Source organism: Cellulosimicrobium sp. CpK407, from assembly GCF_051844275.1.
GTDB lineage: Bacteria > Actinomycetota > Actinomycetes > Actinomycetales > Cellulomonadaceae > Cellulosimicrobium > Cellulosimicrobium cellulans_G.
Map to the genome: position 1 here is coordinate 1 of NZ_JBGNYC010000011.1, position 108,557 is coordinate 108,557.

The 108,557-nt window shown below is 73.4% G+C and carries 101 protein-coding genes, 3 tRNA genes and 1 riboswitch; of the genes, 44 read left to right on the plus strand and 60 right to left on the minus strand.

Annotation, left to right across the window (positions count from 1 at the left end; translation table 11 throughout):
* Positions 1-105: 105 nt before the first annotated feature.
* From ABWU78_RS06950 to ABWU78_RS06980, 7 genes are all read right to left on the minus strand, one after another.
* Positions 106-792, minus strand: a complete 687-nt coding sequence (locus tag ABWU78_RS06950; protein ID WP_439157945.1) for a hypothetical protein — start codon at positions 790-792, stop codon at positions 106-108.
* Positions 789-941, minus strand: a complete 153-nt coding sequence (locus tag ABWU78_RS06955) for a hypothetical protein (RefSeq protein ID WP_439157946.1) — start codon at positions 939-941, stop codon at positions 789-791. Before ABWU78_RS06955 ends, ABWU78_RS06950 begins: the two co-directional genes overlap by 4 nt.
* Before the next feature lie 116 nt (positions 942-1,057).
* The gene (locus ABWU78_RS06960; RefSeq protein WP_439157947.1) at positions 1,058-2,488 is read right to left on the minus strand and encodes an MFS transporter; all 1,431 of its coding nucleotides are present in this window, start codon (positions 2,486-2,488) and stop codon (positions 1,058-1,060) included.
* Positions 2,489-2,642: 154 nt separating this feature from the next.
* Positions 2,643-3,065, minus strand: coding sequence for a VOC family protein (locus tag ABWU78_RS06965; protein WP_439157948.1), 423 nt, complete (start codon positions 3,063-3,065; stop codon positions 2,643-2,645).
* A gap of 58 nt (positions 3,066-3,123) precedes the next feature.
* A complete protein-coding gene (locus ABWU78_RS06970) occupies positions 3,124-5,013 on the minus strand; it encodes a hypothetical protein (protein WP_439157949.1) in 1,890 nt (629 codons plus the stop codon).
* Positions 5,010-5,705: an ABC transporter ATP-binding protein gene (locus tag ABWU78_RS06975; protein WP_253051667.1), complete on the minus strand. Its 696-nt coding sequence runs from the start codon at positions 5,703-5,705 to the stop codon at positions 5,010-5,012. Before ABWU78_RS06975 ends, ABWU78_RS06970 begins: the two co-directional genes overlap by 4 nt.
* Positions 5,702-6,289, minus strand: a complete 588-nt coding sequence (locus ABWU78_RS06980) for a PadR family transcriptional regulator (RefSeq protein ID WP_353707001.1) — start codon at positions 6,287-6,289, stop codon at positions 5,702-5,704. The genes ABWU78_RS06975 and ABWU78_RS06980 overlap by 4 nt, the downstream gene beginning before the upstream one ends.
* A 137-nt stretch (positions 6,290-6,426) precedes the next feature.
* Between ABWU78_RS06980 and ABWU78_RS06985 the strand changes: the two genes are divergently transcribed.
* From ABWU78_RS06985 to ABWU78_RS06995, 3 genes are read left to right on the plus strand one after another with little or no spacing between them, the layout of a single operon-like run.
* Positions 6,427-6,816, plus strand: a complete 390-nt coding sequence (locus ABWU78_RS06985) for a hypothetical protein (protein WP_253051665.1) — start codon at positions 6,427-6,429, stop codon at positions 6,814-6,816.
* Between the two features lie 20 nt (positions 6,817-6,836).
* Positions 6,837-7,763 carry an NAD-dependent epimerase/dehydratase family protein gene (locus ABWU78_RS06990; RefSeq protein ID WP_253051664.1) on the plus strand — a complete coding sequence of 309 codons (927 nt, stop codon included), beginning with the start codon at positions 6,837-6,839 and terminating at the stop codon, positions 7,761-7,763.
* On the plus strand, positions 7,760-9,049 hold the full coding sequence (locus ABWU78_RS06995; RefSeq protein ID WP_253051663.1) for an enolase C-terminal domain-like protein: 1,290 nt from the start codon (positions 7,760-7,762) through the stop codon (positions 9,047-9,049). Before ABWU78_RS06990 ends, ABWU78_RS06995 begins: the two co-directional genes overlap by 4 nt.
* A gap of 7 nt (positions 9,050-9,056) precedes the next feature.
* Here the strand turns inward: ABWU78_RS06995 and ABWU78_RS07000 are convergent, their stop codons facing one another.
* The 3 genes from ABWU78_RS07000 to ABWU78_RS07010 form a co-directional block, all read right to left on the minus strand.
* Positions 9,057-10,925, minus strand: a complete 1,869-nt coding sequence (locus ABWU78_RS07000; protein ID WP_253051662.1) for a lipase family protein — start codon at positions 10,923-10,925, stop codon at positions 9,057-9,059.
* A 70-nt stretch (positions 10,926-10,995) separates the two neighbouring features.
* Positions 10,996-11,406, minus strand: a complete 411-nt coding sequence (locus ABWU78_RS07005; protein ID WP_253051661.1) for a type II toxin-antitoxin system VapC family toxin — start codon at positions 11,404-11,406, stop codon at positions 10,996-10,998.
* Positions 11,403-11,672 carry a type II toxin-antitoxin system VapB family antitoxin gene (locus ABWU78_RS07010; protein WP_253051660.1) on the minus strand — a complete coding sequence of 90 codons (270 nt, stop codon included), beginning with the start codon at positions 11,670-11,672 and terminating at the stop codon, positions 11,403-11,405. Before ABWU78_RS07010 ends, ABWU78_RS07005 begins: the two co-directional genes overlap by 4 nt.
* Before the next feature lie 284 nt (positions 11,673-11,956).
* Here ABWU78_RS07010 and ABWU78_RS07015 point away from each other — a divergent pair, with 284 nt between their 5' ends.
* The gene (locus ABWU78_RS07015; RefSeq protein WP_439157950.1) at positions 11,957-14,047 is read left to right on the plus strand and encodes a glycosyl hydrolase family 28-related protein; all 2,091 of its coding nucleotides are present in this window, start codon (positions 11,957-11,959) and stop codon (positions 14,045-14,047) included.
* 133 nt (positions 14,048-14,180) lie between these two features.
* On the opposite strand, the gene ABWU78_RS07020 is transcribed toward ABWU78_RS07015, so the two are convergent.
* From ABWU78_RS07020 to gcvPB, 5 genes are all read right to left on the minus strand, one after another.
* Positions 14,181-14,609, minus strand: a complete 429-nt coding sequence (locus tag ABWU78_RS07020) for a (deoxy)nucleoside triphosphate pyrophosphohydrolase (RefSeq protein ID WP_253051658.1) — start codon at positions 14,607-14,609, stop codon at positions 14,181-14,183.
* A gap of 79 nt (positions 14,610-14,688) precedes the next feature.
* Complete coding sequence (locus ABWU78_RS07025) at positions 14,689-14,898, minus strand: helix-turn-helix domain-containing protein (RefSeq protein WP_253052488.1); 210 nt, start codon at positions 14,896-14,898, stop codon at positions 14,689-14,691.
* A gap of 331 nt (positions 14,899-15,229) precedes the next feature.
* Positions 15,230-15,607 (minus strand): glycine cleavage system protein GcvH, encoded by a 378-nt coding sequence (gcvH, locus tag ABWU78_RS07030; protein WP_253051657.1) that lies wholly within the window; start codon positions 15,605-15,607, stop codon positions 15,230-15,232.
* Positions 15,608-15,644: 37 nt separating this feature from the next.
* Complete coding sequence (gene gcvT / locus ABWU78_RS07035) at positions 15,645-16,904, minus strand: glycine cleavage system aminomethyltransferase GcvT (protein WP_253051656.1); 1,260 nt, start codon at positions 16,902-16,904, stop codon at positions 15,645-15,647.
* Positions 16,901-20,014 (minus strand): aminomethyl-transferring glycine dehydrogenase subunit GcvPB, encoded by a 3,114-nt coding sequence (gene gcvPB / locus ABWU78_RS07040; RefSeq protein WP_253051655.1) that lies wholly within the window; start codon positions 20,012-20,014, stop codon positions 16,901-16,903. The genes gcvT and gcvPB overlap by 4 nt, the downstream gene beginning before the upstream one ends.
* A gap of 131 nt (positions 20,015-20,145) precedes the next feature.
* Positions 20,146-20,253: riboswitch (glycine riboswitch) on the minus strand.
* A 168-nt stretch (positions 20,254-20,421) separates the two neighbouring features.
* Here gcvPB and ABWU78_RS07045 point away from each other — a divergent pair.
* Genes ABWU78_RS07045 through ABWU78_RS07055 form a run of 3 tightly spaced genes read left to right on the plus strand, consistent with a single transcriptional unit; the run spans position 20,422 to position 24,586 of the window.
* The gene (locus tag ABWU78_RS07045; protein WP_253051654.1) at positions 20,422-22,383 is read left to right on the plus strand and encodes an ATP-binding cassette domain-containing protein; all 1,962 of its coding nucleotides are present in this window, start codon (positions 20,422-20,424) and stop codon (positions 22,381-22,383) included.
* Positions 22,380-24,197 carry an ABC transporter ATP-binding protein gene (locus ABWU78_RS07050; protein ID WP_353706994.1) on the plus strand — a complete coding sequence of 606 codons (1,818 nt, stop codon included), beginning with the start codon at positions 22,380-22,382 and terminating at the stop codon, positions 24,195-24,197. Before ABWU78_RS07045 ends, ABWU78_RS07050 begins: the two co-directional genes overlap by 4 nt.
* A gap of 23 nt (positions 24,198-24,220) precedes the next feature.
* Positions 24,221-24,586 (plus strand): SdpI family protein, encoded by a 366-nt coding sequence (locus tag ABWU78_RS07055; protein WP_439157951.1) that lies wholly within the window; start codon positions 24,221-24,223, stop codon positions 24,584-24,586.
* 39 nt (positions 24,587-24,625) lie between these two features.
* On the opposite strand, the gene ABWU78_RS07060 is transcribed toward ABWU78_RS07055, so the two are convergent.
* Positions 24,626-25,489 carry a formate/nitrite transporter family protein gene (locus ABWU78_RS07060; RefSeq protein ID WP_439157952.1) on the minus strand — a complete coding sequence of 288 codons (864 nt, stop codon included), beginning with the start codon at positions 25,487-25,489 and terminating at the stop codon, positions 24,626-24,628.
* A 122-nt stretch (positions 25,490-25,611) separates the two neighbouring features.
* Positions 25,612-27,105 (minus strand): lactate/malate family dehydrogenase, encoded by a 1,494-nt coding sequence (locus ABWU78_RS07065; protein WP_439157953.1) that lies wholly within the window; start codon positions 27,103-27,105, stop codon positions 25,612-25,614.
* A 105-nt stretch (positions 27,106-27,210) separates the two neighbouring features.
* On the opposite strand from ABWU78_RS07065, the gene ABWU78_RS07070 reads away from it, so the two are divergent.
* A complete protein-coding gene (locus ABWU78_RS07070; RefSeq protein WP_313662765.1) occupies positions 27,211-27,756 on the plus strand; it encodes a pyridoxamine 5'-phosphate oxidase family protein in 546 nt (181 codons plus the stop codon).
* Between the two features lie 8 nt (positions 27,757-27,764).
* Here ABWU78_RS07070 and ABWU78_RS07075 read toward each other — a convergent pair whose 3' ends face one another.
* Positions 27,765-28,682 (minus strand): LysR family transcriptional regulator, encoded by a 918-nt coding sequence (locus ABWU78_RS07075; RefSeq protein ID WP_439157954.1) that lies wholly within the window; start codon positions 28,680-28,682, stop codon positions 27,765-27,767.
* A gap of 215 nt (positions 28,683-28,897) precedes the next feature.
* On the opposite strand from ABWU78_RS07075, the gene ABWU78_RS07080 reads away from it, so the two are divergent.
* On the plus strand, positions 28,898-29,290 hold the full coding sequence (locus tag ABWU78_RS07080) for a CBU_0592 family membrane protein (protein WP_439157955.1): 393 nt from the start codon (positions 28,898-28,900) through the stop codon (positions 29,288-29,290).
* Here ABWU78_RS07080 and ABWU78_RS07085 read toward each other — a convergent pair whose 3' ends face one another.
* From ABWU78_RS07085 to ABWU78_RS07095, 3 genes are all read right to left on the minus strand, one after another.
* On the minus strand, positions 29,291-29,719 hold the full coding sequence (locus ABWU78_RS07085; protein ID WP_439157956.1) for a DUF1761 domain-containing protein: 429 nt from the start codon (positions 29,717-29,719) through the stop codon (positions 29,291-29,293).
* A gap of 44 nt (positions 29,720-29,763) precedes the next feature.
* Complete coding sequence (locus tag ABWU78_RS07090; protein ID WP_439157957.1) at positions 29,764-30,651, minus strand: endonuclease/exonuclease/phosphatase family protein; 888 nt, start codon at positions 30,649-30,651, stop codon at positions 29,764-29,766.
* A gap of 151 nt (positions 30,652-30,802) precedes the next feature.
* Positions 30,803-31,984, minus strand: coding sequence for a pyridoxal phosphate-dependent aminotransferase (locus tag ABWU78_RS07095; RefSeq protein ID WP_439157990.1), 1,182 nt, complete (start codon positions 31,982-31,984; stop codon positions 30,803-30,805).
* Positions 31,985-32,220: 236 nt separating this feature from the next.
* On the opposite strand from ABWU78_RS07095, the gene ABWU78_RS07100 reads away from it, so the two are divergent.
* Both ABWU78_RS07100 and ABWU78_RS07105 read left to right on the plus strand, forming a co-directional pair.
* Positions 32,221-32,838: a hypothetical protein gene (locus ABWU78_RS07100; protein ID WP_439157958.1), complete on the plus strand. Its 618-nt coding sequence runs from the start codon at positions 32,221-32,223 to the stop codon at positions 32,836-32,838.
* A gap of 65 nt (positions 32,839-32,903) precedes the next feature.
* On the plus strand, positions 32,904-33,521 hold the full coding sequence (locus ABWU78_RS07105) for a DUF1992 domain-containing protein (protein WP_439157959.1): 618 nt from the start codon (positions 32,904-32,906) through the stop codon (positions 33,519-33,521).
* Positions 33,522-33,613: 92 nt separating this feature from the next.
* Here the strand turns inward: ABWU78_RS07105 and ABWU78_RS07110 are convergent, their stop codons facing one another.
* Positions 33,614-34,954, minus strand: a complete 1,341-nt coding sequence (locus tag ABWU78_RS07110) for a carbohydrate-binding protein (RefSeq protein ID WP_439157960.1) — start codon at positions 34,952-34,954, stop codon at positions 33,614-33,616.
* A 250-nt stretch (positions 34,955-35,204) separates the two neighbouring features.
* On the opposite strand from ABWU78_RS07110, the gene ABWU78_RS07115 reads away from it, so the two are divergent.
* The 3 genes from ABWU78_RS07115 to ABWU78_RS07125 all read left to right on the plus strand — a co-directional run bounded on the left by ABWU78_RS07115 (position 35,205) and on the right by ABWU78_RS07125 (position 37,635).
* On the plus strand, positions 35,205-36,392 hold the full coding sequence (locus tag ABWU78_RS07115) for an alpha/beta hydrolase (protein ID WP_439157961.1): 1,188 nt from the start codon (positions 35,205-35,207) through the stop codon (positions 36,390-36,392).
* A gap of 85 nt (positions 36,393-36,477) precedes the next feature.
* The gene (gene arr / locus ABWU78_RS07120) at positions 36,478-36,888 is read left to right on the plus strand and encodes an NAD(+)--rifampin ADP-ribosyltransferase (RefSeq protein ID WP_253051639.1); all 411 of its coding nucleotides are present in this window, start codon (positions 36,478-36,480) and stop codon (positions 36,886-36,888) included.
* Between the two features lie 156 nt (positions 36,889-37,044).
* Positions 37,045-37,635: a VanZ family protein gene (locus ABWU78_RS07125; protein ID WP_439157962.1), complete on the plus strand. Its 591-nt coding sequence runs from the start codon at positions 37,045-37,047 to the stop codon at positions 37,633-37,635.
* 57 nt (positions 37,636-37,692) lie between these two features.
* On the opposite strand, the gene ABWU78_RS07130 is transcribed toward ABWU78_RS07125, so the two are convergent.
* Positions 37,693-38,214, minus strand: coding sequence for a low molecular weight protein-tyrosine-phosphatase (locus ABWU78_RS07130; protein ID WP_439157963.1), 522 nt, complete (start codon positions 38,212-38,214; stop codon positions 37,693-37,695).
* Between the two features lie 85 nt (positions 38,215-38,299).
* Between ABWU78_RS07130 and ABWU78_RS07135 the strand changes: the two genes are divergently transcribed.
* Entirely contained in the window at positions 38,300-39,208 is a 909-nt protein-coding gene (locus ABWU78_RS07135) for an SDR family oxidoreductase (protein WP_439157964.1), read from the plus strand.
* Positions 39,209-39,684: 476 nt separating this feature from the next.
* Here the strand turns inward: ABWU78_RS07135 and ABWU78_RS07140 are convergent, their stop codons facing one another.
* Positions 39,685-41,193 (minus strand): MFS transporter, encoded by a 1,509-nt coding sequence (locus ABWU78_RS07140; RefSeq protein WP_439157965.1) that lies wholly within the window; start codon positions 41,191-41,193, stop codon positions 39,685-39,687.
* 118 nt (positions 41,194-41,311) lie between these two features.
* Here ABWU78_RS07140 and ABWU78_RS07145 point away from each other — a divergent pair, with 118 nt between their 5' ends.
* Complete coding sequence (locus ABWU78_RS07145; protein ID WP_439157966.1) at positions 41,312-41,818, plus strand: winged helix-turn-helix transcriptional regulator; 507 nt, start codon at positions 41,312-41,314, stop codon at positions 41,816-41,818.
* A gap of 10 nt (positions 41,819-41,828) precedes the next feature.
* On the opposite strand, the gene ABWU78_RS07150 is transcribed toward ABWU78_RS07145, so the two are convergent.
* The 11 genes from ABWU78_RS07150 to ABWU78_RS07200 form a co-directional block, all read right to left on the minus strand.
* A complete protein-coding gene (locus tag ABWU78_RS07150; RefSeq protein ID WP_253051633.1) occupies positions 41,829-42,470 on the minus strand; it encodes a hypothetical protein in 642 nt (213 codons plus the stop codon).
* A 55-nt stretch (positions 42,471-42,525) separates the two neighbouring features.
* On the minus strand, positions 42,526-43,482 hold the full coding sequence (locus ABWU78_RS07155) for a WXG100 family type VII secretion target (RefSeq protein ID WP_439157967.1): 957 nt from the start codon (positions 43,480-43,482) through the stop codon (positions 42,526-42,528).
* 127 nt (positions 43,483-43,609) lie between these two features.
* Positions 43,610-43,921: a hypothetical protein gene (locus ABWU78_RS07160; protein ID WP_157759525.1), complete on the minus strand. Its 312-nt coding sequence runs from the start codon at positions 43,919-43,921 to the stop codon at positions 43,610-43,612.
* A 93-nt stretch (positions 43,922-44,014) separates the two neighbouring features.
* Positions 44,015-45,052 (minus strand): sugar phosphate isomerase/epimerase family protein, encoded by a 1,038-nt coding sequence (locus tag ABWU78_RS07165; RefSeq protein WP_439157968.1) that lies wholly within the window; start codon positions 45,050-45,052, stop codon positions 44,015-44,017.
* Positions 45,049-46,266, minus strand: a complete 1,218-nt coding sequence (locus ABWU78_RS07170) for a dihydrodipicolinate synthase family protein (protein WP_439157969.1) — start codon at positions 46,264-46,266, stop codon at positions 45,049-45,051. Before ABWU78_RS07170 ends, ABWU78_RS07165 begins: the two co-directional genes overlap by 4 nt.
* Entirely contained in the window at positions 46,263-47,495 is a 1,233-nt protein-coding gene (locus ABWU78_RS07175; RefSeq protein ID WP_353706976.1) for a Gfo/Idh/MocA family protein, read from the minus strand. Before ABWU78_RS07175 ends, ABWU78_RS07170 begins: the two co-directional genes overlap by 4 nt.
* Before the next feature lie 8 nt (positions 47,496-47,503).
* Complete coding sequence (locus ABWU78_RS07180; RefSeq protein WP_253051627.1) at positions 47,504-48,286, minus strand: ABC transporter ATP-binding protein; 783 nt, start codon at positions 48,284-48,286, stop codon at positions 47,504-47,506.
* Entirely contained in the window at positions 48,279-49,037 is a 759-nt protein-coding gene (locus ABWU78_RS07185) for an ABC transporter ATP-binding protein (RefSeq protein WP_253051626.1), read from the minus strand. Before ABWU78_RS07185 ends, ABWU78_RS07180 begins: the two co-directional genes overlap by 8 nt.
* The gene (locus ABWU78_RS07190) at positions 49,034-50,260 is read right to left on the minus strand and encodes a branched-chain amino acid ABC transporter permease (protein WP_353706975.1); all 1,227 of its coding nucleotides are present in this window, start codon (positions 50,258-50,260) and stop codon (positions 49,034-49,036) included. The genes ABWU78_RS07185 and ABWU78_RS07190 overlap by 4 nt, the downstream gene beginning before the upstream one ends.
* Positions 50,244-51,128, minus strand: a complete 885-nt coding sequence (locus ABWU78_RS07195) for a branched-chain amino acid ABC transporter permease (RefSeq protein WP_047230871.1) — start codon at positions 51,126-51,128, stop codon at positions 50,244-50,246. Before ABWU78_RS07195 ends, ABWU78_RS07190 begins: the two co-directional genes overlap by 17 nt.
* A gap of 7 nt (positions 51,129-51,135) precedes the next feature.
* On the minus strand, positions 51,136-52,374 hold the full coding sequence (locus tag ABWU78_RS07200) for an amino acid ABC transporter substrate-binding protein (RefSeq protein ID WP_253051624.1): 1,239 nt from the start codon (positions 52,372-52,374) through the stop codon (positions 51,136-51,138).
* A 217-nt stretch (positions 52,375-52,591) separates the two neighbouring features.
* Here ABWU78_RS07200 and ABWU78_RS07205 point away from each other — a divergent pair, with 217 nt between their 5' ends.
* Complete coding sequence (locus ABWU78_RS07205) at positions 52,592-53,656, plus strand: LacI family DNA-binding transcriptional regulator (protein WP_253051623.1); 1,065 nt, start codon at positions 52,592-52,594, stop codon at positions 53,654-53,656.
* 15 nt (positions 53,657-53,671) lie between these two features.
* On the opposite strand, the gene ABWU78_RS07210 is transcribed toward ABWU78_RS07205, so the two are convergent.
* Positions 53,672-54,520 carry a class I SAM-dependent methyltransferase gene (locus tag ABWU78_RS07210; protein ID WP_439157970.1) on the minus strand — a complete coding sequence of 283 codons (849 nt, stop codon included), beginning with the start codon at positions 54,518-54,520 and terminating at the stop codon, positions 53,672-53,674.
* Between the two features lie 190 nt (positions 54,521-54,710).
* Here ABWU78_RS07210 and ABWU78_RS07215 point away from each other — a divergent pair, with 190 nt between their 5' ends.
* Genes ABWU78_RS07215 through ABWU78_RS07225 form a run of 3 tightly spaced genes read left to right on the plus strand, consistent with a single transcriptional unit; the run spans position 54,711 to position 57,294 of the window.
* Positions 54,711-55,715 (plus strand): WXG100 family type VII secretion target, encoded by a 1,005-nt coding sequence (locus tag ABWU78_RS07215; protein ID WP_253051621.1) that lies wholly within the window; start codon positions 54,711-54,713, stop codon positions 55,713-55,715.
* On the plus strand, positions 55,712-56,527 hold the full coding sequence (locus tag ABWU78_RS07220) for a hypothetical protein (RefSeq protein WP_439157971.1): 816 nt from the start codon (positions 55,712-55,714) through the stop codon (positions 56,525-56,527). The genes ABWU78_RS07215 and ABWU78_RS07220 overlap by 4 nt, the downstream gene beginning before the upstream one ends.
* Positions 56,524-57,294, plus strand: a complete 771-nt coding sequence (locus ABWU78_RS07225; protein ID WP_439157972.1) for a hypothetical protein — start codon at positions 56,524-56,526, stop codon at positions 57,292-57,294. The genes ABWU78_RS07220 and ABWU78_RS07225 overlap by 4 nt, the downstream gene beginning before the upstream one ends.
* A 26-nt stretch (positions 57,295-57,320) precedes the next feature.
* Here ABWU78_RS07225 and idi read toward each other — a convergent pair whose 3' ends face one another.
* Entirely contained in the window at positions 57,321-57,917 is a 597-nt protein-coding gene (idi, locus tag ABWU78_RS07230; protein ID WP_253051618.1) for an isopentenyl-diphosphate Delta-isomerase, read from the minus strand.
* Positions 57,918-58,148: 231 nt separating this feature from the next.
* Here idi and ABWU78_RS07235 point away from each other — a divergent pair, with 231 nt between their 5' ends.
* From ABWU78_RS07235 to ABWU78_RS07250, 4 genes are all read left to right on the plus strand, one after another.
* Positions 58,149-59,243 (plus strand): iron chelate uptake ABC transporter family permease subunit, encoded by a 1,095-nt coding sequence (locus tag ABWU78_RS07235; RefSeq protein WP_439157973.1) that lies wholly within the window; start codon positions 58,149-58,151, stop codon positions 59,241-59,243.
* A 38-nt stretch (positions 59,244-59,281) separates the two neighbouring features.
* Complete coding sequence (gene fepG, locus ABWU78_RS07240; RefSeq protein WP_253052484.1) at positions 59,282-60,355, plus strand: iron-enterobactin ABC transporter permease; 1,074 nt, start codon at positions 59,282-59,284, stop codon at positions 60,353-60,355.
* Positions 60,356-60,477: 122 nt separating this feature from the next.
* A complete protein-coding gene (locus ABWU78_RS07245) occupies positions 60,478-61,260 on the plus strand; it encodes an ABC transporter ATP-binding protein (protein WP_253052482.1) in 783 nt (260 codons plus the stop codon).
* Positions 61,261-61,356: 96 nt separating this feature from the next.
* Complete coding sequence (locus ABWU78_RS07250) at positions 61,357-62,409, plus strand: ABC transporter substrate-binding protein (protein ID WP_439157974.1); 1,053 nt, start codon at positions 61,357-61,359, stop codon at positions 62,407-62,409.
* Here ABWU78_RS07250 and ABWU78_RS07255 read toward each other — a convergent pair.
* Both ABWU78_RS07255 and ABWU78_RS07260 read right to left on the minus strand, forming a co-directional pair.
* On the minus strand, positions 62,360-63,409 hold the full coding sequence (locus ABWU78_RS07255; RefSeq protein ID WP_439157975.1) for a squalene cyclase: 1,050 nt from the start codon (positions 63,407-63,409) through the stop codon (positions 62,360-62,362). The genes ABWU78_RS07250 and ABWU78_RS07255 overlap by 50 nt on opposite strands.
* A gap of 31 nt (positions 63,410-63,440) precedes the next feature.
* Entirely contained in the window at positions 63,441-63,665 is a 225-nt protein-coding gene (locus tag ABWU78_RS07260; protein ID WP_353706969.1) for a hypothetical protein, read from the minus strand.
* A 306-nt stretch (positions 63,666-63,971) separates the two neighbouring features.
* Here ABWU78_RS07260 and ABWU78_RS07265 point away from each other — a divergent pair, with 306 nt between their 5' ends.
* Positions 63,972-64,130: a hypothetical protein gene (locus ABWU78_RS07265; RefSeq protein ID WP_353706968.1), complete on the plus strand. Its 159-nt coding sequence runs from the start codon at positions 63,972-63,974 to the stop codon at positions 64,128-64,130.
* Positions 64,131-64,187: 57 nt separating this feature from the next.
* Here the strand turns inward: ABWU78_RS07265 and ABWU78_RS07270 are convergent, their stop codons facing one another.
* Positions 64,188-65,567 carry a permease prefix domain 1-containing protein gene (locus ABWU78_RS07270; protein ID WP_439157976.1) on the minus strand — a complete coding sequence of 460 codons (1,380 nt, stop codon included), beginning with the start codon at positions 65,565-65,567 and terminating at the stop codon, positions 64,188-64,190.
* Positions 65,567-65,941 carry a PadR family transcriptional regulator gene (locus ABWU78_RS07275; protein ID WP_253051611.1) on the minus strand — a complete coding sequence of 125 codons (375 nt, stop codon included), beginning with the start codon at positions 65,939-65,941 and terminating at the stop codon, positions 65,567-65,569. Before ABWU78_RS07275 ends, ABWU78_RS07270 begins: the two co-directional genes overlap by 1 nt.
* Positions 65,942-66,090: 149 nt before the next feature.
* Here ABWU78_RS07275 and ABWU78_RS07280 point away from each other — a divergent pair, with 149 nt between their 5' ends.
* Positions 66,091-67,374 (plus strand): glycosyltransferase, encoded by a 1,284-nt coding sequence (locus ABWU78_RS07280; protein ID WP_439157977.1) that lies wholly within the window; start codon positions 66,091-66,093, stop codon positions 67,372-67,374.
* Positions 67,375-67,524: 150 nt separating this feature from the next.
* Here ABWU78_RS07280 and ABWU78_RS07285 read toward each other — a convergent pair.
* Positions 67,525-67,607, minus strand: a tRNA-Leu gene (locus ABWU78_RS07285).
* A 326-nt stretch (positions 67,608-67,933) separates the two neighbouring features.
* Between ABWU78_RS07285 and ABWU78_RS07290 the strand changes: the two genes are divergently transcribed.
* From ABWU78_RS07290 to pknB, 7 genes are all read left to right on the plus strand, one after another.
* Positions 67,934-68,641 (plus strand): FhaA domain-containing protein, encoded by a 708-nt coding sequence (locus ABWU78_RS07290; RefSeq protein ID WP_024841610.1) that lies wholly within the window; start codon positions 67,934-67,936, stop codon positions 68,639-68,641.
* Positions 68,642-68,651: 10 nt separating this feature from the next.
* Positions 68,652-69,155, plus strand: coding sequence for an FHA domain-containing protein FhaB/FipA (locus ABWU78_RS07295; protein ID WP_439157978.1), 504 nt, complete (start codon positions 68,652-68,654; stop codon positions 69,153-69,155).
* Between the two features lie 6 nt (positions 69,156-69,161).
* Complete coding sequence (locus ABWU78_RS07300) at positions 69,162-70,577, plus strand: Stp1/IreP family PP2C-type Ser/Thr phosphatase (RefSeq protein ID WP_439157979.1); 1,416 nt, start codon at positions 69,162-69,164, stop codon at positions 70,575-70,577.
* Positions 70,577-72,232: an FtsW/RodA/SpoVE family cell cycle protein gene (locus tag ABWU78_RS07305; protein ID WP_439157980.1), complete on the plus strand. Its 1,656-nt coding sequence runs from the start codon at positions 70,577-70,579 to the stop codon at positions 72,230-72,232. Before ABWU78_RS07300 ends, ABWU78_RS07305 begins: the two co-directional genes overlap by 1 nt.
* Positions 72,229-73,695, plus strand: coding sequence for a peptidoglycan D,D-transpeptidase FtsI family protein (locus ABWU78_RS07310; protein WP_439157981.1), 1,467 nt, complete (start codon positions 72,229-72,231; stop codon positions 73,693-73,695). The genes ABWU78_RS07305 and ABWU78_RS07310 overlap by 4 nt, the downstream gene beginning before the upstream one ends.
* Positions 73,692-75,293, plus strand: coding sequence for a protein kinase domain-containing protein (locus ABWU78_RS07315; protein ID WP_439157982.1), 1,602 nt, complete (start codon positions 73,692-73,694; stop codon positions 75,291-75,293). The genes ABWU78_RS07310 and ABWU78_RS07315 overlap by 4 nt, the downstream gene beginning before the upstream one ends.
* 110 nt (positions 75,294-75,403) lie before the next feature.
* Positions 75,404-77,476 carry a Stk1 family PASTA domain-containing Ser/Thr kinase gene (gene pknB / locus ABWU78_RS07320; RefSeq protein WP_439157983.1) on the plus strand — a complete coding sequence of 691 codons (2,073 nt, stop codon included), beginning with the start codon at positions 75,404-75,406 and terminating at the stop codon, positions 77,474-77,476.
* A gap of 150 nt (positions 77,477-77,626) precedes the next feature.
* Here the strand turns inward: pknB and ABWU78_RS07325 are convergent, their stop codons facing one another.
* From ABWU78_RS07325 to ABWU78_RS07340, 4 genes are read right to left on the minus strand one after another with little or no spacing between them, the layout of a single operon-like run.
* Positions 77,627-78,286, minus strand: a complete 660-nt coding sequence (locus tag ABWU78_RS07325) for an aminodeoxychorismate/anthranilate synthase component II (protein WP_253051603.1) — start codon at positions 78,284-78,286, stop codon at positions 77,627-77,629.
* A complete protein-coding gene (locus ABWU78_RS07330; protein WP_353706957.1) occupies positions 78,283-78,477 on the minus strand; it encodes a hypothetical protein in 195 nt (64 codons plus the stop codon). Before ABWU78_RS07330 ends, ABWU78_RS07325 begins: the two co-directional genes overlap by 4 nt.
* Positions 78,477-79,256 carry a class E sortase gene (locus ABWU78_RS07335; RefSeq protein ID WP_439157984.1) on the minus strand — a complete coding sequence of 260 codons (780 nt, stop codon included), beginning with the start codon at positions 79,254-79,256 and terminating at the stop codon, positions 78,477-78,479. The genes ABWU78_RS07330 and ABWU78_RS07335 overlap by 1 nt, the downstream gene beginning before the upstream one ends.
* On the minus strand, positions 79,253-80,029 hold the full coding sequence (locus tag ABWU78_RS07340) for a DUF881 domain-containing protein (RefSeq protein WP_439157985.1): 777 nt from the start codon (positions 80,027-80,029) through the stop codon (positions 79,253-79,255). Before ABWU78_RS07340 ends, ABWU78_RS07335 begins: the two co-directional genes overlap by 4 nt.
* A 319-nt stretch (positions 80,030-80,348) precedes the next feature.
* Here ABWU78_RS07340 and ABWU78_RS07345 point away from each other — a divergent pair, with 319 nt between their 5' ends.
* Positions 80,349-80,600, plus strand: coding sequence for a cell division protein CrgA (locus ABWU78_RS07345; RefSeq protein ID WP_087470436.1), 252 nt, complete (start codon positions 80,349-80,351; stop codon positions 80,598-80,600).
* A 163-nt stretch (positions 80,601-80,763) separates the two neighbouring features.
* Here the strand turns inward: ABWU78_RS07345 and ABWU78_RS07350 are convergent, their stop codons facing one another.
* Together ABWU78_RS07350 and ABWU78_RS07355 are read right to left on the minus strand one after the other, a co-directional pair.
* Positions 80,764-81,486: a rhomboid family intramembrane serine protease gene (locus tag ABWU78_RS07350; protein ID WP_439157986.1), complete on the minus strand. Its 723-nt coding sequence runs from the start codon at positions 81,484-81,486 to the stop codon at positions 80,764-80,766.
* Positions 81,487-81,683: 197 nt separating this feature from the next.
* Positions 81,684-82,223, minus strand: a complete 540-nt coding sequence (locus ABWU78_RS07355) for a peptidylprolyl isomerase (RefSeq protein WP_439157987.1) — start codon at positions 82,221-82,223, stop codon at positions 81,684-81,686.
* Positions 82,224-82,365: 142 nt separating this feature from the next.
* Between ABWU78_RS07355 and ABWU78_RS07360 the strand changes: the two genes are divergently transcribed.
* Positions 82,366-83,499: a hypothetical protein gene (locus tag ABWU78_RS07360; protein ID WP_253051597.1), complete on the plus strand. Its 1,134-nt coding sequence runs from the start codon at positions 82,366-82,368 to the stop codon at positions 83,497-83,499.
* A 109-nt stretch (positions 83,500-83,608) separates the two neighbouring features.
* Here ABWU78_RS07360 and ABWU78_RS07365 read toward each other — a convergent pair whose 3' ends face one another.
* The 7 genes from ABWU78_RS07365 to gyrB all read right to left on the minus strand — a co-directional run bounded on the left by ABWU78_RS07365 (position 83,609) and on the right by gyrB (position 91,045).
* Entirely contained in the window at positions 83,609-84,601 is a 993-nt protein-coding gene (locus ABWU78_RS07365) for an HNH endonuclease signature motif containing protein (RefSeq protein WP_253051596.1), read from the minus strand.
* A 121-nt stretch (positions 84,602-84,722) separates the two neighbouring features.
* Positions 84,723-84,795: transfer RNA gene (locus tag ABWU78_RS07370), tRNA-Ala, on the minus strand.
* Between the two features lie 39 nt (positions 84,796-84,834).
* Entirely contained in the window at positions 84,835-84,954 is a 120-nt protein-coding gene (locus tag ABWU78_RS07375) for a DLW-39 family protein (RefSeq protein WP_208863433.1), read from the minus strand.
* A gap of 28 nt (positions 84,955-84,982) precedes the next feature.
* Positions 84,983-85,056 (minus strand) — tRNA-Ile (locus ABWU78_RS07380).
* A gap of 125 nt (positions 85,057-85,181) precedes the next feature.
* Positions 85,182-86,153, minus strand: a complete 972-nt coding sequence (locus tag ABWU78_RS07385; RefSeq protein ID WP_439157988.1) for a DUF3566 domain-containing protein — start codon at positions 86,151-86,153, stop codon at positions 85,182-85,184.
* Entirely contained in the window at positions 86,150-88,786 is a 2,637-nt protein-coding gene (gyrA, locus tag ABWU78_RS07390) for a DNA gyrase subunit A (protein WP_253052480.1), read from the minus strand. The genes ABWU78_RS07385 and gyrA overlap by 4 nt, the downstream gene beginning before the upstream one ends.
* Before the next feature lie 186 nt (positions 88,787-88,972).
* On the minus strand, positions 88,973-91,045 hold the full coding sequence (gene gyrB, locus ABWU78_RS07395) for a DNA topoisomerase (ATP-hydrolyzing) subunit B (protein ID WP_253052478.1): 2,073 nt from the start codon (positions 91,043-91,045) through the stop codon (positions 88,973-88,975).
* A gap of 562 nt (positions 91,046-91,607) precedes the next feature.
* Here gyrB and ABWU78_RS07400 point away from each other — a divergent pair.
* Positions 91,608-93,155: a hypothetical protein gene (locus tag ABWU78_RS07400; protein WP_253051594.1), complete on the plus strand. Its 1,548-nt coding sequence runs from the start codon at positions 91,608-91,610 to the stop codon at positions 93,153-93,155.
* A 134-nt stretch (positions 93,156-93,289) separates the two neighbouring features.
* Here the strand turns inward: ABWU78_RS07400 and ABWU78_RS07405 are convergent, their stop codons facing one another.
* From ABWU78_RS07405 to dnaA, 5 genes are all read right to left on the minus strand, one after another.
* On the minus strand, positions 93,290-93,790 hold the full coding sequence (locus ABWU78_RS07405) for a DUF721 domain-containing protein (RefSeq protein ID WP_375823488.1): 501 nt from the start codon (positions 93,788-93,790) through the stop codon (positions 93,290-93,292).
* A gap of 88 nt (positions 93,791-93,878) precedes the next feature.
* The gene (gene recF / locus ABWU78_RS07410) at positions 93,879-95,189 is read right to left on the minus strand and encodes a DNA replication/repair protein RecF (RefSeq protein ID WP_353706950.1); all 1,311 of its coding nucleotides are present in this window, start codon (positions 95,187-95,189) and stop codon (positions 93,879-93,881) included.
* A gap of 30 nt (positions 95,190-95,219) precedes the next feature.
* Positions 95,220-96,125 carry a phosphogluconate dehydrogenase (NAD(+)-dependent, decarboxylating) gene (gnd, locus tag ABWU78_RS07415; RefSeq protein ID WP_253051591.1) on the minus strand — a complete coding sequence of 302 codons (906 nt, stop codon included), beginning with the start codon at positions 96,123-96,125 and terminating at the stop codon, positions 95,220-95,222.
* A gap of 61 nt (positions 96,126-96,186) precedes the next feature.
* Complete coding sequence (gene dnaN / locus ABWU78_RS07420; RefSeq protein WP_141389782.1) at positions 96,187-97,317, minus strand: DNA polymerase III subunit beta; 1,131 nt, start codon at positions 97,315-97,317, stop codon at positions 96,187-96,189.
* A gap of 1,014 nt (positions 97,318-98,331) precedes the next feature.
* Positions 98,332-99,750 carry a chromosomal replication initiator protein DnaA gene (dnaA, locus tag ABWU78_RS07425; RefSeq protein WP_253051590.1) on the minus strand — a complete coding sequence of 473 codons (1,419 nt, stop codon included), beginning with the start codon at positions 99,748-99,750 and terminating at the stop codon, positions 98,332-98,334.
* A gap of 546 nt (positions 99,751-100,296) precedes the next feature.
* Here dnaA and rpmH point away from each other — a divergent pair.
* The 8 genes from rpmH to ABWU78_RS07465 all read left to right on the plus strand — a co-directional run bounded on the left by rpmH (position 100,297) and on the right by ABWU78_RS07465 (position 106,528).
* Complete coding sequence (rpmH, locus tag ABWU78_RS07430) at positions 100,297-100,434, plus strand: 50S ribosomal protein L34 (protein ID WP_034225701.1); 138 nt, start codon at positions 100,297-100,299, stop codon at positions 100,432-100,434.
* A gap of 6 nt (positions 100,435-100,440) precedes the next feature.
* Positions 100,441-100,809 carry a ribonuclease P protein component gene (rnpA, locus tag ABWU78_RS07435; RefSeq protein WP_253051589.1) on the plus strand — a complete coding sequence of 123 codons (369 nt, stop codon included), beginning with the start codon at positions 100,441-100,443 and terminating at the stop codon, positions 100,807-100,809.
* Positions 100,806-101,138 (plus strand): membrane protein insertion efficiency factor YidD, encoded by a 333-nt coding sequence (gene yidD / locus ABWU78_RS07440; RefSeq protein ID WP_253051588.1) that lies wholly within the window; start codon positions 100,806-100,808, stop codon positions 101,136-101,138. The genes rnpA and yidD overlap by 4 nt, the downstream gene beginning before the upstream one ends.
* 60 nt (positions 101,139-101,198) lie before the next feature.
* Positions 101,199-102,293: a membrane protein insertase YidC gene (yidC, locus tag ABWU78_RS07445; RefSeq protein WP_353706949.1), complete on the plus strand. Its 1,095-nt coding sequence runs from the start codon at positions 101,199-101,201 to the stop codon at positions 102,291-102,293.
* A 38-nt stretch (positions 102,294-102,331) separates the two neighbouring features.
* Positions 102,332-102,859, plus strand: coding sequence for a Jag family protein (locus ABWU78_RS07450; RefSeq protein ID WP_253052476.1), 528 nt, complete (start codon positions 102,332-102,334; stop codon positions 102,857-102,859).
* Between the two features lie 294 nt (positions 102,860-103,153).
* Positions 103,154-103,846 (plus strand): 16S rRNA (guanine(527)-N(7))-methyltransferase RsmG, encoded by a 693-nt coding sequence (rsmG, locus tag ABWU78_RS07455; RefSeq protein WP_308202288.1) that lies wholly within the window; start codon positions 103,154-103,156, stop codon positions 103,844-103,846.
* A 238-nt stretch (positions 103,847-104,084) separates the two neighbouring features.
* On the plus strand, positions 104,085-105,146 hold the full coding sequence (locus ABWU78_RS07460) for a ParA family protein (protein WP_353706948.1): 1,062 nt from the start codon (positions 104,085-104,087) through the stop codon (positions 105,144-105,146).
* The gene (locus ABWU78_RS07465; protein WP_439157989.1) at positions 105,143-106,528 is read left to right on the plus strand and encodes a ParB/RepB/Spo0J family partition protein; all 1,386 of its coding nucleotides are present in this window, start codon (positions 105,143-105,145) and stop codon (positions 106,526-106,528) included. Before ABWU78_RS07460 ends, ABWU78_RS07465 begins: the two co-directional genes overlap by 4 nt.
* Positions 106,529-108,557: the final 2,029 nt, after the last annotated feature.

Here is a 108,557-nt window from a genome sequence, read left to right on the forward strand (position 1 = left end):
GTCGACCGCGCGGTCGCGCGCCCCGCGGGAGAAGTCCGCCTGACGCCCGGGGACCCCCGGCCCCGCCGAGGTGGAGCCACGGTTCTGTCTCGCGCGACCACGGGTCTACGCCGACCGACGACGGGTCTCCCTCGGCAGCACCAGGGGGCGGTACGCCTCGCCGGCGAAGTGGCGCAGGGCGGTGTCGAGGTCGCGGGCGACGGGGACGTCGAGGTCGGCCGTGAACGGGACGGACGACAGCAGGCGTTCGTGCGTGAAGGGCTCGGGGAGCACCAGGCGGGCGAGCGGTGCGGCGTCGCTGTCGGCGCCGTCGGCGTCGTCGGTCTCGGCACGCGGGCACCACCGGAGCGAGACGGTGACGGAGCTGGCCGGACCCCTGGGCAGGAGATGGGTGCTCGGAGGCCGGACGGACTCGACGTGGACCGCGACGGCGTCCAGGTCGACCCAGTCGAGCCACAGGGCGCCGGCATCGAGGCGCAGGCCGTCGGGGCCGACGGTCACGGTGTGCCGGGGCGCCCGCACGAAGGCCAGCACGGTCGCGGTACCCAGCCCGCCGAGGAACGCGACGACGAGCGTCAGGAGCACCACCGCGACCGGGACGGGCACCCGCACCGACTCCGGGTGGAGCACGACCTGGCGCACGACGAGCACGGCCGCAGCGATCAGCGCGAGCCCGAGGACGAGGAAGAACGGCCGCCGCTCGGCGAGACGCAGGACGAGCGGGCGGTCGCCGTCGGGCTGCCAGGTCCCCGGCTCGGGGGCGCCGTCGGGCCGGGTGGCCTCCGCGCTCACGGCCGGACGTCGCGCACGTCGCGGGCGTCGCGGGAGAGCCGCTCGTGCGCCTCGACGACGTGCACGACGGCGGCCGCGTCGCCCGCCGGATCGAGGTTCCCGACCGGGTCGGTGCAGACCTCGGCGGTGGCGAGCGGAGTCACGGTCATGCACGCATGATCGCGTGCCGGGCGGCGGGAGGCGAAACCGAGCGCCGTCGGTGCCGGGCACGCCACGGGCGGTCGCGCGCGTGGCCCGCGACCGCCCGTGGCGGGTCGTGCGCGACTCACGCGCCGACGGCCTCGCTCTCGCGCGCCGGTTCGCCGGCCCCGGTGCGGGGCGGCGTGCGGAGCAGCACCGCGCTGAGGAGCGCTGCGACGAGCGCGACGACCCCGGCCCCGAGGAACACCGCCGAGTACCCGTCGGTGAGCGCGACGAGGTCGTCGCTCGCGGTCGCCCCGAACGCCGCGCCGACGGCCGTCATCGCGGCGAGGCCCAGGGCGGACCCCACCTGGTAGCTCGTGTTGACGATCCCGGACGCGAGGCCGCCGTCCTGCGGCGGGGCGCTGGAGATCGCGGTCCCGAGCGACGGGATGAAGGCGAGCGACATCCCGAGCGCCGCGACGAGCGTCGCGGGCAGCACGTCGACGGCGTACGCGCCGTCGGGCCGGACGAGCGAGAGCCACCCGAGACCGACCGCGAGGACGAGCAGACCGGCGACGACCAGGGCCTTGCTCCCCCAGCGGGCGATGAGGCGCGGCGCGAGCGCGACCATCCCGACCATGACGAGCGCCGTCATCGGCACGAGCGCCGCGCCCGACGCGAAGGCGCCGAGCCCCAGGACCTGCTGCAGGTACAGGTTGAGGTAGAACCACATCGCGACCCACGCGGCACCGAGCAGCGCCTGGGCGAGGTTCGCCGCCCCGAGGTTCGGGGTCCGGAAGATCCGCAGCGGGACGAGCGGCTGGCTGCGCCGGGCCTGGCTGACGACGAAGCCGACGAGCAGCAGGAGCGCCGCGCCGAGCACGACCCACGTCTGCGCCGCGCCCCACCCGACCTCGGGCGCCCGCACGACCGCGAAGACGAGGGCACCGAGGCCCACGGTGACCGTGAGCGCGCCGACGACGTCGACGGACCCCCGCGTGGTCGAGCCGGCGGGGAGCAGGACCCGGGTGACGGCGAGCACGAGCACGGCGATCGGCACGTTGATCCAGAACACCCACGGCCAGCTCGCGTACTCGGTGATCAGACCGCCGAGGAAGACGCCGGCGGTACCGCCCGCGGGTGCCGCGGCACCGTAGACCGCGAGCGCCCGCGTGAGCTCCCGAGGGCTGGACCCGAAGATCGACATGAGCAGGGTGAGCGCGGCGGGGGCGACGAGCGCGGCGCCGGCGCCCTGGACCACGCGCCCGGTGAGCTCGACCGCGACTGTCTCGGCCGCCCCGGCGACGACGGAGCCGACGAGCAGCACCGCCCAGCCGATCGTGAAGATGCGCCGGGCGCCGAAGAGGTCGGCGAGCCGGCCCCCGAGCAGCAGGAGCCCGGCGAACGCGACGACGTACGCGTTGAAGACCCACGACAGGTTCCCCGGCGTGAAGCCCAGGTCCTCCTGGATGCGTGGGAGGGCCACCCCGATGATCGAGGTGTCCATGATGACCATGAACTGCGCGGTGGCGATGAGCCCGAGGGCCCAGCCCCGCCTCGATGCGTCCGACATCGAGCGTCCTCCTCCGGGCCTCGAAGGCCCTGTCCGGCCGCCGGGGACGGCGGCACGCGAGGCGACGGCAACCCGTCGCCAGATACCCCATGGGGGTATCTGGCGGTGAAGGTACTATACCGGTGGGGGGTATGCAAGGGTCGATCTCCGGCGGTCAGCCGACGAAGACGCAGAAGGGGTGGCCCGCCGGGTCGGCGTAGACGCGCAGCGGTTCCTCCGGGTCGTCCGAGCGGTCGTGGAGCAGGCGCGCCCCGAGCGCGAGGGCGCGCTCGTGCTGCCGGTCGAGCTCCGCGACGTCCGGCACGGTGCAGTCGAGGTGGAGCTGCTGCGGCACGCCCTCGTCCGGCCAGGTCGACGGCGGGAGCGCGCCGACCTGCTGGAACGCGAGCTGAACCCCGCCCGGCGCGGCGCGCAGCACGAGCCAGTCCGCACCCGCCGGGTCCGGGTCGCCCGCCGGCGGCGGCTCGTCGCCCGCGCGGTACGCGAGCCCGAACAGTGCACGGTAGAACTCGGCGAGCGCGCGCGCGTCGGTCGTGTCGAGCACGACCTGGGCGATCCGGGGGAACACGTCGGCCACGGCGACCACCTCCGCTCGCCACCGTCGCGCGCCGCGCGGGCACTCGCAACGCGCCGCGTCACTCCTGCCGGAGGGCCTCCGCCGTGACCGTGCTCCGTGTGAGAGGCAGGGTCGCGAGCGAGACGGCCAGCGCTCCCACGAGGACGGTGGCGATCATGAGCGCGAGGACGGTCGGCTCGATCGCGAACACGGCTCCGGCGACGTGGGAGTACGCCGCCGTCGCCACGACGCCGAGACCGGTACCGACCACGACCGCGACGACGAGCGGCAGGGCGCCGGCGAGTGCCTGCGCGCGGCGCAGCACCCGGGCGGGGACGCCGACGGCCATGAGCCGCGCGCGTCCGCGGCGCCGCTCCCGCGCGCGGTCGATCGTCGTCAGTCCGTACGTCAGGAGCGACACCGCGACGGCGATCCCGACGACGCTCCACACCGTGGTGCGCACGGTGACGACCTGGCGGTAGTCGTGCAGCTCGGGCACGTCTCCCCAGGCACCGTGCGCCTCGACGACGGCCAGCAGCCGCTCCCGCACGTCCGGCCCGCCGAGGGCCGTGAGCTCGGCACCCGAGACCCGGACGCCCCAGCCGTCCGCGAGCCCTTGCGGCACGAACACGTCGTACGACGCTCCACCCAGGGGACGTTGCGACGTCACGGCGTCGTCGTCCTGCGTCATCTCGCCGGGCAGCGGGACGGTGTGCGTGGCGCCGGAGTCCCGGTCGGCGAGGAGCAGCGTGTCGACCCGCTCGGGCGCCCACGCCGGGGACGCGTCGCCGGCGCCGTGCACGATCCACGCCGCCTGGTCGTCGCGGCAGCCGGCCACGACGATCGCGCGCCCGAGCCGCTCGCACGTGCCCACGTAGACGGACGGGCAGTCCGACCCGTCGCCCTCGGCGCACGTCACGGGGTCGACGGCGTAGGAGAGCTCGGCGTCGAGCACGCCGTCGACCCGCTCCACGGCGGGGAGCACCTTGTCGCGCAGGTCCTCCTGCGAGTCGCCCGCCGTGACGAACATCCGCTGCGGGCCCTCCTCGATGCTGTGGATCGCGTACGCCAGGTGCGGCGTGGACTCGTAGACGCCGAGGTACCCCGCGGCGGCGAAAGCGACGAAGACCGTCAGGCCGAGAGCGACGACGCGGCGGCCGGTCGCCGCGGGCTGGGTCTGGACCGCCCTGCCGGCGAGCAGCGCGGGCACGCTCCCCGTGCGGGTGAGCGTCCCGGAGACCCGCGAGGAGACCAGGGGCGTGACCAGGACGACGGCGACCCCGGAGGCGGCGAGACCGACGAGCAGCGCCACGACCGTCGCGTCGTCCACCTCGTCGGGCGGGGTCGTCAGCAGGATCCCGAAGCAGGCGAGGGCGACGGGCACAGGGGCGAGCCGCCAGAGCGAGAGCCGGGGCCGGGCGGACTCGCTCGTCGCGGCGCGCGGGTCGTCGAGCCGCCGGAACGACGCGAGGGCGAGGACGACGGACAGCACGACGACGCCGAGCACGACCGTGGCGAGGCGCCATCCGCCCGTGATCGGCGCCCGCAGCACCGGGTCGAGCAGGTGCTCCAGCACACCCCGGACCACGACGAACCCCACGGCACCGAGTCCCGCACCCAGCAGCGCGGGGATCCCGTTCTCGACCGCGGCGACGAGAGCGAGCCGCGCCCGGCTCACGCCGAGGAGGTGCAGGGCCGCGAGCCGCCGGTCGCGGACCGTCGAGGACAGCCGCCCCACGGCGAGCAGGAGCGCCGCGACCGGGACGACGACGAGCGCGAGCAGCGAGACGAGCACACCGCGCTGCGGGTTCACGTCTCCGGGCCGCACGACCGGGTACAGCGCGTCCGGAAGGGCCCACGCGGCTGCGAGGAGCGCGACGGCGACGGCGCACCCGGTCACGAGCGAGACGGCGCGCAGCGGTCCGCCGGCCCGGACGAGACGCGCGCCGAGGAGGACGAGAGGGCTCACGCGAGGACCGCCGTCGGGCGCACGCGGCCGTCGCGGATCTGCACGTCGCGGTCGGCCCAGGCCGCGACGCCGACCTCGTGCGTGACGAGCAGGACCGCGGTCCGCGTGTCGCGCGCGGCGCCGACGAGCGCCTCGAGCACCAGCTCGCCCGCCACGGTGTCGAGCGCGCCGGTGGGCTCGTCGGCCAGCACGACGGCGGGCCGGTGGACGAGCGCACGGGCGACCGCGGCGCGCTGCGCCTGCCCGCCCGAGACCTCGACGAGGCGTCGGTCGGCGAGGTCGGCGATGCCGAGGAGGTCGAGCTGCCCGAGCGCGACCGACCGCGCCTCGCGCCGCCGGGTGCCGAGCAGCCGCAGGGGCAGCTCGACGTTCTCCACGACCGTCAGCTCGGGCACGAGGTCGCCGAACTGGAACACGAAGCCCAGGTCACGCAGGCGCACCTGCGCGCGGGCGCGCTCCCCCAGGGTGTCGAGCCTCCGGCCGAGCAGCCGCACCTGGCCGGCGTCCGGCACGAGCAGGCCGGCGAGGAGGTGGAGCAGCGTCGACTTTCCGGAGCCGGAAGGCCCCATGAGCGCGACGACCTCGCCCGCGACGACGTCGAGGTCGACCCCGCGCAGCACGGGGTCGGCGCCGTACGCGTGCTCGATCCGGCGCGCCGACAGCACCACGTCCCGCGCCGCCCCGTCGCTCACCGGGCACCGCCGTCGTCGCCGGCCGGGGCCTCCGGGTGCGCGCCCGCCGCTGGCGCGCCCAGCGCCTCCGCGACGTCACGGCGCAGGTCCCCCAGCCGCGCCCCAGCGACCTCGATCCAGCGCAGGTCCGCCTCGAGGTGCGCCGTCTCGTAGTCGCCCGCGAGCCGGTCGACGGCGTCGCCCGCCCGGCGCGCGGCCGTGAGCTCGCGCATCCGGACGAGGTACACGTCGCGCTGGGCGTCGAGGATCCCCGTGACCTCCCGCCCGCTCGCGAGCGCCAGCACGACCCGTGTGAACAGCTCGCTCGGGCGTCCGCCCGGGAGGTTCGGGGTCGTGAGCCAGCGGTCGAGCTCGGCGACGCCGCCGGGCGTGATGGCGTACACCTTGCGGTCAGCCCCCGCTCCGGGCTCGACCCCGACGCCCGCCGCGAGCCCGTCGCGTTCGAGCCGGGAGAGGGTCGCGTAGACCTGCCCGTACCGCAGCTCGCGCTCGTGGCCGAGCAGTCCGTCGTACCTCCGCTTGAGCACGAACCCGTGCGCAGGACCGGTGTCGAGCAGCGCGAGCATCGCCATGGGGACCGTCATGGGGCGAGTGAACCACAGGTGCACACTCGGTGTATACCCTCGGTGTGCACCCGCCTCCCGGAGGGCTGTCGTCCGGTGGCGACGATCGGCCGGGACTAGGCTCGCGCGCAGCAGGAACGAGCGCCCGAGGAGACCGCATGACCGAGCAGGACGCGCGGCTCGCGCGGCACGTCGCCGAGGCGGCGGACGCGTGGCTCCGCGACCCGCTCGACGCGGGCGTGTACCGCCGCCTCGTCGACGCGACGCTCGCGTGGCGAGCCGGGGGCGGCCGCGTGGTGCCGGGAGCGACGACGGCGACCGCCGTCCCGGCCGACGCCCCGCCGCCCTGGACCGGTGCCGACGCGCTGCGGGGCGACATCGACGACGGGGACGACGACGCCCGCTACCTCCGCCCCGAGCGCGCGCCGCGCGCGGTGGGCAGCACGCTCGCGGACGTCGCGAGCATGCTGCGCGCGCGGGCGATCGCCGCCACCCCGGAGAGCAAGACGACGACAGACAGCCCGCAAGAACGCGACGACAAGGCCTGACCGGGACGTAGGGTGAGGGCATGACGCGCGTCCTCGTCACCGGCGCCGACGGCGGTATCGGCCGCGCGACCGTGCAGCATCTCCTCGACCGCGGGTACGTCGTCACGGCCCTGTCCACCGCGTTCGAGCACCCCTGCCCCGCCGACCGGCTCGTCGTCGGCGACGCCCGCTCCCCCGAGGACGTGGGCCGCGGGCTCGAGGGCGCGGACGCCGTCGTCCACCTCGCGGCGATCCCGCACCCGAACCTGGGCACCCCGCTCGAGGTGTACGCGACCAACACGACGGCGACCTGGGCCGTGCTCTCGCTCGCGGGCGAGCAGGGCGTGCGGCGCGCGGTGCTCGCGAGCAGCATCAACGCGTTCGGGGTCCCCATGAACCCCCACGACGTGCACCCCGCCTACTACCCGCTCGACGAGGACGTGCCGGCCGACGTCGCCGACGCCTACTCGCTCTCGAAGCAGGCGGACGAGGCTGCTGCCCGGGCCGCGTGGCGCCGGTGGGGTCTCGACGTCGTCGCGCTGCGCTTCCCGCACGTGCGCGACGCCGCCGGGCTCCGGGAGACCGCGGCCGCCGTCGCCCGCGACCCGCGCGTCATGGCACGCGAGGGCTGGGCCTACCTGGACCTGCGCGACGCGGTCGCGGCGATCGAGGCCGGGCTGACGGCCGACCTCACGGGCGCGCACGTCGTCGGGCTCGCCGCCGACGACACGCTCCTGGACGCCCCGACCCCGGAGCTCCTCGCCCGCTACGCGCCCGAGGTACCCCTCACCCGCGCGATCGGGCCGCGCGACGGCCTCGTCGACACGCGCCGCGCGCGCGAGCTGCTCGGCTTCCGGCCGCGGCACTCGCTCCACCGCCCGGACGACGCGCCCGCCCCACCCGACGGCGGGACTGCCGCCCGGCCCCGCACCCAGCCCGACGCCCGACCCACCCCGGAGACCCCGTGACCGACGCCCCGCTCAGCACCGTCCACCCCGTCGACCCGGCGTTCGCGAACCCGTGGCCCGCGCGCGACGGCACGCGCATCACGGGCGTGCGCGCGATCGTCACGGCGCCGGACGGCATCCCGCTCGTCGTGGTGCGCGTCGACACGAACGTGCCCGGCCTCTACGGGCTCGGGTGCGCGACGTACACGCAGCGCTGGCACGCGGTGGCCGCGTACGTGGAGCAGCACCTCGAGCGGATCGTCGTCGGTCGCTACCCCGGCGACGTCGGCGACCTGGTGCGCCTCGTGCGCCTCGCGCCGTACTGGCGCGAGGGGCCAGTGGGGAACAACGCGATCAGCGGGCTCGACATGGCGCTGTGGGACATCGCCGGCAAGCGCGCGGGCATGCCGGTGCACGAGCTGCTGGGCGGCAAGGTGCGCGACGCCGCCGACACGTACCTCCACGCGAGCGGGCGCACCGTCGAGGAGACGATCGACGACGCGCACCGGATCGTCGACGCCGGGTGGCGGCACGTGCGCATCCAGACCGGCCAGCCGGGCATCGGCCACTACGGCACGGCCGCCGACCCCGAGCCGGGCTACCCCGCCGCGCCCAACCCGCGCGGGTGGAGCGTCGAGGAGTACCTGCGCCGCACGCCCCGGCTCTTCGCCGCCGCCCGCGAGGCGCTCGGCGAGCAGGTCGAGCTGCTGCACGACGTCCACTCGCGCCTCACCCCCAAGCAGGCCGTGATGCTCGCGCGAGCCCTCGAGCCGTACCGCCCGTTCTTCCTCGAGGACGTCCTCGCGCCGGAGCACTGGGACCGCCTGCCCGAGGTGCGCGCGGCGTCACCGGTGCCGATCGCGGTCGGCGAGCTCGCGACGTCGTTCCCCGACGCCGCCCGGCTCGTCCTCGGTGGCGGCGTCGACCTGATCCGGTGCCACATCAGCGCGATCGGGGGGCTCAGCGCGGGCCGGGCGCTCGCGACCGCCGCCGAGCTGGTCGGGGTGCGCACGGCCTGGCACGCGCCGGGCGACACCTCCCCGGTGGGCGCGGCGGCGAACGTCGCGCTCGACGTCACGTCGACCGCGTTCGGCATCCAGGAGGGCCACGTGTACTCCGACGCCGTGCACGAGGTCTTCCCCGGCACGCTGCGGATCGTGGACGGCTGGCTGCGCCCGCACGACGCGCCCGGGTTCGGCGTCGACCTCGACGAGCGCGCCGCGGCCCGCTACCCCGCGGACCTCGCGGGCCACGACGCGTGGGCCGCGGGCGTACGCGCGCCCGACGGCGGTCTGGTCGCTCCCTGAGGACCGGTCACCCGGCGGCGCACGTCGGGGTCGGCGGCTCGCCCGCGAGCCGCGCCTCGGTCCACCGCACGAGGTCCGTCGCCGCGGGCGAGTCCGCCTGCACGAGCCCGACGTGGTCCCGGCCCTGGTAGGTGCGGTAGTCGACCGGCTGCCCGGCCGCGCACCGCGCGCCGACGTACGCCTCCTGCGCCGTCGGGAGGATCAGCGTGTCGGAAGCCCCCTGGGCGACGAGCAGCGGCGCGGCGACCGGACCCGTCGGCACGTTCTCGGCCAGGCGCTCGCCGAGCGGGCCGGTCGTCGGGTCGGTCGTCCACAGCGGCTGGTCCATCGACAGGGCCTCCGCGACCGAGACGAGCGCGCTCGGCTCCGACAGGCAGCGCGACGCCATCTCCCGCACGACGAACCGCGCACCGGGCCGGACGTACCCCGCCGCGTCGCTGTCCGGGTAGATCGCGTCGTACGCCTCCACGACGAACGACGCGAAGACGCTGCCGCCCGCGACGTTCTCCAGGTGGGGCACGAGGCCGGTGAGGTCGCTCGCGGGCGCGAGCGCGGCGACGCCCGCGAGGGGGACGTCGGGCGCGTACTCCGGGGCGACGGCCCCGGTCCACAGCGCGGCGTGGCCGCCCTGCGAGTGTCCCCAGACGACGGTCTGCTCGCCGAGCGTCGCGCCGTCCAGCTCCCGCGCGGCGCGGACGGCGTCGAGCACGGACCGCGCCTCGCCCTGCCCGACGAGGTACGGGTGCGGGCCGTCGGTACCCAGGCCCACGTAGTCCGTGGCGACGAGCGCCCAGCCGTGCGCGAGGACGTCGTCGAGCAGGAAGAACGCGCCGGACTCGAACGGCTCGGCGAGGACCGACGGCGCACAGCCGCGGGCGAAGCCCGTCGTGCCGTGGGCCCACGCGATCACGGGCGGCGCGGCGTCGTCCCGGAGGGCGTCCGGCACGACGACGATCCCGCTCGCCACCGCGGGCTCGCCCTCGTCGCGGGTGGTCGTGTAGAGGATGCGCCACGCCGTCGCACCGTCGGGGATCTCGCGCGTGAACGGCTCCGCGCGCAGGAGCCGACCGGGCTCGCCCGGGACGGACGCGGGCGGGTCGTAGAACGCGTCGACCTGCGGCGCCGCACGGTGCAGCCCGACGCTGACGGCCGCGAGCGCGCCGGCCGCGACCACCGCGAGGACCGCGCCGACGAGCGCCACCCGGCCGTGGCGGCGAGGCTCGGACGTGCCGGGCGCCGCGGGCGCGCCTCCCCCGCCGCCGGGCACGGCACCGTCGGTGGCGCCGGACGGTCCCGCCGGCCCGCGAGCGCGGCGGACCCCGGCGACGACGAGGCGGACGCCGAGGACCACGACGCGCGCGCCGAAGACCACCGCGACGACGAGCACCGTGACGTCCGGCCACGCGAGGGCCAGGACGCCCAGCACCACCGAGGCCATGCCGAGCGCGACGCGCGTCCAGCGGTCGACGCCGGCCGACCGGGCCCCCTCGAACCCGTCCAGGACGCCCGCGACGACGAGCCCGACGCCGACGAGGACCGCCACGACGACGATCGACGGCGCCGGCCACACGACGACCGCCACCGCGAGCGCGAGGAACAGCAGGCCGCGCGCGACGTGCGGCCACCGCGGAGACTGCGGCGCACCGGGGTCGTCGGGCCGCTCGGGTGACCGGCCCCCGACGAGCTCCGTGACGCCGAGGACGACGGCTCCGACGACGACCGCGACCACCAGCAACGCGAGCGACGCGAACGGCCGCAGGACGAGGACCGCGCCGACGACCGCGCACACGACGCCGAGCGTGACGGAGACCCACGGCGGGACCCTCTCCCCCGCGGCGGCGGCGGAGGCACGCGTCCTGGCTCCGAGGCGGCTCACGCGGCGACCGTACCGGGCGCGGTGCAGGTCCGCGCGTCGTCCGGGGTCGAGCGCGGCGCGCGGACCCGGCTCAGGCCGGCGGTGCGGCCTCGTGCGCGGGGCGCAGGTCGGTGCGCGAGAAACCGTCGCCGACGAAGAGGAGCCGGTCGCGCGTCGCCGCGGCCAGCGCGTACGCGAAGCAGTCGCCGAGGTTCAGGCGCGCCGGATGGCCGCTGCCCCGGCCGAACTCGCGGTACGCCTCGCGGGCGATCTCGGCGTGCTCGGCCGTGAAGGGCTCGACCTCGATCCCGTACAGCTCGAGGAGGGCGTCGAGCCGGCGGCGCTGCGCCGGGGACGATCGGCTGTCCAGGACGGCGTAGAGCTCGACGAGGGTCGGGGCGGCCATGCGCGGACGGCTGGCCGCGAGCAGGATCTCGGAGAGCGTGTCGGCGCCCGGCTCGTCCAGGACGATGGCGACGAGCGCGGACGTGTCGACGATCACCGAGGGAGACCGCTCTCGTCGTAGAGCGTCGCCTCGGCTGCGCGCACGTCATCGACGTCGAGGTCGACGCGGATCTCGTCGAGAAGCCGGGCGATCTCGGCGCGTCGGGCGGCGACGGCCTCGTCGCCCCTCGACCGGGACTCGAGCACCTCGTCGAGACGGTGCTGGACGGCCTCCTCGATCGCGCTCGTCTGCGACTGGCCCGTGGTCTCCGCGAGCCGGCGCACCAGCGCGTGCGTGCGCTCGTTCTTGATGTTGAGGCTCATGGGCACCTTTCTACCGTGGCAGAACCGCTCGTCTACCCAGGGTAGACACGTGGCCCGCCGATGTCCACGGCTCGCGCTCCGCCGACCGACGGGCAGGACTCCGACGCAAGAAGTAGACGAATGACCGCAATATCGCTACATAGTCTTGTGCTCGCATCGACGTCGCTCTAGTGTTCGGCACGAACGACCCTGCGCGGAGGTGCGGCTGCGCAGCGGCCCGGAGGTCAGCACACCCTCCGGTGAGCACGGAGGCCGACCGCCTCCCGAGAGAAGACGGGTCAACGATGATTCGCAGCACATATCACCCCGTGGCGCGGCGACGCGCCCGGGTCGCAGCCGCCACGGCCGTCGCCCTCACGCTCGTGGCGGGCACCGCGTCGTCGGCCCTCGCCCACGGCAAGCCCCGCCCGCCGGCGCCCGCCGTGGTGACCCGGGCCGCCGTCGACCCGGCGCTCGTCGAGGGACGCGGCGCGGCCGTCCCGTTCCTCGAGCAGGAGGCGGAGAACGCCGTGACGACCGGGACGGTCATCGGCCCGGGACGCGACGCGTACACGATCGAGGCCGAGGCGTCGGGTCGCTCGGCCGTCCGGCTCACGGCGGGGCAGAACGTGGAGTTCACGCTCCCCGCGGACGCGAACGCGATCACGGTCCGGTACTCGATCCCCGACTCCCCCACGGGCGGGGGGATCACGTCGCCGCTCGACGTGTCGGTCCTGCGCCAGGGCAAGAAGGTCGGGCTCGACCGGCGCATGACGCTCACCTCGGCGTACTCCTACCAGTACAACCAGTACCCGTTCACCAACGACCCCACGGCGGACCTCCTCCAGCCCGGCTGGTGGGTCACCGAGTGCGCGTGCGTCCCCGCCCAGACGTCGCCGTCGCCGACGTTCGAGAAGCCGTTCCGGCCCATGAAGTTCTACGACGAGCAGCGCCTCCTGCTCGGCCAGACCTACAAGAAGGGCGACGTCGTCCGACTCACGGTGCCCGCGAGCGGAGCCGCGGAGTGGACCGTGATCGACCTGCTGGACTCCGAGAAGGTCGCTTCCCCGAAGGTGCGCCTGCTCGCGGCGAACGTGCTGCTCTTCGGCGCCGACCCCACGGGCCGCCGCGACTCCGCCGACGCGCTCGACAAGGCGATCGCGTTCGCCAGGAAGCACCGGCTCGAGGTGTACGTGCCGCCGGGCGTCTACCAGGTGAACCGGCACGTGCTCGTCGACGACGTGACCATCCAGGGCGCGGGGAGCTGGTACACCGTGTTCCGGGGCAAGGAGGTCGCGCTCGACACGCCCGCACCCGACGGGTCCGTGCACACCGGCGTCGGGTTCTACGGGAGGTACGCCGACGAGGGCGGCAGCACGAACGTGCACCTGCGCGACTTCGCGATCGTCGGGGACGTGCGCGAGCGCGTCGACACCGACCAGGTCAACGGCGTCGGCGGCGCGCTGAGCAGCTCGTCAATCTCCGGCCTGTACATCCAGCACACCAAGGTGGGGCTGTGGTTCGACGGCCCGATGGACGACCTGCGCGTGGAGAACACCGTCGTCGTGGACCAGATCGCCGACGCGCTGAACTTCCACGGGGGCGTGACGAACTCGGTCGTGCGGAACGTCTTCGTCCGGAACTCCGGCGACGACGGCCTCGCGATGTGGTCGGAGAAGCTGGCGAACGCGGGCAACGTGTTCGAGAACAACACGATCCAGTCCAACACCCTGGCCAACGGCATCGCGGTCTACGGCGGCACGGACAACACGGTCCGCGCGAACCTCGTCGCCGATCCGGTGCGCGAGGGCAGCGGGCTGCACGTCGGGTCGCGGTTCGGCGCCGAGCCGTTCGCGGGGCGCCTCGACCTCACCGACAACACCGCCGTTCGGGCGGGCACGCTCGAGCTCAACTGGAACATCGGGCTCGGCGCGATCTGGTTCTACGCGCTCGACCGCGACATCGACGCCGACGTCCGCGTCACCGGCGACCACTACCTCGACAGCACGTACAACGCGATCATGCTCGTCTCCGACTGGGGCGTGAAGGACCAGGTCGCGATCGAGGGCGTCGCCTTCAAGGACGTGCGGGTCGACGGCACCGGGACGTCCGTCGTGAGCGCGCGCGTGCGCGGCGGAGCGACGTTCGAGAACGTCGACGCGCGCAACGTCGGCTGGGCAGGCGTCAACAACTGCGGGGCGTTCACCTTCCCCGACGGCGGCACCGAGTTCACGCTCACGGACCTCGGCGGCAACGACGGCACGTCGCTCAGCCCGTGGGAGCCGGGCACCGTGAACTGGCTCGGCCGGTTCGTGCCCAACGCGCCGAGCTGCAACGACCGCCCGCCGGTCGTCGCTCCCCCGGCGCCGTCCCCCTGGGTCCAGCCGGTCGGCTGACCCCACCCCCGCTGAGTGCTGGGTATCTGTCGTGTCACCGCGCTCCTGACGACACCTACCCAGCACTCACGGCGGGCGGGCCGGTAGGGTCGGCGCGGGTTCCTCTCGGGCACGGGGTGCCGCGTCAGACGGCTCAGACCGCCTCGGCCGCCACCTGGCGTGCGAGCGCCTCGACGATCCGGACGTCGGCGTCGAGCCACGGGACGGTCAGCCAGGACCCGGCGTCGAGCCAGGTCAGCGCGTCGTGCTCCACGAGCGGCTGGGGCTCCCCGGCGGTGATCCGGGCGAACCACAGGCGCATGACGTGCCGGTCCGTGATGATCCACGTCCCGTGGTCGGGCCCCACGAGCTCGTCACCGAGCTCGACGGCGACGCCCAGCTCCTCGCGCAGCTCGCGGTGCAGCGCCTGCGTCGGGGTCTCACCGGGGTCGACCTTGCCCCCGGGGAACTCCCAGCGACCTGCGAGGTGCGACGGCCGTGACCGGCGCGCGCTGAGCAGGAGCCGCGGAGCGACGAGATCGTCGACGATCGCCGCAGCCACCACCAGTCTGCGCAGAGTCATACGCGGAGTGTCGCACGGCGTCGTGTCGTGCGGGTGACGCGGTCACGCCGACGGCCCGCCGGCGTGGACGGGCCGTCGGTCAGCGCAGGCCGGCCGCCCGCGCCCAGGCGACGGCCTCGGCGCGGGTCGAGACCCCGAGCTTGCGGTAGAGGCTGCGGACCTGCGACTTGACCGTGTTGCGCGTGACGAAGAGCTTGGTGGCGATCTGCTCGAGCGTGACGTCCTCAGACAGGTTGGACAGGACGACCCGCTCGCGGCGGGTCAGCGGAGCGATCGGCGTGGCGATCATCTCCGACGGGGCCGCCACGGGGCGGACCAGCTCGATCGTGCTCATGTTCTCCTCCAGGTGCTCTCCGGTCACGTCATCCCCACGTGGCGAGTTCCGGTGTGTTGCTACAAGAAGAGATGGACGAAGGTCCCGTTCATGACGCGACTTTTCACCCCGAGATCTGACCGAACGTCAGAAGCCGGTCGGCCGAGTCGCGCGTGGCCGGGTCTTCGCAGGTCAGAGGGCTTTTCCGGACAGACGGAACCGGCGCCGGACGGCGCGGTGGAAGGTCTCCACAGGCCGTCTGACGCCGGTTCAGCGGTGTGATCTACGTCACACTTCGTCCAGGAGATCAGCTCCCGACGTGCGCCGCGTACTGGTCCGGGGTGAGCAGGTCCCCCGTCTCCACCACGTCGACCTTGAAGAGCCAGCCGTCGGTGTACGGGTCGGAGTTGACGACCGCCGGGTCGTCGATCGCGGCCTGGTTCACCTCGACGACGGTGCCCGTGACGGGCGAGAAGAGCTCCGACACGGACTTGGTGGACTCCACCTCGCCGATGACGCTCCCCGCGGTCACCTCGGCACCCACCTCCGGCAGCTCCAGGTAGACGATGTCGCCGAGCGCCTCGGCCGCCGTCGCGGTGATGCCGACGACGGCCGGGTTCGAGCCGTCGATCCACTCGTGCTCCGCCGTGTACTGCAGGTGGGCCGGGAACTGGGCCTCGGTCATGGGGTTCTCCTTCGAGCTCTTCGGGACGACTGCGGGGTCAGGACTGCTGGGGACGACGGTAGAACGGGAGCGGCACGACCACCACGGGCTCGGCCCGGCCGCGCACGTCGACGGCGAGCTCGGTGCCCTCCGCCGAGAGCTCGGGCGTCACGTACGCCAGCGCGATCGGGTACCCCAGCGTCGGCGACGGCGCCCCCGAGGTCACGGTGCCCACGCGACGCGCCGACTCCCCCACCGCTCCCCCGGGCAGCACGACGGCGTAGCCCGCCCGGGCAGGACGGCGCCCCAGCCCCTTCAGGCCGACGAGCACCCGCGCGGGCGCGGACTCCCGGCGCGCGGCGAGCGCGGTCCGACCGACGAACTCGAGCGGCGTGCCGTCGGCGGCGACCTTGTCGAGCTTGACCACGCGACCGAGACCCGCCTCGTACGGCGTGGTCGTCGTGTCGAGCTCGTGCCCGTACAGCGGCATGCCCGCCTCCAGGCGCAGGGAGTCGCGCGCGGACAGGCCGGCCGGCACGAGGCCCAGCGGCGCACCGGCCGCGAGCACCGCGTGCCACAGGTCGGCCGCACGGTCCGCGGGCACGAACAGCTCGAAGCCGTCCTCCCCCGTGTACCCGGTGCGCGCGACGAGCGCGTCGACCGGACCGGCGTCCGTCCGCAGTGCGAGCGGGGCGGCCGCGTAGTACTTCAGCCCGCGCACGGTCTCGGCAGCGTCCGAGCCGGCGTCCGCGCCAGCGACGTCCGTCAGCCCGACGACGATCTCCTCCGCGCGGGGGCCCTGGACCGCGACGAGCGCCGTGCCCGCACCCTGGTCCGTGACCGTGGCGTCGAAGCCGGCGGCGCGCTCGACCAGCTCGCGCGCGACCAGGTCCGCGTTCCCCGCGTTCGCGACGACGAGGAAGCGCTCGTCGTCGAGCCGGTACACGACGAGGTCGTCGAGGACCGCCCCGTCCTCCTGGCAGATCATCGTGTACCGAGCCCGACCCGGCGTGACCGCCGTGAGGTTGCCGACGAGCGCGTGGTCCAGCGCGGCCGCGGCCTGCGGTCCCGCGACCTCGATCTCCCCCATGTGCGAGAGGTCGAACAGGCCCGCGGCCTCACGGACCGCGCGGTGCTCCGCGAGGTCGGACGTGTAGCGCAGCGGCATCTGCCAGCCGCCGAAGCTCGTGAGGTTCGCGCCCAGCGCGACGTGCTCGTCGTGCAGCGGGCTGTGCTTGTCCGTCGGCTTGTCCGTCGGCTCGTCGGCCGGCCGGCCCGTCGGGTCTCCGGTCGGCTGGTCGGTCTGCTGGTCGGTCATGCGAGGTCTCCCGTCACGTAGGACTCCACCGGCGGGCACGAGCACACCAGGTTGCGGTCGCCCCGCGCGCCGTCGATGCGGCGCACCGGCGGCCAGTACTTCCCGGCGCGCAGGCTCGCGACCGGGTACGCCGCGAGCTCGCGCGAGTACGGCTTGTCCCACGCCTCGGCGACGAGCGCCGCCGCGGTGTGCGGGGCGCCGCGCAGGGGCGACTCCTCCACGCTCCAGCGGCCCGAGGAGACGGCGTCGATCTCGCCGCAGATCGCGATCAGCGCGTCGACGAACCGGTCGAGCTCGGCCAGGTCCTCGCTCTCGGTCGGCTCGACCATGAGCGTGCCCGCGACCGGGAACGACAGCGTCGGCGCGTGGAACCCGTAGTCCATGAGGCGCTTCGCGACGTCCTCCGCCGTCACGCCCGTCTCCGCCGTGATCCCGCGCAGGTCGAGGATGCACTCGTGCGCGACGAGCCCGGCCGGCCCCGTGTAGAGCACCGGGTAGTGGTCCGCAAGGCGGCTCGCGACGTAGTTCGCCGTGAGCACCGCCGTCTTCGTCGCCTCGGTCAGCCCGTCGGGGCCCATGAGCGCGACGTACGCGTACGAGATCGGCAGGATCCCCGCCGAGCCGTACCGCGTCGCGGAGACCGGCGTGGCCTGGGGTACCGCTCCTGCTCCTCCCGCGTCCGCCGTCGGCGCGAGCGGGTCGCCCGGGAGGAACGGCACGAGGTGCTCGGCGACCGCGACCGGGCCGACGCCGGGGCCGCCCCCGCCGTGCGGGATGCAGAACGTCTTGTGCAGGTTCAGGTGCGAGACGTCGCCGCCGAACTCGCCCGGGCGCGCGAGGCCCACGAGCGCGTTGAGGTTCGCGCCGTCGATGTACACCTGGCCGCCAGCCTCGTGTACGAGGTCGCACACCTCGCGCACGTGCTCCTCGTAGACGCCGTGCGTCGAGGGGTACGTGATCATGATCGCCGCGACCCGGGGGCCGTGGTCGGCGAGCTTCGCCCGCAGGTCGTCGAGGTCCACTTCGCCGCTCTCCGCGGTCCTCACCACGTCGACCTTCAGGCCCGCCAGGGCCGCCGACGCCGCGTTCGTCCCGTGCGCCGACGCCGGGATGAGGCACACGTCGCGCTCCGTGTCGCCGCGCGACACGTGGTAGTCACGGATCGCCAGCAGGCCCGCGAACTCGCCCTGCGAGCCCGCGTTGGGCTGCACCGAGACGCCCGCGTAGCCCGTGATCTCGGCGAGCGCCGACTCCAGGCCGTCGATGAGCTCCGCGTAGCCGAGCGCCTGGTCGGCGGGCACGTACGGGTGCAGGTCCGCGAACCCCGGCCAGGAGATCGCCTCCATCTCGGCCGTCGCGTTGAGCTTCATGGTGCACGAGCCCAGCGGGATCATCGTGCGGTCCAGCGCGAGGTCCTTGTCCGAGAGCCGCCGCAGGTAGCGGAGCATCGAGGTCTCCGAGCGGTGCAGGTGGAAGATCGGGTGCTGGAGGTAGCTCGTCTCGCGCCGGAGCGCCGCGGGCAGGGCGTCCGAGACGCCGCCGGTGGGGACGGCGGCCTCGCCGTCCGCCTCACCACCGCTCGTGACCACGCCTCCACCTCGCGAGGTAGAGGCCTGGTCCGGCGAGGTAGAGGCCTGGTCTGGCGAGGTAGAGGCCTGGTCTGTGAGGCCGAAGGCCGCCAGTACCGTGGCGAGGGTAGCGGCGGTGGTGGTCTCGTCGCAGGCGATCTGTACATGATGAGCGTCGGGGTTGTACAGGTTCACGCCAGCAGCTGCGGCTGCAGCGACGACGGCCTCCGCGCGGCCAGGGACGACGGTGCGGACGGTGTCGAAGAACGTGTCGTGCTCGACGGTGACCCCGCCCGCGCGCAGGGCGTCGGCGAGGGTCGTGGCGTGGGCGTGGGTGCGCTCGGCGATCGCGCGGAGGCCGTCGGGGCCGTGGTAGACGGCGTACATCGACGCCACGATGGCGAGGAGCGCCTGCGCGGTGCAGATGTTGCTCGTCGCCTTCTCGCGGCGGATGTGCTGTTCACGGGTCTGGAGCGCGAGCCGGTAGGCGGTGTCGCCGTCGGCGTCGATCGAGACGCCCACGAGCCGGCCGGGGAGGGACCGTTCCAGACCCTTGCGGACCGCCATGAACGCGGCGTGCGGACCGCCGTAGAACAGCGGGACGCCGAACCGCTGCGCCGAGCCCACCGACACGTCGGCGCCGAGCTCGCCGGGAGAGACCAGCAGCGTCAGGGCGAGCAGGTCGCTCGCCACGGTGACGAGCGCGCCCGCGTCCTTGGCCTCCGCCACCACGGGACGCCAGTCCACGACACGGCCCGACGCCCCGGACTGCTGGACGACGACGCCCACGAGCTGCGCGGCGTCGTCCACCTCGGCGGGGAAGCCCCCCGCCGCGCGGGCGGCGGCGAGGCCGACGTCCAGGCCGCCCGAGAGGTCCGCGACCACCACGGGAAGGCCGACGGCGTGCGCGCGACCGAGCGTCACGGCGAGCGTCTGCGGGAAGAGGTCGGCGTCCAGGGCCACGTAGCCGCTCTTCGCGCGCGAGGCACGCCACATGAGCGCGACGGCCTCCGCGACCGCGGTGGCCTCGTCGAGGAGCGACGCGTTCGCGACGTCCAGGCCCGTGAGGTCCTCGACGACCTGCTGGAAGTTGAGCAGCGCCTCGAGGCGGCCCTGCGAGATCTCCGGCTGGTACGGCGTGTACGCGGTGTACCAGGCGGGGGACTCGAGGACGTTGCGGCGGATCACCGGGGGAGTGACGGTGCCGTAGTAGCCGAGCCCGATCATCTGCGTCTTGACGACGTTCTTGCCGGCCAGCGCGCGCAGGTGGTCCAGCACCTCGGTCTCGGTGCGCGCGGCGGGCAGGTCGAGCGCGCGCTCGGTGCGGATCGACGCCGGGACGGCCGCGTCGACGAGCGCGTCGAGCGAGGCGTAGCCGAGCTGGTCGAGCATCACGCCGACCTCTCGCCCGCGCGGGCCGAGGTGGCGCGGCGCGAACGCACCGGTCGCGGCGTTGTGCCGTGAGCTGGGGTCGAAGGACGGCTGGGTCACGAGGGACTCCCGGTGGAGGGGACGACGGCGGGTCCCTCCCCGCTCTGTCATCGGACGCACGCGTCGACCTGAGAGTTTTGCCGGTCCGCCGTGCCGCGAGGGCCGGGGCGCGCCGACTTGCACCGTCGGTGGGCCGCGACCGCCGGGGGTCCGACGAGCGCACGGCCGCTTTCCAGAGTTGCCTCGCCACGACGGTACGGGGGCCTGAGAGATTCCCGGGGAGGGTTTGCTCCTTCGGCGCCGGCGGCGGCCCGCTGGACCGTGGCGCCGAGCTCTCCCGTCGTGGTTCGGGCGGCTGTACTGCAGTTGTGGGCTCGATCATACCGGTCGGGCCCCGGCGCGTGCCGCGCCGCGGGCACCACGGCCGTCTCATCGAACGGGTAATAACTACGGACCCCGAACGATCCGCGCTAGCGTCGCGGCGGACGAGGCGACGGAGCGACGCGGGTGGGGGAGCCATGACGACCGAAGGTGCGGCCTCGCAGCCGCCGCTGGGGGAGCGGGTCCGACGCTGGACGACCATGTGGGGGCTGCTGCGGCACGCAGGCGTCCCCATCGTCGCGGCGGGCCTCGCGCTGACCGTCCTCCTCGCCCTCCTGCCGCTCGTGTCCATCGTCGCCCTGGGCCGCGTGCTCTTCCTCCTGCCGAGCATGACCGACGGCGCGGCGAGCGCCGGGTGGAGCGACCTCCTCGCGGTGTTCGGCGTCGCGGTCGGGGCGCTCGTCGTGCAGCAGCTCCTCGCGCCGTTCCAGGCGGGGATCGTCGAGACGATCGGTCGGCGGGTCGACCAGCGCTGCATCGACCGGCTCCTCGGCGCGGCGCTGTCCGACGCCCCGCTCGCGCTGCTGGACGACTCCGAGGTGCTCGACGTCGTCGCCGACGCGCGCGCGGCGTTCGCGCGCCAGAGCATGAGCCCCGGCGACGCGGCCGGGGCGCTCGTCCCGCTCGTCGGCCGCTACGTGCAGGTCGTCGGCGCGGCGGTGCTCGTCGCGGCCGTCGTCTCGCCCGTCGCGGGTGCCGTGATCCTCGCGACGGCGCTCGCCATGCGCGCGGGGGTACGGGGCACGTTCAGCAAGCTCACCCCGATCTGGAAGACTCTCCACCCCCAGCGGCGCCGGATGTACTACCTGCGGGAGCTCGCGACCACGCCCGGGGTCACCAAGGAGGTCCGCCTCCTCGGCGTCCTCGGGTGGCTGCGCGACCGTCTGCGTCGGGAGACGATGGCCTACCTCGAGCCGCAGTGGGCGGTCAACCGTCGGCTCCAGCTCTGGCCGTTCGTCGGGTTCTCGGCGATCGGCCTGGTCGGCGGCACGATCGTCCTGGTCCTGGTCGCCGTCGACGACACGCTCGACCTCTTCGCGCTCGGCGTCGCGATCCAGGCGGTGCTCATCCCCCTGCGGTTCGGCGTGTACTTCCCCGAGTGCGACGTGCGCACGCAGTTCGGCCTGCTGTCGTTCGACGCGCTCGAGCGGTTCGAGCAGCGCCTGCGGTCGGCCACGCCCGAGCGCACCGGGGAGGACGACGACGTCCCCGTCCCGCACGGCGTGATCCGCTTCGAGGACGTGTGGTTCCGGTACTCGGACGACGGCGCGTGGGTCCTGCGGGGCCTCGACCTCACGCTCGTCCCGGGCACGTCGACGGCGATCGTCGGGCTCAACGGCGCCGGCAAGACCACGACCACCAAGCTCCTCGCGCGCCTCTACGAGCCGACGCGGGGGCGCATCACCGTCGACGGCGTGGACGTGCGCGACCTCCCGCTCCAGGCGTGGCGGCGCCGTCTCGCCCTGATCTTCCAGGACTACGTCCGCCTCGAGCTCTCCGTCACCGACAACGTCGGGCTCGGCGCGCCCGAGCTGCGCGACGACTCCGACCTGCTGCGCGAGGCGATCGTCGCGGCCGGCGCGGACGGCGTCGTGGACGGCCTCGCCGACGGTGCCGACACGGTGCTCTCCGGCGGGTACGCGGGGGGCCGCGACCTCTCGGGCGGGCAGTGGCAGCGGGTCGCCCTGGCACGCGCCCTCCTCGCGGTCGCGGGCGGCGCCGACGTCCTCGTCCTGGACGAGCCGACGGCGCAGCTCGACGTGCGCGCCGAGGCCGAGTTCTTCGAGCGCTTCCTCGCCCACGGCGCGGTCGCCTCGGTGGCGGGCGAGCGCGCCGTGACGTCCGTCGTCATCTCGCACCGCTTCTCGACGGTCCGCCCGGCCGACCAGATCGTCGTCGTCGCGGAGGGCCGCGTCGTCGAGCAGGGCACGCACGACGAGCTGCTCGACGCCGACGGCCGCTACGCCGAGCTCTTCACCCTCCAGGCCCGCCGGTTCCGCGACGGCTCACCCGACGGCCCCGACCCCGACCTCGGTCCCGACCGTGATGCCCGAGCCACCGGCGCCCCGACCGCCGTGACCTCCGGAGGTGCCCGATGAAGCGCGTCGCGCTCGCCGCCCGGTTCATGCTCGCCCACGCCTGGCGGACCGACCGGCGCCGCCTGCTGGTCGCGTGCGTGCTGCTGACGATCGGGTTCCTCGCCGGCCCCCTCGTCGGCGTCGGGCTGGGCCTCTTCACCGACGCGCTGGTCGACACCGAGGTCGCGCGCGCCGTCGGGCTCGCGTGCGCGGTGGCGGCCCTCGTCGTCGCGGAGCTCATGCTGGGCCACTTCGCCCACCTGTCGTACTTCGAGGTCGCGGACCTCCAGCAGCTTCACCTGCTGGACGAGGTCGCCCAGCTCACGCACGGCTCGTCCGACCTCGCGGAGCTCGACGACCCGGACCGTGTCCGCCTCCTCACGTCGGTGACCGAGGGCCTGCAGCGGGTCCGGCTCGCGCTCGAGGGCACGCTCCAGCTCGGCGGCATGGTGCTCCAGGTCCTGGTCACCACCGTCATCCTCGGTCTCGTCGAGCCGTGGCTGCTCCTGCTGCCCCTCGCAGCGCTGCCGCCCGTCTGGCTCGCCGACCGCGCGCAGCGCGTGCTCGACCGGGCGCGCGACGCCGCGGCCGACGACGTACGCCTCTCCCGGCACCTCGTCACCGCCGGGACGACGGGCACCTCGGCCAAGGAGATCCGGCTCTTCGGCGCGCGTCACCTCGTCGCGGACCGGCAGCGCGCGGCGTGGGACCGCACGACCGCGGTCCTGTGGAGCGCGCACCGGCGCTCCGCGCTGCTGCGCGCGGCGGGCCAGGTGTGGTTCGCGCTCGCCTACGGGGCCGCGGTCCTCCTCGTGCTGCGCAGCGCCGCGTCGGGCACGGCGGCGATCGGCCAGGTCGTGCTCGTCGTCACGCTCGCCATCCAGGTCAGCACGCAGGTCGCGGGCGCGCTGTCGCTGTTCGGCAACCTGCAGGACGCCGGACGGACGGTCGAGAAGCTCCTCGAGCTGCGCGCGACGGCGACGCCGCCGGGCGCGGCCGGCGTCGCGGGTGGCGCGCCCGCCGAGGGTGCGACCGCCGTCGGGCAGCTACCCGATCACCTCACCGGCGGCCTGCGCGTCGAGAACCTCACCTTCGGCTACCCGGGCGCGGACCGGCCCGTCCTCGACGGCGTCAGCCTCGACCTGCCCGCGGGCGCGACCGTCGCGCTCGTGGGGGAGAACGGCGCGGGGAAGTCCACCCTGGTCAAGCTCCTGTGCGGGCTGTACCGGCCGACGTCGGGCCGCATCCTCGCGGACGGCGTGGACCTCGCCGAGGTGGCGCCCAGCGCGTGGCAGTCGCGCGTCGCGACGCTGTTCCAGGACTTCGCACGCCTCGAGCTCTCGCTGCGCGAGGACGTCGGGATCGGGCGCGTGGACGCGCTCCACGACGACGACGTCCTGTGGGCCGCGCTCGACGAGGCCCGCGCCCGCCCCATCGTCGAGCGCTCGCCCGACGGCCTGGACCAGGTCCTCGGCACGAGCTACGCGGACGGCGCCCAGCTCTCGGGCGGGCAGTGGCAGACGCTCGGTCTGGCCCGCACGCTGCTGCGCGCCGACCCCCTCCTGCTCGCGCTCGACGAGCCCGCCTCCGCGCTCGACGCGACCGCGGAGCACGCGCTGTTCGAGCGGTTCACGGAGACCGCGCACCGGACGGGCAGCACGTCCGGCGGCGTCACGCTGTTCGTCTCGCACCGCTTCTCGACCGTGCGCGACGCCGACCTCATCGTCGTGCTCGACGGCGGCCGCGTCGCCGAGCTCGGCACCCACGACGAGCTCGCCGCCGCGGGCGGGTCGTACGCCGAGATGTACGCGCTCCAGGCCCGCGCCTACCGGTGACGGCCGTCTGACAGGGTGGGGACATGACCGCCGACACGATCGCCGACGTCGTCCTCCTGCTCGTGCTCGCCGGTGCCGGGGTCCTGCTCGTCTGGTGCGCCCGGGCGACGGCGTCCGGGCGCCTCGGGCGCAACCAGCTCGCCGGGATCCGCACCGCGACGACGCTCGCGAGCGACGAGGCGTGGCGCACCGCCCACCGGGCGGCCCGGCCGCTGAGCGAGGCCGCGGGCTGGGTGCTCGTCGCCGCCGCCCCGGTCCTGTTCCTCGTCGGCGACGAGGCAGGTCTCGTCGTCGTGCTGGTCGCGACGGGCCTGACGCTCGCGCTCACGATCGGGGGGCTCGTCGTCGGGACGCGCGCCGTGCGGCGCGAGGCCGACCGGAGCCGGTGACGCGCGCTCGGGTCGGGATCGCGTCGGGCGGGCCCCGCGTCAGGCGGGCTCGGAGACCAGCTCACGCTCCGCCGTCGGGCCGGGCCGGGACTCCTGGGCCGGGCGGCGCGACGCCGGGCGGCCGTGGGTGAGGTAGAGCGGGAGGCCGGTGAGGAGCAGCCCGCCGACGAGGTTGCCGAGCACGGTGGGGATCTCGTTCCAGACGAGGTAGTCCATGATCGTGAACTCGCCGCCGAGCAGCAGCCCGGACGGGAACAGGAACATGTTGACGATCGAGTGCTCGAACGACATGAAGAAGAACAGCATCACGGGCATCCACATCGCGACGGCCTTGCCGGGCACGTCCTTCGCGACCATAGCGCCGATGACGCCCATGGACACCATCCAGTTGCACAGCATGCCGCGCACGAACAGCGTGAGCATGCCCGACGCCCCGTGCTCCGCGTACCCGACCGTGCGGCCCTCGCCGATGTGCCCGATCGCCTGACCGACCTCGTTGGGCGGGGTGTCGAACCCGTACGTGACGACGATCGCCATCATCACCGCGACGGCGAACGCGCCGAGGAAGTTCCCGACGAACACGAGGCCCCAGTTGCGCAGGACGCCGCGCACGGTGACACCCGGACGCTTGTCGAGCCAGGCCAGGGGGCCGAGGACGAACATGCCGGTGAGCAGGTCGTACCCGAGCAGGTACAGCAGGATGAAACCGACCGGGAAGAGGACGGCGCCCAGGATCGCGTGGCCCGTGGTGACCGTGACCGTCACCGCGAACGCGGCGGCGATCGCGAGGATCGCGCCGCCCATCGCGGACCGCACGAGCGTGTCGCGCGTGGACAGCAGGACCTTGTTGGCGCCGGCGTCGATGATCGTCGGGACGAGCTCGGCGGGCTTGACGTAGGACATGGGCGGGCTCCGGTCTCTGAGGCGACGTCGCGGCAGGGGAGCGCCCGACGGCGCGTCCCACGCTAGGAACCCGCGGTTTCGCCCGCGTTCCCGCCGGGGAGCGACCTCGTTACCGGGGTCGCTCAGCGCGCGGGGCCACCCTGTGAGAACTCCGCACCCGACGCGGGCTCGACGACGACGGACCGGACCGTCGCGAGGCGCCGCACCGCGCGCTCGAGGGCCCGCGTGCGGCGCGGCGTCGCGCGGAAGGTCACGACGATCCGCCCCGCCCGGCCGTCGTCGTCGACCGGCTCCGTCGCGAGCGAGTCGAAGCTGACCCCGCGCGTCGAGAACACCCCGGTCAGCGCCGTGAGCGTGCCCGGCTGGTCGAGGCCGTGCACGGTCGCGACCCACGCGGCCTCCGCCCCGGCCCGGCCCGACGGCGCCCGGTCGCCGGTCGCGGACGACGCACCCGGGACGGGCGCACCGGTCCGGGCCCGCTCCCGGCCGGCGGGCCGGTCGTCGTCCCGCGACACCGTGCTCGTGGCGACCATCCGCTCGATGCCGTCCGCCGCGTCCGCGAGGCGCCGGGCCTCGTCGTCGGGCAGGTCGTCGAGGAGCACCCGCGTCCACCCGCCCGGCCCGAGGACCACCGGGACGCCGAGCACGCCGCGGTGCGGGACGCCGTCGTGCCCCGCGAGGGTCCGGTCGAGCGGTCCGTCGAGCCGTCCGTCGAGCTCGCCGTCGAGCGCGACCTGCCCGGCGACCACGATCTCGCGGCCGTCGAGGATCACCTCGAGCAGGTCGACCGTCGCGCTGGCCGTCCCGGCGGGCGTCTTCGCTCCCGACTGGTGCGTCATCCACGGTCGCGTCACGAGTCGCAGGTCGGCGGGCCACGTGTCGATGAGGTCGAAGGCCGCGCCCATGTCCGCCGTCGCGACGTGCGCCAGCTCGGTCTTCGCCGCGGCGATCTCGGCGGGCAGCGCGTCGAGCGTCCGGCCCCGACGCAGCGCCGCGACCGCGCGGGCCCGCTCGTCGGCGTCGAGACCGCTCACGCGGACCGTCGACCACAGCGGGACCGCGTCCTCGCCGTGCTGGCCACCGACGAACCCGCCGACGCGGTGCCGACGCACGCCCAGCTCGACCGCGAGCTCGCGCCGGAACCGCAGCGTGTCGAGCCACGCGCCCATCCCGAGCACGCGGTGGCGCCCGAGCCGCTCCGCCATGACGGCGACGCCGAGCTCCACGGGGTTCGTCACCACGACGACGACCTCGTGCCCTGATCCGTGGCGCGCGATCGCGTCCGCGTACTCGGCGAGGACGGCGCCGTTCGTCGCGGCGAGGACTCGGCGGTCGGGGTCGGCGCCCGTGCGCGCCGGGGGAGTGAGCCCGGCGGCGACCACGATCACGTCGGCCGTGACGTCCTCGGGGGAGTGCGCGACGTCGAGGAGCGGCGCGTGCTCGTCGTACGCGTCGACCAGGTCCGCGCGCAGCCCGTGCACGGCCCGACCCGACGCCCCACCGGCCCGGCCGACGAGCTGGAGCCGCGCCGTCGGCGGGAGCACCCGTCGCTCGACGATCTGCGTGCACACCTGCCGGCCGACGTCGCCCGTCGCCCCCACCACCGCTACGTCCACCCCGGCAGGCTACGTCCCGACCGATGAGTCCGGGCGCCCGGGCGCGTCGTGACAGGTGAGGACGGGTGACCATCTCGACGCAGCGGGAACGAGAGGAGCAGGACGATGACGACCGCCGACCCGACGGTGAAGAACCTCGACGGCTACGGGACGCCGCCCATCGAGTGGGCGCGCGTGCACGACACGCTGTTCGGCCGGCTCCCGCAGGAGCCCGGGGCCGGCGGGCCGAACCGGCACACGACGTGGCTCGCGACGACCGACCCCGACGGGAAGCCGCACGTCGTGCCGTTCGGCGCGCTCGTGCTGGACGAGGAGATCTTCCTGTGCTCCGGCGAGGGCACGCGCAAGAACCGCAACCTGCACCGCGACCCGCGCTGCACGCTCACCGTCGCGACGGAGCCGTTCGACCTCACCGTCGAGGGGCGGGCCGAGCGCGTCACGGACCCCGAGACCCTGGAACGCGCGGCGGCGGGCTTCCGCGCCGACGGGTGGCCCGCGACCGTCGACGGCGACGCGCTCACCGCCGAGTTCAGCGCACCGTCCGCCGGCCCGCCGCCATGGGCGGTCTACCGCCTGGTCCCCGAGCGCGTGTTCGCGTTCGGCACGGCCGAGCCCTACGGCGCCACGCGCTTCGACCTCCCGCCGAGGTAGAGGCCAGGTCACGCGAACGCGATGTCGGCCGCGGCGGCGACCATCTCGTCGAGGACCGCGGAGACGACCGGCCGGGGCTCGTGCCGGGTCGCGCGGTGGCGCGCGACGAGGCGGCGCGAGCCGAGGCCGGGCAGGCCGACGACCGTGACGCCGTCGGGCACCTCGTCCGACGCGCCGCCCTCCACGGCGAGCGCGGGGAGCATCGCGACGCCGAGCCCGGCCGCGACGAGGGACAGCGCGACGTCGAAGTCGTAGTAGTTGTGCCGCGTGCGCAGCGTCCCGCCGAGCCCACGGGCCAGACGGCGCAGGGCGCGCGCCGCGGCGGTGCCCGGCTCGGGTCCGAGCCAGACGGCGTCGCGCACGTCGTCGAGGCGGGTCGGGGTGGGCATGCTCGCCGGGACCACGAGCCGCCACGGCTCGTCGAGCAGCACGATCTCGCGCGTGCCGCGCGGCGCGGGGGAGTCGGCCTCGTAGTCGCGCTCCAGGAGCACGACGTCGAGCTCGCCCGCGCGCAGGAGGCGCAGCGCCTCGGTGGGCTCGCGCTCCTGCACGTCGAGCTCGATGCCGGGCGCCGTCTCGGCCAGGCGCCCGGCGACGGGCGCGACGACGGCGCGGATCGCCGTCTGGAACGACCCGACCGCGACGCGGCCCATGACCTCGTCGCCGAGCGCGGCGAGCGCCTTGCGCGCCTCGACGAGCTCCGTCTCGATGCGTTCGGCCGTCTCCGCGAGCACGCGCCCGGCCGGCGTGAGGGTCACGCCGCGCGGTCCGCGGTCGAGGACCGCGACGCCCTCCTCGGCCTCGAGCCGCTGGATCTGCTGGGAGACCGCGGACGGGGTGACGTGCAGAAGGTCTGCTGCCGCGAGAATGCCCCCGCCACGGTGCACGGCAAGGAGAAAACCAAGTCTGCGTGGGTCCGTCGCCATGTAGAGATGCTAAACGGCCGGTGCAGAGTCCTTCGATTGTGCTGAAGCGCGGGAGGCCTCACACTTGTCGTGGCGCCGGTCGGTTACCTCCTCCTCCTTACGGGTCGGCGCCCGAGCTTCCGCACCACCCGCGCCACCAGCCATCGGCCCGGAGCGCACAGCCACCGCAGCGTCGCGGTACCCCCTCCACCCCTCTTCGTCACCGGAGTACCGCTGTGCCCGTCACCCTCGACGCGTTCGTCATGTTCCTCGGCTGGATCGGCGCCGCCGCCGGAGTCGTCGCCTACGCGATGGTCAGCCGCGGCCGCTGGGCCGCGTCGTCCGCCCCGTTCCAGCTCACCAACCTCACCGCCGCGGGCCTCATGGGCATGGTCGCCGCCGCGAACGGGGTGTGGCCGTCGGTGGCCGCCAACATCGTGTGGATCCTCATCGGCGTGCAGGCGATCGTCGTGATCGTCCGCGCGCGGGCGCGCCGCCGCGCGGCCGTCGACGACATGGCGGCGGCCCCGGCCCCCGCGGTCGTCCCGGGCGCGGTCGCGGCCACCGCCTCCGAGTCGGCCCTGCCCGACGGCGACCCCTCGCCGCGCGAGGTCGGGCTCGCCGCCTGACTACACCCCGGCGGGCGTGACGAGCCCGATCAGCAGGCCCATCACGAGCACGGTGACCAGCTCGTGCGCGGCGTTGAGGACCGTGAGCCCGGCCGGTCGGCCCTCGAACGCGTCGTGCGTGACGAACCGCGCGGCGGTGAACCCCGCCCACAGCACGACGGCGGTCAGCAGCGCGTTGCCGAGGTAGCCGCCGCCGTAGAAGGACCACGCGAGGTACGTCGCGCCCGCCAGGACCCAAGCCGTGACGAAGCTGACCACGAGGGTCACGACGATCGGCACGACGGCGTCCCGGCCCTCGCCGGACGGGTCGACCTTCGCGACGCGCATCCAGTACGTGCCGAACACCTTCGGCGTGTACCAGACCGAGCCCACGACCATGCTCGACACCGTCGCCGCCAGCACCGCCCAGTAGTTGATCTCCGGAACCATCGCACCGCTCCCTCGCGTCGACGCCGTCGCTCGGAGCGTAGCGCTCAGGCGGCGGCGCCCGCCTGCGGTCCGACGACCACGTCGACCACGACCGCGCGGTGGTCGGACAGTCCGGTGTCGACGGCCGTCGCGGGGCCGAGGGCCCGGATCGTCGCCTGCCCGGGCATGGCGTCGACGAGGACGTGGTCGATCTGGCGGACGGGCCGGTCCGTGGGGTGGGTCGGCACGTCGGCGAGCGACGTGAAGCCGCTGAGCTCCGCGGGCTCCGGCGCGCGCAGGTTGAGGTCGCCGAGCAGCGCGAGCGGCCGGGGGAGCGGCGCGCACGCCCGGACGAGGGACCGGAACTGGTCCGCGGTGAACTCCGGACGGGACGTGGTGTGGGTCGTCACCACCGTGAGCGGTCCCCACCGCGTCACGACGGCGGCCGCGAGCGCCGCGCGAGGCTCGTCCGGGACCACGCGGAACGGGACGAGGCGCGCGGCCCCGCTCGCCGAACCGGGTGTCCGGCGCCGGACGCGCGAGCGCCACGGCATCCGGTCGAGCTCGAGCCGCGACCACCGCGCGACCGGGAACCTGCTGACCAGCCCGATCCCGTAGGACGCGACGCCGGGCACGCGCCGCACACCCGCACCCGGTCGTGCCGCGCGCACCCAGGCGCCCGAGACGCCGCGCAGGGTGGGGGAGAAGTGCCGGTGGTCGGCGCGCAGCGCCTCGGCGGCGACGGCGACGAGGTCCGCGCGCTGCGAGCGCGGCGCGTCGCGCTCCACCTCCTGCAGCGCGAGCACGTCCGCGTCGAGGTACGCGACCGCGCGCGCGAACCGCTCGACGTCGACCGTCCCGTCGAGCGCGGCGCCGTGCAGCGCGTTGAACGTCGCGAGGCGCAGCGCGCCGTCGGGTCGCGGGGGCAGTCCGGGCGAGGCGGCGGTCGGCACCGCACGATCCTCGCGCGGACGGACGATCCCCGCGACCACACCGGCGAGACAGCGACCTCCGGGCCGCGGGAGCACCCGGTCCCTGGGCGCCGGTCGCGCTCTCGGCCCGCGGGTCGCGGTGTCGGGGCGGTCGTCCGCCGTCGCGACCTCGTCAGCGGGTACGGCGCCAGGCGACGATGCGCTCCACCGCCTCCGCGACGGTCTCCGGGGCCGCCGCGAAGGAGAGGCGCACCCAGTCGCCGCCGCGGACGGCGTCGAAGTCGGTGCCCGGGGTCAGTGCGACGCCCGCCTCGGCGAGCAGCCGCTCGCACCACGTCACGGAGTCCAGGCCGTCGCCGGAGACGTCCGCGTAGACGTAGAACGCGCCGTCGGCCGGGGCGACGCGCGACCAGCCGAGGTCGTCGAGCCGCGACAGCACGAGCTCGCGCGACGCCGCGTAGCGCGCCACGTTCTCCGCGGCGGCCGTGTACCCCTCGGGCGAGAACGCCGCGACGCCCGCGTGCTGCGCGAGCGCGGGCGGCGACAGCGCGACGTTGCCCGCGAGCGCGTCGACCGGACCGACGAGCTCGTCGGGCAGCACGAGCCACCCCAGCCGCCAGCCCGTCATGGCCCAGTACTTGGAGAACGAGTTGACGACGACGGCGCCCTCGCCGACGTACCGCGCCGCGGTCGGCAGCGCGGCGGGCGAGGCGCCCGGGTCGCCGTACGTGATGCCGTGGTAGATCTCGTCGCTCACGAGCCGGACGTCGTGGTCGGCGCACCACGTGGCGACGGCGTCGAGCTCGGCGGGCAGGATCATCGTCCCCGTCGGGTTCGCCGGGCTCGCGACGACCAGCCCGTCGAGGCCGCCGTCGTAGTACGCCTCCATGAGCTGCGACACCGTGGGCTGGTAGCGCGTCTCCGGGCCGCAGTCGAGCTCGACGACCTCGCAGCCGAGCGCCCGCAGGATGTTCTTGTACGCGGGGTAGCCGGGACGGGCGAGCGCCACGCGGTCGCCGACGTCGAACGCCGCGAGGAACGCGAGGAGGAACCCGCCGGACGACCCGGTCGTCACCGCGACGCGCGCCGGGTCGACATCGACGCCGTACCAGAGGTCGTAGTGCTCCGCGATCGCGCGGCGCAGCGGCGGGACGCCGAGCGACTCCGTGTAGCCGAGGTCGCCGCGCTCCAGCAGCTCGATCGCCCGGCGGCGGACGACGTCCGACGCCCCCGTCGACGGCTCGCCCGCGCACAGGTTGAGGACCGACGCCCCCGCGTCGCGCAGCCGGTTCGCCTCCGCGAGCACCTCCATCACCGCGAACGGCGGCACGTGCGAGCGGCGCGAGACCTTCATCGACCCGGACATGAAGCCATCATGCCGGGTCAACGGGACCCGACCACCGCCGACCCCGGGGTTGTCGCCGTCGCACGGCGCCGAACCCGGGGTTGCGGGCGAGTTCGGCGGTCGGACGGCGCCCAACCCCGGGTTCAGCGCCGGGTCGGTCATCCGTTCGAGGGATGTCGGCGACGGCGAGGGATCGGTCGTCCGGGCGACGCGCCGTCGTCGGCCGGCGGGGTCGGATGGACGGCATGGCCGAGGACGTGTGGGACGACGGCTCCGAGGACCGGGCGAGGGACGATCACGCGCGAGGAGGTCGCGACGAGACGTTCCGGCCGGTCCGGGGATGGGGCGTGCTGTGGCGCAGCGCGTTCGTGCTGTGGCACGGCGGGCACGAGTACGTCGTGGACGTGGACTTCCTCGACTGGGACGAGCGGATCCGGCTCTACCGCGACCGGCGCCTCGTCGACGAGCAGCGGTCCCGGGCCCGCTTCGACCTCCCCGGCGCGCGGATCGAGGCCCGGATGAGCCTCTACGGGATGCGGTACGTCCGCGTCGTCGACGCCGTGGGACACGTCCGGGACGTCCCGCCGATGCCCGGCACGGCCGAGGCGTGGCGCGACCGCATGGACCGGGAGCGCCCGACGGCGAGCCGCGCCGTCGGCGTCGCCGCGTGGGTCGTGCTCGTGGTCGCGCTCGTGACGCAGGTGCCCCAGCTCCTCGACCTCGTCTCCGGGTTCACCGGCTGGACGCCGCCGTTCGTGCCCGACCTGCCCGCCTCCGTGAACACGGTGCTGTCCGTGGCCGGGGTGGTCGCCGCCGTCGACCGCGGGCTGCGGCGTCGGTACCACCCGCTCCTGGACGGCTGACCGGCGGCTCGTGCGGCGTCGCGGAGCCCGCCTAGGGTGGAGGGGCACCGACAGGGGAGGTTCTCGTGTTCCGACGACGGTCCCGCGCCACCTCGGACGACGACCCGGTCCGGCGCGCCGCGCAGTACCGGGTCGACCGCGAGATCGCGCGCGAGGAGTCCGACCGCGGGGACGCCGGGCGCGAGGAGGCCGGACGGTCGGACACGCCCGCTTCGCCGGGGGACGAGGCGCCCGCCGCAGCGTCCCGAGAGCCGGACGACGACGCGGGGCCCAGCGGACCGCGCCGTGTACGACCCGAGGACCGCGCGATGTACGTCGACACGGTGATCGACCAGGCCATCCGACGCGGGGAGTTCGACGACCTCCCGCTCGCGGGCAAGCCGATCCCCGGGCTCACGGGGACGCACGACCCCGACTGGTGGCTCAAGTCGGTCATCGAGCGCGAGCAGCTCACCGGGCTGGGACCGCCCGCGATGCTGCTCAGGCAGGAGGACCGGGAGCTCGACGACCGGCTCGACCGCGAGCTCGACGAGACGACCGTCCGCGAGATCCTGGCGGACTTCAACGCGCGCGTCGTCGACGCCCGCCGCCAGCTCCTGGGCGGACCACCGGTGGTCACCCCGACGCGCGACGTGGACCTTGAGGTCGCACGCTGGCGCGCCCGCCGCGACCGGACCGCCTGACGGCACACCCCCCCGTCGAGCACGACATGGGGGTCGTTATCGGGCTGATAGCGACCCCCATGTCGTGTTCGGTGGGAGCGGCGTCCGAGCGGCTAGCGGCCCTGGAGCGCTCGGACGTTGTCGCCGAACGTCCAGCCCTTGGAGCCGTCCCAGTTGATCGACCACGTCATGAGGCCCTTGAGGCGCGACGCGTACGGCTGGTACGCCTGCGTCACCAGCGACGGTGCCATGTAGCCGCCGCCCGCTCCTGCCTGGGCGGGGAGCCCCGGGACCTGCTTGTCGTAGGGCACCTTCACCGTCACGCCCTGGATCGTCAGGCCGGCGTTCAGGCAGTCGGTCTGCTTCTGGAAGCCCTGGACGGTCCCGGCGCCGTACGAGTCGCCGCTGCAGCCGTACATCGAGCCGTTGTAGTACTGCATGTTGAGCCACCACAGGCGGCCGTTGTCGACGTACTTCTTGATGATCGGCAGGTACGAGCCCCAGATCGAGCCGTACACGACGCTGCCGCCCGTCACGTACGCCGTCTCGGGCGCCATGGTGAGACCGAATCCGCTCGGCATCTCCGCGAGGACGCCGTCGATGATGCGGATCAGGTTCGACTGCGACGTCGACAGCGTGCTGATGCTCCCGCTGCCGGACAGCCCCGTCTCGATGTCGATGTCGATGCCGTCGAAGTGGTTGTCGCGCAGGATCGGCACGACCGTCTCCACGAAGCGGTCCGCGACGGCCGGGCTGGACAGGTCGATCCCGGCGGTCGCGCCGCCGATCGACAGGAGCAGGCGCGTGCCGTTCGCCTTCGCCGCGCACATCTCGGCGGGCGTGGGCACGTCGACGCCGGTGTCCATGCCGTCCTGCCAGAGCACGGTGCCGTCCGAGAGGATCACGGGGAACGCGAGCGTCACGACGTTGTAGCCGTGCGCGGAGATCCGGGGGTCGTCGATCGGGATGTGCCCGAGGCCGGGGTGCACGCTGTTGGACGCGCCGTCCCAGCTCTCCCAGTACCCCTGGAGCACCTTGCCCGCCGGCTTGCCCTGCACCGCGCAGTCGGTGGGGTCCGTGGGATCGGTCGGGTCCGTGGGGTCCGTGGGATCCGTGGGATCCGTGGGATCGGTCGGGTCGGTGGGGTCCGTCGGGTCGGTGGGGTCCGTCGGGTCGCACGCCCCGCCGTCGGACCACAGCGTCGGGGTCGACGAGGGGGTCCAGCCCGCCCCGACGTAGGCCGTGTGCGTGACGCGCGCCGTGTAGGTGCGCCCGTTGTACGTGACCTGGGTCCCGGCGGTGTACGTCGAGCCCTCCGCCCAGGCGGTGGCCGCACACTGGGCCGCGGCCGCGGGGGCGAGCGCACCAGGGACGACGGCGGCGCCGCCCACGAGGGCCGCCGCCAGGGCGACGGTGGCCGCTCCGGCGAGGAGCGGGGTCGGACGAGATCTCACGGGGCACCTCGAGTCGGTCGCACGGCGGCCGAGGCGGGCGCCGTCGGCCGATGATCCCGCCAGTCTGCAAGCGGGCCACGGCGTCGCGCATGAGGGAGAACCACACGATCCGCACGGCTCGTCCGGGCGCGGACCCGCGGGGTGTACGGGTGGTCCCGGACCTGCCGACGCACGCGACGTCGGGGGCGCGGCACGTCGCCGGCGCTGCCGCGCCGAGCGGCCTCGCGCCCGGGCGCCTAGGGTCGGCCGCATGGCCGACTGGCAGCCCGACGTCCTCGGCGACGACTACGAGCAGCTCACGCTGCCGCTCGCCCCCGACGACGAGGGCGACGTCGTCGCCACGCTCGTGCGTCGCCGTCGGCCCGGGGGAGCCGCGGCGGACGGCGCCGGCGCAGCGACCACCGCGGGGGACGGGCAGCACCTCGACGTCCTGTACGTCCACGGATGGTCCGACTACTTCTTCCAGACCGAGCTCGCCGACTTCTGGGAGGCGCACGGCGCACGCTTCCACGCGCTCGACCTGCGCAAGTACGGGCGCAGCCTGCGCCCCGGCCAGACGCCGGGCTACGTCACCGACCTCGGGACGTACGACGAGGACATCGAGGCCGCGCTCGCGGCGATCGGCCACCACGGCGACGGGCGCTCGCCGCGCGAGCTCGTGCTCATGGGCCACTCGACGGGCGGGCTGACGCTCAGCCTCTGGCTCGCCCGGAACCCCGGCCGCGCGGCGGCGCTCGTCCTCAACAGCCCGTGGCTGGAGTTCCAGACGCGCGAGGTCGGGCGCCTGCTGCTCGAGCCCGTGATCGGGGCGAGGGCGCGGCTCACGCCGACGCGCCCGCTGCCGAACGTCGACCTCGGCTTCTACACGCGATCGGTGAGCAAGGACTTCGACGGCGAGTGGACGTACGACCTCGCGTGGCGCCCCCAGCACGGGTTCCGCACCACGCCCGCGTGGCTGTCCGCCGTCTTCCACGGGCAGCAGACGGTCGCGCGCGGCCTGTCCATCGGGGCGCCGGTGCTCGTGCTGCTCTCCGCCCGCAGCACGCTGCTGCCCCGCTGGACGCCCGAGATGATGCACACGGACACGGCGATCGACGTGGACGGCGTCGCGCAGCGGTCCGTCCAGCTCGGCGATCTGGTCACGGTCGCGCGCCTCGACGGCGCCCTGCACGACGTCGTGCTCTCGGCCCGGCCCGTGCGCGCGCTCGCGTACGGGCGGATCGCGCAGTGGGTCGGCGCGTACCTCCCGCGTCCCACGCCTCCCGTGCCCGACGACGACCGGGCACCCGCGCCGGACGACGCACCACGGGCGGCGAGCGGCCTCGGTCCGCTGCTCTCCCGCCTCGGGGCGGGCGCCCACCGTGCCGGGCGGGCCGTCGCGCGCGCGGTGGGCTCCGCCGTCGGGACGCTGCGCGGCACGAGGGCCGGCCGCCGGTGAGCGGAGCGCTGACGGGGCTGGACCACGACGCCGCACCCCGCACAGGGCGACCCGCCCCGCGCACCCGCGGCCTTACGGTGAGCAGGTGAGCCAGACACTCGACCAGGGGCCCTTCTTCCACGGCACCAAGGCCGATCTCCGGGAGGGCGACCTGCTGACCGCGGGCTTCCGGTCGAACTACCGGCCCGAGGTCACCATGAACCACGTGTACTTCACCGCCCTCGTGGACGGCGCCGGCCTCGCCGCCGAGCTCGCGGCCGGCGACGCGGCACCTCGGGTCTACCGGGTCGAGCCGACGGGTCCGTTCGAGGACGACCCCAACGTCACCGACAAGAAGTTCCCGGGCAACCCGACGCGGTCGTACCGGAGCAGCGCACCGCTGCGGGTGGTCGGCGAGGTCACCGACTGGCCGCGGCTGAGCGAGGAGGCGCTGGCGGCCTGGCGCGCGCGTCTGGCGGCTCTCCTGTCCGACGAGCGGGGCGAGATCATCAACTGAGTGCTGCCGCTCCCGGGCGCCGCGCACACGCCGTCTCCCACCGCAGGGGGAGGGCGCCGGGTCGGGGCTCGCACCCTCGGTGGATACTCCGACGGCGGTCCGGCACTACCGTCGGCGACGTCGTGCGCGAGGTGCCCAGCAGAAGGAGCGGTACGAGTGTTTCGCGAGGTCCCTGTCCTGCCCGTCGTGGTGCCCCTGGCTGCCGCCGTGCTCGGGATGCTGCTCCGGCGTCTGCGCCGCGCGGACCGGCTCACGGTGCCGCGGGCCGCCGTCGCGCTCGCGCTCGCCGTCTACGCGGCCGGGGTCGTGGCCAACACGGTGTTCCCGATCTTCCTCGACAAGCCGGTGAGCAGCGCGCCGTGGAACGCCCACCTGACCCTCGTGCCGCTGGCGGACTACGAGGTCGCCGACGCGGTGATGAACGTCCTCGTGTTCGTGCCGCTGGGCATGCTCCTGCCGCTCCTCCTGGCGCGGACGTCGTGGTGGCGCGCCGTGGCGGCGGCGGCGGCCTTCAGCCTGGCGATCGAGGTCGTCCAGTACGTCACCTCGCACCTGCTCGGGGGCGGCCACATCGCCGATGTGAACGACCTGCTCTTCAACGTCGTGGGCGGCGTGCTCGGCTACGCGCTGTTCGTCCTCCTGTGCCGCGTCCCCGTGCTCGACGCGTTCCTCGAACGTTTCCGCTGGTCCGCAGGACCGCGAGCGCGCCTTGGCGAAGCGGACCTGCGTCGCGTGCATCCGCACTGACGGTTGCCCGGGTCCGCGGCGTGTCGCGGCGGCGGAGCGCGACCGCCCGACCGACGCTCAGCCGTCGAGCTGCGTGCGGACGAAGTCGACGATCCCGTCCGCGGCGGCCTCCACCTCGGCGAGGCAGTCCTCGAAGTCCTGCTGACCGCCGTACCAGGGGTCGGCGATGTCGAGCACGTGCTCGGGCTCGCCCGGCGCGACGCGGGGGGCGGCCGGGTCGAACGAGCGGTACATCCGCACCGGGCCGGCGCCGTCGAGTCGACGCAGGGCGCGGGCGTGCTGGGACGTCATCGCGAGCACGAGGTCGCGCGCGGCGAGGTCGCCCGCGCGCACCTGTCGGGCGCGGTGCGTCCCGTCGACGACGTACCCGTGCTCGGCGAGGACGGCCCGCGCGCGGCGGTCGATCGGGTTCCCTCGCTCCTCGTCGCTGATCCCCGTCGAGTCCACGACGACGCGGTCGCCGAGCCCGGCCGCCTCGAAGCGGTCGCGCAGCACCACCTCGGCCATCGGGGACCGGCAGATGTTGCCGGTGCAGACGGTCATGACGCGGTAGGGCGCGGGGGCCTCGGTACTGGTCATGGGCCCATTCTGCGGGAGGCGCGCGCGCTCCTCACGTGCGGCCGGTCGCCGGGCGGCCCGCGACCGCCACGTCTACCGTGAGGACATGATGATCGGGGCGGGGTCGGGGCGGATCGCCGTGACGGGTGCGAGCGGGCTCCTGGGGTCGAAGCTCGCGTTCCGCCTCGCCGCCGAGGGCGCGACGCAGCGCCTCGTCGTGCGCGACGCCGCCCGGGCGCCCCGCCTCGGCGACGACCCGCTCCCCGAGTCGGACGTCGCCGTCGTCGACGGGTACACGGACACGCGCGGGATGGTCGCCGCCTTCACCGACGTGGACACCGTGTTCCTGGTGTCCGCCCGCGAGGACCTCGACCGCGTCGCGCAGCACCGCGCGGCGGTCGACGCCGCCATCGCGGCGGGCGTCGGGCACCTCGTCTACGTGTCGTTCGTCGGCGCGGCACCGGACGCCGTCTTCACCTTCGCGCGCGACCACTGGCGCACCGAGGAGTACATCCGCGCGACGGGCGTGCGGCACACGTTCCTGCGCGACAACCTCTACCACCGCGGGCTCGCGCTCATGGTCGGCGACGACGGCGTGATCCGCGGACCCGCGGGCGACGGGCGGGTCGCGTCCGTGTCGCACGACGACATCGCGGACGTCGCGACCGTCGTCCTGCTCGACGCCGACACGCACCGCCACGACGGCGTCACCTACGACGTCACAGGGCCCGAGGCCCTCACGCTCGACGAGGTCGCGGAGGCCCTGACCGCCGCGACCGGCCGCGACATCACGTACCACGCCGAGACCGTCGACGAGGCGTACGCGTCCCGCGAGCGGTACGGGGTGCCGCGGTTCGAGGTCGACGGCTGGGTGTCGTCGTACACGGCGATCGCCGCGGGCGAGCTCGCGCACGTGAGCGACGCCGTCCCCCGGCTCGTCGAGCGCCCCGCGCAGTCGTTCGCCACGTGGCTCGACGACTACCCCGAGGAGTGGGCGCACCTGCGCCCCGCGTGAGCTCGGCGCGCGTCGCCGCTCGGCGCGCACCCGCGAGATCGACCCGCACGTCCGAGATCGACCCTCGGTGGGTCGATCCGGCGACGGGCGGGTCGATCTCGGCGGTTCCACGCCGTGCGCGAAAACCCCTGGCGTCGCCGCGGGGGGCGGACGTACCGTCGTCGTACACGCGAAAGGAGGTGGTCCTGGAAGTGAAGATTCTTCGGACTCGTGAGGTGGTTGCGCGCTAGTCGTCGCGCAACCGATCCAGCAACGGACCGGATGCGGTGAGCCCGTGAACCGGGCGGGGTCTCCCGAGGGGAGGCGCCCGACGGCGAGCGAGTACCACGCAACCACCGGAGCCCGCGGGTGTCGTGCCCTCGTCCAGCACGACAGGAGGAACCCTCCAGCCCGCGGGCTTCTCGCTGCCCGCGCCCTGCGCTGCGTGCACGAGACAGTCGCGTCCGGCACGTCCGGACGCGACTGTTCTCCTGCGCTCAACGGGTGACCGGGGCCGGGGCGGGCTCCGGGAGGGCGGCCTCGGCGACCGGGGTCGCGGCGGCGGCGGGACCGGCCGGCTCGACGACGGGCCGACGGCGGCGCGGCGCTCCCATCGCCACCGCCGCGAGCGCGAACGCCGCGACCGGGACCCACAGCGCGGTGTGGAAGGCGGCGAGGCCTGCCTCCGGCCCCGTCGCGTCGCCGAGGGCGAGGACGCTGACGGCCGTCGCCGCAGAGATGCCGATCGCCGCACCGAGCTGGAACGCCGTGTTGAGCACGCCGCCGGCAACGCCCTGCTCCGCGTCGGTCACGCCCGTGGTCGCCGCGATGGCGATCGGCCCGTAGACCAGGGCGAACGCGACCCCGACGAGCGCCATCGACGGGACCATGAGGGCGTACGTCCAGTCGAGCCCCGACGCGAGGAACCACGCCGCCGCGAGCGTCCCGGCGACGAGACCGCCGACGATCACGCGCGGCACCCCGAAGCGCTCGACGAGGCGCGGTGTGAGCACGGGCGCGAGGACGACGTCGATCGCCATGAGGAGCATCGCGAGCCCGGTCTGCAGCGGTGTCCAGCCCCGCAGCTCCTGCAGGTAGAGGGTGAGGAGCACCTGGAACCCGTAGAACCCGCCCGCGAAGAGCACCGCCGTGACGTTCGCCCGGACCAGCTCGGTCGAGCGGAAGAGCCGCAGCGGGAGGAGCGGGTGCGGCGCCCGGCGCTGCCGCGCGACGAACGCCGCGAGGAGCACGGCACCGCCGCCGAGCGCGGCGACCGTCCACGCGAGCCCCTCGCCCGGGTGCTCGAGGCGCACGATGCCGACGGCGAGCAGCACCATGGCGCTCGTCGCCAGGACGGCACCGAGGACGTCGAGCGCGCCGCGCTCGCGGGCGGTCGTGTCGCGCGGGACCGTCACCAGGGCCAGCGCGAGGAGCACGACGGCGAGCAGCACCGGGGCGAAGAACACCCACCGCCAGTGGATCGCGGCCAGGAGCCCGCCCACGACGAGGCCGAGCGAGAAGCCCGCGGCCCCCGCCGCGCCGTACACGACCAGCGCGCGGTTGCGGCGCGGCCCCTCGGCGAACGACGTCGTGATGAGCGACATCCCGGCGGGCGTGAGGAAGCCGGCCGCCACGCCCGTGACGAAGCGTGACAGCAGGAGCATCCAGCCGTCGGTCGCGAACCCGCCGAGCCCGGAGAACACGAGGAAGACGAGCAGCCAGAGGACGAACATCCGGCGTCGGCCGTAGAGGTCGGCCGCGCGCCCGCCGAGGAGCATGAACCCGCCGTACCCGACGACGTACGCCGTCACGACCCCGCCCAGCTCGCCGGTCGCGAGCCCCAGGTCGGAGCGGATCCCGGGGAGCGCCACGGACAGCATCGCGATGTCGCTGCCCTCCAGGAAGATCGCCCCGCACAGCACGAGGAGCAGCCCCCAGTCCCGGAGGCTGAAGCGTCCCGCCGCTCGTGCTCGCTCACGACTGCGGCTCGTCGTCCCGTCGGTCATGCCCGTCCCCTTCCTCCTGAGTACCGCTCGGTACTCGGTTACCTCTTGATACCGAGCCCATCGTGGGTCAGGATCAGGAGGCATGGAAGACGGCACATTCGACTCACCAGGTATCACCGTGGATACCGTGGCGGCGCGCGGACGGACCGCGGACGGGCACGAGGCTGCTCGCGCGGGCGCGCCCGACGACGCCCCGACCTCCGAGGACCGTCACGGCTGCCCACCGGCAAAGTGGGAGAGCGACGTCGAGGTCTGGCAGTGGGACGCGCGCGAGGACTGCGAGGTGCGGCAGATCCTCGACCGCATCGCGGACAAGTGGTCGCTGCTCGCCATCGCGCTGCTCGACCGGCGGGTCATGCGGTTCACCGAGCTCAAGCGGGAGATCGACGGGATCAGCCAGCGCATGCTGTCGCGCACGCTGCGCCAGCTCGAGCGCGACGGCATCGTCGAGCGCACGGTCTACCCGACCGTCCCGCCGCGCGTCGACTACGCCCTCACCGAGATGGGGCGCTCCCTCCACGCGACGACCAAGGCGCTCGTCGTGTGGACCGAGGCGCACCAGGAGCGCATCGCCGCCGCGCGCAGCGCCTACGACGAGCGCGAGGCGTCGCTCCAGGACCTCTGAGGACCGCAGGTCACGCGACCGCGGTCGCGAGCACGCCGAACGTCGGGTCGGGCGTGATGGGGGACGGTGCGGGCTCGTCGCCGGCCGGACCGCTCGTCATCTCCCACGTCCCGTCGCTCTCGACGCGGACGGCGGCGGTGCGGGCCCCGGACGCGTCGACGACCTTGACGCTCCCCCCGAACGGCCGCCCCGGGAGCTGCGCGAACGCGGCCCGGACGAACCGCGACGCGGCCTCGGGCAGAGGGTCGCCCATCTGGAGCGGCCGCACGTGCCAGATGCCGAACGGGCGCGGCTCGAGCACGACCGCACCGCCCTGCGCACCGACGAGCAGCGCGGCGTTGGTGCGCTCGTCCGCGATCGCCGCCGCCTCCACCCACTCGGTCGCGGTCGTGAGGACGCGCGTGAGCGGGACGACGTTGCCGACGGGTGCGAGCACCTCGCCCTCGACACGCGCGAGCCGCCGCACGACGAGCGAGCTGAGCCCCGCCGCGAGGAGGGGGGAGTCGGCGGGCACGTCGGGAAGGCGCAGGTTCTCGCGCGTCCTCGTGGCGGCGGGTCCCTCGTTGAGCGACAGGAGCACGAGCAGCTCCGGCCCCGTGAGCTCGATGAGCCCGTCGTCCGGACGGCTCGCCGCCTCGGTCTGCGTGGTCATCGGTCGTCCCTCTCCTCGTGCGGACCGCGGCCGCGGTCCGGCGCGTGGGCCGCGGTCACCACGGCCATACCTTCTTCAGCGTCTCGGTCGCCCCGTCGACGAAGTCCCCGCCCGCGTCCCACACGTCGCCGGCGAGGTCGGCGGCACCGTCGGCGAGGTCGCCCCCACGATCCCACAACCAGCCCGCGCCGTCGGCGATGCGCTTCGTCACGGGGACGTCGCCGGAGAGCAGGGTCGCGACGCCCCACACGGCTCCCGCACCCGCGATCGCCCAACCGACCGGGTTGCTCGCGAGGAAGATCGCCGCGCCGATGCCGGCGGCGCCGAGACCCGCGGTGATGACGCCGTCCGTCCCCTTGAACCCGTCGCCCTCCGCGAAGCCCTCCCACGCCTGCACCGAGCCGCTGTACACCGAGTAGCCGTCGAACAGGAACCCGGCGCCCTTGAGCACCTTGCCGGCGGACGCGAGGTTGTCCGCGAGCCCCGCCACGTTGAGCGGGTCGTCGAGCTTGTTCATCGCGGCCCAGGCGTCGACTCCCTGGGACGCGACCCAGTTGAGCACGCCGCCCTGGGTCATGTCCGTCGTGAGCCACGACGGCGGGACCAGCCAGTCCGGCGGACCGCCGTCGCCACCCTGGGTCACCGGATCGCCTGGCCCACCCGGAGAACCCGGTCCGCCGGGCCCACCAGGAGAACCCGGTCCGCCGGGCCCACCGGGGCCGCCCGGCCCGCCCGCGCCGCCGTCGCGGCTCGTCGCGTCCTGCTGCTCGGCGTTGCCGCGCAGGAGCTCAGCAGCGTCCGTGAGCAGCGCGGCGGTGCCCGTCAGGCTCGGCCTCAGGGTCGACGTCCACGCGGTGCGGAACTCGGCGGCGTCGGAGCCCTCCCAGCCCGCTCGGCCCACGGCCGTCTCGATCGCCGCCGCGGCCAGCTCCAGGGCCTGCGCGCCGTCCGCCACGCGGCCCGCGAGCGAGCGCAGGGCCTCGACGTCGGCCCCGTACATCCCGCTGCTCATTCCTCGCCCCTCTGCGCTCTCACCCACACCCCCCGCACGCTCCCGGGTCGGCCACGCCGTGCCGGCGCCGCCGACAGCGTACGGAGGCGGAGCGGGAGAGGTCGATGGTGACCGGTCCCCATACCCGTCAGGACGGGCGCACGCCGCGGCGGCGGTCGTCGGCCACGAGCGCGCGGTACCGGCGCCACTGCCGGACGGCGAACCGGCCGAGGAACACGCAGGCCAGCACGCCGACGGCCACCCAGCCCCAGGGGAACGGGTCGCCCGCGTGGTAGCTGCGGAAGCCCTCCGTCCAGCCGTACACCTGGGCGCGGTACCAGCCCAGCACGAAGACCGCGACGACGGCGGGAGGGACGACGGCGGCGAAGGTCAGGAACCACGCGTACGTGCGTGCCTGCTTCGTGTCGCCCACGAACCGCGTCCGCGGCGCCCCGTCCATCCGTCCACCTCCGTGCTCGGGCCTCCGGGCACCCTACCCGGCGTCGGCCGACCGGCCGAGGCGTTCGCGCCCCGGCCCGTCGGCCGGCGTCCGTCAGCGCGCGAGGTGGGGCTCGACGAGCTCGACGTACCGGCGGGCGAGCGTCGCCACGACGTCGGCGCCGGGCGCGGCCCAGACGTCGGCGTGGAAGATCTCGACCTCGACGTCACCGGCGTAGCCCGCCGCCGCCACCGAGCGCGTGAACGCGGCGAAGTCGACGTGGCCGTCGCCCATCATGCCGCGGCCGAGCAGCGTGTCCGCGGGCAGGGGCGTGATCCAGTCGCACACCTGGTAGCTGACGATCCGGCCCGCGGCGCCCGCCCGCGCGATCTGCTCGTGCACCTTGGGCTCCCACCACAGGTGGTAGGTGTCGACGACGACGCCCACCTCCGCGGGCGTGAACGGATCGGCGAGGTCGAGGGCCTGCTCGAGCGTCGAGACGACGCCGCGGTCCGCCGCGAAGATCGGGTTCATGGGCTCGATACCGAGGGTCACGCCCGCGTCGCGCGCGGCCGGGACGAGCGCGGCGATCGCGTCCGCCGCGCGTGCCCGGGCACCGATCAGGTCGCGGTCGCCGTCGGGCAGCCCGCCCGGGACGAGGACGAGCGTCGGCGCGCCGAGGGCCGCCGTCTCCGCGATCGCGGCGAGGTTGCTCGCGTGGGCCGCGGCGCGCGCGTCCGGGTCGCTCGCGGTGAAGAACCCGCCGCGGCACACGGACGACACCCGCAGCCCGGCGTCGCGCACCCACCGCACCGCGGTGTCGAGCCCCACCTCCGCGACGGGTTCACGCCAGACCCCGATGGCCGGGAGCCCTGCGGCGACGCAGCCGTCGATCGCCTCGCGCAGCGACCACCGCGCCGTCGTCCGCTGGTTCAGGGACAGCCGCGCGAGCCGAGGATCACCGACCCCCGGCGTCCCGACCCGCGCGCGGACCCCGCTGGGCACGTCCACGTCACCCACCGCTCCGCCGAGCAGGTGGTCCTGGTCCGTCGCGCCACCAGGACGAGCCGAGACCTGGTCGGCGGGCAGGCTCGCCTGGTCGGCGGAAGACCGGGGGGCGGAGGACGGGAACTCCGAGATCTCGGTGCTCATGCGACCACCTCCGCGACCTCGGCGGGCGCGCCCGCGATCTCGCCACGGTCGATGCCCGCCGTGGCGAGGACGAGGCCGAGGCGGTGCGCGGCGAGGTCCGGGTCCGGCAGGAGGCGCGCCTCGTTCGCGAGCTCGAACGCGCGCGCGAGGTGCACGACGCTCCGGGCGGACTGCAGGCCCCCGACCATCGTGAACCCGGGCTGGTGTCCCGCGAGCCACGCGAGGAACGCGATGCCGGTCTTGTAGTAGTACGTCGGCGCCTCGAACACGTGGCGCGAGAGCGCGAGCGTCGGCGCCATCTCGGCGTCGTAGCGGTCGAGGTCGCCGTCGTCGAGGGCGGTCAGCGCGGCCGAGGCGGCGGGGGCCACGGCCGCGAACGCGCCGAGCAGCGCGTCGGAGTGCCGCTCGCCGTCGCCCCGGATCAGCTCCGGGTAGTGGAAGTCGTCACCGGTGTACAACCGGACGCCGTCGGGAAGTACGGCGCGCAGACCCACCTCGTGCGCCGCCGAGAGCAGCGACACCTTGACCCCGTCCACACGATCGGCGTGCGCCCGCACGAGGTCGACGAACGTCGCGGTCGCGGTGTCGACGTCCCCGGACCCCCAGTAGCCGCGCAGGTTCGGGTCGAACGCCTCGCCGAGCCAGTGCAGGACGACCGGCTCGCGCACCTGGGACAGGATCGCGTCGTACACGCGCAGGTAGTCGTCGGCCGACGTCGCGACGCGCGCGAGATGCCGCGACGCCATGAGGATGACCTGCGACCCCGTGCCCTCGACGAACTCGACCTGCTCGGCGTACGCCGCGATCACGTCGTCCACGGTCCGCAGCTCGTCGGGCGCCCGGTGGTCCGTCCCCGCGCCCGACGCGATGCGCGCGCCCAGCTCCCGCGCCTGGGCGGCGCTGCGCGACACGAGCTCCTGGACCGCGGGCCAGTCGAGGCCCATGTTCCGCTGCGCGGTGTCCATCGCCTCGGCGACCCCCAGGCCGTACCGGAACAGGTGCCGCCGGAACGCGAGGGTCGAGTCCCAGTCGACGACGGCCGGCGCGCCGGGCACGTTCTCGCCCCGCGGGTCCGCGACGACGTGCGCCGCCGCGAACGCGACGCGCGACGCGTACGGGCCGGGGTGGTCCGCCCACTCCCGGGGCGCGCGCAGCGCGACGAGCCGCGCGCCGCCGTCGGGCAGCGGGATCCGCACCCCGCCGGCGCCGCTCACGCGACCGCTCCGGACGCCGCGCCGCCCACGGCCCCGGACGCGGCGCCCAGCTCCACCCGACGCCCCTCGCGCGACGACGTGTACCCCGCGTCCACGAGGCGCAGGCCGCGCACGCCGGCGTCGAAGTCGTACGGGTGCGGTCGCCCGGCGTGGACGTCGCGCAGGAACTCCTCCCACTGCGCGCGGAACCCGTTGACGAACTCCTGGTTGTCCGGGATCTGCTCCCACTGGGCGCGGAAGTCCTGGTCGGTCGGCAGGTCCGGGTTCCACACCGGCTTCGGCGTGCGGGCGCGCGGCTGGATGCGGCACCCGAACAGGCCCGCGACCGCGGACCCGTGCGTCCCGTCGACCTGGAACTCGACGAGCTCGCCCCGGTCCACGCGCACCGCCCACGACGAGTTCACCTGCGCGAGGATCGGTCCGTCCGCCCCGGCGAGCTCGAAGATCCCGTACGCCGCGTCGTCGGCCGTCGCGACGTAGGGCTTGCCGTGCTCGTCCCAGCGCTCGGGGATGTGGGTCACGGCCTTCGCCATGACCGCCTCGACCGGGCCGAACAGGTTCTCCAGCACGTAGTTCCAGTGGCAGAACATGTCGAGGACCATCCCGCCGCCGTCCTCGGCGCGGTAGTTCCAGCTCGGGCGCTGCGCGGGCTGCCAGTCACCCTCGAACACCCAGTACCCGAACTCGCCACGGACGGACAGGATGCGACCGAAGAACCCGCCGTCGATCAGGCGCTTGAGCTTGAGCAGGCCGGGCAGGTACAGCTTGTCGTGCACGACGCCGTGGATCACCCCGGCCGCGCGCGCCGCCTCCGCGAGCTCCTCGCCCTCCGCGACCGACTCCGCGATCGGCTTCTCCGTGTACACGTGCTTGCCCGCCGCGATCGCCTTGAGGATCGCCTTCGTCCGCTCGGACGTCACCTGGGCGTCGAAGTAGATCGTGGCCGTGTCGTCCGCGAGCGCCGCGTCGAGGTCGGTCGTGTACTCGGCGACGCCGTGGCGCGCGGCGAGCTCGGCGAGCTTGGCGCGGTTGCGGCCCACGAGCACGGGCTCCACCTGGAGGCGCGTGCCGTCGTCGAGCTCGACGCCGCCGTCGTCCCGGATCGCGAGGATCGAGCGGACGAGGTGCTGGCGGTACCCCATGCGCCCGGTCACGCCGTTCATGACGATGCGCACGGTGCGGGTGGTCGGTCGGTCGCCCCCTGCGGCGTCCGTGGTCTGGCTGGTCATGCGGGCGGTCATCCGTTCTGCGAGAGCGAGCGCTCGGCGGGCCGGCCGCCGAGGTAGAGCTCGGAGAGCTGGGGGTCGGCGAGGAGCTCGGGCGCGGGGCCGGTGATGTGCACACGGCCGAGGTCGAGCACGCACCCGATGTCGGCCGTCTCGAGCGCGCGGCGCGCGTTCTGCTCGACGAGCAGCACCGCGACGCCGGCGTCGCGCATGCGCACGACCTGCTCGAACACGGTCGACGTCGTCTTGGGGTCGAGGCCCATCGACGGCTCGTCGAGAAGCACGACCTCGGGGCTCACCATGAGCGAGCGCGCGAACTCGACCTGCTTCTGCTGCCCGCCGGACAGCAGGCCGGCGAGCTGCTTCCACCGCTCGCCCACGATGGGGAAGAGGTTCTGCACGAACGCCACGCGCTCCGCGATCTTCTGCTTGTCGCGGAGCGTGTACGCGCCGAGCAGCACGTTCTCCGCGACCGTCATCTCGCGGAACACGCTGTGCCCCTGGAGCACGTGCGCGAGCCCGGACTGCAGCATCTCCTGCGGCCCCTGGCCGGTGACGTCGCGCCCGCCGACGAGGATGCGGCCCGAGCGCGGCTTGAGCAGCCCGCTCGCGACCTTGAGCACCGTCGACTTGCCCGCGCCGTTGGGCCCGACGAGGCACACGACCGTCGACGCGGGGACCTTGATGGTCAGCCCGCGCAGCACCATCGCGGCGCGCCCGTACCCGGCCTGGACGTCGTCCAGCTCGAGGAGGTACTCCTGCTTCGCCCCCGTCCCGGGGGTCGGGTCAGACACCAAGGTAGGCCTCCAGCACTCGCGGGTCGGCTTGCACGACGGCGGGGGTCCCCTCGGCGATGGGCCGTCCCCGGTCGAACACGATGACGTGGTGGGACAGGCTCATGACCATGTCCATGTTGTGCTCGACGACGAGGAACGTCTTGCCCTCGGCGTTGAGCTCCTGCACGAGCGTCCCGATGCGGCCGATGAGCGCCGGGTTCACGCCGCCCGCCGGCTCGTCGAGCATGATCGTGTCCGGGTCGCCCATGAGGACGCCCGCGAGCTCGAGGAGCTTCTGCTGCCCGTAGGACAGGTTGCGCGCCTCGACGCTCTCCAGGTGGTCGATGCCGACGCGCACGAGCAGCGCGCGCGCCTTGTCGATCTCCTCGGGGTTGCGCGCCCCGGCGAGCAGCTCGCGCACCCGTGTGCGGCGGACCGCGACGAGCATGTTCTCGAGGACGGTCATGCGCGGGAACACGCGGCAGAGCTGGAAGCTGCGCCCGATCCCGGCGCGCGCGATCTTGTGCGGCGCGCGCCGCGTGATGTCCTCGCCGCGGAACGTGACCGTGCCGGAGTCCGGCTTGATCATGCCCGTCACGCAGTTGAAGAACGTCGTCTTGCCCGAGCCGTTCGGGCCGATGAGCGCGTTGATCTTGCCGTGCTGGAACGTGACCGTCGCGTCGCGGACGGCGTGGACGCCGCCGAACGACTTGGTGAGGCCGACGGTCTCGAGGTTGCGGGTCGTCTGCGCGGTGGTCGTCGTCGTCATCGGTCCTCCTCCGGGCCCGTCCGAGGGGCCGCGTCGCCGTCGTCGTCCGGTGGGACGACGGCGGTGGTGGGTCCTGCGGTCGGCTCGCCCTCGGCCGGGGCGGCGGCCGCGCGGTTGCGCTCGAGGAGCTCGGCCGCGGTCATCTCGCGGATCGAGGAGTCCTGCGGGCCGAAGCGCTTGAAGAGGGCCTGGGCCGCGGGGATGATCCCGTCCGGCATGAAGAGGACGACGACGCCGAGCAGCAGGGCGGTGGCGACGAGGTGGAACTGCGTGTCGCCGAACTCGAGCTTGAAGTACTCCAGGCCCGTGCCGACGACGACGGCGCCCAGCAGCGGGCCGAAGAGGTGCCGGACGCCGCCGAACAGCGCCATGAGCACCATGTACGAGCCGAGCATGATGGAGAACTGGAAGATCGGGTCGAGGTCGCCGAACCACAGGGCGTACATGCCGCCCGCGAGGCCGGTGAACGTCGCCGAGACGACGTACGCGACGAGCTTGTAGTTGCGCGTCGGGACGCCGAGCGCCTGGGCCTTGTCCTCGTCCTCACGGATCGCCTTGAGCCCGGTGCCGAACCGCGAGCGGTCGATCGCCCACCACGCGACGAGCATGACGACGAGCAGCGCGGCGAACAGGTAGAAGAACGTGCGGTGGTGCTCGGGCCGCAGCAGGTCGGGGAACGGGCGCGGGACGACGAGGCCGTCGGACCCTCCCGTGAAGGACCCCCACGCCTGGAAGACGAGCAGCAGGATCAGCACGAACGAGATCGACACGATGACGAACGACGCGCCGCGCACGCGCAGCGCCGCGATCCCGACGGGGATGGTGATGAGCAGGACGAGCGCGCCCGCGACGAGCCACGCGGCGAAGCTCGGGAGCCCGAGGTCGCGGATCAGCAGGCCCGTGCCGTAGGCACCGAGCCCGAAGAACGCGGCGTGCCCGAGCGAGACGTACCCCGTGAAGCCGCCCATGAAGTTCCAGGCGGTCGCGGTGCACGCGTAGCTGAGGACGACGATGCCGGCCGACAGGATGTACGCGTTGGGCGCCATCGTGGGGAAGGCCAGGACGAGCACGGCCAGGACGACGAGCACGGCGAGGCGGACGACGCGGCCCCAGGGGCGGCGTGCGGGAGGTGCGGCGGCAGCGGCGGCCGAGCCCGCGCCGTCGGGCACCGGGCTGGCGGCCGCGCGGCGGCTCGCGGGTCGGGTGTCAGAAGCGTTGGGCAAGGCGACCTCCGAAGAATCCCTGGGGCCGCAGCATCAGCGTCGCGAACAGCGCGACGTAGAAGATGGTCTGCGCCCACGTGGTGCCGAGCGGCACCTGGAGCAGGCTCTGGCCGATGCCGAGCACCATGGCGGCGATCGCGGCGCCCGGGATGGACCCCAGGCCGCCGACGACGATGATCGCCATGAGCGGGCCGATCCAGTGCCAGTGCAGCGACGGGTAGATCGTCGCGTCGAGCGACAGCGCGGTCCCGCCGATGGCTGCGGTCGCGAGGCCGAGGCCGAAGCCGTAGCCCGCGACGCGGTCGGTCTTGATGCCGACGAGCTGCGCGGCCTCGCGGTGCTGGATCGTCGCGCGCAGGGCCTGGCCGAACCGGCTGTGCTTCATGAGCAGGTACAGCAGCGCGAGGGACAGCGCCGCGAGCCCGAAGGCCACGAGCTTCACGACGGCGATCCGCGCCCCGAAGAACTCGATGCTCGCGCCCGAGTACGGGAGCTGGATGCGCCGCTGCGTGCCGCTCCAGACGAAGCCGATCATGCCCTCGATGAAGAGCGCGACGGCGAACGTGAGGAGGACGGACATCATCGTGAGCGTCGCGGGCCGCAGGCGCGTGATGAGCAGGCGCTGCATGCCCACGCCGACGAGGAAGAACAGCGGCACCGTGACGACGAGCGACAGCAGCGGGTCCATGCCGGTCTGCTGGTTGAAGAACCAGGCGAGGTACGCGGCGAGGATGAGGAACGCCGAGTGGGCGATCATCACGACGCGCATCACGCCGAAGTACAGGGTGAGGCCCGCTGCCAGGAGGGCGTAGAGCCCTCCCAGCAGCACGCCGAGCACGAGGCTCTGGAAGAGGAGCGTTCCTGTCACGAGGTGATCACCAGGCCGGCTTGGGGAAGACGAAGTCGGCTTCCTTGGCGTCCTGCGGCAGGACGATCTGGATCTCGCCGTCCACGTACTGCTGGATGAGGTGGGCGCCCTGCGGCTTGCCCGTCTCGTCCCAGGTCAGCGGCCCGACGACGGTCTCGACCTCGTTGCTGCGCAGCCACGAGATGAGCTCCTGCTGGCACTCGCCCTGCTCGGCGCACCCGACGGCCTCGACCGCGGCGGCGACGACCTGGCCGGTCGTGTACGCGTTGGCCTCGTCCTCGCCGGGCGGGTTGCCGTGCAGCTCCGTGTACCGCTCGACGAAGTCGACGTTGGACGGCCAGCTCGCGGTCTCGGTGTAGCCGGTGGGCGAGAGGATGCCCTCGGTCTTGGCGCCGATCGCCGCCGAGAACTCGGGGTTGGTCGGCGCGGTGGAGAACGCCGCGAGCGTGGGCTGGTAGTTGAGCTGCTGCAGCGCCACGATGAGGTTCACCGCGTCCTGGTACTGCGTGCCGCCGATGACCATGTCCGCACCCGAGTCGTTGATCTTCGCGGCGATCGAGGAGAAGTCGGTGGTGTTGGGCGGGTAGACCTCGTCGACGACGATCTCGAGCCCGGCGTCCGCGAGCTTGTCGCGCAGGCCGTAGGCCGTGCCCTGGGCGAAGGGGTCGTCCATGGCCGCGACGGCGACGGTCTGCGGGCGCTCGCCCTCGGGCATGTCGAGGATGTGGTCCGCGAGGTAGTTGTAGTGGTCGTCGGCGACGGCGGGGGCGGCGTAGAAGAGGTTCTCGAAGCCCTGCTCGAAGACCTCGTTCGCGGCGCCGGCGGGCTCGACGAAGAGCATCCCGTACTCCTCGGCGACGCGGGCGCTCGGCACGACGAGGCGCGTGGAGAACGGCCCGAACACCAGGTCGACCTCGTCCTGGGCGATGAGCGCCTCGTAGTCCTGCACGACGCGGTCCGCGTTGGACTGGTCGTCGAGGATCTTGAGCTCGACCTGCCGCCCGAGGAGGCCCCCGTCCTCGTTGACGAACTGCGCCCAGGCCTCGTAGCCGCGCTGGACGCCCTTGCCGGGCTCGGAGAAGTCGCCGGTGAGCGGGAGGGAGATACCGATGACGATCGGGTCGTCGGACCCGCCGCCTCCGCCCTCGCCGTCGGACCCGCCGGAGCACGCCGTGAGGACGAGCGCCGTCGCGGACACGCCGGCCGCGAGGGCGAGCGCGCGGCGTGAGCGGGGGCGGGTGGACATCCGTGGAGTCGACCGAGAATGCATGGACGTGACTCTCCCTACTTCGTCGTAGTGAAGACCTGAGGCCGTACTGCTCCGTACGAGACTGCGTGTGTGCGAAAGCGCTTTCGTAAGCGCTTCCGCTAGAGTACGGTGCGGACAGCGGATGTGGCAAGCGTCACGTCGGGGAGGGCCTTCGGGCCACCGACCGGGCGACGCACGGACGAGCGGAGCAGGGGTGCGTCGAGAGAGTCGGACCACGAAGGGTCGCAGCGCGCTGCGGCTGGTCGACGTCGCCGAGCGCGCGGGCGTGTCCCTCGCGACCGCGTCGCGCGCGCTGTCGGGCAGCGACGGCGTCTCGGAGGTGCTCGCGGAGCACGTCCGCGAGGTCGCCACGGAGATGGGCTACATCGCCAACCCGCACGCGCGCACGCTCGCCGGGGGCACCACGTCGGTCGCCGGCCTGCTCGTCTACGAGATCGGCGACCCGTACTTCTCCGAGATCGCGAGCGGCGTCGTGCGCGTCGCGACCGAGCACGGCTGGAGCGTGCAGATCAGCCACACCGAGCGCGAGCCCAGCGCCGAGGTCACGCAGATCCGCCTCATGCGCGCGCACCGCGTGGGCGCGATCCTCGTCGCCGGGTCCGGGTACGTCGAGCCCGCGATGGAGGCCGACGCCGCGCGCGAGCTCGAGGCGTTCCAGGAGTCCGGGGGGCGCGTCGTCGTCATCGGGCGGCACCACCTGCACAGCGACGCCGTGCTCCCCGACAGCGAGGCGGCGGCCGCGAGCCTCACCGACCACGTCCTCGGTCTGGGCCACCGGCGCCTCGCCGTCGCGGCCGGGCCCGAGCGGCTCACGACCGTCGCGGACCGCATGGCCGGCATCCGGAGCGCGGTCGCGGCCCAGGGCCTCGACCCCGACGACCTGTTCGTCGTGCACGCGCCGTTCACGCGCGAGGGCGGGCGGGACGCCACGCAGCGCATCCTCGCCCAGCGTCCCGACACCACCGCGATCCTCGCGCTCAACGACGCCATGGCCACGGGCGTGCTGTCCCTGCTGCGCGAGCGCGGCGTCGTCGTGCCGCGCGACATGTCCGTCACCGGGTTCGACGACATCCAGGTCGCCCAGGACCTCGCGCCCGCGCTGACCACGGTGCGCCTCCCGATGAGCGAGATGGGGGCGACGGCGTTCGAGCTCGCGCTCCGGCCGCCGTCGGGCCGCCCGCGCCGCAAGCGCACCGACCACGAGCTCGTGGTCCGCGACTCGACGGCCCCACCCCGGCCCGGCCCGCTGTGGGCATGAGACGGGGCGGGGGCGTCAGAAGGGCTTGCGCGCCACGACGAGGAATCGCGGGGCCTCGTCGACGAACTCGTGGCCCGCGGCGAGGTGCAGGTGCAGGGCGCGCAGCGGCGCCTCGTACCGGGCGACCGCCTCGGGCGCGAGCGACGCCAGGTCCGGCACCTGCCACGCCATGAGCTTGAGGTACCAGAGCAGCGAGGACAGGTCGCGGAACCGGCGCAGGCCCTCGTGCTCGCGCGCGACGTCGACGACGAACCCCGCGTCCCGCAGCACCTCCACCGCCGCGGCGAGCGTCACGGAGTCCGGGTCCCACGGGAGCTCGGTGCCGAGCGCGGTGTTGAGGCGCAGGCCGTCGCGCGAGTCGACCTGCTGGGTGAGGAACACGCCGCCGGGCTCCAGCACGCGCAGCACCTCGTCGGGGTCGAACTCCTCGTGCCGGTCCAGCACGACCGCGAACTGGCCGTCGAAGAAGGGCAGGAGCTGCTCCTCGTCGCCCTCGACCGCCCGGACGTCGACGCCCAGGGGCTCCAGCCGACGTCGGGCCACCGGCAGGTTGGGCGCCCAGCCCTCGGTCGCCGACGACCCGGCGGGCAGCGGGCCCAGCGTGGACAGCAGCTCGCCGCCGCCGGTCCCGAGGTCGAGCACCGGGCCGCGCCCGCTGCCGACCAGCTCGCGCGCGAGCGCGGCGTAGTCCCACGGCAGCGCGTCCTCGACGACGCGGTCCGCCACGGGCGAGAGGTCGAACCCGACCACCGGCACGGCGCGGGCCCACGCCACGTGCTCCTCGAACGAGGCGTCCCGGGCGGGGACGGGCACGTCGGCCGCCCGGTCGGAGGTGGCGGGGGTGTCGGGGACCGCGGCAGGCATGCGTCGATTGTCACCCGTGCGGGTGCCGTCGCCGAACATGCGCGCCGGGACCGTCGCGCGCCGACGGGGAGCTCTCCCCGTCGCCGCCGGGCAGGTGCGCGCGGTAACCTCCCCGATGCCCGTTTCGCGCGTTCCGTGACAGGCGGTGCGCGGCGAGGACACCGATCGACCACCGAGGGGACCAGACGACGTGAGCGGGATGTGGGGCGCCGACGTCACCGAGCTGAGGAGGCTCGCGCAGTCGCTGCGCTCCGCCTCCGACCAGCTCGTGAGCACGACGTCCGAGGTCAGCGGACTCGTGGAGGCCGCCGGCCGGTGGCAGGGCGGCGACGCCGACCAGTTCCGGGGCGAGTGGACCGGGTCCTCGGTGGCGCTCCTGCGCGGGGTGAGCCAGACGCTCGCCGAGGCGTCGCAGGCGGTGCTGCGCAACGCCGACGAGCAGTACCTGACGAGCACCGAGGGCGGCGCCATCCCGTCCCCCGGCGTGCCCGGTCCGGGCGTGCCCACGGGCCCCGGCGGCGGGCCGCTCGGTGGCGGGACCACGCTCGCCGGGTCGATCTGGGACGTCGGGGAGACCCTCGGGGAGTCGACGATGTTCGTCCTCGACGGGCTGAAGGCCTGGAAGGTCGGCCAGTCCCTCACCGCGTTCCTGCAGGCCAGCCGGCTCGCCGACCTGTCCGACGCCGCCGCGAGCGCGTCGGTGTTCGCGCGCGGCATGGTCCTCGACGACGCGATGGGGCTCCTCGGCGGCCTCGGGACCGCAGGCCGGCTCGCGGGCGGCGTCGGCGGCCTGTTCGGCGTCATCGGCGGCTTCAACCAGATGTTCAACACCGAGTACGACGGCGTCCGGGGCGGCGTCGACCGCGTCATGGGCGGCCTGTCGGTCGTGGGCGGCGCGGGGACGATGCTCATGATGGCGGGCATGCTCACCAACCCGGTGGGCATCGGGATCGTGGTGGGCGCGGGCGTCGTCGCGGGCGCCTGGGCGCTGGGGAACCTGGTCGTCGACAACTGGGACGCGATCTCCGGGTTCGCGACCAACCCCGGCCCGTACCTCGCGGACGGGTGGAACACCGTGACCGACTTCGCGGGCGACGCGGTCGATACGATCGGGGACGTCGCGTCCGACGTCGGGGACGCGATCGGCGACGGTCTCTCCGCCGCCGGTGACTTCGTCGGAGGGCTCTTCTCGTGACCCAGCAGACCATGCGGTGGTCCGCGTCGGACGTCGCCGCGGCCGAGCGCGCGCTGGAGCGAGCGACCCCGGGCGAGGTCACGCACGTCGTGACGCTCACGGACGAGGAGATCGTCATCCTCGACGGCCTCCAGAACCCCCAGCTCGTGGCGGTCCCGTGGCTCGACGCGCAGGAGGGCGCGGACCGCACGCTCGTGGGCCGCGTCGCGCTCCGCTCGCTCCTCGCGCGCGGCATGGTCGTGCCGAGCGAGGACGCGGCCGCGGCCGAGCCCGTGGACGGCCGTCCGGCCGTCGGCATCGAGGCCGTCCCGGAGATCACGGGTCCGCTCGTCCTGCGCCGCACGGCGCACGCGATCCTGTCCGTCGAGCGCACGACGTCGATCGGCCGGCACTGGGTGTACGTCTACCTCCACGAGGACGACCGCGTGCTGGAGGAGGAGGTCGCCTGGAGCGGCCACCACGCGTTCAGCGTCTACCCGCTGTCCGAGCTCGCGGGCCGGCTCGCGGTCTTCGTCGACCCGGGCTCGAAGGCCCTGCTCGACGGGCGCTCCCAGACGTTCACGCCCGACGAGCTCGCCGCCCGGGCGCCGAGCCTGCCGGAGCTCGCGGACGCGCTGGCCGTGACGACGCTCGGCGCCGTGCGCGCGGGTTCCGACGTCCTGGAGCAGGTGAGCGTCTACGCGACGCCCGACGGCGTGTACACGGTCCGGGGCGGCGAGCACGGGGCCGACGGCGCGCCGACCTCGCTCACCCTCTCCGAGGTCGGGGCGGCCACGGTCCGCCGGCTCCCGCTCGAGCTGCTCGGTCGATGAGCGGGCCGACGGCGGCGCCCGCGACCGGCGCGCGCGCGACGCGCAAGGTCAGGCACCACGCGGCGCGGTCGGGCCTCGGCACGGTCCGGCACGTGTCGGCGGCGACGCCGAACGCCCCGGCGTGGGCGGTGACGGTGGTCGTGGTGCTCGTGTTCTCCGTCGGGCCGGCGCTCGTGGGGAACGCCGGGCCCGCCGCGATCGGCTACCTCCTGCCGTCGTTCGCGGCGATCGCCGCCGTGATCCTCTGGTTCCTCGGGTCCGAGAAGCTGGTTGTGCTCGACCACGGGATCCTCGTCGGCTCGTTCGCCCCGTTCCTGCGCCCGGTCGCGGTGCCCTTCGCGGCCCTCGACGTCCGGACCGTGCGCGCCGCCGTCGCGAGCCCGCGCACCCTCGGCCTGCTGCTCACCGACCGCGGCGTGTCGACGGCGTCGCGCACCGTGCTCTGGTCGCGCCGCGCCGTGACCTTCGTGGGGGTCGCGCCGAGCCAGCTCCGGCAGGCGCGCGCGCGGGGGCTGCACGTCGACCTCGCGACCGCGACCGCCGTCGACCTCTGGGTCTTCTCGGCCCGCGACCCGCGTCGCCAGGAGCAGGTCGTCCGCGCGCTGGGCGACGCCGCGCGCGCGGCCGGGGTCCCGGGCGCCGAGCAGGTCGAGGCGCTCGCGCTGCCCGCGCAGCCGGTACAGGTCTCGCCCCAGGGAGCGGACCGGCTCGCGGTCCCGGAGCGGCTGCGCAGCGCCCGGGCGCGACACCCGCAGACGACGCGCTGAGCGTCTCGCGGACGGTCGACCGGGCGTCAGGCCGAGGAAGGCCCGAACGCCGCGGCGAGGAGCGCCGTCGGGCCGTCGCCCTCGGTGCTCGCGGCGCCGAGAGCGGCGACCTGGAGCACCATCCACGGGCTGAAGGCCCACGGGGTCGCGGCGACCGCGCGCGCGACGTCGCGCGGGTCCGCCCAGGCGGTCTCCATGACCTCGTCGGGGTTCGGCTCGACCGTGCCCGCCGCGCGCGCCGCGTAGACCGGGCAGATCTCGTTCTCCACGACGCCGGACGCGTCGACGGCGCGGTAGCGGAAGCCCGGCACCGCGACCTCGAGTCCCGCGATCTCCAGCCCGAGCTCGTGCCGCCCGTGGCGGACGATCGACTCCTCGGTGGTCTCGGTCCAGCGCGGGTGCCCGCAGAAGGAGTTGGTCCACACGCCCGGCCACGTGCGCTTCCCGAGCGCGCGCCGCGTGAGCAGGAGGCGGCCCGCGTCGTCGAGCACGTAGCAGGAGAAGGCGAGGTGGAGGGGCGTCTCGGTCGTGTGGACCGCGGCGCGCTCGAAGGTGCCGGTCCGGCGACCCTGGTCGTCGACGGTGACGACGTGGTCGGCGGCGACGGGGACGTGCGAGGTCATGCGGCCACTCTCGCACACGCCGGACCTGCACGGGGAAACGCTGTCAGGAGTCTGCAGGACCCCGCGGCGAGGCCCCGGGGAGGACGGCGGGCGAGGCTCGGCCGTGAGGGGAGTCACCCCGACGTCGCGCCCCACCGTCTTGCCGGGCCCACCCTGGCGTGAATTAAGGTGAGGGTAACCTCACTAGGCCACCACCGACCGGGCACGCGCCCCCGAGCAGATCCGAGCACCATGACCTCGCCCGCGACCGCCGACGCGCCAGCCGGCGTCCCCGACGGGCCCGTCCGGCCCGCGACGGGCCGTGACGACCGCCCGGCCGGGGTCGCCCGCACCAACGCGGGCCGCAGCCTCGGGTTCCTCGTCGCCGTCGTGGTCCTCGCGGTCGCGATCGTGCTCAGCCTCGTCGTCGGCTCCAAGCCGGTCCCGCTCGGCACCGTCTGGGACGCGCTCACCGGGTACGACGGCTCGGGCGACCACGTGATCATCCGCGACCTGCGGCTGCCCCGCACGATCGTCGGCCTGCTGGTCGGCACCGCGCTCGGGGTCGCGGGCGGGCTCATCCAGGCCATGACGCGCAACCCGCTCGCCGACCCGGGCATCCTCGGCGTCAACGCCGGGGCGGCGTTCGCCGTCGTGCTCGCGGTCGCGTTCCTCGGGTTCACGGACATCCAGTCCTTCATCTGGTTCGCGTTCGCCGGGGCGGTCGTCGCGACGGTGGCGGTCTACGCGATCGGCTCCCAGGGGCGCGGGGGAGCGACGCCCGTGCGCCTCACCCTCGCGGGCGTCGCGCTCGGGGCCGTGCTGGGCGGCATCTCGCAGGGCATCACGCTGCTCGACCCCGCGGCGTTCGACCGCATGCGCTTCTGGGGCGCCGGCTCGCTGGCCGGCCGCACGATGGAGATGGCCGGCACGATCGCGCCGTTCGTCGTGGTCGGGCTCGTCATCGCGCTCGTCGTCGCGCGCCCGCTCAACACGATCGCGCTCGGCGACGACCTCGCGAGCTCGCTCGGCGCGCACGTGGGGCGCACGCGCGTCCTCGTCGGCGTCGCGGTGATGCTGCTGTGCGGCGCCGCGACGGCGGCGGCCGGGCCGATCGCGTTCGTCGGGCTCATGGTGCCGCACGTCGCGCGCTGGACGGTCGGCCCCGACCAGCGCTGGATCCTGCCGTACTCGGCCGTGCTCGCGCCCGTCCTGCTGCTCGTGTCCGACGTCGTCGGCCGGGTCGTCGTCATGCCCGGCGAGCTGCAGGTCGGGATCGTCACGGCGTTCGTCGGTGCGCCGGTCCTCATCGCGCTCGTGCGCCGCTCGAAGGCGAGCGGGCTGTGAGCGCCCCGGTCCGGGACGACGCGCCCGTGGGACCGCGCGTGGGCGGGCCCTCGTCCGACCGCGCGCACCGCGTCGACTTCGGCCGCCCCACGCGCGTCGTGCGGGGGCTCGGCGGCCGCGCGAGCCTGCGGCTCGACCTGCGCACGCTCGCCGTGTGCGGGGTGCTGCTGCTCGTCGCGCTCGCGATCGGCGTCGTCGCGCTGACCACCGGCGACTACCCGCTCACCGTGCCTCAGGTGCTCCAGGCGCTCGTGGGCGCCGCCGACGGCCCGGTGCACATGGTCGTCGTGGAGTGGCGCCTGCCGCGCGCGCTCATGGCGCTCGTGCTCGGCGCGGCGCTCGGCGCGAGCGGCGCGATCTTCCAGTCGCTCACGCGCAACCCGCTGGGCAGCCCCGACGTCATCGGGTTCAACACCGGCGCGTACACGGGCGCGCTCGTCGTCATCATGCTGCTCGGCGGCGGGTACGTCGGCGTCGCGGCGGGCGCGCTCGTCGGCGGCGTCGTCACCGCGGGCGTCGTGTACCTCCTGGCCTACCGGCGCGGGGTCCAGGGGTTCCGGCTCATCATCGTCGGCATCGCCGTGTCCGCGATGCTCGCGTCCGTCAACCAGTGGCTCATCGTCAAGGCGGATCTCGAGACCGCGATGGCGGCCGCCGTGTGGGGCGCCGGGTCGCTCAACGGCATGACCTGGGCGCAGGCGGTCCCCGCGTGCGTGCTCGCGGCGCTCCTCGCGCTCCCGCTCCTGTGGCTCGCGCCGCGCATGGGGCTGCTCGAGCTCGGGGACGACGCCGCGGCGGCCCTCGGCCTGCGCAGCGAGCGGGTGCGCCTCGCCCTCGTGATCGTCGGCGTCGCGCTCACGGCCCTCGTGACCGCGGCGGCCGGGCCCATCGCGTTCGTCGCCCTCGCCGCCCCACAGCTCGCGCGCCGCCTCACGGGCGCCGCGGGCGTGCGGATCCTCCCCGCCGCCGTCATGGGCGCCGTGCTGCTCGCAGCGAGCGACCTTGTCGCCCAGCGCGCGTTCGCGCCCACCCAGCTCCCCGTCGGCGTCGTCACCGTGAGCGTCGGCGGCGCCTACCTCGTCTGGCTCCTCGTCCGCGAGGCCCGCAAGTGACCACGAACCCGCAGACCGGAAGGACCCCGGTGGCTCTCACGAACCTCGCGGCCGCCCCGAGCGGCGCCGTCGCCGACGCGCCGACCGACGCGCGCGCCGACCGCGTCCCGTCCGCTGACCGCCTGCACGCCGACGGGATCACGGTCGGCTACGACGACCGCGTCATCTCCTCCGACCTCGACGTGAGCATCCCCGACGGGTCGTTCACGGTGATCGTCGGGCCGAACGCGTGCGGCAAGTCGACGCTGCTGCGCGCGCTGTCGCGCCTGCTCAAGCCGTCGCGGGGGCAGGTCGTGCTCGACGGCCGCTCGATCTCCTCCATCCCCGCGAAGGAGGTCGCGCGCCGCCTCGGCCTCCTGCCGCAGACGTCGATCGCGCCCGAGGGCATCACCGTCGCCGACCTCGTCGCCCGCGGGCGCTACCCGCACCAGAAGCTCCTGCGCCAGTGGTCGCGCGAGGACGAGGCCGCGGTGGTCGGCGCGCTCGCCGCGACCGGGACGACCGAGCTCTCGGGCCGTCTCGTCGACGAGCTCTCCGGCGGGCAGCGCCAGCGCGTGTGGGTCGCCATGGTCCTCGCGCAGGAGACGCCCCTCCTCCTGCTCGACGAGCCGACGACGTTCCTCGACATCGCGCACCAGATCGAGCTGCTGGAGCTGTGCGCCGACCTCAACCGCGACCGCGGGCACACGCTCGTCGCGGTGCTGCACGACCTCAACCACGCGTGCCGCTACGCGACGCACCTCATCGCCATGAAGGACGGCGCGGTCGTCGCCGAGGGCGCGCCGGCCGACGTCGTGACGGCCGACCTGGTCGAGGACGTGTTCGGCCTGCCGTGCCGCATCATCGCCGACCCCGTGACGGGCACCCCGCTCGTCGTGCCCGAGGGTCGTCCTCGCCGCGCCTGACCGCGCGGCCCCCGTTCCCCGCCGGTCGACCCACCCGCCCGACCGGCCCCCCACCGTCCTGCGCTCGCCCGCACCGCCTCGTCGGAGGAGCAACGCATGACCCGCACCACCCGTCCCTCGTCCACCCTGCCCACGGCAGCCCGCCCGACCCGGCACCGGCGCCCGGTGCGCTCCCTCGCCGCCGGCGCGCTCGCCGTCGGGCTCGCGGCCACGCTCGCCGCGTGCTTGGCCGGCACCGAACCCGGGACCGACGGCGCGGACCCGGCCGCGGCCGCGGACGGCTGGTCCTGGACGTCCTCGGGCTACGGCACGACGTACGCGCTCGACGAGGCGCCGGACAGCCTCGTCGTGGACGGCTACACCGCCGCGGCGCTGTGGGACTACGGCGTGCGGCCCTCCGGAGTGTTCGGCTACGGCTTCTCCGACGCCGGCGCGCTGTCGATCGGCAACGCCCGGGTCGACGAGATGGAGGTCGTCGGGGCCGACGCCGAGCTCAACCTGGAGAAGCTGCTCGCGCTCGAGCCCGACCTCGTGATCGGGTTCGGCAACGAGGACGGCACGGCCTGGACCTGGTGGGACGACACGGTCACCGAGGAGGCGACGGCGGTCGCTCCGTTCGTCGGCATGAGGTTCTCGGGCCGGCCGGTCGTCGAGGTGATCGAGGACTACGCGTCGCTCGCGGAGGCGCTCGGCGGCGACGTCGACTCGCCGGAGGTCGCGGAGGCGAAGGCCGCGTTCGACGAGCGGCTCGACACGCTGCGCGGCATCGCGGCGGAGAAGCCGCTGACGATCCTGCCGCTCAACGGCGCGGAGCAGCTGTGGGTGGGCCAGAAGAACCTCGGCCAGCTCGCGCTGCTCGAGGAGCTGGGCTTCACGATCGGCGGGCCGCAGGACCAGGAGGGCTGGGCCGAGCTGAGCTGGGAGCGCGTGCCGGACCACCCGGCCGACGTCGTGCTGAGCTACACGGGCTCCGACGAGGCGATGGCCGCCAACCCCGTCTACGCGGGGCTGCCCGCGGTGCAGGCGCGCCAGGTCGTCGGGTGGGACGACAAGCGGCCGTTCACCTACGCGAGCTACGTCGAGTGGTTCGACGAGCTCATCACGGTGCTCGACGGCGCCGAGGTCGTGTCGGGCGCGCCGACGTCCTGACGCCCGCGCCGTCCCACCAGTCGAGGACGACGGTCGCGTGGTAGGTGAGCCAGCGCGACGGCTCGCCCGCGGGGGCGTCGACCTCGAACCACACCCGGCCCGGGTGGCGCCGGCCCTGGAGCCAGGTGCCGTCCGGGCGCCGGGCGCGGCGGACGTGCTCGACGGCGTCCGCCGCGCGCGGGTCGGGGGGCGTCCCGTCGAGCAGCGACGCCTCGCGCAGGTAGACCAGCGCGTTGAGCACGCTGTAGTACCAACGGAACGGGTACGCGAGGCGGAACACCCAGTCCCCGACGGGCTCGCCGGTGCTCAGGCGGCGGAACAGGCCGCGGCGCAGCAGGTACTCCTCGCCGGAGCGACGCGCCGCCCGCAGCTCGTCGCTGCCGCCCGCGAGCTCCTGGTACGCGAGCAGGCCCTTGAGCGCGTTGAGGGTCGAGTGGAACGAGGAGACGGTGGCGCCCTCGACCCAGTCGCAGTTCCACCCGCCGTCGGGCAGCCGGCCCGCCACGACGGCGGCGAGCAGCTCCGAGACGTCGGCCCCGAGCCACGCACCCGCGGCGAGCGTGTACCCGTTGATGCACCAGTCGACCTCGCCGCCCCAGTAGGGCAGGTCGTCGTACTCCCAGCGGCTGTGCGCCGCGAGCAGCTCGGGCGTGCGGCGCGCGCGCAGCACGCCAGGGTCGAGCCCCCACTCACGGAGCGCGACGAGCGACCACGTCGTCGCCGTCCAGGGCTGGCCCTCCTCGGGCGCTCCGCCGGCGTCCACCGCTCCCGCGTCCGCCGGGAAGTACGCGCCGCCCGCCCACTGCCCGTCGGGGTCCTGCAGCGCGAGCAGGCGCGCGCCGAAGCCCTCGGTCGCGACGCGCGCCCGCGTCGCCTCCCAGACCTCGGGAGGCGCGTGCACGACGTCGCGCTCGACCCGCCACCGCAGCGCCGGGTCGGCGTCGAGCAACCAGTCGACCAGCCCGTCCTCGGGCGGCACTCCGGGAGTGGCGGCGGCCATCCCGCCACGCTACGCCCGGGCGCACGCGCCGTCAGCCCTCGTCGTCCGCCCGTCCGGCGACGACGGCGACGGCGCGCGCGAGCTCGTCCCCGCTCGGGACGGCGTCCGGGTCGAGGAGCCAGAGGATGCCGAGGCTCTGCACGAGCACGAAGTCGAGCCGGGCGACAGCCGCGAGGTCGGCCTCGCTCAGCTCGGGCCGGGCCGCCCGCCCGACGCCGCACGCTTCCACCTTGTCGTCGGGGCCGACGGCGTCCACTCCGCGACGCGTCGGCTCGCGTTCGGGCCGGAGGAGCAGTTCGTGACCTCCCTCGGCGGCTACGCGGCGTTCTCGACGTCCCCGACCCGGTCGCCGGCCGGGTGGTGCTCCTGGGGGACGCGGCGTCGTGCGGCTCGCCCATGACGGGCCAGGGCACCGCGACCGCCCTGGTCGGCGCCTACCTCCTCGCCACGCGGCTGGGGGCGACCCCCGGACGACCCCGCCGGCGCGGCGCGGCGCTACGCGGCCGACGTCGCCCCGTTCGTCGAGGCGGGGAAGAAGATCCCCGGCGGGGGCATCGCCCGCATGGTGCCGGGGAGCCGGCTGGAGGCGGCGGTGCTGCGCGCGACCACCGGCGTCATGCGGTCGCGCGCGCTGCGCCCGCTGGTGCGGCGCATGTTCCGGGCGGGTGGCGAGGCGCCGTCGCTCCCGGCGACCGACGCGGCGCCGCAGCCCGTCCGCTGAACGACCGCCCGGCACCCTGCCGTGCCGGGCCCGCCGCGGGCCCGGCACGGCGGGTCGTCAGACGAAGCCGAACACGGGCGGGAAGACGACGGCCACGATCGCGGCCCACGCCGCGTACACGGGCAGGAACCGGGTCTGCCAGGCGACGAGGTCGGCGAACGGGCGCCGCCCGCGCAGGAACGCCGTCGCGAGGACGGCGGACCACACGAGGTGCACGAGCAGGAGCAGGTTGAGCCCGAGCGCGGCGGCCTTGTTGGGGCTGACGCCGAACTCGGCGATGCGCGTGAGCATCGCCGTGAGCGCGACGGCGTCGACCGCGAGCGCCGCGACGACGAGGACGACCTGGAGGCCGTCGAAGAACGACCCGGGCGCGAGCGGGTCGCGTGCCGAGACCGAGTAGAGGAGCAGGCACAGGACGAGCACGAGGATCGCGTCCATGAGGATGAGCAGCTCGCGGTCGACGGCGGCGAGGTTCCCCGCGGTCGCGAGGACGACGAACGCGGCGAGGAGCATGACGAGCGTCAGGGGCGTGAAGACGCGCGTGAGCACGGGCGCGATGTTCTCGACGACGTTCTGCTTGGCCTCGACGAGCCACGCGGCCACGATCAGCGCGGCCGGGACGCACAGGGTCAGGATCCAGGCGTCGAGGTAGGGCTCGAGGTCGACGCCGGCGAGCGAGAAGACCCCGATCGTCAGGCCGAGCAGGACGCCGCCGCCGAGCGCGATGAGCGTGTAGTACACGGCGAGCTCGCCCGTGAACCGCACGAAGTCCATGCGTCGTGCGTCCGAGCGCCACCGCCCGCCGACGTACGCGAGCCCGACGACGGACCACAGCGTCACGGGCGCGGCGAGCGCCGCGAGGACGAACGTCGAGTCCGTGGGCTGGAACGGGTACAGGTTGAGGACGAGGCCCAGCGCGACGAACGGCACGACGAGCGCGCCGACCACGCGCGCCGTGACCTGCCGCTTCCACGCGAGGTAGGCCGTGAGGAACGGCAGCACGAGGAGCCCGACGTTGAGGCCGACCGTCTCCCACGGGAGGAGCACGGTCGCGACCTTCACGGTGACGCCCACCGCGACGGCGAGCGCGAGCACCACCGCGAGCTCGCGCCACGACCGCGTGCGGCCGGTCGGCTGCTCGCCGACGAGGACGAGCTGCTTCCACAGCCGCTCGGAGTGCTCGTGCGCGAACTCGCGCGAGAGGTCGTCGAGCGTGCCCATGCGCTTCACCGCGACGAGGAACGCCTCGTCGTCGTCGAGCCCGGTCGCGCGGAGGTCCTCGACCCGCTCGCGCAGGTGGTCCTCCATCTCGTCGACGTCCGCGCCGGAGATGGCCTCGCGGCGGCGGACGTAGCCGCGCCACTGGTCGATCTGGGCCTCGAGCGCGGCGTGCGGGACCGGGCTCGCCCCGCCCGCGGGAGCGGTCGTGGCGCCCATCAGGCCCACCCCTCCGCGACGCGCGGCGGGGTCGGCAGCCCGTCCTGCGCCGCGCGCCAGACCTGGTGGAGCGCGTGCGCGACGACGTCCCACTGCGCCTGGCGCTCGACGAGCGCCTCGCGCCCCGCGGCGGTGATCGCGTAGTGCTTGCGGCGCCGCCCGACGTCGGACGTGCCCCACGACGCCTCGACGAGACCGAGCCGCTCCAGCCGGTGCAGGAGCGGGTAGAGCATGCCGTCGGTCCACTGCATGCGCCCGCCCGAGAGCTCGTCGACGCGCTTGAGGATCGCGTACCCGTACGACTCGCCGTCCGCGAGGATCCCGAGCACGAGCGGGGTGGCCGACGCGGCCACGAGGTCCTTGTCGATACGCATGGCACTCCTATGCCTAGTTCTTCTAGGGATACAGACCCTAGCAGATCTAGGGTTGGCGGAGCGGCCCTGGGGGCTAGCGTGGTCCTGCGACGCGGTCGTCACGTCGCGAGCGGGACGCCCCTCGCCGGCCGCGACCGGGGGGGTGGGCCATGCCTCGCACGTACCTCTTCGCCCTGACCGACGGCGGCGGGACGGTCCCGCCGGAGGTGGGGGCCGTGCGGCGGCTCGTGGAACGCGGGCACCGCGTGCGCGTGCTCGCCGAGGACTCGATGGCTCCCGAGGTCCGCGCGACGCGTGCGACGCTCGTCCCGTGGCGCACCGCGCCGAACCGCCCCGACCGCGACCCGGCGCACGACCCTCTCCAGGACTGGGCGGCGCCCAGCCTGCTCGCGCAGGCGCGCGACATGGGCGACCAGCTCATCGCGGGGCCCGCGCCGGACTACACGCGCGACGTGCTCACGGCCGTCGACGACGAGCGTCCCGACCTCGTCGTGACGTCCGTCTTCGCGTTCGGCGCGATGATCGCGGCGCAGTCGCGCGGGATCCCGTTCGACGTCCTGATCCCCAACGTCTACGCCCTGCCCACGCCCGGCCGCACGCCGTTCGGTGCGGGGCTCACGCCCGCGCGCGGGCCGCTCGGCCGGCTGCGCGACCGCGCGATCACCGGTCTCTCGACGCGCGTGTTCGACCGGTACACGCGCGACCGGCTCAACGCCCTGCGCGCCGACCTGGGCCTTGACCCGCTCGGGCGCTCGTGGGAGCAGATGAGCGCCGCGCGCCGCCAGCTCGTCATGACGAGCCCGGCGTTCGAGCTCCCCGGCCCGCTCCCGGCGAACGCCCGGTACGTGGGGCCCGTGCTCGACGACCCGGCGTGGGCCGACGACGTCCCGTGGGCCGCACCGCCGGGCGACGCCCCGCTCGTCCTCGTCGCGCTGTCGTCGACGTTCCAGGACCAGGCCGCGCTCCTGCGGCGCATCGTCGCCGCGCTCGCGACGCTGCCCGTGCGCGGCGTCGTCACGACCGGGCAGGGGCTCGCGCCCGACGCGGTGCCGGGCGCGGCGAACGTCTCCGTGGTCTCCGCCGCTCCCCACCACGAGGTGCTGCGCGACGCCGCGCTCGTCGTCACGCACGGCGGGCACGGCACGCTCCTCAAGGCGTTCGCGGCGGGCTGCCCCGTCGTCGTCCTGCCGCACGGGCGCGACCAGGGCGACAACGCCGTGCGCGTCACGCTGCGGGGCGCGGGCGTCACGCTGTCGCGGAAGGCCTCCGCGGAACGGGTCGCGCGGGCTGTCGGGCAGGTGCTCGGCGACCCCGCGTACCGGCGCCGGGCCGCAGCGCTCGGCGCCGCCGTCCGGCGCGACGCCGAGCACAGCACGCTCGTCGCCGAGCTCGAGGACCTCTGGCCCGAGGGCGACCCACGACCGTCACGCTGACCCGACGGACGCCGCGGCGCGAGGACGCACCCCTCGTCCCCGGCCACGCCCGGACCGCACCGTCCCGGGGATGCACGAAGTCCCGGCCAGGAGAACCTGACCGGGACTTCTCGAGGGTCTTCCGACTGCACCAGTCGGAACCTCGTCACGTGCGCGAGGGGGGACTTGAACCCCCACGCCCTTTCGGACACTGGCACCTGAAGCCAGCGCGTCTGCCATTCCGCCACTCGCGCGTGCCGCAGAAGACTAGCACGACGCACGACGGCGCCTGGAACCGCTCGGCCCGACGTGACGGCCGCCACGTGCCGGTCGTCACGGACGACGAGGAGCCCCGACGGCCGGGCGCCCGACGTTCACACGCTCCGCCCCGAACGCGCCACATCCGTCCGGAGATCGTGCGACGAATCGGGCCTCCGGCGCAGACGTGATCGATACGATCTAGGTAGTCTGCCCGGGACGCGGGTATGCACGAGGGGGCCACCAGGAGCACGTCCGGAGGAGCAGACGACGACCGCGCGGCGCGAGCCGCGGCACGAGCGAGCACGAGGGAGGAGGTGGCATGGGAGTCCTGGACCGCTTCGAGAAGGGCGTGGAGCGCGTGGTGAACAACGCGTTCGCCAAGGTCGGGCGCAGCGAGGTCAAGCCCGTCGAGCTCGCGAGCGCGCTGCGGCGCGAGGTCGACGACCGCGCCGCCGTCGTGGACCGCGAGCGCACGGTCGTGCCCAACGAGTTCACCATCGAGCTGTCGGTGGACGACTTCGGCCAGGTCGAGGGGTGGGGCGCGGAGACGCTCGCCGACGAGCTGGCGTCGAACGTCACGCAGTACGCGGCGTCGCAGCACTACGCGTTCGTCGGCCCGGTGAGCGTGAGCTTCGAGCAGAACGACGCGCTCGACGTCGGCCGCTTCCAGCTCCGCTCGGCGAGCGTGCGGGGCAACGTGGCGCCCGCGACGTCCGCGTCCCCGAGCACGCGGCACCCGCTCGTCGACATCGACGGGCAGCGCTACCTGCTCACCGGCCCGGTCACGGTCATCGGCCGCGGCTCGGAAGCCGACATCGTCGTCGACGACCCGGGGGTCTCGCGCCGCCACCTGGAGATCCGCGTGACGCCGGAGGGGGTCATCGCGACGGACCTCGGCTCGACCAACGGCCTGTTCGTCGAGGGTCACCAGGTGCCGGCCGCGACGCTGCTGGACGGCAACTCCCTGACGATCGGCCGTACCCGCATCATGTTCTGGACCGGCGCGTCCGACAACGAGGAGTGGTGATCCGGCCCGCATGACCGACCTCACGTTCACCCTGCTGCGGCTGGGCTACCTGGTGCTGCTCTGGGTGTTCGTGCTCTCCGCGATCGGGGTGCTGCGTCGGGACCTGTACGGCACCAAGATCACGCCGCGCCGGGGCCGCAAGGGCACCGCGCAGGCCGCGCGCCCGACGTCGGGCCCCACCCCCGCCGCGGCGCCCGAGCCCGCGCGTCCTGCCGCGCCGGCCGGGCCGTCGCGGCTCGTCGTCACCGCCGGCCCGCTGACGGGCACGACGATCCCCCTCACGACGTCGTCGATCCTCATCGGGCGCGCACCGAGCTGCACGCTCGTGCTCGACGACGACTACTCCTCGTCGCGCCACGCGCGCATCTTCCCGCAGCACGGGTCCTGGTTCGTCGAGGACCTCGGCTCCACCAACGGCACCTACGTCGAGGACCAGCGCATCGGCCAGGTGACGCCGCTGGGTCCGGGCACGCGGGTGCGGATCGGTCAGTCCGTCGTCGAGCTGCAGAGGTAGCCCGCAGTGAACATCGCCCTGCGCTACGCCGCGCGCTCCGACGTCGGGCTCGTGCGCTCCAACAACCAGGACTCCGGCTACGCCGGCCCGCACCTGCTCGTCGTCGCCGACGGCATGGGCGGCCACGCCGGGGGAGACGTCGCCTCGTCGATCGCCATCGCGGCGCTCGCACCGCTCGACGGCGAGTCGCACGGCCCGGACGACGCGCTCGCCGAGCTCGAGCGCTCGATCGACCACGCGCGCCAGGACCTCGTGGACCGCAGCGTGACCGACCCCGAGCTGGTCGGCATGGGCACGACCGTCACCGCGATCCTGCGCGCGGGCAACAAGCTCGCGATGGCGCACCTCGGCGACTCGCGCGCGTACCTGCTGCGCGACGGCGAGCTGACCCAGGTCACGACCGACCACACGTTCGTGCAGCACCTCGTGGACACGGGCCGGATCTCGCCCGACGAGGCGGAGACCCACCCGCAGCGCAACGTCGTCATGCGCGTGCTCGGCGACTTCGACATCGACCTCACGCCCGACATGTCGGTGCGCGAGGCGAAGCCGGGCGACCGCTGGCTCCTGTGCTCCGACGGGCTCTCGGGCTTCGTCAGCCCCGAGACGATCGCCCAGTCGCTCTCGGACACCCCCGACGTCGACGAGTGCGCCGACCACCTGCTGCAGCTCGCGCTGCGCGCCGGCAGCACGGACAACGTGACGGTCGTGGTGGCCGACGTCGTGGACCTCGACACGCTGCCCGACGGCACGGCGCCCGGCACCGGGGCCCAGGTCGTCGGGTCGGCCGCGATCGACCGCGACGCCCCGACGTCGGCCGCGGACGGCCCCGCCGCCCGGGCGGCGGCCCTCATGGCGAGCGTGAACGCGCCCGCCGCGACCGAGGAGCCCGCGGCGGACGGCGCGGCGGATCCCGCGCAGGGGGCCGAAGCCCCGGCCGAGACCCCGGGAGACGGCGACGACGACGTGCGGCCCGGCCGCGCGCCCCGCCGCTGGATCACGGTCGTCGCGATCCTCCTCGTCGTCGCGGGCCTGGGCGTGGCCGGCTGGGCGGGCTACCGCTGGACGCAGACGCAGTACTACGTCGGCGTCGCCGACGGCCAGGTCGCCGTGTTCCGCGGCATCCCGGAGAACGCGGGCCCGGTGACGCTGTCGACGCCGATCGAGCTCACGGGGACGCGCGTCACGGACCTGCCGGGCTACGTCGTCGACCGCCTGGAGACCACGATCCCCGCGGAGTCGCTCGAGGACGCCCGCGCGCGGGCGGAGCGCCTCGTCGCCGAGGCCGCGGAGGAGTCCACCGACGCGCCCGCGACCGACGACACCACGGAGGCGCCCACCGAGGGCGCCACCGAGACCCCGGAGGCCGGGGCGCCCGACGTGACCCCGGCACCCACCGACGGCGCCGGCTCGGGGGCCTGATGGCCACGGTGGAGACCACCGAGGTGCGCCCCGGCCGGGGCGCGGAGCTCGGTCTGCTCGTCCTCGCGCTCGCGCTGGGCATCGGGGCGTACGCGCTCGTGGGCCTGCAGCTCACGGGCGAGCTCCCGGGGCGCTTCTACGTGTACAGCATCGGCACGGTGGTGCTCGCGGGCGCCGCGCACGTGCTGCTGCGCTTCAAGGCGCCGTACGCGGACCCGGTGATCCTGCCGATCGCCGTCGCGCTCAACGGCATCGGCCTCGCGATGATCTTCCGCCTCGACCTCGGCTCGCAGGTCACGGGCGGGACCCAGGACCTCGCGCCGCGCCAGCTCCAGTGGACCGCGCTGGGCATCCTCTGCGCGTTCGCCGTGATCTGGTTCCTGCGCGACCACCGGACCCTGCGGCGCTACACGTACACCGCGATGATCGCGGGCATCGTGCTCGTCGCGCTGCCGCTCGTCCCGGGTCTGGGGACGCGCATCAACGGCGCGCAGATCTGGATCAACGTCTTCGGCTTCTCGCTCCAGCCCGCGGAGTTCGCGAAGATCGCGTTCGCGATCTTCTTCGCCGGCTACCTCGTGACGAACCGGGACACGCTCGCGCTCGCCGGGCCCAAGGTGCTCGGGCTCCAGCTCCCGCGCCTGCGCGACCTCGGGCCGATCATCATCGTCTGGCTCGTCTCGCTCGCGATCCTCGTGTTCGAGCGCGACCTCGGCACGTCGCTCCTCTTCTTCGGGCTCTTCGTCGCGATGCTCTACATCGCGACCGAGCGCGTGAGCTGGGTCGTCATCGGCCTCCTGCTCATCGCGGTCGGCGCGGTGCTCGCGGCGTCGACGTTCGGCCACGTCCAGGCGCGCGTCGACGTGTGGCTCCATCCGTTCGACCCCGAGATCTTCGGCCGCAGCCCCGGCGGCTCGGGCCAGCTCGTGGGCGGCCTGTTCTCGCTCGGCAACGGCGGGCTGTTCGGCACCGGCTGGGGCGCGGGCTACCCGCGGACGGTCCCGTACGCGTTCTCCGACTTCATCTACGCCTCGCTCGGCGAGGAGCTCGGGCTCACGGGCCTCATCGGCATCCTGCTCGCCTACCTCATCCTCGTGGAGCGCGGCCTGCGCACCGCGATCGGCGTGCGCGACGGGTTCGGCAAGCTCCTCGCGGGCGGCCTCGCGTTCGTCATGGCGTGGCAGCTCTTCGTCGTCGTCGGCGGGATCACGCGCATCATCCCGCTGACGGGCCTCACCATGCCGTTCGTCGCCCAGGGCGGGTCGTCGCTCCTCGCGAACTGGCTGGTCGTGGGCCTGCTGCTGCGCATCTCCGACGACGCGCGGCGGCCGTCGTCCCTGCCCGTGCGCGGGCAGGTGGCCCCCGGCGGGGCGCGCACGCGCCCCGACTCGGAGCCGGTCGAGGTCGTGGGCGGCGGGGCTCCCGCCGTCGGCGCCCGGCCCGACGACGCGCCCACCACGGTCGGGGCGCCCGGCGCGGGCGCCTCGGCGGGACCCGTCACAGGTCCGACGCGCGCGACGACGGGCGTGCAGCCCGCCGTCGGACAGACGGGCGACGTCCCGGCCCACCCCGACGAGCTGCGCACGGAGGTCGTGCGGCGCCCCGGTCCCGACGGCACCCACCCGGAGACCGACCCCTGGGGAGGAGCCCGGTGAACGTCCCCCTGCGTCGCGTCGCGACGGTCGTCCTCGTCATGTTCCTCGCGCTCATGGTGTCGACGACGTACATCCAGTTCGTCCAGGCGGACTCGCTCAACAACGACTCGCGCAACGCCCGCACGATCTACCGCGAGTACAACAAGTTCCGCGGCCCGATCGTCGTCGCGGGCGACGCGATCGCCTCGTCGACCCCGGTGGACGACGCGTTCGGCTTCCAGCGGCAGTACTCGAACGGCCCGCTGTACGCGCCGGTCTCGGGGTTCCTCTCGCTCACCAACGGGCGCACGGAGATCGAGGACAAGGAGAACGACTACCTGAACGGCGAGGCGAGCTCGCTGTGGCTCGACCGCCTCAGCGCGCTCTTCACCGGCAAGCAGCCCCAGGGCGCGTCCGTCGAGCTGACGATCGACCCCGCAGCGCAGCAGGCCGCCTGGGACGCCCTGGGAGACCAGCGCGGCGCCGTCGTGGCGATCGAGCCGAAGACCGGCCGCGTCCTCGCGCTCGTGTCCAAGCCGAGCTACGACCCCAACGAGCTCGCGACGCACGACACCGCCCTCGCGCGCGAGCGCTACCAGGAGCTGCTCAACGCCGACGGCAACCCGATGTCGAACCGGGCCATCCGGGGCAACACCTACCCGCCGGGGTCGACGTTCAAGATCGTCACCTCGGCCGCGGCGCTCGAGAGCGGGCAGTACACGGCCGAGACCGTGATCCCGGCCCCGGACGAGCTCCCGTACCCGCAGTCGACGCAGACGATGAAGAACTTCGGCGGCACCCGCTGCTCGCCGACGGGCGAGATGACGCTCGCCGACGCCCTCCGCATCTCCTGCAACACCGCCTTCGGCGACCTGGCCATGACGCTCGGCGAGGACGCGATGCGGGACCAGGCTGAGGACTTCGGCTTCGACGCCCCGCTCGAGATCCCGATGGACGTCACGCCGAGCCAGTTCCCCGCCGAGGGCACCCCGGGCGCCGACCCGGCGGGCATCGCGCGCGCGGGCATCGGGCAGGGCGAGGTCAAGGTCACCCCGCTCCAGATGGCGATGGTCGCTGCCGCGATCGCGAACGACGGCGTGCAGATGGCGCCGTACACGGTGGAGACGATCCGCAACCCCGACCTCGACGTCGTCCGCCAGTCCGAGCCGCGCCGCCTGCGCACCTCGGTGTCGCCGTCGACCGCCGAGCAGCTCACGCAGATGATGCTCGGCGTCGTGCAGAACGGCTCCGGGAAGGCGGCACAGATCCCGGGCGTGCAGGTCGCGGGCAAGACGGGCACCGCCGAGACGGGCGGCGAGGCCGCCCCGCACGCGTGGTTCACGAGCTTCGCGCCCGCCGACGACCCGCAGGTCGCGGTCGCGGTCATCGTCGAGAACGGCGGCTCGCTCGGCAACGAGGCGACGGGCGGCGCGATCGCCGCGCCGATCGCGCGCGCCGTCATGGAGGCGGTGTTGAACGGATGAAGCCCGTGAGGGGGCTGACGCTCGGCAACCGCTACCGCCTCGTGCGGCGCATCGCCGTCGGCGGCATGGGCGAGGTCTGGGTCGCGGCCGACGACGCGCTGGGGCGCGAGGTGGCCGTCAAGGTTCTGCGGACCGAGTACGCGGGCAACGAGGACTTCCTCAACCGCCTGCGGACCGAGGCCCGCAACAGCGCCGCGCTCTCGCACCCGAACATCGCGCAGATGTACGACTACGGCGAGACGAACGGCTCCGGGTACCTCGTGATGGAGCTCGTCGTGGGCGAGCCCATGGCGGACCTGCTGGAGCGCGAGCCCGTGCTCCCGCCCGCGCGGCTCCTGCCGATCCTCGCGCAGACCGCCCGCGCGCTGCACGCCGCGCACCTGTCCGGCGTCGTGCACCGTGACGTCAAGCCGGGCAACATCCTCATCGACCGCTCCGGCACCGTGAAGATCACCGACTTCGGCGTCTCGCTCGCGGCCAACCAGGTCCCGATGACCGCGACGGGCATGGTGATGGGCACGGCCCAGTACCTCTCGCCCGAGCAGGCCGTCGGGCAGGCGGCCACGGGGGCGTCGGACATCTACGCGCTGGGCATCGTGGCGTACGAGTCGATCGTCGGGAACCGGCCGTTCACCGGGTCCACCCCGGTCGACATCGCGGTCGCGCACGTCAACGAGCCCGTGCCGCCGCTCCCGTCGTCGGTCGACCCGGAGCTCGCCGAGCTCGTCATGGTCATGCTCGCCAAGGACCCGTTGGCCCGGCCGCACCCGGCCGACGCCCTCGCGCGCGTCTTCGAGGAGATCCAGGCCCGCCTCGCCGCCGACCCGTGGTCCGCCCGGGCCGGCGCGGCCGCCAACACCCGGCGCGGCCGGCGCGCACGCACGACGGCGGACGACGCCCCCCGCGCACCCGAGCCCGACCCCGCGCCCGTCATCACGCCGCTCGTCATCCCGGCGGCCGTGCGCGACCCGCACCCGGTCGACCCCGCGACGCCGTGGATCGCACCGGAGGCCCGACCAGGCGCCCACGCGGCCGAGCCCACGGGCGGCCACCTCGCCGAGAACGACGCCGAGCTCGTCGGTCAGGCGACCGCTCCGCCGTCCGACACGCCGCCCGCGCCCGGGCCCGCCCTGCCGTGGGAGCGCCCCGTCCCCTCGACCGCGGCAGAGGACCCGTCCGGTCCCCGCGCCTACCCGCCGCGCCGCGAGATGCACGGCGGCACCCGCTCGTCGCGGCGTCCGCAGCCCGCTCGCGGCGGCACGCGGCCGGGCTCCGGGTCGGCCGCGAGCACCCCGCCGGCGGCACCGGCCACGCGGGCCGAGGCCCGGCGGCAGTCGCAGGCGGCCCCGTCGCGGTCGTCCTCCGGACGCCGCACGTCCACGACGACGGGGCGGCGCCTCGGCGGGCTCCCGAACGGCCTGACGTGGCCCCTGGTGGCCCTCCTCGGCCTCCTGCTCGTGCTCGTGATCGCCACCATCGCCTCCCTCGGGGACCGGGACGGGGGCGACGCCGACGCGGCTCCCGCGGCCGTCGTCGAGATGGTCCCCGACGACGCCCCGCCGGGCTCCCCGGCCGCCTCCGGACGGGTGACATCGTGACGACATCGTTGTGTTCCCGGCTTTCCCGGACGCCCTCCAGTGGGATGATTGCGCCAGATGTGCCGCGCGCGGACGCGCCCGCGGCTCCGACGACACCGAAGGACGAATGAGTGGTGGACAACGCTCCCCGAGTGCTTGCCGGGCGCTACCAGGTCGGTGAGCTCATCGGCCGTGGTGGCATGGCCGAGGTGCACATCGGGCACGACAACCGCCTCGGTCGCACGGTCGCGATCAAGATCCTGCGGTCCGACCTCGCCCGCGACCCCACCTTCCTCGCGCGCTTCCGCCGCGAGGCCCAGGCCGCGGCGTCCCTCAACCACCCCGCGATCGTCGCGGTGTACGACACGGGCGAGGACGTCCACGCGGACGCCACCGGCAACTCGGTGCACGTCCCGTTCATCGTCATGGAGTACGTCGAGGGCCACACGGTCCGCGACATCCTGCGCGACGGCCAGGCCGTCCCCATCGACGAGGCCGTCGAGATCACGGCGGGCGTGCTCGCGGCGCTCGAGTACTCGCACCACGCCGGGATCGTGCACCGCGACATCAAGCCCGCGAACGTCATGATCACGCCCACGGGCGCGGTCAAGGTCATGGACTTCGGCATCGCCCGCGCGATGGCGGACTCGGCCGCGACGATGACGCAGACGCAGGCCGTCATCGGCACCGCCCAGTACCTCTCGCCGGAGCAGGCGCGCGGCGAGACGGTCGACGCCCGCTCCGACCTGTACTCCACCGGCTGCCTGCTCTACGAGCTGCTCACCGGCCGCCCGCCGTTCATCGGCGACTCGCCCGTCGCGGTGGCCTACCAGCACGTGCGCGAGGCCCCGGCGACGCCGAGCGCCGTCGCGCCGGACGTCCCCGAGGTCCTGGACCGCATCACGCTCAAGGCGCTCGCCAAGGACCGCACGGCCCGCTACTCGAACGCGGCCGAGTTCCGCGCCGACCTCGAGAACGCCGTGCGCGGCGGGGCGATCACGGCCCCTGCGCTCGGGGTCGCCGCCGCCGCGGCGGGCCTCGGTGCCGCGGCCGCGGCCGCCGACCTCCAGCCGACGATGGTCGAGTCCGCGACGCAGGTCATGGCGCCCGCAGCGGCCGCCCCGAATCCGTGGGCGACGAGCGTCGCACCGGCCGTCCCGCCCGGGGACGAGGTCCCGGGGGAGGACGAGGAGGAGCCCAAGAGCCGCAAGGGCCTCATGTGGACCCTCATCGCGATCGGCGTGCTCGCCCTCGCGGCGATCATCACGATGCTCCTCATCAACAGCCAGGGCGAGGAGGAGCCGACGACGGGCACGGTCCCGACGCTCTCGGCGCCGATCACGCCCGAGGAGGCCGAGAAGGCGATCACCGACGCCGGCTTCGAGTACGCGCAGGCCATCGACCAGGAGTCGACCGAGCCCGAGGGGACGTTCACGAAGACCGACCCGGCGGGAGGCACCACCCAGGAGCTCGGCGTGACGGTCACGGCGTTCTTCTCCGCCGGACCGGACGCCGTCACGCTGCAGGATCTCAAGGGCAAGACCCAGGAGGAGGCCCGGCAGTACCTCGCGGACAACGGTCTCAACGTCGGCGACGTCGCCACGGAGGACTCCCCGGACGTCGCGAAGGGGTCCGTGACGCGGACGGCCCCGGGCGCGGGCCAGTCCGTGCCCGCCGGGTCGACGGTCAACCTGTTCGTGTCGAGCGGGCTCGTCACCCTGCCTGACGTCACCGGTCAGCAGTTCGACGCCGCGAAGGCGACGATCGAGGCCCTCGGTCTCGGGGTCGACCGCAGCGACGAGGAGTCCGACGAGGCCGAGAACCAGGTCCTCTCGCAGCAGCCCAACGCCGGGAGCGTCCCCCAGGGGTCGCGCGTGACCCTCAAGGTCGCGATCCCGCGTGCCGCGGAGACGACGACGGTCCCGTCCAACCTCGTCGGGATGACCGAGGACCAGGCGGCGGACGCGCTCGGCGGCGCGGAGCTCAACGTGGGCACCCGGCAGACCCAGGAGTCCGACCAGTGGCCCGCCGGCACGGTCATCGGCTCGGACCCACGGGGTGGCTCCGAGGTTCCCGTCGGCACCCAGGTCTCGCTCATCGTCTCGACCGGCCCCGGCCCGTCGACCGGTGGCGACAACGGCGGCGGCCCCGGCGCTGGGGGCGGCGGAGGCGGCGGAGGCGGCGGCGGGAACAACGACGGCTGACGCGCCGCCCGGCTCGGTATGACGAACGGGCCCCCACCTCGCGAGGTGGGGGCCCGTCGTCGTCCGGAGGACGAGCGGTCAGCAGCCGGGACCAGCGGCGCCGGAGTCCTGGGCCCGTGTCGTGGCCCGCGGACGGGTCGGCTCCCGGGTCTACTGGCGGACCAGCGGTGCCATGCCCGCCGAGCGCTCGACGGCGCCGTCGAGCCCGCAGGCCTCGAGCCAGTTCGCGAGCAGGCGGTGGCCGCCCTCGGTGAGCACGGACTCCGGGTGGAACTGGACGCCGTGCAGGGGCAGGTCGCGGTGCTGCAGGCCCATGATGACGCCGCCGGCGGTCGAGGCGGTCACCTCGAGCTCGGCGGGCACCGTGTCGCTCACGACGGCGAGCGAGTGGTAGCGCGTCGCGGTGAACGGGTCGGGGAGCCCGGCGAGGACGCCCTCGCCCTCGTGCTCGACGAGGCTCGTCTTGCCGTGCATGAGCTCGGGGGCGTGCGTGACCGTCGCGCCGTACACCTCGGCGAGCGCCTGGTGGCCGAGGCACACGCCGAGCATCGGCGTGCGCGAGGTCGCGCACGCACGGATGACCTGCTCGCTCTGGCCGGCCTCCTTGGGCGTCCCGGGCCCGGGCGAGACGAGGACGCCGTCGAAGACGGTCCCGTCGGCGTCGTGGAACCGGCCCTCGGCGTCGGGCTCGGGCACGGCGTCGTTGCGCACGACGACGGTCTGGGCGCCGAGCTGGTCGAGGTAGCCCACGATCGTGTAGACGAACGAGTCGTAGTTGTCCACGACGAGGATGCGGGTCGGGTGGGTCATCGCGGGGCCTCCACGGACGCTGCGCCGGCGGCGTCGGTCTGGATGTTGGGGTCGTTGAACGGCATGTACTCGGACACGATCGGGAACAGCCACTCGAAGCACGCGAGCACGACGGCGGCCGCGAGGACGAGCAGGATCAGCACCCGGACCCACGCGGGCCCGGGCAGCACGCGCCACAGCGCCCCGTACATCACGCGCTCCCTTCAGCGGCAGGAGCCGTCTGGCCGACGAGGTCCGGCGGCGTGCCGTCCTCGACCGGCATCCAGTAGTCCAGCTTCGCGTTGACGATGAACCGTGCCACGAGCGAGTTCAGCCCGATCGGGTGGCACGTCGTCAGGGTGAGGTACCGCTCCGTCGGCTCGACGCCGGGCTGCCACGGGACGGGCGCCACGGCCTCCACCTGGTCCGGCTTCACCGCCTGCATGTGGTCCACGCGGTACACGTACCAGACCCCGCCGGCCTCCACGACGATCGGGTCGCCGATCTCGAGCTCCTCCACGTCGTGGAAGATCTTGCCGTACGTCTGCCGGTGCCCCGCGACCGAGAAGTTCCCGACGTCGCCCGGCATGACCGTCTCCGGGTAGTGCCCGGCCATCGCCTGGTCGAGGATCGAGCGCTTGTCCGTCCCCTCCGCGATCGGCATCATCTTGCCGTCCCACCGCGGCACGTAGAGCGTGCCCCACACCTCGCCCAGCGCCGGCGCCTCCATGACCGGCGGCTCGTCTCGGCGCACGGTCGTCGCGACGTCCCCGGCGTCCGGCGTGGGCGCGTCCATCTCCTCCAGGACCTGCGCCTGCACGCGGTCGGCCTGCACGTCCGTCCACCACAGCTGCCACACCACGTACAGCCCCAGCAGGATGCCGAGCGTGATGAGCAGCTCCCCGACGACGCCGACGACCGTGGACACGGGGCCGCGCCCCGAGGCACGGCGGCCCGCGTGCCGCACCGGCGTGGGCGCGGTGGCCGTCATGACGCCACCGCGTCGGACGGGCGCGCGTAGCGGAGCTCGAGCGCACCCTCGTAGCCGGGGAGCTCGAGGTCGGACGCGTCCTCGACCGACCAGCCCAGGTTCACCGCGTCGACGTACTCCTGGTACACCTGGACGCCCGGCGAGCGCTCCAGGGCGTCGCGCAGCGCGTCCGGGTCGCCCACGGCCTCCACGACGTAGGGCGGCGAGTACACGCGTCCGTGCAGCAGGAGGATGTTGCCCGCGCACCGGAACGCCGACGTCGCGGTCACCCGCTGCCCCTGGAGCGTCATCGCCTCCGCGCCGCCGGCCCACAGGGCGTTGACGACGGACTGGATGTCCTGCTGGTGCACGACGAGGTCGTCCGGACGGATCTGCGGCGGGTAGTTGCCCTCGGGCGGGGCGTCGTCGAGCGTGACGGTCAGGCCCGTGCCGCTGACCGGCGTCGTGCCCGCCGCGACGGCGGTGCGCGACGCGAGGTCGGGGTCGACGCCGGCCGGCGCGTCGCCGGTCTGCGACAGTCCCGCGATCTCCTCCGTGAGCGCGTCGACCTGGGCCGAGAGGTCCGCCACGCGGTCCGACTCGCGGTCGACGAGCTGGGCGAGGTTCTCGGGGTGGCGCGAGTCCTCGCCCCGGGCGAGGCGCGCGTTGGCGGTGAACATGACGCCGGCGAGCGCGAGGACGAGGGCGACCGTCACGGCGGACCGGACCCGGCGCGAGCGCGGGGGCGCGGCAGGCTCGTCCGGCGTCGCGGAGGCGGGGTCGGTGCCGCTCACGGACCGTCTCCTTCCTGGGCGGACGAGGGCGTCGACCGTCTCTCCGACGTGTCTCGGCCGCGCGTCTGTCGTGTCGTCGTCGCCGCGACCGGGCCGTTGCCCGCGCGCGGTGTCCCTGCCTATTGTGTGCGCCCACTACGCTAGTCGACGAACGTCGTCCACGATCGTGACGGACCCGTGCTCTCACGGAGCCCCGCGGCGCGTCGACGACCTTCGCCCGAGCCATGCACGGTTCCTGCACGACGACGGCAGGCGTCCGCTCCCGCGGTGCGTCCCGACGCCGCCGCAGCGGACCCCACCAGGACAGGAGCCCACCCTCGTGCCCGAGTCGAAGTCGCGCAAGAAGCCCAAGCCGCAGCGCCCGCCGAGCGTGCCCAAGCCCGAGTCGGGCAACCCGCGCTGGCTCGTGCCCACGATGCTCGGGCTGATGCTCCTCGGGCTGGCGTGGATCGTGCTGTTCTACCTCAGCGGGCCCAAGCAGCTCCCGATCCCGCCGCTGGGCGCCTGGAACCTCGGCGTCGGCTTCGCGTTCATCATCGCGGGCTTCGCGCTCACCACGCGCTGGAAGTAGCCGTCACGACGTCGGCCGTCCGGGCCGCGGGCCACGAGCGGGTTCCTGCGCGCCCGGACGAAGACCGGCTTCGCCCGGAGTAGGCCAACAACACCCGTGTAGTTCCACACCTGTGAGTAACTCTGGGGATAACTCCGTGGATTCGCAGGTTGTCGGGTCGACGTCACGCGAAACAGATGGAGACCGGCCCCGCGTTCGCGTACGTGATCCATGCTGCTACGGCGAGTACGGCGGCCACGACGATCGTGGCGGCGCCGGAGACAATCACGCGCCGGTCCTTGGGCGCGTACGCGTACGCCGCACCGAGGGCTAGGCCGACAACGAGACCCCCGAGGTGCGCCTGCCAGGCGATCCCCGGAAAATAGAGGCCGATCGCGAAGTTGATGCCGATGAGCACGATGATCTGCATCGCGTTGCGCCCCGTCCTCCGAAGGACGAGGAGGATCGCGCCGAACAGGCCGAAAACAGCACCCGAGGCGCCGACGACAGCTTGGCACCACATCGGGTTGAGCGGGCCACCGGCGAGCAGGAGATAGCCGACCGATCCGCCGATCGCGGACAGAACGTAGAGCGCGACGAAGCGCCAGCGACCGAGCATCTGCTCCAGGAACGGACCTGTGACCCACAGGGCGTACATGTTGAAGAGGATGTGGACGGGGCTCGTCGAGTGCAGGAACGCCGACGTGAGGAAGCGATACGCCTCTCCCTCAGCGGCCACAGGCGCGAACCACCACATCTGCGTCCATGCCCTGCCCACGACGAGCTGCAGGATCCAGCTCACCACGCACAGGCCGATGATCGTGAACGTCACGACCGGCGGACCGCCGCGGACCTTGCCTCCGAGCGCCGTGCGCTGCGTCGGCGCCTGCCGGGCGGCGTCGCGCACGCAGTCGACGCACTGCACGCCGACGGCGGCCGGGCGCTGGCACTCGGGGCACGCGGGGCGCCCGCACCGCTGGCAGCGCACGTACGACACCCGGTCCGGGTGCCGCGGGCACACGGGCGGGACGGCAGGACCGTCGTGCGGTCCTGCCGTCCCGTACGCCGGCGGGCCGGGCGGCCCGGGAGGTGTCGTCGAGATGGTCAGTCCTCGATCGTGACGGACGTGATGACGATGTCCTCCTGCGGGCGGTCGCCCGGGCGGGTCGGCGTCGCGTTGATCGCGTCGACGACCGCACGGGACGCGTCGTCCGCGACCTCGCCGAAGATCGTGTGCTTGCCGTTGAGCCACGGCGTCGGCACCGTCGAGATGAAGAACTGGGACCCGTTGGTGCCCTCGGCCTCGCCCGTGACCGGGTTGCGGCGCAGGCCCGCGTTCGCCATCGCCAGGAGGTAGGGGCGGTCGAACTTCAGCTCGGGGTGGATCTCGTCGTTGAACGTGTAGCCGGGACCGCCCGTGCCGGTGCCCAGCGGGCAGCCGCCCTGGATCATGAAGTCCTGGATCACGCGGTGGAAGATCAGGCCGTCGTAGAAGGGCTCGGTGCGCTCTGCGCCGGTGCGGGGGTCGGACCACGTCGTGGTGCCCTGCGCGAGCCCGACGAAGTTCGCCACCGTCTTCGGGGCGTGGTTCGGCAGGAGCTCGATCCGGATGTCACCTGCGGTCGTGTGGAGGGTTGCGAACATGGGCACCATCCTCCCACGAGACCCGCGCGCGACCCGTCCGACGCGATGTCTCGCGGGGCGGGCACGGTGGTGGCAGAGTGGTCGGAAACGCCCATCGCATCCACACTTTCGTCCCGTCGGACGACGACCCCGGGGAGCACGCATGACCCGTTCTCGCTCAGCGAGCGACTCCGTCAAGGACACGCTCGAGTCGATCGACACCGAGAAGCTCAAGGACCAGGCCGCGCAGGCCGCCGCGACCGCGCAGAGCGCGGCGAGCCAGCTCGCCGACCAGGCCAAGGACGCCGCGGTGCAGGCCAAGGAGTGGGGGACGCCCAAGGTGGAGGCGTTCCTCGAGTGGCTCCAGCCGCGCGTCGAGAAGGCGTGGCAGGACAGCATCCAGGCCGCCGCACCGCGCGTCGAGAAGGCGGCGGGCAAGGCCGCGCCCGCCATCGACACCGCGCACGACAAGCTCGTCGACGAGGTGCTGCCCAAGATCGTCGCCAGCTTCAACGCCGCCGCCGCCAGCGCCGCCGACTCCGCCCAGCGCGCGGCCGACAACGCGGCCGAGGCGACCGCCGCCGCGTCCGCGGCCACGGCAGCGGCGACCGGCAAGAAGGCCCGCAAGCTCGCCAAGGAGGCGCAGAAGGCCGCCGCGGAGGCGGCGAAGCAGGCGCAGAAGACCGCGGGCAAGGCGGGCAAGAAGGCCGCGAAGCATGCCGACAAGGCAGCCGAGAAGGCCGCGGCGAAGCTCGCTGCCGCAGCCGACAAGGCCGCGGCGAAGGCCGCCGAGGCCGACGCGTCGAAGGGCAAGGGCCGCACCCTCTGGTGGATCGCTGGCGGCGTCACGGCCGCGGGCGTCGGCTACGTCCTCTACCGGCGCGCACAGCCCACGACCGACCCCTGGGCCGAGCCGTGGGAGCAGGAGGAGCAGCAGGTCCACTTCGACGACGTGGTCGGCGACGCCCGGCACGCCGTCGGGGACGCCGCCGAGTCGCTGGGCGAGGCCGCGGGCGTCGCCGTCGCGAAGGGCCGCGAGGCAACTGACAAGCTCGCCGAGCGCGCCGCCGAGGTGCGCGACGACGTCAGCGACCGCGTCAGCGACGCCGTCTCGGACGCCAAGGACGCGGCCAAGAAGGCCACCAGCCGCGCCCGCAGCACGACCCGCAGCGCGGCCTCGTCCGCCAAGGACGCCGCCGCGGACGCGAAGGACGACCTGGGCGACGCCGCCAAGAAGGCCCGCGAGGCGGCCGAGGACGCCGCGGAGGACGCGGCCAAGAAGGCCGACGACGTCTGACCCCGCCAGAGCGGCACGCTGGACACGCACGCACGACGCCGGGCCCACCGCAAGGTGGGCCCGGCGTCGTCTCGGGACGATGGGGCTCCCGGTCACCGAGTGGCGTGTCCTACGGCGCCCTCGAGGCCGTCGCACGATGCTCGCCCCAGTGCTTGCCGAGCCAGTCGACCTGCTGTTCTCGGAGGTCGAGCTGCAACGGCCTGCCATCGAGGCACGCGTACTGCGGGAACGCCGCGAGCTCGCTGTCGACGTCGATCCTCAGGGTGGTGGGATCGACGGCGAGCATCCCGTCGTCGAACAGCCTGTGGATATCACGGCGAAGCATGAGCCCACCGTGCGCGTGGTGCTCGCCGAGCCGCGCATAGCTGTAGAGGTGTCCCGCGTCGAGGACTCGTTCCGGCGCACCGCCGGTGAACGCGCAGGTGCTTCCCTGGCTCGACAGGAGATGCGCCCGGAACTGACGTTGCCCGCGTCTGACGCGCACGAGCGAACGGCGAAACCCACCCGAGAGCTCCAGCGTCACACCCGCGCCGTCGCTCCACACGGCATCCGGGAGTCGGCCCTGCACGCGGCTCAGGGCACGGTCGGCGTCCTTGCGGGCGAGCGCGTCGCGGAACGCGTCCCAGTCCAACGGACGCATCGCGTTGATGTCCACGGCATTCGTCTGGACCGCGCGGACCTCGTGCTCGTCCAGGACTCCCTCGAGCGAGGTCCACGCAGCGTCGTACCGGGCCGTGTAGAGCTCGACCTCGGCGACGTCGGCTCTCGCAGCCTCGAACGCTGCACCGCACTTCATGCACCGATAGCGCGGCGTAGCCCTCTTGCGGAGGGAGATTCGCGTCGTCCCGCACTCCGGGCACCTGTTGAGCACCTTCTGGCCCGGTGAGGTGTCGATCTGCTCGATGACCGAGATGCCGAGGAGGCGCACCTTGTCCCACAGGGCGATCGGGTCGCCCACCCGAAGGTTCTTGTGGTTGGGCACGTTGCTGTCCCAGGAGTAGTACGCGTCGTACTGATCGTCGTAGCCCGAATGACCACCGTGGCCGCGGTTCTCTCCCGCGGCCATGAGCAACCATGCGCGCCGCCGGCCGAGCTTCTCCACGTCGAGAGCTTGCCACGACGCCATCGAGGAGCACGCCGCACGCGCCGGAGCCGCGCACTCGCGAAGAGAGGTGTCAGACGAAGACGACCAGCATCGAAGTTCTCGATGCTGGTCGACGGAGTGGAGCCAGGGGGACTCGAACCCCCAACCCCCTGCTTGCAAAGCAGGTGCGCTACCAATTGCGCCATGGCCCCAGGTGACGCGGCCAGGGGCCGGTCAGGAGTGAGACGTGCTCACTCGAAGGTGTCGGTGACCTCTGCCCAGAGGTCACGCTCGGCGTTGTCCTCCGTGTACTTGCGCCACAGGAGATATCCGGCGCCGGCGGCGAGGAGCAGGACGAGAAGCTTCTTCATGACGTTCCCCCTCGAGTGGGTTCGGCAGTGGGCCTAAGAGGACTTGAACCTCTGACCTCTTCCTTATCAGGGAAGCGCTCTAACCGTCTGAGCTATAGGCCCGTACGCGCCTCGCCGGACAGCCCCGGGGGGCCGCTCCGCTCGCAGGCAGCGATTGAGGTTACCCCACCGGGAGCCGCAGACCCAAACCGAGGGCCCGTGGCCCCCGGTCCGGGAGCCGTCCTCGGTCAGTCGTCGGTGAGCGTGAGGTGCACGCCGCCCACCAGCGCGGCGACGATGTTGTACAGGAACGCCATGATCGTCGACAGCGCGGTGATGATCACCACGTTCACCACGCCGAGCAGCGTGGCGATGGAGATCACACGCCCGAACGCGACGTACTGCTGGATGTCCACGTCCGTCTCGGTCCCGACGATCTGCGTGAACAGGTCCTCGATCTTCGCGAAGACCATCATCCCGTCGAGGACGTACCAGACCACGGCCGTCGCGACGACGGTCATGATGCCGATCGCGACGGCGAGCAGGAAGCCGAGCTTCATCGCGGACCAGGGGTCGATGCGCGAGACCGCGAGCCGGACGCGGCGCGGGCCGCCGTCGTGCCGCACCGTGGGCGTCGCGCCCGTCGCCGGGCCGACGGCGGGCGTCGCACCGGTGAGGGGGGTCGCCGATCCGGAGACGCCCGCGGCGGAGTAGTGCATCGCCGCCGGCACCGGGGTGTTCGTGGACGCCGCTGGGGCGCTCGGCGCTGCCGCGCTGGTCGTGGGCACGCGCCTCACCGTCTCGTCGTCGATCTCGTCGTGGCCGGGCTGGGGGTCGGTCTCCGCCGGAGCGGCCGGGACCGCCGCCGAGACCTTCTTGGCCGCGCTCTTCGCCGCGGCGATGGCCGCGGCGGCAGCCTTCACGGCGCCGGCGCGGGCGACCGCGACGCGACTCTCGCCGGACGCGCGCTCCATGCCGTCGTCGTCGACCCCGCGCTCCGGGGCGGCCTGGCTCGGGGCCCGGCCCGCAGACTGGCCCGGCGGCGGGGGCGGGGGAGGCGGCGGGACGGCGCCCGACGCCGCACCGTTCGACGCGCCGTTCGACTCCCCGTGCTTGCTCGGCGCGGGCGCACCCCCGGCGCGCGAGGCCGGGTCCGTGTCGGGACGCGGCACGGTCAGCCGGGGCGTGATCGTCGGCGGTGCGTTGTTCTCGCTGCTCATCTGGTTTCCTCGGTGGTTCCGGGGGCCGGCTCGGTCCCGCTCGCCTCGTCGGACGAGGCGGTCGGGTCGGTGGTCGGTGCGCTGCTCGTGTCGGTGCCGCCCGGGGCCGTGCCGGTCCCGTCCTCGCCCTCCACGGTATCCCGATCCTCTCCGAGGCGACGCTCGACGTTCCGCGCGACCGCGATGATGCGGTCGCCCTTGTCGGGCTTCGCGAACGTCACCCCCTGCGTGTTGCGGCCCGTGAGGTTCACCTCGTCGACCGCGGACCGCACGATCTTCCCGCGTTCCATGATCACCAGCACCTCGTCGTCGGCCTCTGTCACCAGAGCCCCCACGAGATCTCCACGAGCCTCCACCAGGTTCGCGACCTTGATGCCCAGACCGCCACGGCCCTGGACCCGGTACTCGTCGATCCGCGTGCGCTTCGCGAACCCGCCCTCGGTCACGACGAAGAGGTCGGAACCCTCCTCGACGACGTCGGCCGAGAGGAGCTCGTCGCCCTCGCGGAACTTCATGCCCGTCACGCCCGACGTCGCGCGGCCCAGCGGTCGCATCGTGTCGTCGCCCGCCGGGAACCGGATCGACTGGCCCTTGCGCGAGACGAGGATGAGGTCGTCGTCGGCGTCCACGAGGAGCGCCGCGACGAGCTCGTCGGGCGTGCCCGACTCGTCCTCGCGGAGGTTGATCGCGATGAGCCCGCCCGAGCGGGGCGAGTCGTACTCCGACAGCCGCGTCTTCTTGACCAGACCGCGCCGCGTGGCGAGCACCAGGTACTCCGCGGCGCCGTAGTCGCGCAGGTCGAGGACCTGGGCGATCTTCTCGCCGGGCTGGAACGCGAGGAGGTTCGCCACGTGCTGGCCCTTGGCGTCGCGGCCGCCCTCGGGCAGCTCGTACGCCTTGGCGCGGTAGACCCGCCCCAGGTTCGTGAAGAACAGCAGCCAGTGGTGCGTCGTCGTCACGAAGAAGTGGTCGACGATGTCGTCCTCGCGCAGCTGCGCGCCGCGCACGCCCTTGCCGCCGCGCTTCTGCGCGCGGTAGCTGTCGCTGCGCGTGCGCTTCACGTAGCCGCCGCGGGTGATCGTGACGACCATCTCCTCCTCGGCGATGAGGTCCTCGATCGAGACCTCGCCGTCGAACGGGAGGATCGTCGTCCGACGCTCGTCCCCGTACTTGGCGACGATCTCGCCCAGCTCGTCGCCGACGATCGACCGCTGGCGCTCCGGCTTGGCGAGGATGTCCTCGTAGTCGAGGATCTTGCGCTCGAGCTCGTCGTGGTCGTCGATGATGCGCTGCCGCTCGAGCGCCGCCAGACGGCGGAGCTGGAGGTTGAGGATCGCCGTCGCCTGGATCTCGTCCACGCCCAGCAGCCCCATGAGGCCCGCGCGGGCCTCGTCGGCGTCGGGGGAGCGGCGGATGAGCGCGATGACCTCGTCGAGCAGGTCCAGCGCCTTGAGGTAGCCGCGCAGGATGTGGATGCTGCGCTCGGCCTCGGCGAGCAGGTACCGGGTGCGCCGCACGACGACGTCGAGCTGGTGCGTCGTCCAGTGCCGGACGAACGCGTCGAGGCTCAGGGTGCGCGGGACGCCGTCGACGAGCGCGAGCATGTTCGCGCCGAACGTGTCCTGGAGCTGCGTGTGCTTGTACAGGTTGTTGAGCACGACCTTCGCCACCGCGTCGCGCTTGAGCACGATCACGAGGCGCTGGCCCGTGCGGCCCGACGTCTCGTCGCGGATGTCGGCGATGCCCTGGACGCGGCCGTCCTTGACGAGGTCGGCGATCTTCGCGGCGAGGTTGTCCGGGTTCACCTGGTAGGGGAGCTCGGTGACGACCAGGCACACGCGGCCCTGGATCTCCTCGACGTTGACCACCGCTCGCATCGTGATCGACCCGCGGCCGGTCCGGTACGCCTCCTCGATGCCCTTGTGGCCGAGGATCGTCGCGCCGGTCGGGAAGTCCGGACCCTTGATGCGCAGCAGGAGCGCCGCGAGGAGCTCCTCGCGGCTCGCCTCGGGGTGGTCCAGGTGCCACTGGACGCCCTCGGCGACCTCGCGCAGGTTGTGCGGCGGGATGTTCGTCGCCATGCCGACCGCGATGCCCGCCGAGCCGTTGACCAGCAGGTTCGGGAACCGCGACGGCAGGACCGCCGGCTCCTGGGTGCGGCCGTCGTAGTTGTCCTGGAAGTCGACGGTGTCCTTGTCGATGTCCCGGACCATCTCCATGGCGATCGGGGCCATGCGGCACTCGGTGTACCGCGGGGCGGCCGCCGGGTCGTTGCCGGGCGAGCCGAAGTTCCCCTGGCCCGCGACCAGTGGGTAGCGCAGCGACCAGTCCTGCACCAGGCGCACGAGCGCGTCGTAGATCGCGCTGTCGCCGTGCGGGTGGAACTTGCCCATGACGTCGCCGACGACGCGCGAGCACTTCGAGTACGACCGGTCCGGGCGGTAGCCGCCGTCGTACATCGCGTACAGCACGCGGCGGTGCACCGGCTTGAGGCCGTCCCGGACGTCGGGCAGCGCGCGCCCGACGATGACGCTCATCGCGTAGTCGAGGTACGACCGCTGCATCTCGAGCTGGAGGTCGACCTGCTCGATGCGCCCGTGGTGCACCGCGACCGCCGTGCCGTCCGCGTGCACGACCGCCTCGTCCCCGTCGCCGGGGGCGGTGGGCTCGGTCTCGGGGTTCTGCTCGTCGGTCACGGTCTACCTCGCTCGTTCGTCTCTGCGTGCTCGCTGCGCTCGGTGGCTGGCTCTGTGTCTGCCGCGGACGACGCCGGGGCGCGTCCGAGGGCCGGTCGCCCGCGGGGCGCGGGCACCGGCTGCTCAGATGTCAAGGAACCGCACGTCCTTCGCGTTGCGCTGGATGAAGCTGCGGCGGGACTCGACGTCCTCGCCCATGAGGACGGAGAAGATCTCGTCCGCGGCCGCGGCGTCGTCCAGGGTGACCTGGTTGAGCGTGCGGTGCTCCGGGTCCATGGTCGTGTCCCACAGCTCCGAGTAGTCCATCTCGCCCAGACCCTTGTAGCGCTGGATCCCGTTCTCCTTGGGGATCCGCTTGCCCGCGGCCTGCCCGGACGCGAGGAACGCGTCGCGCTCCTTGTCCGAGTAGACGTAGTCGTGCGGGGCGTTCGACCACTTGAGCCGGTACAGCGGCGGCTGTGCGAGGTACACGTGCCCGTTCTCGATGAGGGGGCGCATGTACCGGAAGAGCAGCGTGAGCAGGAGCGTCGCGATGTGCTGGCCGTCGACGTCGGCGTCGGCCATGAGCACGATCTTGTGGTAGCGGAGCTTGGTGAGGTCGAAGTCCTCGCCGATGCCCGTGCCGAACGCGGTGATGATCGACTGGACCTCCTGGTTGGACAGGGCCCGGTCGAGGCGCGCGCGCTCGACGTTGAGGATCTTGCCGCGGATCGGGAGGATCGCCTGCGTCCGCGGGTTGCGACCGCGGACGGCGGAACCACCGGCGGAGTCGCCCTCGACGATGAAGATCTCGCACTCCTCGGCGCGGTTCGACTGGCAGTCGCGCAGCTTGCCGGGCATGCCGCCCGACTCCAGCAGGCCCTTGCGCCGGGTCGCCTCGCGCGCCTTGCGGGCGGCGAGCCGCGCCTGCGACGCCTGGATCGCCTTGCGGATGACGTCGCGCCCCTCGTTCGGGTGCGAGTCGAACCAGTCCGTGAGCTGCTCGTGGACGACGCGCTGGACGAACGTCTTCGCCTCGGTGTTGCCGAGCTTCGTCTTGGTCTGGCCCTCGAACTGGGGCTCGCCGAGCTTGACGGAGACGACGGCGGTCAGGCCTTCGCGGATGTCGTCGCCCGTGAGGTTGTCGTCCTTCTCCTTGAGGATGCCCTTGTCGCGCGCGTACCGGTTGACCAGCGAGGTCATCGCCGCGCGGAAGCCCTCCTCGTGCGTGCCGCCCTCCGTCGTGGAGATCGTGTTCGCGTACGTGTGGACGGACTCGGAGTACGAGCTGGTCCACTGCATCGCGATCTCCACGGAGATGCGCTTCTCGGTGTCCTCCGACTCGAAGTCGATGACGTCGGGGTGGACGAGCTCGACCTTCTTCGCCGCGTTGAGGTGGGTGACGTAGTCCACGAGGCCGCCGTCGTACTTGTACGAGACGGTGCGAGCAGGCGTGGACGCGCCCGGGGTCGCGTCGTCCGCCTCGGAGACGCCGTCCGCGTCGGCCGCGCCGTCGCCGCCGGTGACCTCGTCACCCGTGTCGAGGTGGGCGGGACGCTCGTCCGTCAGCGTGATGCGCAGGCCCTTGTTGAGGAAGGCCATCTGCTGGAAGCGGGCCCGCAGGGTCTCGAAGTCGTACTCGGTCGTCTCGAAGATCTCCGGGTCGGCCCAGAACGTCTGCGTGGTGCCCGTCTCGTCCGACGGCTCGAGCCGCTCGACGGGCGTCACCGGGTTGCCGCCCTCGGTGAACTCCTGGCGCCACGAGTACCCGTCGCGACGGACCTCGGACACCATGCGCGTCGAGAGCGCGTTGACGACGGACATGCCGACGCCGTGCAGACCGCCGGAGACGGCGTACCCGCCGCCACCGAACTTGCCGCCCGCGTGGAGGATCGTCATGACGACCTCGAGCGTCGGCTTGCCCTCGGTCGGGTGGATCGCGACGGGGATGCCGCGGCCGTTGTCGACGACGCGGACGCCGCCGTCGGCCAGGAGCGTCACGTCGATCGTGTCCGCGTGCCCGGCGAGGGCCTCGTCCACAGAGTTATCCACAATCTCGTACACAAGGTGGTGGAGGCCCCGCTCGCCGGTCGAGCCGATGTACATGCCCGGACGCTTGCGGACCGCCTCGAGGCCCTCGAGGACGGTGATGTTGCTCGCGTCGTAGCCGCCGTCCGCCGAGGGTGCCGCCTCCGCGGACGCCGTCGGGTCGGAGATGGCGGTGTCGGTGTGGTCTGCCACGGGCAGGACTGCTCCTCGTCGTCGTGCACGCTGCGCCCGCGTTCGTGCGGAAGCGGTCGCCGCTGCTCAAGGGTTCCGGGCCCGTACCACGGTCGACGTCGGCTCCTCCGCCACGGGGGACGACCGGCCGTGGACGGCCGGCCGCACCTCCTCGGAAGGGCTGCGCGCGCGGGTGGTGAACAGACCCGGAATGACCTCCCCAGTCTACCCGCCACGAGCCGAATTCCGCGGATTGTGGCCCTCCTGGGGACGGCTGAACCGGCATTCCCGACGTGATCCGCGCGTCGCCGTCGAGACTCCTCCACACAGTTGTCCACAGCCTTTGTCCACCGGTGGGAGCGATGCCTCCGCACGGCCGCCGGAGCCCCGGAGGAACGCTCCCACGACCCGGGCGTGGGAACGCTCCCTTCGGGACAAGTCGGGAATCGGCATTTCGCGCTGAAAGTGGTCTAATACCACACACCATCATGATTCGCGCGTCGTCCGCGCAGGAGTGATCCGCGTGCGGGCGGCCTCACTCCGAAGGGACCCTCACCTCGTGAAGAGACTCCTCGCGAGCGCTGCGGCGACAGCGCTCGCGCTCGGTGGCCTGCTCGTGGCCACCGCTGCCCCCGCCTCCGCCCACACGCCGCAGATCTCGGCGTCGTGCTCCACGCTCTCGGTCAAGCTCACGCAGTACCCCGCCAAGAGCAACGACGTCACCGTCACGGTCGACGGCAAGATCCTCGAGAAGGCGCAGTTCACCGGCCGGTTCGAGAAGTCGTACCCGCTCGACGGGACGACGAGCCACACGTGGAGCGTGGCCGTCGACGCGCCGGACGGCAAGGACGGGACCCAGTACGACGTCACGAAGTCCGGCACGACCGAGGCCTGCGACGTCCCCGACGACGACTCCGTCCAAGTCGCGGTGTACGTGTACCCCAAGCTCCGCGCGGACCAGCCCGCGGCCTGGGAGAACTCCGGGCTGCAGCGGATCGTCACGAGCGCCGAGATCGATCGGCCGGCGAACCCCAGGGACAAGGCCGGCTGGCTCGTCCAGCCCCTCACGCTGGAGACCGTGCTGCAGGCCGTTCCCCAGGTGGAGCTCGACGAGCTCTGCACCGCCTGGGGCGTCCAGCAGGACCTGGTCGACCTTCCGGGTGGCCTGGAGGACGTGCCTCGCGAGGTCCAGTACTCGAAGGACGGGAAGCACCTCAACCCGTTCCCCGAGGGCACGCTCATCGAATGGGACCACGCGGAGCTCGTGGACCTGCTCCCCGCCGGATCGTGCGACGACCGCCCCACGCCCGGCCCCACGCCGGGGAAGACCGCGACCCCGACGGTCCCGGACGCGCTCACCACGTGCGAGGCCGAGCTCACGGAGGACAACCTGCCGTCCGACTCCGCAGAGATCGTCTACAGCCCGACCGCTGACGGCGTGCTCGCCGAGCTGACGGACGACAACCTCACCTTCTCTCCGGATACCGCGCAGCTCGGCTACGTCGTGGCACCGGACGGGCGCTCCGCAGTCTTCCCGCTCGAGAAGCTGCAGCCCGGCGACGAGGCGTGCGCGCTCGTGCCGGGCACGATCGAGGCGGTCTGCCAGGGCGACGTCCCGTACCTCGGCTACGAGGTCGCGCTGCCCGCCGGGGTCACCGTCGACGACGAGAACCCGCTCACGATCACGTTCCTGCACCCCAGCGGCGGCGAGAGCTACGTCATGACGGACCAGCCGCTGAGCGGCACGATCCTGTGGCCGGGCGCCTCCGCCGAGGAGCCCCGGCAGTGGCCCGGTTTCGTGCGCAACGATGACGGGTCGTACACCGAGACCGAGGGCAACTACGCGTGGACACGTGACGGCGTGGAGGTCCTCTTCGAGGTGAACCCGTCCTACTCGAAGGTCGTCTCCTACCCGCCGACGACGAGCGCCTGCGCCAACCCGCCGGTCGCCCCGGTGGCGGTCGAGAACGTCGCCGGCCCCGCCGAGCCGGCCGGCCCCGCGCTCGCCACGACGGGCGCGACCGTCGCCGGTGCCGCGGCGTTCGCCGCCCTGCTCGTCGGCGGCGGTGCCCTGGTGTTCTGGCTGCGTCGCCGCGTGCAGTCCTGACGCCGACGCGGTGACCTGACCCGGTCACCCCCGCGAGGCCCGCCGTGCCCCCGGTCACGGCGGGCCTCGTCGTCTCCGGCGACCCACGCCCGGACGCGGCCCGCAGGACGGCGTGAGGACGCGCCGTCGGGCACTCAGCCCCAGGTGTCGCGCGGGCCCGGCCCGCGGACGGACTTCTTCCCCCGCCGGAAGCTCGGGCCCGCGGGCCCGAGGACCGTGACCGTCTCCACGACGCCCTCGCCGACCTCGTGCGCGAGCCGCTCGAGGAGCTGTGGTGCGAGCAGGCGTACCTGCGTCGCCCAGGCCGTCGAGTCCGCCCGGACGACGAGCACCTTGTCCTCGAAGGTCTCGGGCTCGCAGTGGTCCGCGACCTGGTCCCCGACCACCTCGCGCCACCGCCCGACGACGCCCCCCACCGACACGTCGGCGACCCAGTCGCGCTCGCGCAGCAGGCGCGCGACGACGTCGCCCAGGAGCTGCGGGTCGCGACCACCCGGTCGAGCGCCCGACGTCGGCGGGTCGGCCAGGATCCGACGCCGTGGCTCCTGGCCGGGCCGCAGGCCCTTGGCCCGGGCCGCCGCCTTCGCCCGGTTGAGCGCCTGCCGCGCCACCTCCGCAGGCGGCGTGAGCTCCACGATGTCCCCCACGGGCAGGCCCGTGGCGCGAGGCTCCGCGCCGTCCCGGTCCTCCACGGCGTCCGACGGCTCGGCGCCCGGCGTCGCGTCACGGTTCGGCACGGCTCACCGTCCCGTCCTGCACGACGAACCGCGCTCCGTCCAGGAGGGCGGGCACGTCGTCGGGCACCGCCGCGGTGATGATGACCTGGCCCGCGTCCGCGACGAGCTCGGCCAGCCGTTCGCGGCGCCGGACGTCGAGCTCGGCGAACACGTCGTCGAGCACGAGGACCGGCTCGCCGTCGGGACCCCACTGGTCCGCCCACAGGAGGGAGTCCAGTCCCGCCGGCGCCCCGTCCCGGAGGAGCCGGTACGACGCGAGACGCAGCGCGAGGGCGAACGACCAGGACTCGCCGTGGCTCGCGTAGCCCTTCGCGGGAAGCCCGCCGAGGGTGAGGACGACGTCGTCCCGGTGAGGTCCCACGAGGTTCACCCCGCGCTCGATCTCCTTCGCCCGCACCGCCCGCATGGCATCCAGCATGCGCTTCTCGAGCGTCGGTGCGTCGGGGAGCCCCGACGGCGGTCCGTCGCCGTCCCGGTCCGGCTCGCCCGGGGCGGGCGTGCCGCCGACGGCCCCGTCCGGGTCGAGCGCCTCGTCGACCGAGGACCGGTAGGCGATCCGTGCCTCGCCTTGCCCGGCGCTGACCTGCTCGTACGCCTCCGCGACGTACGGCGTCAGGGCCGCGACGAGCTGGAGGCGCAGCGCCGTGATCTCGGCACCGAGGCTCGCGAGCCGCGCGTCCCAGACCTCGAGCGTCGCGAGGGGGGAGGGCGCGCCCTCGGGCGCGTCGTCGTCGGGCGGTGGCTCCGCGGCCAGGGGACGGCGCGCCCCGCGGCCGCGCCCCCGGAGCGCGGTCGCGGACTTGAGGAGCGCCCCGCGCTGGCGCAGCACGCGCTCGTAGTCCGCGAGGAGCGCGGCGACCCGCGGCACCAGGAGCACGGCGAGCTGGTCGAGGAACCGGCGACGACCGTCCGGGTCGCCCTTGACGAGCGCGAGGTCCTCGGGCGCGAAGAGGACGGTCCGCACGATGCCGAGGACGTCGCGCGGCCGCTTCGCGGGCGACCGGTTGATCCGCGCCCGGTTCGCCCGGCCGGAGGCGATCTCCAGCTCGACGGTGCTCGCCCGGTCGCCCCGGACGACCCGCGTCCGGACGACGGCGCGCGTGGCCCCCGCGCGCACGAGCGCCGCGTCCCCGGCGACCCGATGGCTCGCGAGCGTCGCCACGTACCCGATCGCCTCGACGAGGTTCGTCTTGCCCTGACCGTTCTGCCCGACGAGGGCGTTCACGCCCGGGGCGAGCTCGACGTCGACGGACTCGTAGGAGCGGAAGTCGACGAGGGACAGGTGGGAGACGTACATCGCGAGGACGTGCCGGGGACGGCCGACCGGTCAGGCCGGGTCGGCGGCCTTCACGGCGTGCCCGCCGAACTGCTGGCGCAGCGCGGCGACGGCCTTGAGGGCCGGGGACTGCTCCTGGCGCGAGGCGAAGCGCGCGAACAGCGCCGCCGAGATCACGGGCAGCGGAACGGCGTTGTCGATGGCCTCGTCGACCGTCCAGCGGCCCTCGCCCGAGTCGTCGACCCAGTCGTCGATCGCGGCGAGCTGCGGGTCCTCCTCGAGCGCCTTCACGAAGAGGTCGAGGAGCCAGGACCGCACGACCGTGCCGCGCGTCCAGGCCTTCATCGTGCCGTGCACGTCCTTGACCAGCCCGCTCTTCGCGGCGAGGAGCTCGTAGCCCTCCGCGTAGGCCTGCATGAGGCCGTACTCGATGCCGTTGTGGACCATCTTCGCGAAGTGCCCGGCGCCGACCTCGCCCGCGTGGACGAAGCCCTCCTCGCGCGGCCCCTCCGGGCGCAGGGCGTCGAACACCGGCATGGCGGCCTCGACGTGCGTGCGGTCGCCGCCCACCATGAGGCCGTAGCCGTTCTCGAGCCCCCAGACCCCGCCGGAGACGCCGACGTCGAGGTAGCCGACGCCCTTCTCGCTCAGCTCGGCGGCACGCGCCTGGTCCTCGGCGTAGTACGAGTTGCCGCCCTCGATGACGAAGTCGCCCGCGCCGAGCAGGCCGCCCAGCTCGGTCACGACGCTCCGGGTCGGCTCGCCCGCCGGGACCATGACCCACACGATCCGCGGGCCGTCGTCGGGCAGGGCCGCGACGAGCTCGGCGAGGGTCGCGACGTCCGACACCTCGGGCCGCGGGTCGTAACCCACCACCTCGATGCCGGCGGCGCGGATGCGCGCCCGCATGTTGTTGCCCATCTTGCCGAGGCCGACGAGTCCGATGCGCGTGACCATGCGAGTCCTCCGGGGTGCGGTGATGCGGTCGGGGCGGTGGTGCGAGAGCGGTCCTCGCGGGTCAGCCCGCGAAGCGGATCGGCACGAGCAGGTAGCGGTAGTGCGACGAGTCCTCGCCGTCGAGCGAGTCCTGCCCGGTGAACTCCACGGGCTTGTTCGGGTGTGTGAAGCTCAGGCGCACGAAGTCCGTGCCGAGGGCTCCGAGACCGTCGAGGAGGAACTGCGGGTTGAACGCCACCGAGATGTCCTCGCCCACGAGCACCGCCTCCAGCGCCTCGGACGCCTGCGCGTCGTCTCCCTGGCCCGCGTCGAGCACGACCTGCCCGTCCGTGAACGACAGCCGGATCGGCGTGTTGCGCTCGGCGACGAGCGACACGCGCTTGGCCGCGTCGATGAGCGGGGCCGTCGGGACGACCGCGTGGATCGGGGTCTCGTCGGGGAACAGCCGGCGGACCGCCGGGTAGTCCCCGTCGACGAGCTGCGACGTGGTGTGGCGGCCTCCGGCCTCGAAGCCGATGAGGTCGACCCCGGCGCCCGTGTTCAGGCCGACGTTCACGAGACCCGAGCTGCCGAGAGACTTCGCCACGTCGTTGAGCGTGCGGGCGCGGACGAGGGCGACCGCCGAGTAGCTGGGGGTGACCGGGGTCCACGTGAGCTCGCGGAGCGCCAGGCGGTAGCGGTCCGTGGCGAGGAGCGTGATCTTCTCGCCCTCGATCTCCACCCGTACGCCGGTGAGCAGGGGGAGCGTGTCGTCGCGGCTCGCCGCCACCGTGACCTGCGCGACGGCGTTCGTCAGCTCGTCGCCGGAGACGGTGCCGGAGAGCTCGGGCATGGCGGGCAGCGCCGGGTACTCGTCCACAGGCATGGTGAGGAGCGTGAAGCGGCTCGCGCCGCACGTCACCGTGACCTTGTTGCCCTCGAGGACGACGTCGACCGGCTTCGCGGGGAGCGCGCGGGAGATCTCGGCGAGCAGACGGCCGGACACGAGCACCGTGCCGGGCTCGCTCACCTCGGCGGGGATCTCCGAGCGGGCCGAGACCTCGTAGTCGAAGCTCGACAGGCCGATCGTCCCGGACGCGTCCGCCTCGAGCCGCACGCCGGCGAGCACCGGGGCCGGTGGGCGGGTCGGCAGGGTCCGCGCCGTCCAGGTCACCGCGTCGGCCAGGACATCACGCTCAACCCGGAACTTCATCCCACACCCTCTCGTCCCAACGTCCTGATCGGACTCGATCTTCACATGTGCCGTCCGGCCCCGCCTCGGCGCCCGGACCGTCGTCGGGCCGGGCGCGTCCTGGCCGCTCGCGGGAAGGCCCGTGGGCGGTGGACGCGAGGAGCTCGGGTCGCAGGTCCGCGCACACGTGTCGTGCATGAACCCTACGCGAGGAGCCGGTCGGGAGGAACTGGAACGACGGGCCTGTGGATGGTCCCGTGCGCTGATCGCGTCGTGGCGTCGACCCGTGCGCGCCGTGCGTCCCGACGCTCGTCGACGGCCGTCTGGTGGTGGGTGCGGCATCGTGGTCGGGTCGGTGGTCGGGCGGAGGCGCGGGTCGGCCGCCGGAGCCTGATGAAGGCGTGTGGAATTTCCCCCTAGATCAAACCTTCGTCGTCGTCATAGGGGTTGTGGAATGCGTGGAAAACGGGTGTCGTCGCAGGTCAAGCGGCAGAAATGCGTGTGGACGAACCCGTGGCCCCGCTGTGGGAAAGTCGCACGGCCTGTGGGTGGACGATCTGTCCCCACACGCCGTCCACCGATCGGCGCCTCGTCGTCCACACCGTAGGGCCTGTCGTCCACAGTTATCCACAGAAGCGTGCACAGCGGAGTGGTCCGGGTGCCGTCCACAGTCTGTGCACGACGTGCCGTTTCCACAGCAGTACCGGGGAAAACGCACGATACTGCGCCGATCGTGGGGCGCCGCTGCGCCGTGTGGTCGACCGAAGATCGCCAGATCACGCGGATGTCACAACGCACAGGTGGCCTGTGGATGACTGTGGACAACTCGACCCACACGCTGTGTACGAAGGCGTGCGAAGGGCGTCGCGGGCCTCGTGTGTCGTTCGGGAGGGCTGTATCCACAGGATGATGCACCCCGGTGGGCATCTCTGTGGATCTGTGGGGGTCGCTCGGGACGGCGACGAGCGGGCGTCCCGGAGCGCGGTGGACCACGGCCCGGACCACGGGATGCGCGGCCGGGCCCGACATCGCGTCTCAGCCTCGGTGCTGCTGCTTGATCCTGCTCGTCAGCTCCGTGACCTGGTTGTAGGTCGACCGTCGCTCGGCCATCTGCTCGGTGATCTTGCGGTTCGCGTGCATGACCGTCGTGTGGTCGCGGCCGCCGAACTGCTGCCCGATCTTCGGCAGGGACAGGTCGGTCAGCTCGCGGCACAGGTACATGGCGATCTGCCGTGCCGTGACCAGGACGCGCGAGCGCGAGCTCCCGCAGAGGTCGTCGATCGTCAGGCCGAAGTACGCGGCCGTCTGCGCGATGATCGCGGCAGGGGTGATCTCGGCGCTGTCCTCGTCGGTGATGAGGTCCTTGAGGACGATCTCGGCGAGCGGGAGGTCCACCTGCTGCCGGTTCAGGTTCGCGAAGGCGGTCACGCGGATCAGCGCGCCCTCGAGCTCGCGGATGTTCGTCGAGATGCGAGACCCGATGTAGGAGAGCACGTCGTCCGGGGCGGCGAGCCGCTCGCTCGACGCCTTCTTCCGCAGGATCGCGATGCGGGTCTCGAGGTCCGGCGGCTGGACGTCGGTGATGAGACCCCACTCGAACCGGGAACGGAGCCGGTCCTCGAACCCGTTGAGCTGCTTGGGCGGGAGGTCGGACGTGATGACGACCTGCTTGTTGGCGTTGTGCAGGGCGTTGAAGGTGTGGAAGAACTCCTCCATCGTCTGTTCCTTGCCCTGGAGGAACTGGATGTCGTCGATGAGCAGCACGTCGACGTCCCGGTAGCGGCGCTGGAACGCGCCGGCCTTGCCCTCGCCGATGGAGTTGATGAAGTCGTTGGTGAACTCCTCCGAGTTCACGTAGCGCACGCGGACGTTGGGGTACAGGTTGTGCGCGTAGTGGCCGATCGCGTGCAGCAGGTGCGTCTTGCCGAGACCCGAGTCTCCGTAGATGAACAGCGGGTTGTAGGCCTTGGCGGGTGCCTCCGCCACCGCGACGGCCGCGGCGTGCGCGAACCGGTTCGACGACCCGATGACGAACGTCTCGAAGACGTACTTGGGGTTGAGCCTGCTCGGCTCGGCCTGCGGTCGGGGCGGGGGAGGGGGCGGGAGGTCGGGCAGGCCGTCGTCCGGCTCGATGTACGGCCGCTCGACGGCGGGGCGGGACGCGGGAGCGACGACCGGGTCCGAGCTGAGCTCCGGGTCCACCGTGATCCCGAAGCGGACGTCGCGGCCGAGGCACGACGACATCGCCGTCACGAGCTCGTCGCGCACGCGGGTCTCGAGATAGGTGCGGGTCTGCTCGTGCGGCACCGCGATGAAGACCGTGTCGTCCAGGATCGCGAGAGGCTTGGCGAGGCGGATGAAGGCGATCTGCCGTGGCGTGATGTCCGGGCTCGCCTCGAGGATGCTCAGGGTCTGCACCCAGACGTCGGCGATGTTCTCGTCCGGGTTGGCCACGGGCAGTTCCTCACAGGTCGAGGGTGTGCGTCGGCGCGCGGAGCCGACCGTCGAGCGCGCGCTGACGGGCCGGGCGGGGTGCGCCGACGAAGGAAGGTCACGGGTGTGGTGATGCTGAGGTCGATCGTGCCATGGGAACCCCTCGTCCACATAGTTGTCCACAGGCTGTGGGTTGTAGGGTGAGCCTGCTCTCAGCGCCCGGAGGATGCCGTGGCGACCGCGACGGTGCGGCACCCCGCGCCGCGAGGTATCTCACGTCTCCTGGTTTGACCCGGTGGGGTCGCGCAGCGTAACGTCAGACAGCCGTTCCAGGTGTTCTTGGCGCGCCCGCGTGGAGGAGACTCGACACGAGGCCTCGCGTCGTGAGCTGACTGCACGGATCCGGTGCCCCCAGCAATGGCCCACTCGATCTGCGTGCCTGGACGGCGTGCGTGCGGGAGACCGCACGATGCACCACCTGAACCACCGACAGGCTCCAACCGGGACCTGTCACTGCATCGTCGAGGACATAGACGGTGTACCTCCCCGACGTTCTTGGAGTACCTCGTGAGCAAGCGGACCTTCCAGCCGAACAACCGGCGCCGGGCGAAGACCCACGGCTTCCGGCTGCGCATGCGGACCCGTGCCGGCCGCGCCATCCTGGCTGCCCGCCGTCGCAAGGGCCGCACCGAGCTCTCTGCCTGATCCCACGTGCTCCCCGCGGCGCACCGACTGCGCCGTTCCGTCGATTTCGAGCGGGCGGTGCGCCGCGGCGTGCGTGCGGGTAGGTCGACCGTGGTCGTGCACCTCTCGGAGGATCTCGAGGGGGATGCGCAGCCACAGGTCGGCTTCGTCGTCTCCAAGGCAGTGGGGAACGCGGTGCACCGCAACCTCGTGAAGCGTCGTCTGCGTGCTGCGGCCGCGGCACGCCTCGACGTGCTGCCCGCGCACGGACGTGCTGTCGTCCGAGCGCTTCCCGCCTCGGCGTCGTCGTCCTTCGACGCCCTGAGCGCCGACCTCGACCGCGGCCTCCAGAACGCGGTCCGGCGACTCCACGAACGCTCGGGCGTGGATCGATGACGACCACGCACCCGGTCGACGCTCCCGGCGTGGAGTCCCCCGAGGACGCCGGCGGAGCTCCCGGCATCGTGCGTCGCGTCGTCGCCGTGCTGCGTCGCGTCCCGGCGCTCACCCTCATCGGCATGATCCGGGCCTACCAGTCGGTGATCTCGCCGATGACGGGTCCCACGTGCAAGTACTACCCGTCCTGCTCCCAGTACGCCCTCACGGCGGTGCGTCGTCACGGCGCCCTGCGCGGAACGGGCCTCGCCCTCTGGCGGCTGCTGCGCTGCAACCCCTGGAGCCTCGGTGGGGTCGACGACGTTCCGCCGGCACGACACACGCACTAGTCCCGAGCCCCGTAGCGGGCGATTCACAAGCTTTGTCCGAAGTTGAGGGAGCAGTCACTGATGGACTTCTTCGCGTTCCTCGCCCCGATCGAGTGGGTCGTGGCGTGGATCATGTACCTGTGTCACCAGGGTCTGGTGTTCCTCGGGTTCTCCGACGGCCCGGGCCCCGCGTGGGTCCTGTCGATCGTCGGGCTCGTCATCATCATCCGCATCCTGCTGATCCCGCTGTTCTTCAAGCAGATCAAGGCGTCGCGCGGCATGCAGATGCTGCAGCCCGAGATGCAGGCGATCCAGAAGAAGTACAAGGGGAAGACGGACCCGGCGTCCCGTGAGGCGATGAGCCGCGAGACGATGGAGCTCTACCGGAAGCACGGGACGAACCCGTTCGCGTCGTGCATGCCGATCCTGCTGCAGTCGCCGATCTTCTTCGCGCTCTTCCGCGTGCTGAACGGGCTCGTGCCGATCTCCGACGGTTCCGCCAAGCCGATCGGCCCGATCGACGCGTCGGTCGCGTCCGACATCGAGAGCTCGTCCGTGTTCGGGGCCCAGCTCTCCGACGTCTTCCTGCGGACCGACGACCTGCAGACCAAGATCGTCATCGCCGTGCTCATCGTCGCGATGTGCGCCACCACGTTCTTCACGCAGCGCCAGCTCACCATGAAGAACATGCCGAAGGCCGCCCTCGAGGGCCCGATGGCGTCCACGCAGAAGATGATGCTCTACGTCTTCCCGTTCATCTTCGCGGTCTCGGGCGTCAACTTCCCGGTCGGCGTCCTCGTCTACTGGACGACGACGAACCTCTGGTCGATGGGGCAGCAGTTCTACACGATCCGGCGCATGCCTGCGCCGGGCTCCGAGGCCGAGCGCCTGCTCAAGGAGCGTCAGGCTCGCAAGCGTGCCGCGAAGGGCATCGTTGAGGATGCGACGCCCGTGATCGAGCAGCCGCGCGGCCAGCGTCAGCAGCCGAAGCGCAAGGATCGGCAGAAGGGTGCCGCTCCGGCGCGGCCCGCCGCGTCGTCGTCGACGCGCTCTGAGGACGCACCGGTGGAGGACGCGCCCGTGGCTGAGGACGGCCCTGTGACGGACAACGGTGCGAAGGGCTCGTCGTCTCCCGCGACGCCGAAGCCCGCGCCCAAGAAGAAGAAGCAGAAGTAGACCCGCGCCCGAGCGCGCCCGCCGTGAGGAGCACCGTCATGACGCCTACCGAGACCCCCGCGCCCGAAGAGGCCGCCACCGACGAGTCGTCGCGCGAGACCACCCGCCTGGAGGAGGAGGGCGAGATCGCCGCGGACTACCTCGAGGAACTGCTCGATATCGCCGACCTCGACGGTGACATCGACATCGACGTCGAGCACGACCGTGCAGCGGTCGAGATCGTCGCCGACGACCCTGCGGCGTTGCGTTCCCTCGTGGGTGACGGCGGGGAGGTTCTCGACGCTCTTCAGGAGCTGACGCGTCTTGCCGTGCAGGCGCGGACCGGGGAGCGCAGCCGTCTGATGCTCGATGTCGCCGGTTTCCGCGCTGACCGTCGACGTGAGCTCACCGCACGGGCCGAGGAGGCCATCTCCCGCGTCCAGTCGGGCGGTGCGAAGGTCTCGTTGGAGCCGCTGAACGCGTTCGAGCGCAAGGTGATTCACGACGCCGTCGCCGCAGCCGGCCTGCGGAGCGACTCCGAGGGCGTCGAGCCGCAGCGCTACGTGGTGATCTACCCCGCGGACTGACGCCGCTCTCTCCGTGCTCGACGTTCGCCCCTCGTTTCACGTGAAACGAGGGGCGAACGTCGTCGTGGCGACCATATCGCCGGATGTCGGCCCGGACGGGTGGTCGTGAGCATGGCGTCGTCGTGCTCTGGGATGTGGTCGGGGCGTGACGGTACGACCTCCGCAATCCGGCGCCTCCGCATTCCTGGGCGGCTCATGCCGGGATCGACGTCGTGCCTGGTTGACCTCGCGGAGTATGGAGGGTCACCTGCTGAGCGGGAACGCCGCCGGGCGTTTCACGTGAAACGATGTGGCGTGCCCATTGACGAGGAGGCAGAAGAGCCGATGCACGACCAGGCTGACGGCAACGCAGAGCCGGAGATCTCGCGGGAGGCAATGGCCGAGTACTTCGGTGCGTCGTTCCCGACCGTCGAGCGGTTCGCAGACCGGCTGCGTGACGAGGGTGAGCTACGCGGGCTCATCGGGCCCCGCGAGGTCCCCCGCATCTGGGACCGGCACATCCTGAACTCCGCCGCGGTCGTCCCGTTCCTTCCAGAGTCCGGTCTTATCGCGGACATCGGTTCAGGCGCAGGTCTCCCGGGGGTGGTGATCGCCGCGATGCGTCCAGAGGCCACCGTCTACCTGATCGAGCCGATGGAGCGTCGGTGTGCCTGGTTGTCGGAGATCGCGACGGACCTGAACCTCGCGAACATCGAGGTCAAGCGGGGGCGCGCCGAGGAGTACCACGATGCGTTCGAGTGCGATGCCGTGACGTCGCGCGCCGTGGCCGCGTTGGACAAGCTGGTGCGGCTCTCGCTACCGCTCGTCCGACCGGGCGGGGAGATGATCGTCCTCAAGGGTCGAAACGTCATCCGAGAGATCGAGCCCGCCCGCAAGGTACTGCGCCGACTCAAGGGAAGTGAACCCGAGATCGTGGACGCACCGACGATCCCCGGTGTGGAGACCACGACTGTCGTGCGGATCGTGCGGCAGACTGGGTCACGCTGAACCTGTCCCTGTGCGCCGGCGCGGCTGGTGCGACGACACGGGGACGACCCGCGCTCGACCTCCACCGATGAGTGGACCGGACGGCGCATGCTGGGAAGCGACGACGGAGAGGATGAGACGCGTGACGGAAAGCCCTGTCGACCCTGGGGAGCTTCAGGATCGGTCGGCGACCTCACTCTCCCCCGGCGGCGGAGGGGCTCGGAGTTCCGGGAGCGAGGAGGACCGGAGAGCGGCGCTCATGGCAAGCCTGCCGGTCACGGACGATTCGACGCCTCTCGCCGCTCAGCTCGCCGAGGATGCCCGTCGTCGCATCGACCTCCAGGGTCGGCGTTTCCCACGCCCCATATCGACGCGCATCATCACCGTGGCGAACCAGAAGGGCGGCGTGGGGAAGACCACCACGACGGTGAATCTCGCCGCCGGCCTCGCCCTGGCGGGATTGAACGTTCTCGTCATCGACAACGACCCCCAGGGAAACGCCTCCACAGCGCTCGGGGTCGAGCATCGCGCCGGGACCCCGTCCGTCTACGAGGTCCTCGTCGACGGCGACCCGCTGGCCAGCGCTGTGCAACAGTGCCCCGACATCCCGACGCTCTGGTGCGTGCCCGCGACGATCGACCTGTCCGGGGCCGAGATCGAGCTGGTCTCTCTCGTTTCACGTGAAACACGGCTCCGACGTGCCCTCGACGAGTACCTGTCAGAGCGCGAGCGTGAGGGCCTGGCACCGATCGACTACGTCCTGGTGGACTGCCCTCCGAGCCTGGGCCTCCTCACGGTCAATGCGTTCGTCGTCGGTCGGGAAGTGCTCATCCCGATCCAGTGCGAGTACTACGCGCTCGAGGGACTGAGCCAGCTCCTGAAGACGATCGAGCTCATCAAGTCGCACCTCAATCCTGGCCTGCACGTGTCGACGATCCTTCTCACGATGTACGACGGCCGCACCAATCTCGCGCAGCAGGTGGCGGCGGAGGTCCGCGAGCACTTCCCCGACCAGACGCTGAGGACGACTGTCCCGCGCTCGGTCCGCATCTCGGAAGCGCCAAGTCACGGGCAGACGGTGATGACCTACGATCCCGGCTCGACGGGTGCGCTCGCCTATCTCGAGGCCGCGCGCGAGCTGACGCAACGTGGTGCCAACCGGCCGGAGGATCGCGACCTTGATGCGCTCCCGCAGCAGGAGCCGAAGTGGGAGCAAGGTGTCGCCGCCGTGCCCGGCAGCGAGACACAGACGGTCCGAACGGAACACGAGTTCGCCGGCACCATCGGTGGTCCCGGCCTGCGGCAGGAGGAACTGCGATGAGCGAGAAGCGTCGAGGGCTCGGTCGAGGGCTCGGGGCTCTCATCCCGACGAGCTCGGAGGGGAAGCGTCCCGTCGACGTGTTCTTCCCGAGCCCGACGACGGACGAACCGCGGACCGATGAGGTATCGAGTGACGGTGCGGCCACGGCCGCTGCTGCGGCGGCAGACGAGCAGGGCGCCGCGGAGAGCAGCGCGGGCGCCACACCCGTCGTGACCCTGGTCGCCGAGTCCGGTTCGGGGCCCGCTGACGTGGACTCGCTGACCTCGCTCTCTCTCCACGACCTCGCCGAGCTGGATGCGTTGAGCGTGGAGTCTCTGCCCGTGAGCGTCCCCGAGGTCGGGGACTCGCCGTCCGCGCGCGACGCGGACGACGACACCACGGTGCACGGCGGCGAGGCTTCCGACGCTGTTTCACGTGAAACGGTGACGGAGACCGCGACGGGTGAGGAAACGACGCGACGTCCTGTCGTCGAGTCGGCATCGGAGAACCCTGCCGGCGAGGACACCGCCGTCTCCGAGGAGTGGACAGGGGGCGCTGCGGACGACCTCGTTCCGGTCCCCGGGGCACGGTTCGCTGAGGTGCCGACGGCGTCCATCCGGCCGAACCCTCGTCAGCCGCGCACGGTCTTCGACGAGGGTGACCTCGACGAGCTGGTGGGATCGATCCGAGAGATCGGCGTCCTTCAGCCGATCGTCGTCCGGCCTGTTCCGGGGGAGGACGGCTCCTTCGAGCTGATCATGGGCGAGCGGCGCTGGCGCGCGACGCAGGCGGCCGGGCTCGACGTGATCCCCGCGATCATCCGCGAGACAGATGACGCGGACCTGCTGCGCGACGCGCTCCTCGAGAACCTGCACCGGAGCGCCCTCAACCCGTTGGAAGAGGCCGCGGCGTATCGCCAGCTGCTCGACGACTTCGGGTGCACCCACGAGGAGCTCGCTGAGCGGATCTCCCGCAGTCGTCCCCAGATCTCGAACACGCTGCGACTGCTGCGGCTCCCGCCGCTCGTACAGCGTCGGGTCGCGGCCGGTGTCCTCTCCGCCGGACATGCCCGCGCTCTGCTCGGCCTGACCGACGGGGCTGAGATCGAGCGTCTCGCTCAGCGCATCGTCGCCGAGGGGCTTTCCGTGCGTGCGACCGAGGAGATCGTTGCGATGGGCGGTCTGGACGGTGAGCGTCGAGCTCCCCGCGCCCCGCGGGCGGGTCAACGATCCGCCGCGATCGACGAGCTCGCTCACCGGCTCTCGGACCGCTTCGAGACGCGGGTCAAGGTCGACCTCGGCAAGAACAAGGGGCGCCTGACCGTCGAGTTCGCGTCGGTAGAGGACCTCAACCGGATCCTGGACGTCATGGCACCGGACGACCCGGGCCTCCTGCGCAAGTAGTCGGGGAGCATTCGTCTGGGTCTGGGTCTGGGTCTGGGTCTGGGTCTGGGTCTGGGTCTGGGTCTGGGTCTGGGTCTGGGTCGGACCCCGGTCTGGCCCTGGCTTGGGCCTGGCCTGGCCTGGGCTGGGCTGGGCTGGGCCGGGTCTGGGCCTCGGCGGGCCCTGGCTTGGGCCCGCGCTGGGTCTAGCCCTCTTCGGAGTTGGCTCAGCGTCGGAGGCTCCTGACCGGCCCAACCGCGCCGCGGCAGGCGGGGGATGTCCAGATCGGCCTTTCTCACGGCGCTGCGGGCGACAGTGGCGGAGTCGGGTCCGTGCGCTGGCCTTGCGCCACGTCGCTGGCGCAGATGAGGAGTTCCCCGCAGATCCGTCGTCTCGCGTCGGTGGGCGCGCCCTGGCCCATCATCGTGGGGGAGGGGAGTGCCTCGCCCCCGAACGACGTTGAGAGAGTGTCTGCGGTTGCGCTTCGAGGTGCGGTGTCTGGGAGCACCAGTGGCGCCCGGGTGCCCGTCGCGACGCCGGCACAACCGTCTACACAGCGGTCCGCGTGAAACTCCTAGCCGTCGCGGTTCCTGAGGGCATGGACGTTTCACGTGGAACGGGCGGCGAGAGAGGGATTCGAGCAGCGTGTCGACCCGCCCTCACTGGGTCGGCCGAGTTCCTGTCGAGCCACCTTCGCCGGATCGGTCGAGCAAACTCGTCCGAGAGAACTGGCTCGTCGGTGCCCCCGTCGCCGAGCACGTGGTACCTCGCACGGGCATCGTCGGAAGATGATCGCGCCCTTGCGCGCTCTGAGCGCACGTCCGAGCCGAGACGCTGGGTCTCGCCGGGACGCCGCCGTGGCGCGACAAGGCGGGCTGGCCGGAACGTTGCCACGCGACAACAACGTCCGCGCGCCGCGCGAGCTCGAACGATGCCCGCGCGTGTCGCGGGAGCTCGCCCGAACCCCCGACGTACGCAGCACCCAGCCCCTCCTTGCCCGCGGGGTTGCCGCACGTGCACGCCCGGGTCCGCGGCGGCCCCGCCGTCGTCGCGAGGTCGCCGGTCCCGTCAGGGCTCGCGTCGTCGACGACGAGCACTCCTGCGTCCGGCGCCGCCGCAGGCAGGCGTGCGAGCGTGCCCGGGCGGGGGCAGCGTCTCGTCGCACGTGGGTCCAGCGTGTCGCGATCGGAGCGGTGCAGCAGCTCGGGGGCGGCGACCTGCTCCGTCGTTTCACGTGGAACATCGCGTACCCGGGCACCGCGGGGGGGGTGGCCCGCACAGATCAGCTCCTCGTCCGGCAGCGCATCGGCCGGTTCGGCAACGTGCCCGCGCCGTGCTGCTCGCGATGGCTGGTCGGCAGCGACGAGCACGCGCGGATCAGGGCCACTCGCCGCGCGGCCCGCGTGGGACGCGAGATCCCAGGGGACAGCGCGCCACCGCTTGCCGACCTGGCCTCGATCAGCGGTCGCCGGCATGGCGTCGGCACTTCACGTGGCACCACGGTCGCTGCGCGGTTCCCTGGCGTCGTTTCACGTGAAACCCCGGCCCCAGCCTGGTGCGGGACGACGCCTCAGGTAGCGCAGGATGCGCCTGGCAGGGCGGGATGGATCTCTGTTTCACGTGAAACGGAGTTCCCGCGGCGCGTGGGCGATCGATCGGGACCGTCGTCCACTCACCTAGCCTGCGAAGCGTCGGCGGCACTCGTTCCATATCGCGCCGGTGAGACCTGTCCAGCGCTTTGGCGCGGCAGCAGGGAGCGGATTCCCGTTGAGGGGGATCGTACACCGGCGTGCAGAGGTCCCCACCGGGACCCCAACGCAGCGTCACCGAAACAGAGGGGCCTGGGACGACGGTGAGCGGATGGCCCCGGGGCGACGGGCCGGCCGCTGAGGCGCGGACGACGCGAAGCGTCCATGCACTTGGGCAACGACGGCTCCGGAGTGCTCGCATCTCTCCTGTTCCCACACAGCGGGGGCGCCGGAGTCCGTCGTGGTCGATATCCTGCGTCGAGGCCCGAGGCCCGAGGCCCGAGGCCCGAGGCCCGAGGCCC

What these genes read in the sequence shown, in the direction of transcription:
- ABWU78_RS07075 (WP_439157954.1), bottom strand. Translation starts at nt 28,682, where the DNA reads ATGGCGACGGACCCACGCAGACTTGGTTTTCTCCTTGCCGTGCACCGT.
- ABWU78_RS07200 (WP_253051624.1), bottom strand. Translation starts at nt 52,374, where the DNA reads ATGTCCACCCGCCCCCGCTCACGCCGCGCGCTCGCCCTCGCGGCCGGC.
- dnaN (WP_141389782.1), bottom strand. Translation starts at nt 97,317, where the DNA reads ATGAAGTTCCGGGTTGAGCGTGATGTCCTGGCCGACGCGGTGACCTGG.
- ABWU78_RS07130 (WP_439157963.1), bottom strand. Translation starts at nt 38,214, where the DNA reads ATGACCAGTACCGAGGCCCCCGCGCCCTACCGCGTCATGACCGTCTGC.
- ABWU78_RS07165 (WP_439157968.1), bottom strand. Translation starts at nt 45,052, where the DNA reads ATGAGCACCGAGATCTCGGAGTTCCCGTCCTCCGCCCCCCGGTCTTCC.
- gcvPB (WP_253051655.1), bottom strand. Translation starts at nt 20,014, where the DNA reads ATGACAGAGCGGGGAGGGACCCGCCGTCGTCCCCTCCACCGGGAGTCC.
- ABWU78_RS07250 (WP_439157974.1), top strand. Translation starts at nt 61,357, where the DNA reads ATGACCCGCACCACCCGTCCCTCGTCCACCCTGCCCACGGCAGCCCGC.
- ABWU78_RS07085 (WP_439157956.1), bottom strand. Translation starts at nt 29,719, where the DNA reads ATGGTTCCGGAGATCAACTACTGGGCGGTGCTGGCGGCGACGGTGTCG.
- ABWU78_RS07330 (WP_353706957.1), bottom strand. Translation starts at nt 78,477, where the DNA reads ATGTACGGGGCGCTGTGGCGCGTGCTGCCCGGGCCCGCGTGGGTCCGG.
- ABWU78_RS07095 (WP_439157990.1), bottom strand. Translation starts at nt 31,984, where the DNA reads ATGAAGGTCTCGCGCCGCTCGCACGTGCCGCCGTTCGCGGTGATGGAG.
- ABWU78_RS07235 (WP_439157973.1), top strand. Translation starts at nt 58,149, where the DNA reads ATGACCTCGCCCGCGACCGCCGACGCGCCAGCCGGCGTCCCCGACGGG.
- ABWU78_RS07160 (WP_157759525.1), bottom strand. Translation starts at nt 43,921, where the DNA reads ATGGACGGGGCGCCGCGGACGCGGTTCGTGGGCGACACGAAGCAGGCA.
- ABWU78_RS07055 (WP_439157951.1), top strand. Translation starts at nt 24,221, where the DNA reads ATGACCGCCGACACGATCGCCGACGTCGTCCTCCTGCTCGTGCTCGCC.
- ABWU78_RS07325 (WP_253051603.1), bottom strand. Translation starts at nt 78,286, where the DNA reads ATGACCCACCCGACCCGCATCCTCGTCGTGGACAACTACGACTCGTTC.
- ABWU78_RS07070 (WP_313662765.1), top strand. Translation starts at nt 27,211, where the DNA reads ATGACGACCGCCGACCCGACGGTGAAGAACCTCGACGGCTACGGGACG.
- recF (WP_353706950.1), bottom strand. Translation starts at nt 95,189, where the DNA reads ATGTACGTCTCCCACCTGTCCCTCGTCGACTTCCGCTCCTACGAGTCC.
- ABWU78_RS07135 (WP_439157964.1), top strand. Translation starts at nt 38,300, where the DNA reads ATGATGATCGGGGCGGGGTCGGGGCGGATCGCCGTGACGGGTGCGAGC.
- ABWU78_RS07210 (WP_439157970.1), bottom strand. Translation starts at nt 54,520, where the DNA reads ATGCCTGCCGCGGTCCCCGACACCCCCGCCACCTCCGACCGGGCGGCC.
- ABWU78_RS07355 (WP_439157987.1), bottom strand. Translation starts at nt 82,223, where the DNA reads ATGTTCGCAACCCTCCACACGACCGCAGGTGACATCCGGATCGAGCTC.
- ABWU78_RS07385 (WP_439157988.1), bottom strand. Translation starts at nt 86,153, where the DNA reads ATGAGCAGCGAGAACAACGCACCGCCGACGATCACGCCCCGGCTGACC.
- ABWU78_RS07015 (WP_439157950.1), top strand. Translation starts at nt 11,957, where the DNA reads ATGATTCGCAGCACATATCACCCCGTGGCGCGGCGACGCGCCCGGGTC.
- gnd (WP_253051591.1), bottom strand. Translation starts at nt 96,125, where the DNA reads ATGGTCACGCGCATCGGACTCGTCGGCCTCGGCAAGATGGGCAACAAC.
- ABWU78_RS07010 (WP_253051660.1), bottom strand. Translation starts at nt 11,672, where the DNA reads ATGAGCCTCAACATCAAGAACGAGCGCACGCACGCGCTGGTGCGCCGG.
- ABWU78_RS07155 (WP_439157967.1), bottom strand. Translation starts at nt 43,482, where the DNA reads ATGAGCAGCGGGATGTACGGGGCCGACGTCGAGGCCCTGCGCTCGCTC.
- ABWU78_RS07050 (WP_353706994.1), top strand. Translation starts at nt 22,380, where the DNA reads ATGAAGCGCGTCGCGCTCGCCGCCCGGTTCATGCTCGCCCACGCCTGG.
- ABWU78_RS07060 (WP_439157952.1), bottom strand. Translation starts at nt 25,489, where the DNA reads ATGTCCTACGTCAAGCCCGCCGAGCTCGTCCCGACGATCATCGACGCC.
- ABWU78_RS06990 (WP_253051664.1), top strand. Translation starts at nt 6,837, where the DNA reads ATGACGCGCGTCCTCGTCACCGGCGCCGACGGCGGTATCGGCCGCGCG.
- ABWU78_RS07450 (WP_253052476.1), top strand. Translation starts at nt 102,332, where the DNA reads ATGACGCCTACCGAGACCCCCGCGCCCGAAGAGGCCGCCACCGACGAG.
- ABWU78_RS07265 (WP_353706968.1), top strand. Translation starts at nt 63,972, where the DNA reads ATGGTGCCGGGGAGCCGGCTGGAGGCGGCGGTGCTGCGCGCGACCACC.
- ABWU78_RS06985 (WP_253051665.1), top strand. Translation starts at nt 6,427, where the DNA reads ATGACCGAGCAGGACGCGCGGCTCGCGCGGCACGTCGCCGAGGCGGCG.
- gcvT (WP_253051656.1), bottom strand. Translation starts at nt 16,904, where the DNA reads ATGACCGACCAGCAGACCGACCAGCCGACCGGAGACCCGACGGGCCGG.
- ABWU78_RS07100 (WP_439157958.1), top strand. Translation starts at nt 32,221, where the DNA reads ATGGCCGAGGACGTGTGGGACGACGGCTCCGAGGACCGGGCGAGGGAC.
- gcvH (WP_253051657.1), bottom strand. Translation starts at nt 15,607, where the DNA reads ATGACCGAGGCCCAGTTCCCGGCCCACCTGCAGTACACGGCGGAGCAC.
- ABWU78_RS07185 (WP_253051626.1), bottom strand. Translation starts at nt 49,037, where the DNA reads ATGACGACGACGACCACCGCGCAGACGACCCGCAACCTCGAGACCGTC.
- ABWU78_RS07025 (WP_253052488.1), bottom strand. Translation starts at nt 14,898, where the DNA reads ATGATCGCCACGCCGATCGCTCCGCTGACCCGCCGCGAGCGGGTCGTC.
- ABWU78_RS07115 (WP_439157961.1), top strand. Translation starts at nt 35,205, where the DNA reads ATGGCCGACTGGCAGCCCGACGTCCTCGGCGACGACTACGAGCAGCTC.
- ABWU78_RS07020 (WP_253051658.1), bottom strand. Translation starts at nt 14,609, where the DNA reads ATGACTCTGCGCAGACTGGTGGTGGCTGCGGCGATCGTCGACGATCTC.
- yidC (WP_353706949.1), top strand. Translation starts at nt 101,199, where the DNA reads ATGGACTTCTTCGCGTTCCTCGCCCCGATCGAGTGGGTCGTGGCGTGG.
- ABWU78_RS07295 (WP_439157978.1), top strand. Translation starts at nt 68,652, where the DNA reads ATGACCGACCTCACGTTCACCCTGCTGCGGCTGGGCTACCTGGTGCTG.
- ABWU78_RS06980 (WP_353707001.1), bottom strand. Translation starts at nt 6,289, where the DNA reads ATGACGGTCCCCATGGCGATGCTCGCGCTGCTCGACACCGGTCCTGCG.
- ABWU78_RS06960 (WP_439157947.1), bottom strand. Translation starts at nt 2,488, where the DNA reads ATGTCGGACGCATCGAGGCGGGGCTGGGCCCTCGGGCTCATCGCCACC.
- ABWU78_RS07465 (WP_439157989.1), top strand. Translation starts at nt 105,143, where the DNA reads ATGAGCGAGAAGCGTCGAGGGCTCGGTCGAGGGCTCGGGGCTCTCATC.
- ABWU78_RS07335 (WP_439157984.1), bottom strand. Translation starts at nt 79,256, where the DNA reads ATGACGGCCACCGCGCCCACGCCGGTGCGGCACGCGGGCCGCCGTGCC.
- ABWU78_RS06955 (WP_439157946.1), bottom strand. Translation starts at nt 941, where the DNA reads ATGACCGTGACTCCGCTCGCCACCGCCGAGGTCTGCACCGACCCGGTC.
- ABWU78_RS07360 (WP_253051597.1), top strand. Translation starts at nt 82,366, where the DNA reads ATGACCCGTTCTCGCTCAGCGAGCGACTCCGTCAAGGACACGCTCGAG.
- yidD (WP_253051588.1), top strand. Translation starts at nt 100,806, where the DNA reads ATGACGACCACGCACCCGGTCGACGCTCCCGGCGTGGAGTCCCCCGAG.
- ABWU78_RS07275 (WP_253051611.1), bottom strand. Translation starts at nt 65,941, where the DNA reads ATGCGTATCGACAAGGACCTCGTGGCCGCGTCGGCCACCCCGCTCGTG.
- ABWU78_RS07315 (WP_439157982.1), top strand. Translation starts at nt 73,692, where the DNA reads ATGAAGCCCGTGAGGGGGCTGACGCTCGGCAACCGCTACCGCCTCGTG.
- ABWU78_RS07225 (WP_439157972.1), top strand. Translation starts at nt 56,524, where the DNA reads ATGAGCGGGCCGACGGCGGCGCCCGCGACCGGCGCGCGCGCGACGCGC.
- ABWU78_RS07290 (WP_024841610.1), top strand. Translation starts at nt 67,934, where the DNA reads ATGGGAGTCCTGGACCGCTTCGAGAAGGGCGTGGAGCGCGTGGTGAAC.
- ABWU78_RS07150 (WP_253051633.1), bottom strand. Translation starts at nt 42,470, where the DNA reads ATGACCACGCAGACCGAGGCGGCGAGCCGTCCGGACGACGGGCTCATC.
- ABWU78_RS07255 (WP_439157975.1), bottom strand. Translation starts at nt 63,409, where the DNA reads ATGGCCGCCGCCACTCCCGGAGTGCCGCCCGAGGACGGGCTGGTCGAC.
- ABWU78_RS07375 (WP_208863433.1), bottom strand. Translation starts at nt 84,954, where the DNA reads ATGAAGAAGCTTCTCGTCCTGCTCCTCGCCGCCGGCGCCGGATATCTC.
- ABWU78_RS07305 (WP_439157980.1), top strand. Translation starts at nt 70,577, where the DNA reads ATGGCCACGGTGGAGACCACCGAGGTGCGCCCCGGCCGGGGCGCGGAG.
- ABWU78_RS07175 (WP_353706976.1), bottom strand. Translation starts at nt 47,495, where the DNA reads ATGACCAGCCAGACCACGGACGCCGCAGGGGGCGACCGACCGACCACC.
- ABWU78_RS07280 (WP_439157977.1), top strand. Translation starts at nt 66,091, where the DNA reads ATGCCTCGCACGTACCTCTTCGCCCTGACCGACGGCGGCGGGACGGTC.
- ABWU78_RS07140 (WP_439157965.1), bottom strand. Translation starts at nt 41,193, where the DNA reads ATGACCGACGGGACGACGAGCCGCAGTCGTGAGCGAGCACGAGCGGCG.
- ABWU78_RS07045 (WP_253051654.1), top strand. Translation starts at nt 20,422, where the DNA reads ATGACGACCGAAGGTGCGGCCTCGCAGCCGCCGCTGGGGGAGCGGGTC.
- ABWU78_RS07270 (WP_439157976.1), bottom strand. Translation starts at nt 65,567, where the DNA reads ATGGGCGCCACGACCGCTCCCGCGGGCGGGGCGAGCCCGGTCCCGCAC.
- idi (WP_253051618.1), bottom strand. Translation starts at nt 57,917, where the DNA reads ATGACCTCGCACGTCCCCGTCGCCGCCGACCACGTCGTCACCGTCGAC.
- ABWU78_RS07460 (WP_353706948.1), top strand. Translation starts at nt 104,085, where the DNA reads ATGGCAAGCCTGCCGGTCACGGACGATTCGACGCCTCTCGCCGCTCAG.